The sequence below is a fragment of the Actinoplanes sp. NPDC026670 genome, assembly GCF_040638175.1.
In the GTDB taxonomy this organism is placed as follows: Bacteria; Actinomycetota; Actinomycetes; order Mycobacteriales; family Micromonosporaceae; genus Actinoplanes.
Genome location: NZ_JBEZXU010000021.1, coordinates 1 through 111513, shown reverse-complemented (window position 1 = coordinate 111513; position 111513 = coordinate 1). Strand labels below are relative to the sequence as shown.

Annotated in this window: 113 protein-coding genes, 3 pseudogenes and 1 riboswitch (1 of these 117 only partly in view); of the genes and pseudogenes, 59 read left to right on the top strand and 57 right to left on the bottom strand. The window is 70.4% G+C overall.

From position 1 onward, the window contains the following. From AB0E94_RS22090 to AB0E94_RS22080, 3 genes are all read left to right on the top strand, one after another. Positions 1 to 603, top strand: the 3' portion of a protein-coding gene (locus AB0E94_RS22090) for an ABC transporter ATP-binding protein (RefSeq protein ID WP_360328905.1). The gene continues 231 nt to the left of window position 1, outside the view; the window shows 603 of its 834 coding nt (coding positions 232-834); the start codon falls outside the window, past its left edge; its stop codon occupies positions 601 to 603. A gap of 7 nt (positions 604 to 610) precedes the next feature. Further along, a complete protein-coding gene (locus tag AB0E94_RS22085; protein WP_360328903.1) occupies positions 611 to 1588 on the top strand; it encodes an ABC transporter permease subunit in 978 nt (325 codons plus the stop codon). A 66-nt stretch (positions 1589 to 1654) separates the two neighbouring features. Then, complete coding sequence (locus AB0E94_RS22080; protein ID WP_360328902.1) at positions 1655 to 2287, top strand: MBL fold metallo-hydrolase; 633 nt, start codon at positions 1655 to 1657, stop codon at positions 2285 to 2287. A 33-nt stretch (positions 2288 to 2320) separates the two neighbouring features. Here the strand turns inward: AB0E94_RS22080 and AB0E94_RS22075 are convergent, their stop codons facing one another. From AB0E94_RS22075 to AB0E94_RS22065, 3 genes are all read right to left on the bottom strand, one after another. Then, complete coding sequence (locus AB0E94_RS22075) at positions 2321 to 2809, bottom strand: peptide deformylase (protein ID WP_360328900.1); 489 nt, start codon at positions 2807 to 2809, stop codon at positions 2321 to 2323. A gap of 21 nt (positions 2810 to 2830) precedes the next feature. Then, positions 2831 to 3373 (bottom strand): SigE family RNA polymerase sigma factor, encoded by a 543-nt coding sequence (locus AB0E94_RS22070; protein WP_360328898.1) that lies wholly within the window; start codon positions 3371 to 3373, stop codon positions 2831 to 2833. A 176-nt stretch (positions 3374 to 3549) separates the two neighbouring features. Beyond that, the gene (locus AB0E94_RS22065) at positions 3550 to 4815 is read right to left on the bottom strand and encodes a chorismate-binding protein (RefSeq protein ID WP_360328896.1); all 1266 of its coding nucleotides are present in this window, start codon (positions 4813 to 4815) and stop codon (positions 3550 to 3552) included. A gap of 119 nt (positions 4816 to 4934) precedes the next feature. On the opposite strand from AB0E94_RS22065, the gene AB0E94_RS22060 reads away from it, so the two are divergent. Then, positions 4935 to 5135 (top strand): DUF5999 family protein, encoded by a 201-nt coding sequence (locus tag AB0E94_RS22060; RefSeq protein WP_093621362.1) that lies wholly within the window; start codon positions 4935 to 4937, stop codon positions 5133 to 5135. Positions 5136 to 5249: 114 nt separating this feature from the next. On the opposite strand, the gene gcvP is transcribed toward AB0E94_RS22060, so the two are convergent. Next, entirely contained in the window at positions 5250 to 8090 is a 2841-nt protein-coding gene (gene gcvP, locus AB0E94_RS22055) for an aminomethyl-transferring glycine dehydrogenase (RefSeq protein WP_360328894.1), read from the bottom strand. Between the two features lie 76 nt (positions 8091 to 8166). After that, a riboswitch (glycine riboswitch) is annotated at positions 8167 to 8254 on the bottom strand. Positions 8255 to 8303: 49 nt separating this feature from the next. Here gcvP and mgrA point away from each other — a divergent pair. The 5 genes from mgrA to AB0E94_RS22030 are packed head-to-tail and all read left to right on the top strand — an operon-like array spanning position 8304 to position 12369. Continuing rightward, positions 8304 to 9299 (top strand): L-glyceraldehyde 3-phosphate reductase, encoded by a 996-nt coding sequence (gene mgrA / locus AB0E94_RS22050; RefSeq protein ID WP_360328893.1) that lies wholly within the window; start codon positions 8304 to 8306, stop codon positions 9297 to 9299. A 17-nt stretch (positions 9300 to 9316) separates the two neighbouring features. After that, a complete protein-coding gene (locus tag AB0E94_RS22045; RefSeq protein WP_360328891.1) occupies positions 9317 to 9991 on the top strand; it encodes a nucleotidyltransferase domain-containing protein in 675 nt (224 codons plus the stop codon). Then, positions 9988 to 10740 (top strand): nucleotidyltransferase domain-containing protein, encoded by a 753-nt coding sequence (locus AB0E94_RS22040; RefSeq protein ID WP_360328889.1) that lies wholly within the window; start codon positions 9988 to 9990, stop codon positions 10738 to 10740. Before AB0E94_RS22045 ends, AB0E94_RS22040 begins: the two co-directional genes overlap by 4 nt. Before the next feature lie 43 nt (positions 10741 to 10783). Next, complete coding sequence (locus tag AB0E94_RS22035) at positions 10784 to 11791, top strand: aldo/keto reductase (protein ID WP_360328888.1); 1008 nt, start codon at positions 10784 to 10786, stop codon at positions 11789 to 11791. After that, entirely contained in the window at positions 11788 to 12369 is a 582-nt protein-coding gene (locus AB0E94_RS22030) for a pentapeptide repeat-containing protein (RefSeq protein ID WP_360328886.1), read from the top strand. Before AB0E94_RS22035 ends, AB0E94_RS22030 begins: the two co-directional genes overlap by 4 nt. 5 nt (positions 12370 to 12374) lie before the next feature. Here AB0E94_RS22030 and AB0E94_RS22025 read toward each other — a convergent pair whose 3' ends face one another. Next, on the bottom strand, positions 12375 to 13085 hold the full coding sequence (locus AB0E94_RS22025; RefSeq protein WP_360328885.1) for a DUF899 family protein: 711 nt from the start codon (positions 13083 to 13085) through the stop codon (positions 12375 to 12377). 72 nt (positions 13086 to 13157) lie between these two features. Here AB0E94_RS22025 and AB0E94_RS22020 point away from each other — a divergent pair, with 72 nt between their 5' ends. From AB0E94_RS22020 to AB0E94_RS22005, 4 genes are all read left to right on the top strand, one after another. Then, a complete protein-coding gene (locus AB0E94_RS22020) occupies positions 13158 to 13499 on the top strand; it encodes a hypothetical protein (protein ID WP_360328884.1) in 342 nt (113 codons plus the stop codon). Further along, a complete protein-coding gene (locus AB0E94_RS22015; RefSeq protein ID WP_360328883.1) occupies positions 13496 to 14137 on the top strand; it encodes a nucleotidyl transferase AbiEii/AbiGii toxin family protein in 642 nt (213 codons plus the stop codon). Before AB0E94_RS22020 ends, AB0E94_RS22015 begins: the two co-directional genes overlap by 4 nt. A gap of 71 nt (positions 14138 to 14208) precedes the next feature. Further along, complete coding sequence (locus AB0E94_RS22010; RefSeq protein WP_360328977.1) at positions 14209 to 14724, top strand: alpha/beta hydrolase; 516 nt, start codon at positions 14209 to 14211, stop codon at positions 14722 to 14724. Positions 14725 to 14777: 53 nt separating this feature from the next. Then, positions 14778 to 15539, top strand: coding sequence for a class I SAM-dependent methyltransferase (locus AB0E94_RS22005; protein ID WP_360328882.1), 762 nt, complete (start codon positions 14778 to 14780; stop codon positions 15537 to 15539). A gap of 1303 nt (positions 15540 to 16842) precedes the next feature. Here AB0E94_RS22005 and AB0E94_RS22000 read toward each other — a convergent pair. Next, positions 16843 to 18585, bottom strand: coding sequence for a M28 family peptidase (locus tag AB0E94_RS22000; protein WP_360328881.1), 1743 nt, complete (start codon positions 18583 to 18585; stop codon positions 16843 to 16845). Positions 18586 to 18720: 135 nt separating this feature from the next. Between AB0E94_RS22000 and AB0E94_RS21995 the strand changes: the two genes are divergently transcribed. Together AB0E94_RS21995 and AB0E94_RS21990 are read left to right on the top strand one after the other, a co-directional pair. After that, positions 18721 to 19365, top strand: coding sequence for a dihydrofolate reductase family protein (locus tag AB0E94_RS21995; RefSeq protein ID WP_360328880.1), 645 nt, complete (start codon positions 18721 to 18723; stop codon positions 19363 to 19365). Between the two features lie 14 nt (positions 19366 to 19379). Beyond that, positions 19380 to 20204 (top strand): LLM class F420-dependent oxidoreductase, encoded by an 825-nt coding sequence (locus AB0E94_RS21990; protein WP_360328879.1) that lies wholly within the window; start codon positions 19380 to 19382, stop codon positions 20202 to 20204. A 132-nt stretch (positions 20205 to 20336) separates the two neighbouring features. On the opposite strand, the gene AB0E94_RS21985 is transcribed toward AB0E94_RS21990, so the two are convergent. After that, positions 20337 to 20909, bottom strand: a complete 573-nt coding sequence (locus AB0E94_RS21985; RefSeq protein ID WP_360328878.1) for a TetR/AcrR family transcriptional regulator — start codon at positions 20907 to 20909, stop codon at positions 20337 to 20339. A 58-nt stretch (positions 20910 to 20967) separates the two neighbouring features. Here AB0E94_RS21985 and AB0E94_RS21980 point away from each other — a divergent pair, with 58 nt between their 5' ends. Both AB0E94_RS21980 and AB0E94_RS21975 read left to right on the top strand, forming a co-directional pair. Then, complete coding sequence (locus AB0E94_RS21980; protein ID WP_360328877.1) at positions 20968 to 21375, top strand: nuclear transport factor 2 family protein; 408 nt, start codon at positions 20968 to 20970, stop codon at positions 21373 to 21375. Then, complete coding sequence (locus AB0E94_RS21975; protein WP_360328875.1) at positions 21375 to 22151, top strand: class I SAM-dependent methyltransferase; 777 nt, start codon at positions 21375 to 21377, stop codon at positions 22149 to 22151. The genes AB0E94_RS21980 and AB0E94_RS21975 overlap by 1 nt, the downstream gene beginning before the upstream one ends. A 174-nt stretch (positions 22152 to 22325) precedes the next feature. Here AB0E94_RS21975 and AB0E94_RS21970 read toward each other — a convergent pair whose 3' ends face one another. Beyond that, positions 22326 to 22784, bottom strand: coding sequence for a DUF6069 family protein (locus AB0E94_RS21970; protein WP_360328873.1), 459 nt, complete (start codon positions 22782 to 22784; stop codon positions 22326 to 22328). Positions 22785 to 22891: 107 nt separating this feature from the next. On the opposite strand from AB0E94_RS21970, the gene AB0E94_RS21965 reads away from it, so the two are divergent. Beyond that, complete coding sequence (locus AB0E94_RS21965; RefSeq protein WP_360328871.1) at positions 22892 to 24430, top strand: histidine kinase; 1539 nt, start codon at positions 22892 to 22894, stop codon at positions 24428 to 24430. Next, positions 24418 to 25083 (top strand): response regulator transcription factor, encoded by a 666-nt coding sequence (locus tag AB0E94_RS21960; RefSeq protein WP_360328869.1) that lies wholly within the window; start codon positions 24418 to 24420, stop codon positions 25081 to 25083. Before AB0E94_RS21965 ends, AB0E94_RS21960 begins: the two co-directional genes overlap by 13 nt. Before the next feature lie 30 nt (positions 25084 to 25113). On the opposite strand, the gene AB0E94_RS21955 is transcribed toward AB0E94_RS21960, so the two are convergent. Continuing rightward, positions 25114 to 25854 (bottom strand): hypothetical protein, encoded by a 741-nt coding sequence (locus AB0E94_RS21955; RefSeq protein WP_360328867.1) that lies wholly within the window; start codon positions 25852 to 25854, stop codon positions 25114 to 25116. 197 nt (positions 25855 to 26051) lie between these two features. Here AB0E94_RS21955 and AB0E94_RS21950 point away from each other — a divergent pair. The 5 genes and pseudogenes from AB0E94_RS21950 to AB0E94_RS21930 all read left to right on the top strand — a co-directional run. Next, positions 26052 to 28358 (top strand): annotated as a pseudogene (locus tag AB0E94_RS21950) (ATP-dependent Clp protease ATP-binding subunit); the annotation flags it as partial. 77 nt (positions 28359 to 28435) lie between these two features. Beyond that, a complete protein-coding gene (locus tag AB0E94_RS21945) occupies positions 28436 to 29332 on the top strand; it encodes a hypothetical protein (protein ID WP_360328865.1) in 897 nt (298 codons plus the stop codon). Beyond that, complete coding sequence (gene rraA / locus AB0E94_RS21940; protein WP_360328863.1) at positions 29329 to 29793, top strand: ribonuclease E activity regulator RraA; 465 nt, start codon at positions 29329 to 29331, stop codon at positions 29791 to 29793. The genes AB0E94_RS21945 and rraA overlap by 4 nt, the downstream gene beginning before the upstream one ends. Positions 29794 to 29908: 115 nt before the next feature. Next, positions 29909 to 30889, top strand: a complete 981-nt coding sequence (locus tag AB0E94_RS21935) for an alpha/beta hydrolase (protein WP_360328861.1) — start codon at positions 29909 to 29911, stop codon at positions 30887 to 30889. 10 nt (positions 30890 to 30899) lie between these two features. After that, the gene (locus AB0E94_RS21930) at positions 30900 to 31871 is read left to right on the top strand and encodes a helix-turn-helix domain-containing protein (RefSeq protein ID WP_360328859.1); all 972 of its coding nucleotides are present in this window, start codon (positions 30900 to 30902) and stop codon (positions 31869 to 31871) included. On the opposite strand, the gene AB0E94_RS21925 is transcribed toward AB0E94_RS21930, so the two are convergent. From AB0E94_RS21925 to AB0E94_RS21915, 3 genes are all read right to left on the bottom strand, one after another. Then, complete coding sequence (locus tag AB0E94_RS21925; protein WP_360328858.1) at positions 31861 to 32652, bottom strand: hypothetical protein; 792 nt, start codon at positions 32650 to 32652, stop codon at positions 31861 to 31863. The genes AB0E94_RS21930 and AB0E94_RS21925 overlap by 11 nt on opposite strands. Continuing rightward, positions 32649 to 33146, bottom strand: coding sequence for a SigE family RNA polymerase sigma factor (locus AB0E94_RS21920; RefSeq protein ID WP_360328856.1), 498 nt, complete (start codon positions 33144 to 33146; stop codon positions 32649 to 32651). Before AB0E94_RS21920 ends, AB0E94_RS21925 begins: the two co-directional genes overlap by 4 nt. 109 nt (positions 33147 to 33255) lie before the next feature. Beyond that, positions 33256 to 33684 (bottom strand): nuclear transport factor 2 family protein, encoded by a 429-nt coding sequence (locus tag AB0E94_RS21915; protein ID WP_360328854.1) that lies wholly within the window; start codon positions 33682 to 33684, stop codon positions 33256 to 33258. A 63-nt stretch (positions 33685 to 33747) separates the two neighbouring features. Here AB0E94_RS21915 and AB0E94_RS21910 point away from each other — a divergent pair, with 63 nt between their 5' ends. From AB0E94_RS21910 to AB0E94_RS21880, 7 genes are all read left to right on the top strand, one after another. Beyond that, positions 33748 to 34119: a YciI family protein gene (locus tag AB0E94_RS21910; RefSeq protein ID WP_360328852.1), complete on the top strand. Its 372-nt coding sequence runs from the start codon at positions 33748 to 33750 to the stop codon at positions 34117 to 34119. After that, positions 34107 to 35300, top strand: coding sequence for a sigma-70 family RNA polymerase sigma factor (locus tag AB0E94_RS21905; protein ID WP_360328850.1), 1194 nt, complete (start codon positions 34107 to 34109; stop codon positions 35298 to 35300). Before AB0E94_RS21910 ends, AB0E94_RS21905 begins: the two co-directional genes overlap by 13 nt. Positions 35301 to 35547: 247 nt before the next feature. Then, positions 35548 to 36741, top strand: a complete 1194-nt coding sequence (locus tag AB0E94_RS21900) for an acyl-CoA dehydrogenase family protein (protein WP_360328848.1) — start codon at positions 35548 to 35550, stop codon at positions 36739 to 36741. Continuing rightward, positions 36738 to 37511 (top strand): SDR family NAD(P)-dependent oxidoreductase, encoded by a 774-nt coding sequence (locus tag AB0E94_RS21895; RefSeq protein ID WP_360328846.1) that lies wholly within the window; start codon positions 36738 to 36740, stop codon positions 37509 to 37511. Before AB0E94_RS21900 ends, AB0E94_RS21895 begins: the two co-directional genes overlap by 4 nt. Further along, positions 37504 to 38238 (top strand): SDR family oxidoreductase, encoded by a 735-nt coding sequence (locus AB0E94_RS21890; RefSeq protein ID WP_360328844.1) that lies wholly within the window; start codon positions 37504 to 37506, stop codon positions 38236 to 38238. The genes AB0E94_RS21895 and AB0E94_RS21890 overlap by 8 nt, the downstream gene beginning before the upstream one ends. Continuing rightward, a complete protein-coding gene (locus AB0E94_RS21885) occupies positions 38235 to 39257 on the top strand; it encodes a phosphotransferase family protein (protein WP_360328842.1) in 1023 nt (340 codons plus the stop codon). Before AB0E94_RS21890 ends, AB0E94_RS21885 begins: the two co-directional genes overlap by 4 nt. 1 nt (position 39258) lies before the next feature. Continuing rightward, positions 39259 to 39903 carry a histidine phosphatase family protein gene (locus AB0E94_RS21880; protein WP_360328840.1) on the top strand — a complete coding sequence of 215 codons (645 nt, stop codon included), beginning with the start codon at positions 39259 to 39261 and terminating at the stop codon, positions 39901 to 39903. On the opposite strand, the gene AB0E94_RS21875 is transcribed toward AB0E94_RS21880, so the two are convergent. Further along, complete coding sequence (locus AB0E94_RS21875) at positions 39894 to 40685, bottom strand: AraC family transcriptional regulator ligand-binding domain-containing protein (RefSeq protein ID WP_360328838.1); 792 nt, start codon at positions 40683 to 40685, stop codon at positions 39894 to 39896. The genes AB0E94_RS21880 and AB0E94_RS21875 overlap by 10 nt on opposite strands. A gap of 121 nt (positions 40686 to 40806) precedes the next feature. Here AB0E94_RS21875 and AB0E94_RS21870 point away from each other — a divergent pair, with 121 nt between their 5' ends. Then, positions 40807 to 42708: a transposase gene (locus tag AB0E94_RS21870; protein WP_360328837.1), complete on the top strand. Its 1902-nt coding sequence runs from the start codon at positions 40807 to 40809 to the stop codon at positions 42706 to 42708. A 24-nt stretch (positions 42709 to 42732) separates the two neighbouring features. Here AB0E94_RS21870 and AB0E94_RS21865 read toward each other — a convergent pair. After that, a pseudogene (locus AB0E94_RS21865) lies at positions 42733 to 42894 on the bottom strand (AraC family transcriptional regulator ligand-binding domain-containing protein); the annotation flags it as partial. An 87-nt stretch (positions 42895 to 42981) separates the two neighbouring features. Here AB0E94_RS21865 and AB0E94_RS21860 point away from each other — a divergent pair. Genes AB0E94_RS21860 through chrA form a run of 3 tightly spaced genes read left to right on the top strand, consistent with a single transcriptional unit; the run spans position 42982 to position 45290 of the window. Further along, on the top strand, positions 42982 to 43749 hold the full coding sequence (locus AB0E94_RS21860; protein ID WP_360328835.1) for a MarR family transcriptional regulator: 768 nt from the start codon (positions 42982 to 42984) through the stop codon (positions 43747 to 43749). Next, entirely contained in the window at positions 43746 to 44129 is a 384-nt protein-coding gene (locus tag AB0E94_RS21855; protein WP_360328833.1) for a VOC family protein, read from the top strand. The genes AB0E94_RS21860 and AB0E94_RS21855 overlap by 4 nt, the downstream gene beginning before the upstream one ends. Beyond that, on the top strand, positions 44130 to 45290 hold the full coding sequence (gene chrA / locus AB0E94_RS21850) for a chromate efflux transporter (RefSeq protein ID WP_360328831.1): 1161 nt from the start codon (positions 44130 to 44132) through the stop codon (positions 45288 to 45290). A 59-nt stretch (positions 45291 to 45349) separates the two neighbouring features. Here chrA and AB0E94_RS21845 read toward each other — a convergent pair whose 3' ends face one another. Further along, the gene (locus AB0E94_RS21845) at positions 45350 to 45970 is read right to left on the bottom strand and encodes a WHG domain-containing protein (RefSeq protein ID WP_360328829.1); all 621 of its coding nucleotides are present in this window, start codon (positions 45968 to 45970) and stop codon (positions 45350 to 45352) included. Next, a complete protein-coding gene (locus tag AB0E94_RS21840; RefSeq protein ID WP_360328827.1) occupies positions 45963 to 46793 on the bottom strand; it encodes an alpha/beta hydrolase in 831 nt (276 codons plus the stop codon). The genes AB0E94_RS21845 and AB0E94_RS21840 overlap by 8 nt, the downstream gene beginning before the upstream one ends. 215 nt (positions 46794 to 47008) lie before the next feature. Between AB0E94_RS21840 and AB0E94_RS21835 the strand changes: the two genes are divergently transcribed. Continuing rightward, on the top strand, positions 47009 to 47386 hold the full coding sequence (locus AB0E94_RS21835; protein WP_360328825.1) for a PRC-barrel domain-containing protein: 378 nt from the start codon (positions 47009 to 47011) through the stop codon (positions 47384 to 47386). Here AB0E94_RS21835 and AB0E94_RS21830 read toward each other — a convergent pair. Genes AB0E94_RS21830 through AB0E94_RS21810 form a run of 5 tightly spaced genes read right to left on the bottom strand, consistent with a single transcriptional unit; the run spans position 47383 to position 53599 of the window. After that, positions 47383 to 48543, bottom strand: coding sequence for a Tad domain-containing protein (locus AB0E94_RS21830; protein WP_360328824.1), 1161 nt, complete (start codon positions 48541 to 48543; stop codon positions 47383 to 47385). The two genes, AB0E94_RS21835 and AB0E94_RS21830, sit on opposite strands and share 4 nt — an antisense overlap. Positions 48544 to 48552: 9 nt before the next feature. Further along, a complete protein-coding gene (locus AB0E94_RS21825; RefSeq protein ID WP_360328822.1) occupies positions 48553 to 49029 on the bottom strand; it encodes a (2Fe-2S)-binding protein in 477 nt (158 codons plus the stop codon). Next, entirely contained in the window at positions 49022 to 51247 is a 2226-nt protein-coding gene (locus AB0E94_RS21820; protein ID WP_360328820.1) for a molybdopterin cofactor-binding domain-containing protein, read from the bottom strand. The genes AB0E94_RS21825 and AB0E94_RS21820 overlap by 8 nt, the downstream gene beginning before the upstream one ends. Further along, positions 51244 to 52398, bottom strand: a complete 1155-nt coding sequence (locus AB0E94_RS21815) for an oxygenase MpaB family protein (RefSeq protein WP_360328818.1) — start codon at positions 52396 to 52398, stop codon at positions 51244 to 51246. Before AB0E94_RS21815 ends, AB0E94_RS21820 begins: the two co-directional genes overlap by 4 nt. 10 nt (positions 52399 to 52408) lie before the next feature. Continuing rightward, positions 52409 to 53599, bottom strand: a complete 1191-nt coding sequence (locus AB0E94_RS21810) for an oxygenase MpaB family protein (RefSeq protein WP_360328816.1) — start codon at positions 53597 to 53599, stop codon at positions 52409 to 52411. A 230-nt stretch (positions 53600 to 53829) separates the two neighbouring features. Between AB0E94_RS21810 and AB0E94_RS21805 the strand changes: the two genes are divergently transcribed. The 6 genes from AB0E94_RS21805 (at position 53830) to AB0E94_RS21780 (ending at position 58425) form a co-directional block, all read left to right on the top strand. After that, positions 53830 to 54501, top strand: a complete 672-nt coding sequence (locus AB0E94_RS21805) for a TetR/AcrR family transcriptional regulator (protein ID WP_360328814.1) — start codon at positions 53830 to 53832, stop codon at positions 54499 to 54501. Positions 54502 to 55325: 824 nt separating this feature from the next. Further along, entirely contained in the window at positions 55326 to 55676 is a 351-nt protein-coding gene (locus AB0E94_RS21800; RefSeq protein ID WP_360328812.1) for a VOC family protein, read from the top strand. A 4-nt stretch (positions 55677 to 55680) separates the two neighbouring features. Continuing rightward, positions 55681 to 56025, top strand: a complete 345-nt coding sequence (locus tag AB0E94_RS21795; protein ID WP_360328810.1) for a metalloregulator ArsR/SmtB family transcription factor — start codon at positions 55681 to 55683, stop codon at positions 56023 to 56025. A gap of 2 nt (positions 56026 to 56027) precedes the next feature. Beyond that, positions 56028 to 56525, top strand: a complete 498-nt coding sequence (locus tag AB0E94_RS21790) for an SRPBCC domain-containing protein (protein WP_360328808.1) — start codon at positions 56028 to 56030, stop codon at positions 56523 to 56525. A gap of 189 nt (positions 56526 to 56714) precedes the next feature. Then, entirely contained in the window at positions 56715 to 57689 is a 975-nt protein-coding gene (locus tag AB0E94_RS21785) for a hypothetical protein (RefSeq protein WP_360328806.1), read from the top strand. Between the two features lie 43 nt (positions 57690 to 57732). Then, positions 57733 to 58425: a SprT family zinc-dependent metalloprotease gene (locus AB0E94_RS21780; RefSeq protein WP_360328805.1), complete on the top strand. Its 693-nt coding sequence runs from the start codon at positions 57733 to 57735 to the stop codon at positions 58423 to 58425. A gap of 7 nt (positions 58426 to 58432) precedes the next feature. On the opposite strand, the gene AB0E94_RS21775 is transcribed toward AB0E94_RS21780, so the two are convergent. Next, positions 58433 to 58936, bottom strand: a complete 504-nt coding sequence (locus AB0E94_RS21775; protein WP_360328803.1) for a tetratricopeptide repeat protein — start codon at positions 58934 to 58936, stop codon at positions 58433 to 58435. Positions 58937 to 59042: 106 nt separating this feature from the next. Continuing rightward, entirely contained in the window at positions 59043 to 59906 is an 864-nt protein-coding gene (locus tag AB0E94_RS21770; protein ID WP_360328801.1) for a hypothetical protein, read from the bottom strand. Positions 59907 to 60090: 184 nt separating this feature from the next. Between AB0E94_RS21770 and AB0E94_RS21765 the strand changes: the two genes are divergently transcribed. Beyond that, a complete protein-coding gene (locus tag AB0E94_RS21765; protein WP_360328799.1) occupies positions 60091 to 60531 on the top strand; it encodes a DUF2231 domain-containing protein in 441 nt (146 codons plus the stop codon). Positions 60532 to 60603: 72 nt separating this feature from the next. Here AB0E94_RS21765 and AB0E94_RS21760 read toward each other — a convergent pair whose 3' ends face one another. The 5 genes from AB0E94_RS21760 to AB0E94_RS21740 are packed head-to-tail and all read right to left on the bottom strand — an operon-like array spanning position 60604 to position 63399. Beyond that, positions 60604 to 61134 (bottom strand): DUF308 domain-containing protein, encoded by a 531-nt coding sequence (locus AB0E94_RS21760; protein ID WP_360328797.1) that lies wholly within the window; start codon positions 61132 to 61134, stop codon positions 60604 to 60606. 5 nt (positions 61135 to 61139) lie between these two features. Next, positions 61140 to 61616 (bottom strand): hypothetical protein, encoded by a 477-nt coding sequence (locus tag AB0E94_RS21755; protein WP_360328795.1) that lies wholly within the window; start codon positions 61614 to 61616, stop codon positions 61140 to 61142. After that, a complete protein-coding gene (locus tag AB0E94_RS21750) occupies positions 61613 to 62266 on the bottom strand; it encodes a potassium channel family protein (protein ID WP_360328793.1) in 654 nt (217 codons plus the stop codon). Before AB0E94_RS21750 ends, AB0E94_RS21755 begins: the two co-directional genes overlap by 4 nt. After that, a complete protein-coding gene (locus AB0E94_RS21745; protein ID WP_360328791.1) occupies positions 62256 to 62486 on the bottom strand; it encodes a hypothetical protein in 231 nt (76 codons plus the stop codon). Before AB0E94_RS21745 ends, AB0E94_RS21750 begins: the two co-directional genes overlap by 11 nt. 58 nt (positions 62487 to 62544) lie before the next feature. Continuing rightward, positions 62545 to 63399 (bottom strand): M48 family metallopeptidase, encoded by an 855-nt coding sequence (locus tag AB0E94_RS21740; protein ID WP_360328789.1) that lies wholly within the window; start codon positions 63397 to 63399, stop codon positions 62545 to 62547. A 145-nt stretch (positions 63400 to 63544) separates the two neighbouring features. Between AB0E94_RS21740 and AB0E94_RS21735 the strand changes: the two genes are divergently transcribed. Then, positions 63545 to 64858, top strand: coding sequence for a diacylglycerol kinase family protein (locus AB0E94_RS21735; protein ID WP_360328788.1), 1314 nt, complete (start codon positions 63545 to 63547; stop codon positions 64856 to 64858). 124 nt (positions 64859 to 64982) lie between these two features. Here the strand turns inward: AB0E94_RS21735 and AB0E94_RS21730 are convergent, their stop codons facing one another. Next, a complete protein-coding gene (locus AB0E94_RS21730) occupies positions 64983 to 65525 on the bottom strand; it encodes a hypothetical protein (RefSeq protein ID WP_360328786.1) in 543 nt (180 codons plus the stop codon). 116 nt (positions 65526 to 65641) lie between these two features. On the opposite strand from AB0E94_RS21730, the gene AB0E94_RS21725 reads away from it, so the two are divergent. Genes AB0E94_RS21725 through AB0E94_RS21715 form a run of 3 tightly spaced genes read left to right on the top strand, consistent with a single transcriptional unit; the run spans position 65642 to position 67398 of the window. After that, positions 65642 to 66040: a hypothetical protein gene (locus AB0E94_RS21725; protein ID WP_360328784.1), complete on the top strand. Its 399-nt coding sequence runs from the start codon at positions 65642 to 65644 to the stop codon at positions 66038 to 66040. Between the two features lie 12 nt (positions 66041 to 66052). Continuing rightward, a complete protein-coding gene (locus tag AB0E94_RS21720) occupies positions 66053 to 66466 on the top strand; it encodes a hypothetical protein (RefSeq protein ID WP_360328782.1) in 414 nt (137 codons plus the stop codon). Continuing rightward, a complete protein-coding gene (locus AB0E94_RS21715; protein ID WP_360328780.1) occupies positions 66463 to 67398 on the top strand; it encodes a YhjD/YihY/BrkB family envelope integrity protein in 936 nt (311 codons plus the stop codon). Before AB0E94_RS21720 ends, AB0E94_RS21715 begins: the two co-directional genes overlap by 4 nt. A 323-nt stretch (positions 67399 to 67721) precedes the next feature. Here AB0E94_RS21715 and AB0E94_RS21710 read toward each other — a convergent pair whose 3' ends face one another. Both AB0E94_RS21710 and AB0E94_RS21705 read right to left on the bottom strand, forming a co-directional pair. Continuing rightward, positions 67722 to 69128 (bottom strand): MFS transporter, encoded by a 1407-nt coding sequence (locus AB0E94_RS21710; RefSeq protein WP_360328778.1) that lies wholly within the window; start codon positions 69126 to 69128, stop codon positions 67722 to 67724. A 36-nt stretch (positions 69129 to 69164) separates the two neighbouring features. After that, positions 69165 to 69716: a hypothetical protein gene (locus AB0E94_RS21705; RefSeq protein ID WP_360328776.1), complete on the bottom strand. Its 552-nt coding sequence runs from the start codon at positions 69714 to 69716 to the stop codon at positions 69165 to 69167. Positions 69717 to 69908: 192 nt separating this feature from the next. Here AB0E94_RS21705 and AB0E94_RS21700 point away from each other — a divergent pair, with 192 nt between their 5' ends. Continuing rightward, positions 69909 to 70397: a hypothetical protein gene (locus tag AB0E94_RS21700; protein ID WP_360328774.1), complete on the top strand. Its 489-nt coding sequence runs from the start codon at positions 69909 to 69911 to the stop codon at positions 70395 to 70397. A gap of 21 nt (positions 70398 to 70418) precedes the next feature. Here AB0E94_RS21700 and AB0E94_RS21695 read toward each other — a convergent pair whose 3' ends face one another. The 6 genes from AB0E94_RS21695 to AB0E94_RS21670 are packed head-to-tail and all read right to left on the bottom strand — an operon-like array spanning position 70419 to position 77439. Further along, a complete protein-coding gene (locus AB0E94_RS21695) occupies positions 70419 to 71315 on the bottom strand; it encodes a hypothetical protein (protein ID WP_360328772.1) in 897 nt (298 codons plus the stop codon). A gap of 10 nt (positions 71316 to 71325) precedes the next feature. Continuing rightward, a complete protein-coding gene (locus tag AB0E94_RS21690) occupies positions 71326 to 72978 on the bottom strand; it encodes a carbamate kinase (protein WP_360328771.1) in 1653 nt (550 codons plus the stop codon). Further along, entirely contained in the window at positions 72978 to 73979 is a 1002-nt protein-coding gene (gene argF, locus AB0E94_RS21685) for an ornithine carbamoyltransferase (RefSeq protein WP_360328770.1), read from the bottom strand. The genes AB0E94_RS21690 and argF overlap by 1 nt, the downstream gene beginning before the upstream one ends. An 11-nt stretch (positions 73980 to 73990) precedes the next feature. Next, on the bottom strand, positions 73991 to 75211 hold the full coding sequence (locus AB0E94_RS21680; RefSeq protein WP_360328768.1) for an arginine deiminase: 1221 nt from the start codon (positions 75209 to 75211) through the stop codon (positions 73991 to 73993). Then, positions 75208 to 76542: an amino acid permease gene (locus tag AB0E94_RS21675; protein ID WP_360328766.1), complete on the bottom strand. Its 1335-nt coding sequence runs from the start codon at positions 76540 to 76542 to the stop codon at positions 75208 to 75210. Before AB0E94_RS21675 ends, AB0E94_RS21680 begins: the two co-directional genes overlap by 4 nt. A 60-nt stretch (positions 76543 to 76602) precedes the next feature. Further along, on the bottom strand, positions 76603 to 77439 hold the full coding sequence (locus AB0E94_RS21670; RefSeq protein WP_360328764.1) for a class II glutamine amidotransferase: 837 nt from the start codon (positions 77437 to 77439) through the stop codon (positions 76603 to 76605). A 118-nt stretch (positions 77440 to 77557) separates the two neighbouring features. Between AB0E94_RS21670 and AB0E94_RS21665 the strand changes: the two genes are divergently transcribed. Next, positions 77558 to 78493, top strand: a complete 936-nt coding sequence (locus tag AB0E94_RS21665) for a YhjD/YihY/BrkB family envelope integrity protein (RefSeq protein WP_360328763.1) — start codon at positions 77558 to 77560, stop codon at positions 78491 to 78493. Here the strand turns inward: AB0E94_RS21665 and AB0E94_RS21660 are convergent. Continuing rightward, positions 78386 to 78889: pseudogene (locus AB0E94_RS21660) on the bottom strand (DUF308 domain-containing protein); the annotation flags it as partial. The gene AB0E94_RS21665 and the pseudogene AB0E94_RS21660 sit on opposite strands and share 108 nt — an antisense overlap. 57 nt (positions 78890 to 78946) lie before the next feature. Continuing rightward, the gene (locus AB0E94_RS21655) at positions 78947 to 81532 is read right to left on the bottom strand and encodes a LuxR C-terminal-related transcriptional regulator (RefSeq protein ID WP_360328761.1); all 2586 of its coding nucleotides are present in this window, start codon (positions 81530 to 81532) and stop codon (positions 78947 to 78949) included. A 287-nt stretch (positions 81533 to 81819) separates the two neighbouring features. Here AB0E94_RS21655 and AB0E94_RS21650 point away from each other — a divergent pair, with 287 nt between their 5' ends. Further along, positions 81820 to 82221, top strand: coding sequence for a hypothetical protein (locus AB0E94_RS21650; protein WP_360328759.1), 402 nt, complete (start codon positions 81820 to 81822; stop codon positions 82219 to 82221). Here the strand turns inward: AB0E94_RS21650 and AB0E94_RS21645 are convergent. From AB0E94_RS21645 to AB0E94_RS21625, 5 genes are all read right to left on the bottom strand, one after another. Further along, complete coding sequence (locus AB0E94_RS21645; RefSeq protein ID WP_360328757.1) at positions 82218 to 84845, bottom strand: LuxR C-terminal-related transcriptional regulator; 2628 nt, start codon at positions 84843 to 84845, stop codon at positions 82218 to 82220. The two genes, AB0E94_RS21650 and AB0E94_RS21645, sit on opposite strands and share 4 nt — an antisense overlap. A 112-nt stretch (positions 84846 to 84957) precedes the next feature. Further along, the gene (locus tag AB0E94_RS21640) at positions 84958 to 86427 is read right to left on the bottom strand and encodes an alpha-amylase (RefSeq protein ID WP_360328756.1); all 1470 of its coding nucleotides are present in this window, start codon (positions 86425 to 86427) and stop codon (positions 84958 to 84960) included. Next, the gene (locus AB0E94_RS21635) at positions 86424 to 89093 is read right to left on the bottom strand and encodes a glucosidase (protein WP_360328754.1); all 2670 of its coding nucleotides are present in this window, start codon (positions 89091 to 89093) and stop codon (positions 86424 to 86426) included. Before AB0E94_RS21635 ends, AB0E94_RS21640 begins: the two co-directional genes overlap by 4 nt. A gap of 30 nt (positions 89094 to 89123) precedes the next feature. Beyond that, on the bottom strand, positions 89124 to 90794 hold the full coding sequence (gene sulP, locus AB0E94_RS21630; protein ID WP_360328752.1) for a sulfate permease: 1671 nt from the start codon (positions 90792 to 90794) through the stop codon (positions 89124 to 89126). Positions 90795 to 90858: 64 nt separating this feature from the next. Then, positions 90859 to 91353: a DUF1269 domain-containing protein gene (locus tag AB0E94_RS21625; protein WP_360328750.1), complete on the bottom strand. Its 495-nt coding sequence runs from the start codon at positions 91351 to 91353 to the stop codon at positions 90859 to 90861. A gap of 136 nt (positions 91354 to 91489) precedes the next feature. Here AB0E94_RS21625 and AB0E94_RS21620 point away from each other — a divergent pair, with 136 nt between their 5' ends. Genes AB0E94_RS21620 through AB0E94_RS21600 form a run of 5 tightly spaced genes read left to right on the top strand, consistent with a single transcriptional unit; the run spans position 91490 to position 95151 of the window. Beyond that, a complete protein-coding gene (locus tag AB0E94_RS21620) occupies positions 91490 to 91717 on the top strand; it encodes a hypothetical protein (protein ID WP_360328748.1) in 228 nt (75 codons plus the stop codon). Positions 91718 to 91757: 40 nt separating this feature from the next. After that, positions 91758 to 92201 carry a hypothetical protein gene (locus tag AB0E94_RS21615; RefSeq protein WP_317793522.1) on the top strand — a complete coding sequence of 148 codons (444 nt, stop codon included), beginning with the start codon at positions 91758 to 91760 and terminating at the stop codon, positions 92199 to 92201. Then, positions 92185 to 93330 carry an AI-2E family transporter gene (locus AB0E94_RS21610; RefSeq protein WP_360328746.1) on the top strand — a complete coding sequence of 382 codons (1146 nt, stop codon included), beginning with the start codon at positions 92185 to 92187 and terminating at the stop codon, positions 93328 to 93330. The genes AB0E94_RS21615 and AB0E94_RS21610 overlap by 17 nt, the downstream gene beginning before the upstream one ends. Further along, positions 93293 to 93787, top strand: a complete 495-nt coding sequence (locus AB0E94_RS21605) for a DUF1269 domain-containing protein (protein WP_360328744.1) — start codon at positions 93293 to 93295, stop codon at positions 93785 to 93787. The genes AB0E94_RS21610 and AB0E94_RS21605 overlap by 38 nt, the downstream gene beginning before the upstream one ends. After that, positions 93784 to 95151 (top strand): DUF2252 domain-containing protein, encoded by a 1368-nt coding sequence (locus AB0E94_RS21600; RefSeq protein ID WP_360328742.1) that lies wholly within the window; start codon positions 93784 to 93786, stop codon positions 95149 to 95151. Before AB0E94_RS21605 ends, AB0E94_RS21600 begins: the two co-directional genes overlap by 4 nt. On the opposite strand, the gene AB0E94_RS21595 is transcribed toward AB0E94_RS21600, so the two are convergent. Next, a complete protein-coding gene (locus tag AB0E94_RS21595; RefSeq protein ID WP_360328740.1) occupies positions 95121 to 96518 on the bottom strand; it encodes a hypothetical protein in 1398 nt (465 codons plus the stop codon). The genes AB0E94_RS21600 and AB0E94_RS21595 overlap by 31 nt on opposite strands. A gap of 151 nt (positions 96519 to 96669) precedes the next feature. Here AB0E94_RS21595 and AB0E94_RS21590 point away from each other — a divergent pair, with 151 nt between their 5' ends. From AB0E94_RS21590 to AB0E94_RS21580, 3 genes are read left to right on the top strand one after another with little or no spacing between them, the layout of a single operon-like run. Further along, positions 96670 to 97089, top strand: a complete 420-nt coding sequence (locus tag AB0E94_RS21590) for a DUF6325 family protein (protein ID WP_360328738.1) — start codon at positions 96670 to 96672, stop codon at positions 97087 to 97089. A 9-nt stretch (positions 97090 to 97098) separates the two neighbouring features. Next, positions 97099 to 97554 (top strand): DUF6325 family protein, encoded by a 456-nt coding sequence (locus AB0E94_RS21585; RefSeq protein WP_360328736.1) that lies wholly within the window; start codon positions 97099 to 97101, stop codon positions 97552 to 97554. Between the two features lie 5 nt (positions 97555 to 97559). Next, the gene (locus AB0E94_RS21580; protein ID WP_360328734.1) at positions 97560 to 97838 is read left to right on the top strand and encodes an SHOCT domain-containing protein; all 279 of its coding nucleotides are present in this window, start codon (positions 97560 to 97562) and stop codon (positions 97836 to 97838) included. Positions 97839 to 98164: 326 nt separating this feature from the next. Here AB0E94_RS21580 and AB0E94_RS21575 read toward each other — a convergent pair whose 3' ends face one another. The 7 genes from AB0E94_RS21575 to AB0E94_RS21545 all read right to left on the bottom strand — a co-directional run bounded on the left by AB0E94_RS21575 (position 98165) and on the right by AB0E94_RS21545 (position 106068). Then, a complete protein-coding gene (locus tag AB0E94_RS21575; protein WP_360328733.1) occupies positions 98165 to 99631 on the bottom strand; it encodes an Ig-like domain-containing protein in 1467 nt (488 codons plus the stop codon). A 327-nt stretch (positions 99632 to 99958) separates the two neighbouring features. Further along, a complete protein-coding gene (locus tag AB0E94_RS21570) occupies positions 99959 to 100990 on the bottom strand; it encodes a YbdK family carboxylate-amine ligase (protein ID WP_360328731.1) in 1032 nt (343 codons plus the stop codon). Then, positions 100959 to 101462, bottom strand: coding sequence for an RDD family protein (locus tag AB0E94_RS21565; protein WP_360328729.1), 504 nt, complete (start codon positions 101460 to 101462; stop codon positions 100959 to 100961). The genes AB0E94_RS21570 and AB0E94_RS21565 overlap by 32 nt, the downstream gene beginning before the upstream one ends. Further along, entirely contained in the window at positions 101459 to 101833 is a 375-nt protein-coding gene (locus AB0E94_RS21560; protein WP_360328727.1) for a hypothetical protein, read from the bottom strand. The genes AB0E94_RS21565 and AB0E94_RS21560 overlap by 4 nt, the downstream gene beginning before the upstream one ends. Further along, entirely contained in the window at positions 101830 to 104511 is a 2682-nt protein-coding gene (locus tag AB0E94_RS21555) for an HAD-IC family P-type ATPase (RefSeq protein ID WP_360328725.1), read from the bottom strand. Before AB0E94_RS21555 ends, AB0E94_RS21560 begins: the two co-directional genes overlap by 4 nt. Positions 104512 to 104520: 9 nt before the next feature. Continuing rightward, positions 104521 to 105018 carry a DUF6069 family protein gene (locus AB0E94_RS21550; protein WP_360328724.1) on the bottom strand — a complete coding sequence of 166 codons (498 nt, stop codon included), beginning with the start codon at positions 105016 to 105018 and terminating at the stop codon, positions 104521 to 104523. A 150-nt stretch (positions 105019 to 105168) separates the two neighbouring features. Beyond that, entirely contained in the window at positions 105169 to 106068 is a 900-nt protein-coding gene (locus tag AB0E94_RS21545) for a hypothetical protein (RefSeq protein WP_360328722.1), read from the bottom strand. A gap of 244 nt (positions 106069 to 106312) precedes the next feature. Here AB0E94_RS21545 and AB0E94_RS21540 point away from each other — a divergent pair, with 244 nt between their 5' ends. Next, on the top strand, positions 106313 to 106663 hold the full coding sequence (locus AB0E94_RS21540) for a MerR family transcriptional regulator (RefSeq protein ID WP_360328720.1): 351 nt from the start codon (positions 106313 to 106315) through the stop codon (positions 106661 to 106663). Between the two features lie 139 nt (positions 106664 to 106802). Here the strand turns inward: AB0E94_RS21540 and AB0E94_RS21535 are convergent, their stop codons facing one another. The 5 genes from AB0E94_RS21535 to AB0E94_RS21515 all read right to left on the bottom strand — a co-directional run bounded on the left by AB0E94_RS21535 (position 106803) and on the right by AB0E94_RS21515 (position 111072). Next, entirely contained in the window at positions 106803 to 107585 is a 783-nt protein-coding gene (locus tag AB0E94_RS21535) for an ABC transporter permease (RefSeq protein WP_360328718.1), read from the bottom strand. Then, the gene (locus tag AB0E94_RS21530; RefSeq protein ID WP_360328716.1) at positions 107585 to 108538 is read right to left on the bottom strand and encodes an ATP-binding cassette domain-containing protein; all 954 of its coding nucleotides are present in this window, start codon (positions 108536 to 108538) and stop codon (positions 107585 to 107587) included. Before AB0E94_RS21530 ends, AB0E94_RS21535 begins: the two co-directional genes overlap by 1 nt. 176 nt (positions 108539 to 108714) lie before the next feature. Further along, positions 108715 to 109560, bottom strand: a complete 846-nt coding sequence (locus AB0E94_RS21525) for a DUF4097 family beta strand repeat-containing protein (RefSeq protein WP_360328715.1) — start codon at positions 109558 to 109560, stop codon at positions 108715 to 108717. A 26-nt stretch (positions 109561 to 109586) separates the two neighbouring features. Continuing rightward, the gene (locus AB0E94_RS21520) at positions 109587 to 110132 is read right to left on the bottom strand and encodes a toxin-antitoxin system HicB family antitoxin (protein ID WP_360328713.1); all 546 of its coding nucleotides are present in this window, start codon (positions 110130 to 110132) and stop codon (positions 109587 to 109589) included. Positions 110133 to 110193: 61 nt separating this feature from the next. After that, entirely contained in the window at positions 110194 to 111072 is an 879-nt protein-coding gene (locus AB0E94_RS21515) for an aminoglycoside phosphotransferase family protein (RefSeq protein WP_360328711.1), read from the bottom strand. Positions 111073 to 111513 lie beyond the last annotated feature (441 nt).

Here is a 111513-nt window from a genome sequence, read left to right as displayed (position 1 = left end):
GTCGCCCAGGATCACCCGCTGTATTCCGGGTTCACCGTCGCCGACATGATCCGTTTCGGACGTTCGCTGAATCCGCGCTTCGACCAGGCCGGCGCCGAGCGACGCCTGAGCGAGCTCGACATCCCGCTCAGCCGCAAGGCCGGCGCGCTCTCCGGCGGGCAGCAGGCCCAGGTGGCGCTCACCCTCGCGCTGGCCAAACAGCCGCGCCTCCTGGTGCTGGACGAGCCGGTGGCCAGCCTCGACCCGCTGGCCCGCCGTGAGGTGATGCGGACCCTGGTCGACGCGGTCGCCGAGTCCGACCTGACCGTGCTGCTCTCCTCACACGTGGTCGCCGAGCTCGAACGCGTCTGCGACCACCTGGTGCTGCTGCATCAGGGGCGGGTGCGCCTGACCGGCGACATCGACGACCTGCTCGCCGGGCACCGGCTGCTCACCGGTCCGCGTACCGGCGAGACTGCCCCCGGCGTCATCGCCGCCACCCACGGCGAACGCAACAGCAACCTGCTGGTCCGCCAGCCGCCGGACGTGCCGGCGCATCCCCGCTGGGAATCGCACCCGGTCAGCCTGGAAGACCTGGTCCTGGCCTATCTGGACGAGAGGTAGACCCGCCGTGTACTGGCTGACCTGGCGGCAGCACCGCATGGAACTCCTGGTCGCGGCCGGTCTGCTGCTGCTCACCGCAGTACCGCTGATCATCACCGGCCTGACGATGCACGAGCAGTACCGCGCCGACGGCATCGCGGCGTGCGTCGCCGATCCCGCCGGCCGGGGCGGCTGCGGGCCGATCATCGATCAATTCGTGCAGCGGTACGACCAATGGGCCGCCCGTCTGATGTGGGGCGCCTTCCTACCCGCCCTGGCCGGCACCTTCGTCGGCGCACCTCTGCTGGCGCGCGAATACGAGCAGGGCACCTGGCGGCTGGCGTTCGCCCAGAGCGTGTCGCGGACCCGCTGGCTGCTGACGAAGCTGGCCCTGATCGGCACCGCGGTGGCCGTCGTGGGCGTCACGTTCGGCGCGCTGTTCAGCTGGTGGCGCGGGCCGCTGGACGAGATCGGCGGGCGGCTGGGCGCGACCTCGTTCCTGATCGCCGCACCCGTCCTCGCCGCGGCCGGCCTGTTCGCGTTCGCCACGGGTGTCCTGGCGGGGGCGGTGCTGCGCCGCACGATCGTGGCCATGGCCGCCGCACTCGGCGCCTTCCTGGCGGTGCGCCTGCCGTTGGAGGAGTACGTCCGCCCGTACTATCAGACGCCCCTGGTCCGGATCACCGACCCGCAGCCCGGCGTGGCGGCCGCGCGGCTGCCGGACACCGACTGGGTCGTCCAGAACAGCTGGGTCGACCAGGCCGGCCACCGCCTCACCGACGGTGAGGAGGCGGCGATCATCAGGCAGGTGTACGGCGGCGCCGACGCGCTCTACAGCTCGGACGCCCGGGTGGAGAGCTTCATGATCGACCACGGTCTGCGGCACTACACCGAGTACCACCCGGACAGCAGCTTCTGGACGTTCCAGGCGATCGAGGCGGGCGGCTTCCTGGCGCTGGCCGTCGTGTTCCTGGCGGCGGCAGTGTGGCTGGTCCGCCGCAGCTGAACAGGGCGCCGGCGGTGCCGCAGCACGGCGTTCGTGGCGGCGCCGCCGTCGGCATAGGGTGCCGGTATGCGACTGGTCAAATTCACGCATGCCTGTGTCCGCCTCGACGACGGCGACCGCCGGTTGCTCGTCGACCCCGGCGAATGGGCCGAGACCGAAGCGTTCGACGGGGTGACCGACATCCTGGTCACCCACGAGCACGACGACCACGTCGACCTGGAGCGGATCGTGGAACTCGCCGCGAGCCGCCCGTTGCGTCTGCACGGCCCGGAGTCGGTGCGATCAATCGCGGACAAGGCCGGGATCGGCGACACGGTGACCGTGGTGACCGCCGGTGACGTGTTCGAGGTCGCCGGGTTCACCGTGACCGCGGTCGGTGGCCGGCACGCCGAGATCTACGACGGTCTCCCCGGCTGCCCGAACCTGGGCTACGTGGTCGACGGCGTCTACCACCCGGGCGACTCGTACTTCGTGCCGGACGTCCCGGTCCACACCCTGCTGGTGCCGGCCGCCGCACCGTGGGGCCGGCACCGCGAGGCGATCGAGATGACCCGGGCGATCGCCCCGGCCAGGGCGTTCCCGATCCACGACCGGGCCCTGTCGACCGACGTCGGCTACGGCAACTTCGACGCCTGGATGGGCATGAAGGGCGGCACCGACTACACCCGGATCCCCCTGGGCCAGTCGGTGACCCTGTAACCCGGACCGCGGCCGAGGCGGGCGGGTGCGAGGTCAGCGGGGGACGACTCGGCGCATCTCGCGGAGGGCCTGGCGGCGGACGTCGCCGGTGAGGGTGTCGACGTAAAGGCGGCCGTCGAGGTGGTCGGTCTCGTGCTGGAGGGCTCGCGCCAGGAAGCCGGTGCCCTCGATGACGAGCGCGTCGCCGTTCAGGTCGAAGCCGCTGGCCACGACGCTGTCGTAGCGCCGGGTCGAGTAGCCGAGGCCGGGCAGCGACAGGCAGCCCTCCTCGTCGGTCTGTTCGCCGGCGTGGCCGCTGAGCACCGGGTTGACCAGGTGGCCGACCACACCACCGACGTTGTAGGAGAAGACGCGCAGGCTGACGCCGATCTGCGGTGCGGCGACACCGGCCCGGCCGGGTTCGCGGACGGTGTCCTCCAGGTCGCGGACGAGTTCGCGCAGCTGCGGGCCGAAGTCGGTGACCTCGTCGGCGGGTGTACGCAGGACCGGGTCACCGAAAAGCCGGATGGGCCGTACTGTCATGCCCCAAAGGCTAACCGGTCATTACGCGGCGAAGAGGGTCGGGCGTTCGGTCAGCAGCATGTGGCGCAATTTGATCAGCGAGCGGCGGGTCTGCGACTTGACCACGGTGATCGGCACGTCCAGTTCGGCGGCCACTTGTTCCACACTGTGGTCGGCGAAGTAGCGCAGCATCACGATGGCCCGGTCGCGAACCGGGAGCCGGGCCAGGGCGTCGAGCAGGGTGAGCCGCAGTTCGGGGCTGATCGAGTAGGCGGGCTCACGCAACTCTCCGGACACGCTCTCGGTGGAGCTGCGGCGGCGCCGGTGGTCCAGATAGACCCGCAACAGGACCTTCTGGGCGTACGCCACCAGGTTGTCGCTGTCGACGGCCCGCTCCCAGCTCAGGAACAGTTTGGCCAGCGTGGTCTGGGTGAGGTCCTGGGCGAGGTGCCAGTCGCGGCAGAGCTGGTACGCGGTGCTGTGCAGACGGGCGCTGGTGAGGTGGGCGAAGGCCGTGAAGTCGGCCCGGACGGGCCGGATGGTGGCCCGGATCGGGGCGACCGGGTGGTCGAGAAGCTCAAGCATGTCCGCGATCTCGTCTCTCTGCCAGCCACCGGGCACGCAGGGTGCCACTGTGGACCGTCTCGGTGCCGCGCGGACGTCAAAGTACGCGCTCAACCCCCTGCTGTGGGGGCGGATGCCGACAGTGGCACGCAATCGGTAGAGACGGCTCGGAGATCGCTATGCGTGAGCTGTGCAGGTCAGCGGCCTCCGCGCAGCGCGGCGCGGACCGGGCCGGTCTTGGCGGCGGCTTCCTCCACTTCAGCGACCGGGTCGCTGTCGATGGTGATGCCACCGCCGGCCCAGACGTGGGCGCGGGAACCGTCGACGGCGACGGTCCGGATGGTCAGGCCGAGGTCGAGGTGGTCGTGGCCGATCCAGCCGAGCGCGCCCATGCTGACGCCGCGGCCGACCGGCTCGAGGGCGGCGATCCGGTCCAGGGCGGCGAGCTTGGGTGCGCCGGTGACGCTGCCGCCGGGGCAGACCGCCCGCAACAGGTCGGCGAGACCCACGCCGGGGTCCAGGTCCGCGGACACGACCGACTCCGCCTGCCACAGACCCGACCATTCTCGTACGGCGAACAACTCGTCCACCCGCACCGGCCCGGTCCCCGGGAGACGCGCGAGGTCGTTGCGCTCCAGGTCGACGATCATCACGTGTTCGGCGCGTTCCTTGACCGAGCCGAGCAGTTCCCGGCGCCCGGCGGCGGTGGCCGGGCGGGTGCCCTTGATCGGCCGGGTGACGACCCGCCCGTCCCGGACTTCGACGAGGGTCTCCGGGGAGGCGGTGGCGATGGCCCAGCCGTCCCCGGCCAGCACTCCGCCGTACCGGGCGCCGGCCAGCGCGGCGACCCGGCGCAGGGCGGGGCCGGGATCCCCGGTGTACGACGCCGACCCGTGCCCGACGATGTTGACCTGGTAGACGTCGCCGCGGGCGATGGCGGCCCGGACCTGTTCGACGGCGGCGGCGTGCTCGTCGCGGGTCCAGCTCTCCCGCCACGGCCCGAGGTTCCACGGCTGAGGGCGATCCGACGGGCGATCCGCCGATGGGTGGTCCGGCGACGGGTGCCACGGGTCACCGGACATGTCACCGGACGGTGTGACATCCCGGGCATGTCGGTAAACAACGGCGTATACATCAGGAATGCCGGGCACAGGAGAGCGCGATCCGATGACACCGCCTGCCATCACGGCCCCAGCATCGGCCGATACGTAGAGTGATGCTCCACAGATCTCGCCATCGCCGATCGTCCGGTATTTGTCACCCGTTCGGCCGAGGCTACGCACCGATAGTCCGTTGTCGGCAAGGAACTCCGCCACAAGCTCAGCAGGGTCATCGGGATCACCCTGATGCCATCGAAAGGCGCTTAACGCGTGGTGACGGGCGTGGCAGCCCGCCGGAGCACCCGGCGGACGGCCGATCGGAGGTAGCGGACAGTGGTCAACGACCGCTCCGGCGTGGAGCATGGGAACCGAGGATCCGCGAGCCGACGCCGTCACCGGGTTGAACCAGTGTCGTTCGATGTGAGGTAACGTTCGTCACCGCAATTGTGAACCTTCACACAGCCCCCAACCGGAGTAAACCGATGTGCCAGCACCTGATCACCTGCCCCCCAGCCGACGCCACCGACCGTGAGGCCGCACGCATCATCGCGACCTTCCAGGAGCAGGGATGGAGCCTGCTCTGCAACGGCGTCATCGTCTTCGAGGACACCGGTGAGCTGCTGCCCGACGGCACCACGATCGAGCCGCACCGCGGGCCGGCCGTGCACGCCCTGGCAGCCTGAGACACTTCACGACGCGCAACGCAGCGTAGTCAATCGAGGACCACGGAAGCAGCGCAGGCCGCGATCACCGACGACCGCGACCTGCGCAACGGGAAAAACTGAGCCTGGCGGTGCTCAGTCCTCAAAAGCTTCCGGCGACGGACAGGAACACACCAGATTCCGGTCGCCGAAGGCCCCGTCGATACGCCGAACCGGCGGCCAGTACTTCGCCGTCCGGTCCACGCCCTCCGGGAAACCGGCCACGGAGCGTGAATACGGGTGGGTCCACTCGTCAGCCGTCACCGCCGACGCCGTGTGCGGCGCGTTCGCCAGCGGGTTGTCACCCGCGGGCCACTCCCCCGCCGCAACCCTGTCGATCTCGCCCTTGATGGCGACCATCGCGGCGATGAACCGGTCCAGCTCGGCGAGATCCTCACTCTCGGTCGGCTCCACCATGAGCGTGCCGGCCACCGGGAACGACATCGTCGGCGCGTGGAACCCGTAGTCGATCAGCCGCTTCGCCACATCGTCCACGCTGACGCCGGTCGCCTTGGTGATCGGGCGCAGGTCGAGGATGCACTCGTGCGCGACCAGGCCGTTCTCCCCCGCGTACAGCACCGGGAAGTGCTCGCGCAGCCGGGCCGCGACATAGTTGGCCGCCAGCACCGCAGACGCGGTCGCCGCCGCCAGACCCTCCGGGCCCATCATCCGGATGTACGCCCACGAGATCGGCAGGATGCCCGCCGAACCGTGCGCCGCCGCCGACACCGCGTGGTGATCGCCCGGCTCGAGCGGGTCACCCGGCAGGAACTCGGCCAGATGCGCCCCGACCGCGACCGGGCCCACACCGGGACCGCCGCCGCCGTGCGGGATGCAGAACGTCTTGTGCAGGTTCAGGTGCGACACGTCGGCCCCGAACTTCCCCGGCCGGGCGTAGCCGACCAGCGCGTTCAGGTTCGCCCCGTCCACATACACCTGGCCACCGGCCTCGTGCACCTTCGCGCATAGGTCGGCGATGGAGGTCTCGTACACGCCGTGCGTCGACGGGTAGGTCACCATGATCGCGGAGAGCTGGTCACGGTGCTTCTCGATCTTGGCGTCCAGATCGGTGAGGTCGACGTTGCCATCGGCGTCACAGGCGACCACGACGACCCGCATGCCGGCCATCACCGCGCTGGCGGCGTTGGTGCCGTGCGCGCTCGACGGGATCAGGCAAACGTCACGGTGCTCGTCGCCACGGGACCGGTGGTAACCACGGATCGCCAGCAGGCCGGCCAGCTCACCCTGTGAACCAGCGTTCGGCTGGACGCTGACCGCGTCGTAACCGGTGATCTCGGCCAGCCAGGTCTCCAGCTGGGCGACCAGGTGCTCGTAGCCCTCGACCTGGTTACGCGGCGCGAACGGGTGAATGTTCGCGAACTCCGGCCAGGTGACCGCCTCCATCTCGGTGGTGGCGTTCAGCTTCATCGTGCACGAGCCCAGCGGGATCATGCCGCGGTCCAGCGCGTAGTCGCGGTCCGAGAGTTTACGCAGGTAGCGCAGCATGCTGGTCTCGGACTGGTGGGTGTTGAACACCGGGTGCGACAGGTAGCCGGTGCCGCGCTCCAGCCCGGCCGGGATCGCCTGCCCGTCGAGCGCGTCGGTCTCGACGACGACGTAGCTGCCGGCGACGGCCGTGCCGAAGGCGTCCCACACCCGCTGCAGGTGCACGTCGGTGGTCGTCTCGTCGCAGGAGACCGACACGTGGTCGGCGTCGACCTGGCGCAGGTCGATGCCGTACTTCGCGGCGTTGGCCACCACCGCCGACGCCTTGCCCGGCACGTGGGCCAGCACCGTGTCGAAGAAGCTGTCGTGGACCACGGTCAGGCCGTCGACGGTCCGCAGGCCGGCGGCCAGGCGGGCGGCGAGCCGGTGGGTGCGCTCGGCGATGGCCCGCAGGCCGGCCGGGCCGTGGTACACCGCGTACATACTCGCCATCACGGCCAGCAGCACCTGCGCGGTGCAGATGTTCGATGTCGCCTTCTCCCGGCGGATGTGCTGCTCACGGGTCTGCAGGGCGAGCCGGTAGGCCTGGTTGCCGTCGGCGTCCTTCGACACGCCGACCAGACGGCCGGGCAGCGACCGCTCCAGGCCGGCGCGCACCGCCAGGTAACCGGCGTGCGGGCCACCGAACCCGAGGGGCACGCCGAACCGCTGCGTGGTCCCGGCGGCGATGTCCACGCCGATCTCGCCCGGCGCCCGCAGCAGGGTGAGGGCCAGCAGGTCGGCCGCGACCGTCACCAGGGCGCCCTTGGCGTGCGCGGCCTCGACCAGGGCGGCGTGGTCACGCACCGCGCCGGATGCGCCCGGGTACTGCAGGTGCAGGCCGAAGAACTCGTCCGGCAGCTCGTCGCGGTCGACGTCGACGATCACCACGGAGATGCCCAGCGGCTCGGCCCGGGTCCGCAGCACCGACAGCGTCTGCGGGAACGTGTCGGCGTCCACCGCGTACACACTGCTCTTGCTCTTGGACGCGCGCCGCGCGAGCGTCATGGCCTCGGCGACCGCGGTGGCCTCGTCCAGCATCGACGCGTTCGCGGTGGTCAGCCCGGTCAGGTCGGTGACCATGGTCTGGAAGTTGAGCAGCGCCTCGAGGCGGCCCTGGCTGATCTCCGGCTGGTACGGCGTGTAGGCCGTGTACCACGCCGGGTTCTCCAGCACGTTCCGCTTGATCACCGCGGGCGTGTGGGTGTTGTAGTAGCCGAGCCCGATCATCGGGGTGGCCAGCACGTTGCGGCCGGCGATCGACCGCAGCTCGGCGATCGTCTGCTCCTCGGAGATCCCGGCCGGCAGCTCGAGGTCGCCGTGGAAACGGATCGACTCGGGGATCGCGGCGTCCATCAGTTGCTCGACCGAGCCGTACCCGATCGCTTTGAGCATCTGGGTCTGCTCGTCGGCGTCCGGGCCGATGTGCCGGGAAACGAACGGGGACGTCATTGGCGACTCCTGGCGTGAGAAGGTCAAGAAGCAACCTCCCCCTCTGTCATACCCAGACTGCGGCATTTCAGAGTTGCCAACCCGCGCGGTCCTTTTGCCTGAAAGTTTCCGGGGAGGATTTGCCTCTTCGGCGCCGCGTCAGCGGACTCTCCCGCGCTGGGAACCAACCTACCAGCGGGCATGGGGAAGATCGGGAGTCCTAGGGTGTGCGATGTGACGTACTTCCCTGCCGCCGACCGCTACGCCGACATGATCTACCGGCGTGCTGGTCGCAGCGGCCTCAAGCTCCCCGCCATCAGCCTGGGTCTCTGGCACAACTTCGGTGACGGCCGGCCCGCCGACCGGCAGGCCGACATCGTCCGCCGGGCCTTCGACCTCGGGGTGACGCACTTCGACCTGGCCAACAACTACGGGCCGCCGCCGGGCAGCGCCGAGACCAACTTCGGGCGCATCCTGGCCGCCGACTTCCGGGCGCACCGCGACGAGATGATCATCTCGACCAAGGCCGGCTACACCATGTGGGACGGGCCGTACGGCGACTGGGGCTCCCGAAAGTACCTGGTCTCGTCGCTGGACCAGTCCCTGCAGCGGATGGGCCTGGACTACGTCGACGTGTTCTACCACCACCGGCCCGACCCGGAGACCCCGCTCGAGGAGACGATGTCCGCGCTCGACGCGATCGTCCGCTCCGGCAAGGCCCTCTACGTCGGCATCAGCAACTACAAGAGCACCCAGGCCGCGCAGGCCGCCGGGATCCTGCGTGAGCTGGGCACACCGCTGCTGATCCACCAGCCGTCCTACTCGATCCTGAACCGGTGGATCGAGCACGACCGGCTGCTGGACACCCTCGAGGACGCCGGGGCCGGCTGCATCGCGTTCAGCCCGCTCCAGCAGGGTCTGCTCACCGACCGCTACCTGACCGGCATCCCGGACGACTCGCGGATCCGGACCAGCGTGTTCCTCAACGAGAGCGCCCTGGACAACAAGACCCTGGCCCGGCTGCACACGCTCAACGACATCGCCAAGCGGCGCGGGCAGACACTCGCCCAGCTGGCGCTGGCGTGGGCGCTGCGCGACCAGCGGATGACCAGCCTGATCATCGGCGCGTCGAGCGTGCCGCAGCTGGAGAACAACGTGGCCGCGCTGAACAACCTGGCCCTCGACCAGAGCGAGCTGGACGAAATCGACGCGACGGTGCTTGATCTGTAGCCGTATCCTGCGGCGTCATGATCGAGCTCGTTGAACGGCACACGGCCCTGGCGGTCGTGGTCGGCTCCCGCGCCTATGGACTGGACGGGCCGGAGTCGGACCACGACCGCCGGGGTGTGTTCGTGGCGCCGACCCGCGACTTCTGGACCCTCGACAAGCCGCCCACCCACCTGGACGGGCCGGCCGAGGAACAGTTCTCGTGGGAGATCGAGCGGTTCTGCACCCTCGCGCTCCAGGCCAACCCCACGGTGCTCGAAGTGCTGTGGTCGCCGCTGGTCTCATTCCGCAACGAGGACGGTGACGCTCTCGTCGGCGTGCGGGACGCGTTCCTCTCCCGGCGGGTCGCCGAGACCTACGGCAACTACGCGCGCGACCAGCTCGGCAAGGTCGCCAACCGGCACGAGAAGACCGGGGAGATCAACTTCAAACAAGCCATGCATATGGTACGGCTACTGATGGCCGGAGTTCACGTGCTACGTACCGGCGAGGTGCTCGTCGACGTCTCGGACCGGCGCGACGAGCTGCTGGCGATCAAGCGCGGCGAACGCCCCTGGGACGAGGTGTCCGCGTGGGCCGGCCGGCTCCAGGACGAACTCGCCGACGCGGCCGCCTCGACACGACTCCCCCAAGCCCCGGACCGGCCTGCTGTCGACCGGGTGCTGGTAGCCGTACGAGAAAGGAATCTCCGATGACCACCGTCGTGCCGGAGTGGGCCGCGGACGCCGCCGGCGACCTGCCCTATCCCTTGATCTTCGCGACGGTGAGCGGCGCGCACCTGTACGGTTTCGCCTCCGTCGACTCGGACCTGGACCTGCGCGCCTCGCACGTCCTGCCGGCGCGCGAGGTGGTCGGCCTGCGCACCGGCCCGGACACGCTGGAGCGCTCCGGCATCCGCGACGGTGTCGAGCTCGACGTGGTCAGCCACGACCTGCGCAAGTTCGCGAAGCTGCTGAACAGCCGCAACGGCTACGTCCTGGAGCAGCTGGTCTCGCCGCTGGTGGTGGTGACCTCGCCGCTGCACGCCGCCCTCAAGGACCTCGCCCCACGGATGATCACCAGCGGACACGCGCACCATTACCTGGGGTTCTCGCACAGCCAGCAGCAGCTCTACCACAACACCGGCCGGATCAAGCCGGCCCTGTACACGCTGCGGGTGCTGCTGACCGGCATCCACCTGATGCGCACCGGCGAGGTGGTCTGCGACCTGGGCGTGCTCGGTCAGAAGATCGCCTACGTCCCGGAGCTGATCGCCGCCAAACGCGAAGCCGAACACGGCCCGATGCCGGCCCGCGCGGCGGCCTACCTGGCCGCCGACATCCCGGCGCTGCGGGCCGAACTCGAGGAGGCCCGGGACCGGAGCAACCTCCCCCAGTACGCCGACCCGGCCGCCGTCGACACCCTCCACGACCTGGTCGTCCAGACACGACTCGCGCAGCGCTGAGGCCCGGGCGGCGATCCGGCGGCCGCCGTGGAAGGATCGGAGCATGGAGTACCGGTACGTCGGGGGCAGCGGGCTTCGGGTCAGCGAGCTGTGCCTCGGGACGATGACGTTCGGCAATGAGGCGGATGAGACCGCCTCCCACGCGATCCTCGATCGGTATGTCGAGGCGGGCGGTGATTTCATCGACACCGCCGACGTGTACGCGGGCGGCGTCTCCGAGGAGATCATCGGGCGCTGGCTGGCGGGGCGGCGGCGTGACTCGCTGGTGATCGCGACCAAGGGGTTCTGGGCGACCGGCGACGCCGGCAACGACCACGGCGGCGGCCGTAAGCACCTCATCTCGGCGGTCGAGGCGAGCCTGCGGCGGCTCGGCACCGACCACATCGACCTGTACCAGCTGCACTGCTTCGACGAGACCACACCCGTCGAGGAGACCCTGTCGACGCTGGACACGCTCGTGCGTACCGGAAAGGTCAGGCATCTCGGGGTTTCGAACTATGCGGCGTGGCAGTTGCAGAAATCGGTGGACGTGGCCCGGTTCCGTGGGTGGGAGCCGTTCGTGGCCGCGCAGCCGCTCTACAACCTGATCGACCGGGAGATCGAGACCGAGTTCGTGCCGGTCTGCCGCAACGAGGGCGTCGGGATCATCCCGTGGTCGCCGTTGCGGGGTGGCTGGCTGTCCGGCAAGTACCGGCGCGGCATGACGTCGGCGCCGGCCGGCAGCCGGTGGGACGGCGACAAGCAGCCGTGGCTCGGCAACTGGCAGGACAGCGTCGACGAGCGCGTGTGGGCGGTCACCGACGCGCTGCTCGACGTCGCGTCCACGGTCGGGCGCACGCCGGCCCAGGTGGCGCTGCGCTGGCTGTCACAGCGGCCCGGGGTGACCGCCCCGATCATCGGCGCCCGTTCGGTCGAGCAGCTCGCCGACAATCTGGGCGCGGCCGGCTGGAGCCTCGACGACAAGCACCTGGAGCAGCTGACCTCGGCCGGGGAGCAGCCGCTGCCGTACCCGCACGCCTACCTGGCCCGGTCCCCGCGGCGCCGGCCGTGAAAACGATCACCACCCGCGAGTGGGACGCCGGGGCCGGCAAGGAGAAACGGCACGAGGGCGTCCAGTTCTCCGGTCTCGACCTGTGCGAGACCGACCTGGAGGGCATCGAGTTCTCCGAGTGCGTGTTCCGCGACGGCCGGTTCAACTGCGCGCAGGCCGTCGACGTGGCGTTCCTGAACTGCCGGTTCGTGAACTGCAACTTCTTCGACGCGACGTTCACCAACTGCAAGGCGGTCGGCAGCGGATTCGAGGGCTGCTCGTTCGACCTGACCACGGTCGACGGCGGGGACTGGTCGTTCATCGTGCTGCCCCGCGCCGACCTGGGCAGCGCCACGTTCACCGGAGTGCGGATGCGCGAGGCCGACCTGACCGGGGTCCGGGCCCGCAACGGCACGATGCGCGGCCTGGACCTGTCGGCGGCCCAGCTGACCGGCGCCGACTTCACCAGCTGCGACCTGCGCGGCACGGACCTGGAGGCCTTCGACCCGCGCACGGTCGAGATGCGCAACGCCGTGATCACCGCCGACCAGGCGGTGACCCTGGCGATGTCGCTGGGCCTCCAGATCCGCGACGCCTGACCCGATCAGTGGCAGTGCCCGTCCCGGCCGAGCGTCTTCTCGACCGTCACTCCGGGGCGGGTCCACTGCGGGGTGGGACGGCCGGTCCCCTCCCAGGTCGGTTCGCCGTCGACGTCGGTACGCCAGTACCAGCACGGCCCGTGCCCGTCCGGGATGCCCTGCCACGCCTCACCACGGCCGTTGACGGTCATGTCGAGCAGCGCGAACGTCGGGTTGGCCGGCTCGGTCCCGCGCCCGGTGGTGGAGTAGGTGAGGAACACCCGATCGCCGTCGCGGAGGAAGCAGGAGAACTGCCCCATCTCCCCGCCGACCGGCGCCGGGGTGTCCCGCACCGAATACCAGGGCTGGGTGTAGCCCATGAACTCGGTGAACGCCGCCACCTCCGGCCAGCGCCCGGTGGTCACGAACGCGAACGACACCCCACGGGCATTGAGGTAGACGGCGTCCTTCAGATTCCAGGCCGCATAGGTGCAGCCCTCGCACTGCCCCTGGTGCGGCGCGCCGTCGTACCACATGTGCTGATAGATGATGAGTTCGTCACGCCCTTGGAAGAGCTCGGTGAACGGCACGGCCCCGTCCGGCCCGACAACCTCGATCCCCGGCTCGACCTCGACCATCGGCAGCTCACGCCGGGCCGCGGCGATCGCGTCGCCCTCCCGGGTGTGCGCCTTCTCCCGGATCAGCAGTTCGTCACGGGCGGCCTGCCAGGTCGCCATGTCAGCAACAGTCATACCGGGGTAGACCGGTGGGCGGTTCGGAACTCATCGCTCCGCGGTTACGCTGTTGGCATGTCTGTGAGTGCCGCCCCCGTTACACACCTCGCCCGGCCGCACCGGCCGGTGGTCGTGGCGGGGACCCTCGGCGAGTTGTGCGGGCCGACCTCCGGGTTCGCCGAGCTGCCGCTGCGCCTGTGGTGGCACCCGCAGCGGGCCTTCGACCTGAGCCAGCACACCATGCTCCTGTGGATGTATGAGAACGTGCTCCGCGAGGCCATCCGCATCGACGAGCTGCGCAACCACCTCGACGGCCCGACGCTGGTGCGGGTGTGGCCGGAGCTCAACCTGCCCCGCGGTGTCCGCGCCGCCTGGGAGGCCCGCCACCCGCGGCTGCGCCTGCGCGCCACCGCGTGAGCGTCGACGACTTCTACCGCGACGTCGCCCGGATCGCTCTGGCAGTCGCCGACAAACACGGTTTCGTCCTCGGTGGCGGGGTCGCGTGGCTGGTCAACGGCCTGGTCGCCCGCCCCACCGAAGACCTCGACCTGTTCACCGACACGGCCGGCGGGGTGGCGGCGGCCGCCGGTGAGGTCACGTCGGCGCTGACCGAGGCCGGTTACCGGGTGGTCCGGGAGGACGCCGACGAGCTGTTCGCCGGCATGGACGCCGACATCCAGGAGTTCCTGGTCGCCGGCGAGCACCGCGCCCTGCGTCTCACGCTGTGCCGCCTGGACCGGCACCGCGCGCCGGTGGTGATGGACGTCGGCCCGGTCATGCACCTCGACGACCTGGTCGCCACGAAGGTCGCCGCCCTGGTCAACAGGCGTGAGGTCCGCGACTACATCGACGTCGCGTCCGCGCTGGAACGCTATCCGCTGGCCCGGATCCTCGAACTCGCCCACGCCGCCGACCCGGCTCTCGACCCGGAGGACATCGCCGACGCCGGCCGCTACCTGGACCGGCTCGACGACGCCAGGTTCGTCCTCTACGGCCTGGACCGGCCCGCGATCGATGCCCTCCGCAGCCGCCTGAAGGACTGGCCCCGCACGTGAGGCTCACCGGAATCCTGGTGCCCGGCCGCCTCTACTCGACCGCGGGCACCCTGTTCGACCTCGCCGACTTCATCCTCACCGGCCACGGCGACGCGGCCGAGCACGTGACCTGGCTGGCGCCCGAGGGCCTCCGCGACATCGATCCGGAGCCGTTCGTCCGGGTCCACGTCGAGGCCGCCCTGCACCGCATTGACAAGTCGACGCGTCCGATTCTGATCGCCAAGTCGCTGGGCACGCGGGCGGCCGCCCTCGCCGCCGAACGGTCCCTGCCCGCCATCTGGCTCACCCCGCTGCTGAGCGACCCGGTGGTCACCGCCGCGATCACCGCCGGCCCGGCGCCGGCCCTGCTGATCGGCGGCACCGGCGACCGTTTCTGGGACTCCGGCACGGCGCGGGCCACCGGCAAGCCGTTCGTCGAGATCGCCGGCGCCGACCACGCCCTCCGCGTTCCGGGAACGGTCCGCGACTACACCACCGCACTAGAAAAAATCGCGACGAACATAGAGCAATTCCTGGATTTTGTACGCTCGGAGCAGCCGACAAACGCAACCTTCACCGTCCCCGGAAGCCCGCGCGACGTCCGTTAGCCCCAGAACCATTGAAACGATCGGTCACCGCCTATCGCTGATAATGTGCCGGGGTGACGATTTCACCGTCCTCGAGGGCCGTCCAGCAGTATGCGACCACCTCCGGAAACCTGACCGCCCGGATGGCGATCCACAGTTTCAGCACGAACCCGCAGCACTGGTTCGATTTCGTGGCCGCCCGCCTGCCCGCCACCGGTGACGTGCTGGAGGTCGGCGCCGGCACCGGCAAGCTGTGGTCGCACGTGGACCGGAGCCGGATGCGCCTGACCCTGACCGATTTCTCCGAGGCCATGTGCGCCCATCTGCGCACCGTCGACGACGCCACGGTCCACCGGTGCGACGCGGCCGGCCTGCCGTTCGCCCCCGCCAGCTTCGACACGGTGGTCGCCAACCACATGCTCTACCACCTGGACGACCCGGCCGCGGCCCTGCGCGAGTTCGCCCGCGTGCTGCGCCCCGGCGGCCGCCTGCTCGCCGCCGTCAACGGCCGCGACCACATGGCCGAGCTGCTGGCGCTGGGCCCACTGATCGGCCGCCCCGACCTGACCCTGTCCGCGGCTCGCAACGACGTCACCGCCGAATCCGTCCCGCACCTGGTGGCCTCACACTTCACCGGCGTCACCGTCGAGCGCTACCCCAGCGACCTTTCGGTTCCTTCTCCCGACCCGGTCCTGGCGTTCCTGTCCAGCATCGCGGCGACCCCGCTGACCCCAGCCGAGGAGGCCGCCGCCCGAGCCTTGGTCGAGGCCCGAATCGCCACCGACGGCACCTTCCACATCCACAAACACACAGTCCTGATAACCGCCGACCGCTAGAGAGCTTTCCAGGCAGAGGCCCGAAATCACCTGCTGATCTTGTGGAGTTCGGACTCCGCCAGGTGTGCCCTTGCGCCGGAAGTCAACCAGATCTGTGCGCGGGCATGCGCAGACCTCGGCTCCGGATGCTCTCTAGGCACCCTCGCATCCGGGGTCCGCGTTCCTGCCGCGATCTGAGATGAAGGGAGGCGGCCGGCCGCCTGTCCAGCAGTCGATCAACGAGACAGCGGAAGCGCGACTGTTTTCCACTCCATCAAGCAACCCGAGGCCCGATTCACGTGTTTCCTACGCCCGGTCATGGCGCCGAAGCCGCGGCCCACAACATCCACCTATTCCGAACACCGCACCCATTTCGATCCTGCCGGACGCCGCACCCATTTCGATCCTGCCGGACGCCGCACCCATTTCGATCCTGCCGGACGCTGCACCCATTTCGATCCCGCCGGACGCCGCTCCCCCGTTTCGATCTTGCACGAATATGCACCCTCGAGCCGATCTTGCAGCCATTTCCAGACCCCGACGGGAAGAATGCTGCAAGATCCGCCTCGCGAAATGGTTCTTGCAGGGAAAACCACACCCAGACGTGAAAACACGTGCAAGATCGCAGGCAGCAAGAAGAATCGTGCAAGATCCACGAACCGTCGCCGCCGATTGCCGAACGGCGACGCCCCCACCCGCAGGCAAAGGGCAACGCCGCCACCCGTTGACGCGCGATTACGCCGCTTGCCACAGGAGCGGTAAGCCGTTCGCTACGGACGCACGGTGATCCGCTCGCGGGACTGTCCGATCGATGGTGGATCACGTCCGGCTGGTCGTGGCCGTTGTCTCGGCGCCTGCATGACAGCGGTGACGACCAGCCCGGCACGATCGGCAGCGGCGCCGGCCGCCCGGGATCGGACAGTCCCCACTCGCTACCGGAGCGGTTATGTCGCGCATTACGGAGCTCGCGGAGCCGCCGCCTACCCCGCCCGCCCGCGATCTTGTTGATTTCGGTCACGCCCGTCTCGCAGAACTCCACAAGTCTTCCGGGGCGCTTCGTGCCTGCCCCGGATGGGGAAACGGCTGTGGGCAGGCGTCATCGCGCCCTTACGCCCCGCGAGATCGGGCGAGCCTCGCACCATGGCCACAGCCACCTGCAGCTTCGCCCGGGCCGGGCTTTGTTTCCTATCCAGATCGGCAGGAGCGACGGGCCGCAACCTCGAGTTCACGCTGCACATGATCGGCCGGTGGGCATAGCTGCGCTGCGCAGAAAGCGCGCTGATGCCGCGGGGCGGCCCCGCCCCGCGGCATCGGCTTGCCGACGTCAGGCGACGGTGAGTGCCGTGTCGTCGATGGCGAACGTCGTCTTCAGCGAGGAGTCCTCGGTCCCGGTGAAGGTGAGGGTGATGGTCTGCCCGGCGTAGGCGGCCAGGTTGTACGTGCGCAGCGTGTACGCGCTGGGGTTGAGGTTGGAGAAGGTGCCCAGGGTGGTGGAGCCGACCTTCACGGTGAGCTTGTCGTACTGGGTGCTGGTGGTCGTCTCCGACGTGACGATCTTCAGGTAGAACGTCAGCGTGTAGGAGCTGCAGCCGGTGGGCAGGGTGACCGACTGGGACAGCGTGTCGGTGTGGGTCGAACCGTAGCCGCCGAGCTTCGCGTTACGGGTGCCGGTGCGCGGGGCCGCGTCGCCGGTGTTCGCGGCGACCACCCCGGTCGTGGCGGTCCACGGGGTCGTCGCGGTCTCGAAGCCGTTGTTGCCGAGCTTCTGGCCGGCACCGGTGCACGTACCGGTCCCGTTGACGGTCAGCGTGTAGGAAGCGGTCCGGGTCACCGAACCCGTCCCGGTTACGGTGATCGTGTAGGAACCGGCCGCGGCCGCCGTCGTGGTGGCAACGGTCATGGTCGACGTCCCGCCGGAGGTGACCGACGCCGGACTGAAGCTCACCGACACGCCGGTCGGCGCACCCGAGCTGGTCAGCGCGACGGTCTGCGCGCTGCCCGCGGTGGTGGCGGTGCTCACGGTCGCGGTCGCCGAGGAGCCCGCATTCACCGAGCCGGTGTTCGGGCTGAGCGACACCGAGAAGTCGTTCGTGGTCGACGTGGCCGTGGTGAGGTTCCACGCGGCGTACAACTCGGCGTTGCCCCAGCGGGCCAGCGACGTCGCGTTGATGTTCGACGGGTAGGTGTCGCAGGCCTTGTGGTAGCACGGGTCGTAGGCCGCCCCGGCAGTCCCGCCCCACTTGGTCACCTGGGCGCTGGTCTTGGTGTAGCTGGCCCCGGTCGAGTTGATCGACGACGGGATGCCGGCGTTCCGGAACGAGCCGTCGTCGCTGCAACACTCGGTCGACGTCTCGGTGGGCACGCTGATCGAGGTGAAGTACTCACGCAGCTTCACGGCCACGGCGTCGGTTCCGGTCACGAAGTAGCCGCCGTTGGTGGAGGCGATCATGTCGAACGTGCCGTACGCCTTGATCGCGCTCTTCTGGGCGGTGGTCAGCGAGTTGACGTAGAACTTGGAGCCGATCAGCCCCTGTTCCTCGCCGGCCCACCAGCCGAACCTCAGGTGGTTCGTCATGGTCGGGTTGTTCGCGGCCAGTTGTAGTGCGGCTTCGAGCAGGGTGGCCGTACCAGATCCGTCGTCGTTGATGCCCGGACCGGCGGAGACGCCGTCGGAGTGCGCTCCGAACATGTAGGTGTTGTTGGTGTCGCCGCCCGGCCAGTCGGCGATGATGTTCTTCGCGGAGCCGCTGCACGTGGTGCAGGTCTGCACGGTGACGGTGTACCCGGCCGCCTGCAGCTTCTGCTGCAGGTAGGTCGTCGTCGCGGTGTGCCCGGCCGTGCCGGTGGCCCGGTTGCCCCCGTTGCTGGTGGCGAAGTTCTGCAGCTGCTGGAGGTGGGCGTTGACGTTGTTGACGTCCACGGTCGGCGCGGCCGCGAGAGCCGCCGGCGCGACGGCGCCGGAGGGTCGCGAGGTGGTCGACGCCGAAGCAGGCAGGGTGCTGAGCGCCAGCGTCGTCACCGCGATAACAGCTAGGGCAGGTCCTGCCGTCACCGTTCTGAGTCTCATGGGGGGTTCCTAGGGTCGAGGCCGATTCATGGCTGGCCGTAGAACAACAGGAACCCGACGCCCGCACAAGATATCGAAACATCTATATCTCTTGGCCGGGCTCGCGGATATCCGGTGGGAAACTAAGGTCAAGGGATGTCGAAGGTACGGGTACACAACCTCGCGGTTTCTCTGGACGGTTTCGCCACCGGCGACGGGCAGACCCTGGAAGCGCCGTTCGGGCATGCCGGTGTGCGGCTCATGGAGTGGTTCTTCCCGACCCGCGCGTTCCAGTCGATGAACGGCAAGGACGCCGGCAGCGAAGGAGTCGACAACGCGTACGCCGCGGCGTGGGGTCCCGGCATCGGTGCCGAGATCATGGGGCGCAACAAGTTCGGGCCGCAGCGCGGACCGTGGCCGGACGAGGAGTGGAAGGGCTGGTGGGGTGACAACCCGCCGTTCCACACCCCGGTGTTCGTGATGACCCATCACCCGCGGCCGACCCTGGAGATGGAGGGTGGCAACACGTTCCATTTCGTCGACGCGAGCCCGGCTGAGGTGCTCGCCCAGGCCCGTGCGGCGGCCGGCGGGCTGGACGTGCGGATCGGGGGCGGGCCGAGCACCGTCCGCCAGTTCCTCGCCGCCGACCTGATCGACCACATGCATGTCGCTCTGGTGCCGATCGTTCTCGGTCGTGGGGTTCGCCTCTGGGACGGCCTGGAGAGTCTGGAGAGCAGGTTCACCATCGAGTCGGTGACCTCGCCGAGCGGCGTCACCCACTTGACTTTCACCCGGCGGTAGACCTGGCTGATCGAATGAAACTCGGGCTGTACGGGCTGCACCGCGACCGCAATATCGACCCCGCGACCCTGGCGAGGCGGGCCAGGATGGCCGAGGACGCCGGTTTCGAGTCGCTGTGGGTCGGTGATCACATCGCGCTGCCCGCCGGTGAGGGCAATCCGCCCCGGCTGGAGGCGATGGTCGCGCTGACCTATCTCGCGGCGGTGACCAGCCGGGTCCGCCTCGGAGTCGGCCTGATCGTGCTCCCCCAGCGCCAGCCGGTGCTGCTGGCCAAGCAGGTCGCCTCGCTGGACGTGCTGTCCGGCGGGCGGCTGACCGTCGCGGTGGGCGCCGGTTACGTCGAGCCGGAGCTCAACGCGATGGGTGTGACGCTGGCCGAGCGGGGCGCACGCACCGACGAATACCTGGACGTGATGCGCGCGCTGTGGTCTGCCGAGCCCGCGTTCGACGGCCGGTTCGTGGCGTACTCGGGTGTCGTCCAGCATCCGTCGCCGGTCCAGCGGCCCCACCCGCCGATCGTGGTCGGTGGCCATTCGCCCGCCGCCTACCGCCGGGCGGTCCGGCACGGCGACGGATGGTACGGGTGGGGCCTCGAACCCGACGAGGTCGCGCAGACGCTGGGCATCCTGGCCGAGACGGCCCGCCGTGCGGAACGGTCGGCGGACCGCGGCGAGCTGGAGATCACCATCACCCCGCCCGGACCGCCCGATCTGGACACCGTCCGCCGGTATGCCGACGCGGGCGTGGACCGGCTCATCATCGAACTGGAGGGCATCGACGACGACAAGGTCGACGCCCTGATCACCTCGGTCGGGGACGACCTGCTGGGTCGGATCTGACACGGAATCCTCCGAACGTAGGAACGGTCGGTCACGATCGGGATCGCCGCGCTCGTGGTTGCCGGTGGCGGCGGACGGGTGGCCGCGCTGTTCTCGTCGGGGCCACGGGCCGCCGCAGCGAACCTCGCGAACTCAGGCCCGGGTCACCGCATGGGTGACGGCCTCGGTGAGGTGTCGGCGCGCGTCGTCGGATGGTCGGCCGCAGTCGATCGTCAGCTGCTCCCACACCGGGACCGATGTCATCGTCCAGGCCAGATCGGCGGCGGCGACCGGATCGAGGCCGGGTCGCAGGCGGCCGGTGGCCGCGAGGCGCCCTGTGGCGTGACGGAAGCCCCTGCGCAACTCGCCCATACGGTCGACCCAGGCGCCCCTGGCGTCTGAATCGTCACTGCGGGACGCCAGCAGCGCCGAGGCGACCGGATGGATCGTCTCGACATAGTGCAACCACTCCAACACGAACGCCTCAAACGCCTGGACCGGGTCCTCGTGGCGAAGAGCCTGCTCGCAACGATCGTGGATGCCGGCCTGCTCGTCCATCTGCCGGACGACGGCCACGAAGAGGCTGGCCCGTGAGGTGAAGTGCAGGTAGACCGCCTGGCGGGAGACGCCAGCGGCACGGGCGACGTCGGCCATGGCTATGCCGGCGCCGCGCTCGGCGACGAGGTGACGGGTGACTTCGAGGAGGCGGAGCCGCGTGCTTGACACGTGTAAAGCTTACCTCTAGCTTTACACGTGTCAAGCACGGTTCCACCTTGGAGGATCGATGAGGGACTCTCATCCTGCGGAGGCCGCCGCCCGAGCGGCGATGGCCGCCGTCACCGCCGACGACCGCGACACCTGGCTGTCCTGCTATGCCGACGATGCGGTGCTGCATGATCCGGTCGGCGGCTCGCCACTGGACCCGGAGGGCGACGGCATCCGGGGGCGCGACCGGCTCGCCCGTTTCTGGGAGCAGGCCGTCGCGCCGCAACGGATCCGCTTCGACGTCGCCGCGGTGCACGCCGCCGGCGACGAGGCCGCTGTCATCGCCACCGTCACCACAACGTTCCCCCACGGGCTCATCACGTCCTACGACGGCGTCTTCGTCTACCGGGTCGACGCCGACAGCCGGATCGTCTCGATGCGTGGGTATTGGGATGTGCAGCGATTCCTGTCGTCGCTCGGCGCCTGATGGTGGCCTTCCACGACACCCGCGCCTTCTACGACGGCCTGGCCCCCACCTACGATCAGATCTACAGCGACTGGGAGGGTGCCATCGCCCGCCAGGCCGCGGCCCTGGACCGGGTCATCCGGCGATCACTCGGCACCGGCACGCTCCGTGTGCTCGACTGCGCCTGCGGCATCGGCACCCAGCTCATCGGCCTGGCCGCCCTCGGATACCAGATGTCCGGCGGTGACCTCAGCCCGGCCGCGGTGGCCCGTGCCACCGCCGAGTGCGAGACCCGCGACCTGATCGCTGACATCGTGGCAGCCGACATGCGGCACCTGCCGCACCAGGACGAGACCTTCGACGCCGTCGTCTGCGCCGACAACGCCCTCCCGCACCTACTCACCGACGAAGACGTCCTGCAGGCGCTGCACGAGATGCGGCGGGTCGCCCGCCCCGGCGCCGTGATCCTGGTGACCACCCGCGACTACGACTCCATCATCGCCGACCGCCCGGCGACCGCACCCGTCCAACGCAGTGGGGTCTCCGGCCGGCGCGTGGTGACCACTCAGCTCTGGGACTGGCATCCAGGCTCTGCCGTTTACGACCTCACCCACCTACAGGTCAGCGAGACATCACCGGGGCAGTGGGCGACGACGGCCAGGATGGCGACCTACCGCGCGTGGACACGCTCCGAACTGTCCGACCTCGCACGAGCCGCCGGGATGACAGACGTCCACTGGGCGACCGGCACCGAGACCGGATTCTTCCAGCCCATCATGATCGGCAGCCCATCATGATCGGCAGCCCATGACGACCGCGGCCCGAGACCGGCCACCCAAACCGGATTCGCCCAGCCCATGACAACCGGCAGCCCATGATGCCCACCGCCCGAGACCGAGCGGCCAGCGCCGTGACCGGGTTCTTCCAATCCCTGATGATCAGCTGTCCGAGGCAGGTAAGGGAATGCAGCATCAGCGGCAACGACGGCCGGGAAGGCCGATGATCAACGCACCGCCGACCGTGAGGTGCAGGCCCAGCAGGGCCAGACGGGTGCCGAGGTCGGTGCCGCTGAGTGGCCCGGCCAGCGAGATCAGCAGGGCGATCGAGGCGATGATCCGGTAGATGCGGGCCGGATGGCGGACGGTGCGTTCCAGGACCGCCAGCAGCGCCCAGGCCGCGGCCCCGGCGAGAAGCGCGGTGACCACCACCGCGAGCGGGCCGACCTGCTGGATCGTGTCGCCCTGGCGGACGGTGAGCGCGATGTCGCCCCAGCTGTCGACTGCCCAGAGCAACAGGGCGCTGGCCGCGCCGATCACGACGGTCGCCGCGCGGCCGCGACGGCGAGTGGAAGCGCGAGCGGTGCGGGTGTTGTCCGCCGCACGGCCGCGACGGCGAGTGGAAGGGGGAACGGTGCGGGTGTTGTTCGTCATGAGGCGAGATTGGCGGCTGCGGGGCGGTGCCCACATCGGGCCGGAGACTGCGCGCCACCAACTTTGGATGGTGTCGGCGGGCCGGCTGGCCTGGTTAGCCTCGCCGGGTGAACGGAAGAGTGTGGGGATTCGCGGTTCTGATCGGCGGCTCCGGCCTGCTGATCGTGGCCAGCGTCGCCGGGCGGTGGAGCAGCGACCCCACGGATCCGCTGCTCAAGCTGGATGTCGCGGTCGGGCTGCTGGCCTGGCTGCTGACGCCGCTGCTGGTCCGGTGGCCGGTCGTCGGGACCGCCGCGCTCACCGTCCTGGCGGTGCTGTCGCCGGCGGCCACACCACCGGCCACGATGGGCGCGCTACAGGTGGCGCGGCGGCGGGACCGGACGGCCGCGATCGCCGTCTCGGTCGGCGGGATCGCCGCGCATGCGGTTCAGGGGGCGTGGCGACAGAACGGCGGCATGTCGTACGGCTGGTGGCTGGCCCTGGTGACGATCGCCTACGGGGCGCTGCTCGGCTGGGGTCTGTGGGCGCGGGCCCGGGAGGCGCTGATCCGCACCCTGGAGGAGCGGGCGCAGCGGGCCGAGGCCGAGCAGGGCCGCCGGGTCGCCGAGGCGCGCATGCTGGAGCGGCGGCGGATCGCCCGGGAGATGCACGACGTGCTGGCGCATCGACTGTCATTGCTGGCGACGTTCGCGGGGGCGATGGAGTTCCGGCCGGACGCCCCGCCGGAGCAGATGTCCCGGGCGGCCGGGGTGGTACGCAGCGGGGTGCACCAGGCCCTCGAAGAGTTGCGGGAGGTGATCTCGCTGCTGCGCGACGACGAGGACGGTGACGGCGTTCACCCGCAGCCGGTGCTCGCCGACCTGCCGCGGCTGGTCGCCGAGTCGCGGGCGGCCGGCACCGAGGTGCTGCTGCACGAGGCGGTCGACGACCCGGCGGAGGCACCGCCGACCGTCGCGCGGACCGCATACCGGGTGGTGCAGGAGGGTCTGACGAACGCCCGCAAACACGCTGCCGGGCAGATCGTGCGGGTGACGGTCACCGGAGGCCCGGGCGCGGGCCTCGAAGTGGAGGTCCGGAATCCGGTGGCGGTCCGGGGCGCCCGGCCAGCCGGCGAGACCGCCACAGGCGCACCGCCGAAAGGTGGCGCCGACCTGACGGCTACACCGAAAGGCGGCACCGCACCAGGAGCGTCATCGAAGGGTGGCGCCGACCCGAAGGCGCCGAAGGGTGGCACCGACCCGAAGGCGCCGAAGGGTGGCACCGCACCAGGAGCGTTACCGAAGGGCGGCACCGCAGCAGGCGCATTACCGAATGGTGGCGCAGAACCAGGCGCGTCGCCGAACGGCGGCACCGGCCCGAGGGGTGGCACCGGCCCGAGGGGTGACACCGGCCCGAGGGGTGACACCGGCCCGAGGGGTGACACCGGCCCGAGGGGTGACACCGGCCCGAGGGGTGACACCGGCCCGAGGGGTGGCACCGGAGCAGGCGCGTTACCGAAAGCCGGCGCCGCATCAGGCACGTTGCGGGAAGGTGGCGCCGGACTGGTCGGGCTGACCGAGCGGGTGCACCTGGCTGGTGGGACCCTCGACCATCATCAGGCTGACGGCGAGTTCCGGCTGCACGCGTCGATACCATGGCCCGCGTGAGCACCCGGCCGGTCCGTGTCCTGGTCGTCGACGACGACGCGCTGGTGCGTGCCGGGCTGACGATGATGCTCGACGGCGCGCCCGGCATCGCGGTCGTCGGTGAGGCGTCCGACGGCGACCAGGTGCCGGCCGCCCTCGACGCGCACGCGCCGGACGTGGTGCTGATGGATGTGCGGATGCCCCGCGTCGACGGGATCACCGCGACGAAACGGCTCCGGGCCCGGCCGCGGCCGCCGGAGGTGATCGTGCTGACCACTTTCGACACCGACGAGAACATCCTGCACGCGCTGCGCGCCGGGGCCAGCGGCTTCCTGCTGAAGGACACCCCGCCGGCCCGGATCGCCGAGGCGGTCCGCCAGGTGGCCGCCGGAGAGCCGATCCTGTCACCCCGGATCACCAGGCGCCTGATGGATCGGGTGGCCGTGCAGGCGGGAGCATACGCACAGGCCAGGGCCACCCTGGCGGCGCTCAGCCCACGCGAGAGAGACGTGGTCGTGGCGATCGGTCAGGGGCACGGCAACGCGGAGATCGGCACCGAACTGGACATGACCCTGGCCACCGTGAAAAGCCACGTGTCACACATCCTGACCAAACTGGACCTGGACAACCGCACCCAGATCGCGCTGCTGGCCCACGACGCGGGCCTGACATGAGCCCTCAGCCGGTTTCCCGGCCGCCGGGCTTCAGCCGAGGTCGTAGCCGACGGGTGGGCCGGTGCGTTCCCAACGGACGCCGATGACGGTGCGGGTGCGGCCGTCGGCGGTCACCCGGGCGCCCGGTGGATCGCCCTCGTACGGCTCGACCAGCACCGCGTCCAGGATGTGCCGGGCTCCGTCCACCGAACCGCGCAGGCTGGTGGAGCGCAGCACCCGGCCGAGTGTGATCGCCGCGTCGCGCAGCCGGCGGTCGGTCCCGGACTCGAAGGCGGCCAGGGCGGCGTCGACGCGGGCCCACAGCCGCCACCGGTCGCCGTCGAGCAGCAGGCGGGCGGCCCGGTCGACGGCCGCGACCGTGATGTCGACGGCTGATTCCTCCCCCAGCTCGGCGGCCCACGCCAGCTCGTCGGCGGGCGGCAGCAGCTCGGGCGACTCGTGCTGGATCACCGCGTACAGCATCCCGAGGACCGTCTCGCGAGCCTCGCCCACGTAGAGCGGCCCGAACGACCGCATCGGCGGGAACCGCCGGACCAGATGCGCGGCCCGGCCCAGCGGAAGATCCGCCGCGAGCCGGGTGTCCGTCACCCGGGCGTGGAAGGTGCGCTGTTCGCGGGCAGCGAAAATCCAGCTCCGATGTTCGTCGTCACGTGAGGCGGCGAGCAGCCGCGCGGCGACCGAGTAGGGCACGCCGAGCTGGGCGGCGAGCGCCCGGACGGCCCTTTTGCGGGCGCGGTCGGGGACGGGCCGGCGGGTACGGGTTCCGGTCATCGTGGGGCCTCCCTGACACGTGGTGGTCCTGTTTCCGTTGTACTCTCGGGGAGCAGCGCGCCTGCACGAGCGTAGCGATGCCCCCCACGCGGGCGCCGCCCCGACGCCAAGAGGCTCCGACTCAGCGCACGTGGCTTCAGCCTGTCCACTCGACTGAAGCGGAGTGCGTGGGGCTTCGCGTCGAGGACGTGAGTGTCATGTTCGAACGGTTCACCGACCGTGCCCGTCGAGTCGTCGTGCTGGCCCAGGAAGAGGCCCGGACGCTCAACCACAACTACATCGGCACCGAGCACCTGCTGCTGGGGCTGATCCGCGAGGGCGAGGGCGTCGCCGCGAAGGCGCTGGAATCGCTCGGGGTCGCTCTGGAGGCGGTTCGCCAGCAGGTCGAGGAGATCATCGGCCAGGGCCACGAGGTCCCCGGCGGCCACATCCCGTTCACCCCGCGGGCCAAGAAGGTCCTGGAGCTGTCGCTGCGTGAGGCCCTGCAACTGGGCCACAACTACATCGGCACCGAGCACATCCTGCTCGGCCTGCTGCGCGAGGGCGAGGGCGTGGCCGCGCAGGTGCTGGTCCGGCTGGGCGCCGACCGCGACGCGGTCCGCCGGCACGTGACCCGGATTCTGGACGTCAACCCACCGGCGACGACACCCGCCGCCGCACCGGCCCGGGAGACCATTCTCGATCAGTACGGCGAGAACCTCACCCAGAAGGCCCGGGAGGGCAGGCTGGACCCGGTGATCGGCCGGGAGTTCGAGATCGAACGGGTCGTGCAGGTGCTGTCGCGCCGCCGCAAGAACAACCCGGTGCTGATCGGCGAGCCGGGCGTCGGCAAGACAGCGGCCGTCGAGGGGCTCGCCCAGGCGATCGTCGACGGCCGGGTGCCGGAGACGCTGCGGGACAAGCAGCTCTACACCCTCGACATGGGTTCGCTGGTCGCCGGCTCCCGCTACCGCGGCGACTTCGAGGAGCGTCTGAAGAAGATCCTCAAGGAGGTACGGACCAGGGGCGACGTGATCCTGTTCATCGACGAGGTGCACACCCTGGTCGGGGCGGGCGCCGCCGAGGGCGCGATCGACGCCGCGTCGATCCTCAAGCCGCCGCTGGCCCGGTCGGAGTTCCAGCTGGTCGGCGCGACCACGGTGGACGAGTACCGGAAGTTCATCGGCAAGGACAAGCCCCTGGAACGCCGTCTTCAGCCGATCGACGTGGGCGAGCCGACGCTGGCGCACACCATCGAGATCCTGCGCGGGCTGCGCGACTTCTACGAGAGCCACCACCGGGTCACCTACACCGATGCGGCGCTGGTGGCCGCGGCGACCCTGGCCGACCGGTACATCGCCGACCGGTTCCTGCCGGACAAGGCGATCGACCTGATCGACGAGGCCGGGGCCCGCACCCGGATCCGTGCGCTGAGCAGCGACGGCTCCTCGGCGCTGCGGAGGGAGAAGGAGGCCGCGATCGACGCGCAGGACTTCGAGCTGGCGGCCCGGCTCCGCGACCGGGAGAAGCAGCTCGGCCGGCACCGGGAGGAGATCGACGACGAGCAGATCGCCGAGGTGCTCGGGCACTGGACCGGCATCCCGGTGCACCGGCTCACCGAGGCCGAGACGGCCCGCCTGGTCCGGATGGAGGAGGAGCTGCATCGGCGGGTGGTCGCGCAGGACGATGCCGTCGGGTCGGTGGCGAGGGCGATTCGCCGTACCCGCGCGGGGTTGAAAGATCCGAAACGACCGGCCGGATCGTTCATCTTCGCCGGACCGTCCGGCGTCGGGAAGACCGAGCTGTGCCGGGCGCTGGCCGAGTTCCTGTTCGGCTCCGAGGACGCGCTGATCCAGCTCGACATGTCCGAATTCCACGACCGGCACACCATGTCGCGACTGGTCGGCGCGCCGCCCGGATACGTCGGTTACGACGAGGGCGGCCAGCTGACCGAGAAGGTCCGCCGGAAGCCGTTCTCGGTGGTGCTGTTCGACGAGATCGAGAAGGCGCACCCGGACGTGTTCAACACGCTGCTGCAGATCCTGGAGGACGGCCGCCTCACCGACGGCCAGGGCCGGATCGTCGACTTCAAGAACACCGTCGTCATCCTCACCACCAATCTCGGCACCCGCGACGTGGGCCGGACGATCGGATTCCAATCAACTTCCACCACCTCGGCGTACGAGATGATGAAGTCCCGGGTCAGCGAGGAGCTGAAACAGCACTTCCGTCCGGAGTTCCTGAACCGCATCGACGACACCATCGTCTTCCACCAGCTGCGGGAGACCGAGATCCTGCGGATCGTCGACATCTTCACCGCCCGGGTGCAGGCCCAGCTCAAGAACCGGGACATCACCCTGGAGCTGACCGACAGCGCCCGGCAGCACCTGGCGGCCCGGGGTTTCGACCCGGTGCTGGGCGCGCGCCCGCTGCGCCGCACCATCCAGCGGGAACTGGAGGACACCCTGTCCGAGCAGATCCTCTTCAACGAGCTGCGGCCCGGCCAGACCGTCGTCGTCGACTGCGCGGATGATCGACTGGTGTTCCGAGGAGCCGTCCCCGCGGGGCAGTGACCGGTGGCCGCCGCGCCTATGCTGCCCCGGTGCGTGTTCTCAGCAAGCTGCTCACGACCATCTGGATCCTGGCGTTCCTCGCGCTGATCGCGGGATTCGTCGCCTACACCCCGCTGGCCCGCAAGTATGCCGACGACCACGTGTACGTCGTCGACAACAAGCAGACCATCGCGGTGACCACGTCGGCCGGCGAGGCGCTCAGCCTCGGCGTGCGCATGCCGAGCGCGGTCAGCGGGTTGTGGGCGTCTCCGGACGGGATGACGCTGACGTTCGCCGGGCACCAGCCGATCATCCTGATGCAGCCGAAGCCCCAGACCTGGGGCGACGAGATCACCACGAACCTCAAGGACATCGCCGACGACGAGACCGCCACCGGCCGCTACTTCGTGCCCGACGTGGCCGGGCAGACCGTGCTGGACGGCAAGATCACCGGCACGGTCGTGTACCCGGTCGGTGGTCTCGTCCAGTTCCACAACGAGCAGACCATCGTCGACGTGCCGGTGCAGATCACCGTCGAGCCGGACGGCACGTCCCGCACGTCCGGCGACCGTCTGGCCCTCCTGGTGTACGGCATGCTGGCCGCCACCGCGCTGCTGGCCCTCTACGCGCTCGCCATGATCGTCTCCGGGTTCCGCCAGAACGGCCTGAAGAACGTCGGCGGCGCCGTCGTCTCCGGGGTGTTCTTCACCGCCGTCTTCGCCGGGGTCGCCTACTTCGCCGAGAAGGCCGCCGTACCCGACGTCAGCGACGTCGACGTGCTCGGCGCGCTGCCGCTGACCCCGGTCCAGATCATCGCCTGCGTCGGGGCTGCGGTGTTCCTCACGCTGTTCGGGCTCGCGTTGGGCGCCGACGACGACGAGAAGCCTGATTCACTGGAGCCCGCACCGGCGGGGCCCACGCCGGCGGACCAGGAGGAATCACGTTGACCAGCACCGCGGACCTGTACGACGAACACGGCGAGAAGCTCGGCTCCTGCGACACCCAGTTCCGCCAGTACGGCGCGGTGACGTCGTTCAGCGGCCCGGCCGTGACCGTCCGCTGCTTCCAGGACAACGCCCTGCTGAAGTCGATCCTGTCCGAGCCCGGCGAGGGCCGGGTGCTGGTGGTCGACGGCGGAGCCTCCGTGCACACGGCCCTGATGGGCGACCTGATCGCCGGCCTGGCGGTGACCAACGGCTGGTCCGGCGTGATCATCAACGGCGCGGTCCGTGACGTGGCCGCCCTCCGCGAACTCCCGGTGGGCATCAAGGCGCTGGGCTCCAACCCGCGCAAGAGCGGAAAGACCGGAGCCGGCGACCGGGATGTGCCGCTGGAGTTCGGCAACTGCACGTTCACTCCGGGCGCCCAGGTCCACAGCGACGACGACGGGGTCGTAGTGCTCGGGTGACCCGCCGGATGGCGGGGGGATTCCGCCGGATGGCGCTCGATCACGGGCGGGAGCCGCAGCATGCTGGTGACACCTGTCACATGGCTGTGATCTGGTGTTCATGAAGGAGGCTTTCGTGACCGCTGTCGTGCCCTCTCCTCCCCCGTTCGATCCCGAGCTCGGGGCCGCCCTGGCCGTGCTCGGCGAGCAGCTTCCACCCTCGTTCACGCCCGAGATGATTCCGCTCATGCGGCAGGGCGCCTCCGTCATGGACACGTTCAGCGATGACGACCTGCGCCGCGACGGGCGGTTCACCGTCGAGGAGCGGACCGTGCCGGGGCTCGACGGGGATCCGGACATCTCGCTGCTGATCTGCCGGCCGACCGCGGCGACCGGGACACTCGGGTGCCTCTACCACACGCACGGCGGCGGGATGATCCTCGGCGACAACCGGTCCGGCGTCGACATGATGCTGGACTTCGCCGAGGAGTTCGGGCTGGTCGTGGTGTCGGTGGAGTACCGGCTCGCGCCGGAGACCCCGCATCCGGGTCCGGTCAACGACTGCTATGCGGGGCTGCTGTGGACCGCGGCGCACGCCGACGAGCTGGGCTTCGAACCGGGCCGGCTGATCGTCGCCGGTGGCAGCGCCGGTGGTGGGCTGGCGGCCGCGCTGGCGCTGATGGCCCGTGACCTCGACGGACCTGAGCTCCTCGGGCAGTTGCTGATCTGCCCGATGCTCGACGACCGCAACGAGAGCACTTCGGCCGTACAGATGGAAGGTTTGGGGGTTTGGGATCGCACCGCGAACCGGACCGGTTGGGGCGCGCTGCTCGGTGCGGCGGCCGGTGGGCCCGGTGTGTCGCCCTACGCGGCGCCGGCCCGGGCCGTTGACCTGGGGAATCTGCCGCCCGCGTTCATCGACGTGGGTAGTGCGGAGACGTTCCGGGACGAGGATGTCGCCTACGCGAGCCGGATCTGGCAGGCCGGTGGGCGCGCCGAGCTGCATGTGTGGCCGGGCGGGTTCCACGGGTTCGACATGATGGCGCCGACCGCGGTGATCTCGCAGGATGCCCGGCAGGCCCGGTTCCGGTGGCTGAACCGGCTCCTCAACGCATAGCGTCTCCGGCATGAAGGACCTGGCGGTTCGCCTCGCCGCGCTGGACGCCGACGCCAGCGCGGCCGTCCAGGTGATCGCCTACTTCGACGGGCTGGTCGAGGCGGGCGCCGGGTTGCAGAGCATCGTGCGGGGTGCCGCAGTGCTCGCCGGATGCCCGGCCCGGCTCGACGACCCGGCCCGGCGGGTGCACATCCGGATGCTGCCGGACGGCGCCGCCGCAGCGAAGACACCTGACGACGACGGCTGGCCGGGCGCCGCCGCCGGGACGGCCACGCTGCGGCTGGAGCGTTCCGGCGCGGCCGGGCCGGTCGATGCGATGGTGCTGGAACGGGCCGCGGCCGCCGCCCGCACGGTGCTCGACCGGACCCGGGGCCGCGCGCCCGTCACCGACCAGCCGGCGATGGTCGAACTGCTCGTCGACGCGGCCGCTCCGGCCGACGCCCGGCAGCGGGCCGCCCGCCTCCTCGGTCTCACGGCCGGCGGGACGGCGTACGCCATGGTCTTTCACGGCGGTGAGATCCGCATTCTGAAAGGTGACGCCGACCCGCCGCGCGGGCGGGCCGGGATCGGCCCGGCCGGACCGATTCTCGACCTTCCGGTCTCGCACGACGGGGCACGCGTCGCGGTCCGGTTCACCGCCGCCGGCACCGACGAAGACCCCGGCAAAACCATTATTTCGTACGCGGAACTGGGCGCCCTGGTAATGCTGACGCAGGTGCCCGAACCCGGTGCTGTGCCGGACGTCCGGATTCTGGAGCAGGCCGGCGCCCCGTGGCTGCTGCCGACCCTGCACGCCGTCACGTCGACGACGAGCCTGCGGGCCGCCGCCACCCTGCTACGGCTGCACCATTCGACTCTGCAGGACCGGGTCGCCCAGGCCGAACACCTGCTCGGCTGGAGTCTGCGCGACCCGGACGGCCTGCTCCGTACCCATCTGGCTCTGGTGCTGCGGCGGCTGCACCGCAACCCGGTCAGTCCGTGATCGTCTCGGCGATGTCGATGGCGATCGCCTCCAGCTGGGCACGGGTGAACACCGGGGTGGGTGCGGACGGTTCGCTGCCGTCGCCGCCGAAGTAGTTGACCGCGCTCAGGTGGACGGCGTGCTTGCGGTCCGGGAGTTCGACGTCCACGCCGTAGAACCGCCAGTCCCGGCCCGGTTCGTCGACGTAGCGGACCAGCCGCAGCCCGGATCCGGTGCGGGTGGCCTGGCAGTCGGCGATCGGCGGCGCACACTCATAGAACGGCTCACACGACCCGCCCCCGCAGCCGGTCGGGCGCAGTGACAGGAAGAAGCCACCCTTGCGACCGTCGGCGGTGACCCCGGAGCGGGCCCGGAACGTGTCGTCGTCGAGCGCGAACATCACCGGATGCCCGTCCGGGGTGGGCTTCTCCCCCGGCTCGTCCGGCATGTAGATCCATCGGATTTTCGGGGCATGCTCGGTGGTCGACTGCTCCAGGACCAGCTGGAGCCGGTCGAGGATCCGCTGCCGCCCGCCCTCGGTGCCGGCCTCCAGCGCGAACGCCGACGGACTCGGCGACACGGTTGGAGCCGCCACCTGCGGCACCGTCTTCTGCTCCGGCTGTTCGCCCGGCAGCAGGCCCGCACCGACCACGATCGCCACGACGACGGCCGTGGCCGTGGGGCCGCCGGCCACCAGCCGCCGGATCAGGCGGCGTCGCCGGGTGCGCCGCACGACACCTTCCACGTTCACCGTCGACGGCGGCGCCGCCCCGATCAACTCGTCGAGCATCTGCTGGTTCACTGCGGCCTCCCCGTTGCATAGCTGACTGCGCGCAGTGCCTCCAGGGCCCGCGCCGACTGGCTCTTGACCGTGCCCGTGGACACCCCGAGCAACTCCGCGGTCTCCTCGACCGACCTGTCGAAGTAGAACCGCAGCACGACGACGGCCCGCTGCCGCCGCCCCAGCCGGGACAGCAGCCCGATCAGCTGCTCCCGGTCGCCGACCTGGTCGGGTGGGCTCCACCCCGGATCGGGCACGTCCTCGGCCGGGTGTTCGCGCCGCCACGGCCGGCGGCGCTCGTCGATCCACGCCCGGGTGAGCACGCGTTGCGCGTACGCCTCCGGGTTGTCCGCGGCCGACACCCGCCGCCAGTTCTCGTAGAGCCTGCCCACAACGGTCCCGACCAGGTCGTCGGCCAGATGCCAGTCATGGCAGAGCAGGAACGCGGCCCGCCGCCACCGTTCCATCCGGTTGCCGACGAACTCCCGGAACTCGTCCTCCTCGGACCCTTTCACGGCCCTCCTCCCACGCGTCTTCTGCGGGCACGACGGAACAACCGCCGTCCGAGGTTGCAACCCATTCTTTCGGCGGGGCCACCGGCCGTGACGGCGCGCCCTCACCCGGTCAGTCGGCGGGGGTCAACCCGGTGGCCGCGAGGAAGGATCCGTCCATCTCGAACGGAACCGACTCGTGCTCGTGCGTCACCAGCCACACCCCGTCGATCCGGCGCAGGCCCAGCGTCACCCGGAACCACAGGGTGAAACCCTCGGAAGACCCGCGCGGCACCGCGCTGAGGCAGTCGATGCTCGTCGCGAAGGCGACCGCACCGTCGGTGGTGATCTCCAGCCGGGTGACCTCACGCCGTGGCGGCGCCTCGAAGCCGGCCATCCACGCCTCGAGAATGGCCGGGTCACGGCGGTCGCCGGGCTGGCGTAGCGGCGGGGCGAGGTTGTACTCGACGTATCCCGGTGCGTAGTAGGACAGGATGGCCTTGGCGTCGCCGGTCTCCAGCAGTGCCGCCTTACGTTCGATGACTTCCTGGATCTCGTTCATGCCGGGATGTCGAAGCCGGGCCGGCCGGTTTCGACATCCCGGGTGAGAGCAGAGGAGAATTCCGTGAAATACCTGATCCTGATCCAGTCGAACCCGCAGTCGCTGGCCGTCTGGGAGACCCTCACCGATGAGCAGCGGACCGATTTCGGGCTCGGTCATCTGCGGTTGACCGAGGAGATGCGCGAAGCCGGCGTCCTGGTGGTGAGCGAAGGGCTCGGCGACCCGGCGCTGGCCACCCAGGTGTCCGTGCGCGACGGCCGGACGATCACCTCCGACGGCCCGTATGCCGAGGTCAAGGAGCATCTGGCCGGCTTCTACCTGATCGATGTGGCGGACCTGGACGAGGCTGTGACCTGGGCGGCGAAGGCGCCGGACGCCGCGTACACCCGGGTCGAGGTCCGGCCGGTGCTCGACATGAGCACGTGGGAGATCTGACCGGCCTGCCGGACCTGCTGCGTGAGTGCACGCCGCAGGTCCTGGCCGCGGTCGTGCGCCGCTACGGTGATTTCGAGACGTGTGAGGACGCGGTCCAGGAGGCACTGATCGCGGCCGTCCAGCAGTGGCCGGTGTCCGGGATCCCGGAGCAGCCGCGAAACTGGCTGATCACCGTGGCCGGGCGCCGCCGGGTCGAGATGCTGCGCAACGAGTCGGCCCGCCGGCGCCGTGAGGAGACGGTGCATCACGATCCGGCGCCGGAGGTTCGTGGCGACGACGAACTGGCGTTGCTGCTGCTCTGCTGCCATCCGGCGTTGAGCGTTCCGGCGCAGGTGACCCTCACGTTGCGGGCGGTGGGCGGCCTGACCACCGCGGAGATCGCCCGTGCGCTGCTGCTGCCGGAGGCGACCGTCGGCCAGCGGATCAGCCGGGCCAAGCAGCGGATCCGGGAGTCCGGGGCCAGGTTCGAGATGCCCGCGCCCGACGAGCGGCTCCCCGCGGTCCGTCACGTCCTGTACCTGATCTTCAACGAGGGTCACACGGCCAGCTCCGGCGACACCCTGAACCGGGTCGAGCTGACCCGCGAGGCGATCCGCCTGACCCGGCAGCTGCACCGGCGGCTCCCGGACGACGGCGAAACCGCCGGACTGCTCGCGTTGATGCTGCTCACCGACGCCCGCCGGCCCGCCCGGACCGGACCCGACGGCGCCCTGATCCCGCTCGCCGAACAGGACCGCTCCCGCTGGGACACCAGCATGATCACCGAGGGCGTGGCACTGATCACCGGCACGCTGGAGTCGGCCCCGATCGGCCCGTTCCAGTTACAGGCCGCGATCGCGGCGATCCACGACGAGGCGGCGCGGCCCGAGGACACCGATTGGCCACAGATCCTCATTCTGTACGGCCTGCTGCACGCGCTCGCCCCAGGCCCGATGGTGACGCTGAACCGGATCGTGGCGAGCGCCATGGTCCACGGCCCGGAGACCGGGCTGGCCGCCCTGGACGAGTTGACCGACGCCCCGACGCGCCACCGGACCGCCGCAGTGCGGGCGCACCTGCTGGAGATGGCCGGCGACCGGGCCGGAGCGCACGAACAGTACCGCCTGGCGGCCCGCCTGACGCTGAGTCTCCCGGAGCAGCGCTACCTGTCATCCCGAGCCGCCCGCCTGACCAAACCATGAGCCGTCGCTCACCCGCCTTTCCGCACCCGCATTCCCGCCGTAGGCGACGGCTCACCGCCCAGCCGTCGCTCACCCGCCTTTCCGCACCCGCATTCCCGCCGTAGGCGACGGCTGGCGGTCCGGACTGGGCTGGGCACTGGGGCGGCCTGGATGCCTCATGTCGGATGAGGGCGCGTGTGTCGTACCCGATCAAATGTTTGTCGCTTTGGATCAAGTCCGGCTGAAGGCCGGGTCTTAGCGTGTGTGCATGGATTTCTCCCCTTCTGCGCGGGCCGCGGAACTGACCGGGGCGGTGCGGGACTTCATCGACACCGAGATCGCGCCGGTCGAGCGTGCCCTGCACGCCGCACGGGCCGGCGAACCGGTGTCCTGGCAGGTGCCGGCCGAGGTGCGTGAGCTCCAGCGGCGAGCGCGCGACCGCGGCCTGTGGAACCTGTTCGCGGAGCTGAGCAACGTCGACTACGCGCCGATCGCGGAGGCCACCGGCTGGTCGCTCCTGGCGCCGTACGTCTTCAACTGCAACGCGCCCGACACCGGGAACATGGAGGTGCTGGAGAAATACGGCACGCCGGAGCAGAAGGACCGCTGGCTGACCCCGCTGCTGGACGGCGCGATCCGCAGCGGCTTCGCCATGACCGAACCCGGGGTGGCCTCGTCGGACGCCACGAACATGCAGCTCACGGCGGTGCTCGACGGTGACGAGGTGGTGCTCGACGGCCGCAAGTGGTGGACCACGGGCGTCGGCCACCCGGACTGCCGGGTGCTGATCGTGATGGGCCTGACCGACCCGGACGCGCACCGGCACGCCCGGCATTCGATGGTTCTGGTGCCGATCGACACGCCCGGGGTGAAGGTCGAGCGGATGCTGGACACCATGGGCTTCCTGGACGAGCCGTTCGGGCACGGCGAGGTGTCGTTCACCGGGGTCCGGGTGCCGGCGGCCAACATCATCGCCGGGCCGGGGCAGGCGTTCGCCATCGCGCAGGGCCGGCTCGGACCGGGCCGGGTGCACCACGCGATGCGGATGATCGGTCTCGCCGAGCGGGCCCTGCACCTGGCCTGCGAACGTGGCCTGGCCCGCACCGCCTTCGGCAAGCCGATCATGAACCTGGGCGGCAACCGGGAACGTGTCGCCGACGCCCGGATCGCGATCAACTCGACCCGGCTGCTGATCCAGCACGCGGCCTGGAAACTCGACACCGGCGGGCCGATGGCCGCACTGTCCGAGGTCAGTCAGATCAAGGTGGCCGCCCCGAACGTCGCCCAGCAGGTGATCGACTTCGCCATCCAGATCCACGGCGGCGCCGGCCTGTCCAGCGACTTCCCGCTCGCCTCGGCGTGGACGGCGGCGCGCGCGGTGCGGATCGCCGACGGCCCGGACGAGGTGCACCGTGGTCTGATAGCCCGAATCGAACTCACCAACCATGGAGCATCCCGATGAAACGTGTCCTGATCACCGGTGGCGCCTCCGGCCTGGGCGCCGCGCTGGCGGCCCGCTTCACCGCCCGCGGTGACCGGGTGCTCGTCACCGACGTCGCCGCTTCGGCTGAGCACCGCCTCGACATCACGTCCGAGGCCGACTGGGCGGGCGCCCTGGAACGGGTCAAGGACGAGTTCGGCGGCCTGGACATCCTGGTCAACAACGCGGGCATCGCCGCCGGCGGGCGCATCGACAGGCTCAGCGCCGAGCACTGGCAGCGGGTCCTCACGGTGAACGTGCTCGGCGCGGTCAACGGGTGCCGCACGTTCACGCCGCTGTTCAAGGAGCAGGGCTCGGGCCACATCGTGAACGTGGCGTCGGCCGCCGGTCTCATGCATCCGCCTTCCATGAGCAGCTACAACGCGAGCAAGGCAGCGGTGGTGGCGCTGTCCGAGTCGCTGCGTTACGAGCTGGGGCCGTGGGGTGTCGCGGTGTCGGTGGTGTGCCCGACGTTCTTCCGGACCAACCTGGCGCAGTCGCTGTCGGGCGACGACCCGCAGATGGAGCAGGGCGCGAAACGGCTGATCAACAACGCCCGGCGCGGCGCCGACGAGATCGCCGCCCGGGTGGTGCACGACGTGGACGCCCGGAAGTTCCTGATCCTGCCGGACTCGGACGGCCGGACGGCTTACCGGGCCAAGCGGTTCGCCAGGTTCCTTTACGACCGGCGGATGTTCGCCCTGGGAGCCAAGACCCGCCGCGAGGAACGCGCCGAGGTGCCGCGTGGGTAAGGGAGTCGTGCTGATCACCGGGGCCAGCGCGGGCCTCGGTGAGGAGATGGCCAGGCAGTTCGCGGCCCTGGGTTACGACCTGGCCCTGTGTGCCCGCCGCGTCGACCGCCTCGAGAAGCTGCGCGACGAGCTGCCCACGAAGGTGATCGTGAAGGCGCTCGACGTCACCGACGACGAGGCGGTCTTCACTGTCTTCCGGGAGTTCGCCGCCGAGTTCGGCCGGGTCGACCGGGTGATCGTCAACGCGGGGCTGGGCAAGGGCGCGCCGCTGGGCACCGGCCGCCCGGACGCGAACCGGGCCACCGCCCGGGTCAACTTCCTCGGTGCGCTGGCTCAGGCCGAGGCCGCGCTGGAGATCTTCCGCGCCCAGCGCAGCGGCCACCTGGTGATCATCTCGTCGATGTCGGCGCTGCGTGGCATGCGCAGGTCGATGACCACCTACGCCGCCACCAAGGCCGGGGTGGCCGCGATGGCCGAGGGGCTGCGCTCGGAACGGATCCCGGGTGTCGATGTGTCGGTGATCTATCCCGGGTACATCAGGTCGGAGATGAACGAGCACGTGCAACAGAAGACCCCGTTCATGGTGGACACCGCCACGGGTGTCCGGGCGATGGTCGCGGCGATCGAGAAACGTAAGGCGAAGGCATACGTCCCCGCGTGGCCGTGGGTGCCGATCGGCGCGGCGATGCGGCTGCTCCCCCTCTCCGTCGTGCGGCGGATGGTGTGACCGGGCCGGTCCGCGCCGAGGACGCCTTCGACGTCGACGCGGTGGCCGCCTGGCTCGGTCTGGAAACTACGCCGGAGGTACGACAATTCTCCGGCGGCGCATCCAACCTCACCTATCTGTTGAAAACCGGTGAGAAGGACCTGATCCTGCGCCGCCCACCGAAGGGACGGAAGGCGGCGACCGCCCACGACATGTCCCGCGAGTACCGGATCCAGTCCGCCCTGGCCCCGGTCTTCCGGTACGTGCCGAGGATGGTCGCGCTGTGCGAGGACGAGTCGGTGATCGGTTCGCCGTTCTACGTGATGGAGCGGGTCGAGGGCCATATCCCCCGGCGTGAGCTCGGCGTCGACCTGCCTCCGGAGCGGGTCCGCACGCTCTGCACCGGCGTCATCGACCTGCTGGTCGACCTGCACGGCATCGACCCGGCCGCGGCCGGCCTGGACAACCTGGGCAAAGGCGCCGGCTATGTGGCACGCCAGGTGGCCGGCTGGTCCGAACGGTACCGTTCCGCCCGTACCCGAAATGTCGGCTCTTTTGAAAAGGTCATTCGCTGGCTGGAGGCGAACCAGCCGGCCGAGCAGCGGATCTGCTTGATCCGCAACGACTTCCGGTTCGACAACGTGGTCTTCGACCCGGACGACCCGACCCGGCCGGTGGCGCTGCTCGACTGGGAGATGGCCACCCTCGGCGATCCGCTGATGGATCTGGGCAGCGCGCTCGCCTACTGGGTGCAGGCCGACGACGGGTGGCTGTTCCGGATGTTCCGGCGGCAGCCGACCCACACGCCGGGGATGCTGACCCGCCGCGAGGTGATCGAGCACTACCACGCCCGGACCGGGCTGCGGCTGACCGCGTTCCACGAGGTGTTCGGGCTGTTCCGGCTGGCCGGTATCGTGCAGCAGATCTACTACCGCTACTACCACCGGCAGACCCGCAACCCGGCCTTCCGGAACTTCTGGATCGCCAGTCTGATGCTGGAACGCCGCTGCCTGCGCATCATCCGCGCCGGGAAGGACTGAGGTGGCCCGTCTTCTGCTGATCCGGCACGGTCAGGCGTCGTTCGGCGCCGACGACTACGACGCGCTCTCCGAGATCGGGCACGAGCAGGCCCGTACCCTCGGAAGGTCCTTCGCTGAACGCGGCATCCGGCCCGCCCTGATCGTGCGCGGTGACATGCGCCGCCACGACGAGACGGCGGCCGGGATCGTCGAGGGCCTGAAGGAGCCGGTCGAGACGGTCGTCGACGCGGGCTGGAACGAGTTCGACTTCCATCACGTCGTGACCGTTCACCAGCCTGATTTCCGGTCCGCGACGACGCCCCGGGCGTTCCAGGAGATCTTCGAGGCGGCCACGGCCCGCTGGTTCTCCGGCGATCACGACGCCGAGTACGCCGAGTCGTTCACGAACTTCCGGGAGCGGGTCACGGCGGCGCTGGACCGGCTGCGCGCACACCGCGACGTCGCCGTGGTCAGTTCGGGCGGGCCGATCGCGATGGCCGCCAGCCTGCTCACCACGGGTTCGGCCGCCGGCTGGGCGGCCTTCAACCGGGTCTCGGTCAACACCGGCGTCACGAAGGTGATCTCCGGGAGCCGGGGCCTGTCGCTGTCCACGTTCAACGAGCACACCCACGTCGAGGCCGACCCGCGGCTGCTCACCTACCGCTGAGCGGCCTGTCTGCGCAGCATGGTCGGGCTCATCCCCCACCAGCGGCGGGCGCAGCGGCTCAGCACCGCCTGCTCGGCGAACCCGAGCAGGCGGCTGACCTGTGCCAACGGCATGTCCGTGGTGGTCAGGTAGGCCCGGGCGCGGGCCCGCCGGACGTCGTCGAGGATCCCGGCGAAGCCCTGCCCCTCGTCGACGAGCTGCCGTTGCAGGGTGCGCGGATGCACGGCGAGCGCCCGGGCCACGTCGGCCAGCTCGGTCGGGCCGGTGCCGAGCGCCTGCGACACCACCGCGCGCACCCGGGCCGCCGGCCCGGGCCGTGGCCCCGGTGACTGCCGGGACAGGAACGCCAGCGCCAGGCCACGCAGGGTGGCGTCGACCCCGGCCAGCGGCTGCCGCATCAGACTGGTCGGCACTCGCAGCACCGCCGCCGGCCGGCCGAACCGCACGCTCGCCCCGAACGCCTCCCGATAGCGGGCGGCCGGCGCGACCGGCTCGTGCGGCAGGTCCACCGACCGCAGCCCATACCCACCGCCGACCAGGAAACCCACTGCCCGGTGCAGGAACAGCATGGTCATCTCGGTGGCCTGCGGCAGCGGCCGGATCCACGCGCCGAACGTGTACCGCAGCCCGGTCACCCCGGCCGTCCCGTCCGGGTCGGGCACCACCGACAGTGACAGGTCACGGGCGTGCACGAACATGTAGCGCGAGGTGCACTCGATCGCGTCGGCCACCGACGGTGAATTCTGGATCGCCACGGCCAGCGGCCCGAGCAGGGTCTCCACGGTTGATTGATTTCTTAAGGGAAGCTGCAGGTCTGTCCATGGTGGAGGTACGGTTTCGGGTGTGATGGCGGGTTCCGGCGTGGTTGCGGGCACAGGTGCGGGTGAGGGCCATACCGCGGGGTTGACCGCCACCGCCACCTGCACGGCATTCGGTGCGGTCACCGACGATGGTGTCCCGATCCCAGCGCCGGTGCTGTTGGAGCGGGTGACCTGGCTGTCGGCGCTGGTCCGGCAGATGACCACCGAACTGCTTGCCGCCCGGTGGGATGCGGGATCGCTGGCGGCCCTGGTGGCCGGGGTGGGCCCGGATGGGCGGGAGTTGCCGTCGAACGGGTGGATGGCGATGCGGCGCCTCGGTTGGACCGCGACCGCTTTGGGTGGGGTGCGGGTGTCGGACCGGGTGCGGCGGGCCGCGGAGGAACACGCCGCCCGGCTGCTGCGCCTGGCGGTGCACCGCGAACAACTGGTCCAGGCGATCACCGGGACCTGGCCTGCCGATCCGCTGCGGCGTACCGCCGTCGAGTGGCAGGCGTTGTGGGCGGCCCTGCCCGCCGGGGTGACGAGGGCGGAGGTCCGTAACCGGACCCGGCAGATCACCACCCATCTGCGCGAACACGGCTCCCTACCGGTCTCGGTGACCGATCTGGAGGCACCACCGGCGGTGTCCGGGCAGATTCTGCTCGCCGCCTGCGACAAGCAACAGGTCACCGTGCAGCGTGACCCCGACCGGCCCGACACCCACCTGCTCCTGCGGGTTCTGCTACCCATCTGCGAACAACCCGCGAACAGCCGGGACTGGCAGTGGCTGACCCTGCCCGTCCGCCTCCCGCCGACCGTGCCCGCCGCCGCGAGCGTGCACACGCCGACGTTGCGGCCGGTCGACGGAAGGGTCCGGGTGGACGTGCCGTGGCGCATCGTGGTACCCGCCGTGCGGGTGAAGGGTCATGCGCGGGCGCTGGGCTTGGACTGGGGCAACACCACCCTGCTCACCGGCAGCATCGCCCGCCTCGGCCAGGACCGCGCCGGGCGGCGCCGGGTGCTGGCCGACAATCATCCCCTACGATTCGATGCCACCGGTATCAGCGCGAAACTCCTGCGCCTGCGCACCACCGCCGAACAACTCCGGGCCAAGACCGACCAGCATGCCCGGCTGCTCACCGGCCGCCCCGATCCCGGCCTGCAGGCCCGCCACGACCTGCTGACGCGGGAACACACCCGGGTTCAGGCCCGGATCCGCCGCCTCAACAAGGCCCTCGCCTGGGCCGCCGCACGCTGGGCCGTCGACCACGCCCTCACCGCCCGCGTGAGCGTGGTCTACATCGAAGACCTGACCACCCTCGAAACCCGGGGCCTCGGCCGCAGCCTCAACCGCCGGCTCGGCGCGCACGTGCGCGGGCAGGTCTTCGACGCGCTACGCCACCTCGCCGCCAAAGCCGGCATCGCCGTCGTGACCGTTCCGGCGCGGGGTACCAGTGCGGGCTGCCCGCGGTGTGGCCGGGCGCTGCGGCATGTGCAGGCACCCGACCGGCTCACCGTCCGCGGCCACAAATGGGCCCACTGCCCGGCCTGCGGCCTGTCCGCCGACCGCGACCACGCCGCCTCCCAACGGATCGCCGCCCGCGGCCTGCTCGGCCAAACCCACACCATGCGGACCCGCGCGGGCACCCTCGCCATCCGCACCACCGTCGACGGACCGGTCCGGGCCGTCCGTGACAAGACCATGCCCACCCCGCCCCGCCCGCGGCGGGGTGCACGAGTTTCCAGCCCGGCGCCCTCGCGACACCGGGTTCCCGCCCCCACCACAACGGCGAACACCGGTGTGCTGGGACAGCGTCCGGCGGGACGACCCTCCCCGACCCGGCACACACCGGGCCAGAAGTCGACCACGAGATCAAGTAGCCGACCCGGCCGCACCTGCGGCCGAGCCGAGGTCAGTCGAGGATTCCACCGGCACGTGACCGCCACACCAGTGACACCACGCCACCGGCCAGCACCCCGACTCAACAAACCTAAAGATCTCTGAGACGCTCATCTCCTGCGCCGATGCGACCCGCAGGCCCAGGTCGGGGCAGCGCAGCGCGGCCGCCGCGAGCTCCAGGACGGCGGCGATCGCGGTGTCCTCGACCAGCAGATCGTCGGCGTCGAGCGCGTCCGGCGGCAGGCCGGCCTGGCGGGCGAAGTGATCCGCATCCCCGCCGAGCGCCTCCACGGTCTGGCGGAACCTCTGCAGGCCGGCCGACCTCACCAACGACACTCCAGGAGATTACATCAAATCGGTTTGATGTAATCTGGGGACATGGAGCCTCCGGCGTTCCTCGTCACGGCCGGCCATCCGGTGCGGTGGCGGCTGCTGAGCGCGCTCGCTGGCAGCGACCTGGCCGTGCACGAGCTGACCGCACGGCTCGGCCACCCACAAAACCTGATCTCGTATCATCTCGGGCGCTTGCGCAAAGCCGGGCTGGTCACCGCGCGGCGCAGCAGCGCCGACGGCCGCGACACCTACTACACGCTGCACCTGGCCCGCTGCTCGGCCATGCTGACCGGCGCCGGCGCCGCCCTTCACCCGGCGCTGCGGCTGAGCGCCCCGCCACCCGCGCGCCCCGGCCGGGCCCGGGTCCTCTTCCTGTGCACCGGCAACAGCGCGCGATCACCGATGGCGGAGGCCATTCTGCGGCGGCTCACCGCCGGCGAGGTCGAGGTTTACAGCGCGGGAGTCAACCCCAAACCCCTTCATCGGTACGCCGTTCGTGCGCTCGCCGTACGCGGGATGGATCCTCCGGAAACCGGCCCCACGCACGTGTCCCAGCTGACCGGCGGCTTCTCCCACGTGATCACGCTGTGCGACCGGGTCAAGGAGGTGTGCCCGTCGTTCGACGCTCCACACCAGGCGCTGTCGCCCGACGGTCCGAACCAGGCGCTGTCGCCCGGCGGTCCGCGCCAGGTGCATTGGAGCATCCCCGAGCCGGTGCACCCGGCCGATTTCGATCACGTCGCCGACCAGCTCACCGAGCGGATCGGCTTCTTCCTGCACACCCTCGCCACCGACTCCGAGGAGGCGTCATGAGCGACAGCACCGTCAACGTCCGTTACCTGGTCGACGACGTCCAGTCCGCGGTCGACTTCTACACCACTCACCTGGGGTTCGAGCCGATCACCACGTTCCTGCCCGCGTTCGCCGACGTCCGGCGCGGCAACCTGCGCCTGCTGCTGTCCGGCCCGGCCAGCTCGGCGGGCCGCCCCATGCCGGACGGCCGGGTTCCGCACGCCGGCGGCTGGAACCGGATCCACCTGATCGTCACCGACATCGACGCCGAGGTGACCCGCCTCCAGGCCGCCGGAGTCCCGTTCCGCAACGAGGTGGTGACCGGCCCGGGCGGCCGCCAGATCGTTCTGGACGACCCGTCCGGCAACCCGGTCGAGCTCTTCCAGCCGGCCGGCTCCTGAATGCCCGTCACCACCCCGCGAGCCGGCCTCGGCACCGTGCTCACCCAGTGGGGCCGGATCGGCTGCATCGGCTTCGGCGGCCCGCCCGCACACATCGCCCTGCTGCGGAAACTGTGCGTCGACGACCGCCGGTGGCTCGATGCCCGCGAGTTCGAGGATGCGGTCGCCGCCTGCAACCTGCTGCCCGGTCCGTCGTCGACCCAGCTCGCGATCTACTGCGCGTGGCGGGTCCGCGGACGGGCCGGCGCGCTGGCCGGCGGGGCCGCGTTCATCCTGCCCGGCCTGGTGGCGATCCTGGCGCTGGCGGCCCTGTTCCTGGGCGACCCGCCGCTCTGGGTCCGGGCCGCCGGCGCGGGTGCGGGCGCGGCCGTCGCGGCGATCGCAGTGCAGGCCGGGTGGAGCCTCATGCCGCCCGGCTGGCAGCGGGCCACACAGCAGAGCAGCCGGCTGCGCTGGTCGATCTACCTGGTGCTGGGCGCGGTCGCGGCCGGCACCATCGGCCCGTGGCTGGTGCTGCTGCTGGTGGCCTGCGGCATCGCCGAGACTCTGGTCCAGCAGGCGCCACCGCCCCGAGCGGGCCGCCGGGCGGCCGTGCCCCTGCTGGCGGCGGCCGCCACCGGCGCCGGGGTGCTGGCCGCCCTGTCCTGGACCGCGCTGAAGGTGGGCGCGCTCTCCTACGGCGGCGGGTTCGTGATCATCCCGTTGATGCAGGCCGACGCGGTCGGTCAGCACCACTGGATGACGGCTGCGGAGTTCCTCAACGCGGTGGCGCTGGGCCAGATCACTCCGGGCCCGGTGGTGCACACGGTCGCGGTGGTCGGTTACGCGGCGGCCGGAATCGGTGGTGGCCTGCTGGCCGCGCTGGTGGCGTTCAGCCCGTCGTTCGCCTTCATCCTGCTGGGCGCTCACCGCTTCGACCGGCTGCGTGGCAACACCTACGTGCGCGCGTTCCTGGACGGCGCCGGCCCGGCCGCGATCGGCGCGATCCTCGGCTCGGCGATTCCGCTGGCCCGCGCCCTGACCGAGCCGTGGCAGTTCGCGGTGCTGGCCGGTGCCGTGGTCCTGACCCTGGGCCTGCGCCGTGGCCCGGTCCTGACCCTGCTGTCCGCCGCCACCGCGGGGATGGCGATCGTCCTGGCCGGCGGCTCTCTCCCCCACTGACCCGCGCGGAAAGCCTGGTCCGGCCGGTTCCTGGCTGGACCACCCCGGCTCCGGGTGTGTCAGCCGCTGGTCGGGTGGAACTCGCGGCTGGAGGCGTCCTCGGCGGGGTCGACCGGCACGTTCTGCAGGCCGGCGATGATCGTGTCGATCAGGAACCGGTAGCTGCGGTCCACGTCGCGGGGCAGGCCGAACCCGCCCGCCGCCTCGACCGTGGCGAAGCCGTGCAGGCTGGAGCGCAGCACGCGGGCGGCGTCGACGGCGTGCGTGCCGCGCAGTTCGAAGCCGGCCAGCACGTCGTACATGATCTGCATGACCTCGTTGCTCAACCGGCGATGCTCCTCGTCCTCGTCGCCGGCGTCGGGTGCGCGGACCACTGACGAGTAGCGGCCCGGATGGGCGACGGCCCATCGGCGGTACGCGTCGGCGAACGCGCGCACCGCACCAGGCCCGGCCCGGCCGACCGCGACCCGTGCCACCGCGTCCCGGAAGTCGCGCATGGCCTGCAGGGTGATCCCGCGGCGCAGCGCCTCGATGGAGTCGACGTGTTTGTAGAGCGACGGAGTGCGCACGCCGAGGCGTTCCGCCAGCAGGCCCATGGTCAGCTTCTCGAAGCCGACCTCGTCGGCGAGCGCCGCCCCGGCCTCGATCACGGTGGCCGGGTCCAGTCCGGCCCTAGGCACGAGCGTTCGTCTGCAGGAAGGTCAGCATCAGGGACACCGTTTCGTCGGGGAACTGGGCGTGCGGGTAGTGACCGGCGCCGTCGATCATCTCAAGCCGCGCCGTCCCGGCCGGCATCGCGGCCACGATCGCCTCGCCCTCGGCGCGGGGGTCGGCCCAGTCCGGGTCGAGTGTGCCCTCGACGATCAGGGCCGGGCAGCGCACATTGCCGAGTTGCGCGCCGGCGTCGGCGGGCGAGGCCTGGGTCATCTTCTGCAGCGCCTTCATCCGGCCCGGTTCGCGCAGCATCGTGTCCGTCGCGGCGAGGTCGGCGCTCCAGTCGGCGGGCTTGTTTCCCGGGTAGGCGAGGTCGAGATAACCCTTCCACGACGACAGGCTGCCCAGCATCGTGCCGACCAGCTTGACCGCGCCCTTGCGATACCGGGTGTTGCCGAGGTCGCCGAGGCTGAACGACTGCGCGCGGGTGAACGGCGCCAGCTCGATGATGCCGGTGGTCATCTCGGGCGCCCGGGCGGCGGCGATGGTGACGGCGCCGCCGGAGATCGAGTGCCCGACCAGGACGGCGGGGCCACCGAGGTGACGGACGAGGGCAAGGATGTCGCCGGCAATGTCGGTACGCGAATAGGAAGCCCACTGCGCACTGGACTCGCCCGCGCCGCGCAGGTCCGTGGTGGCGACGCGGTATCCGGCGTCGACGAGCCGCGGCGCGACGAACCGGTAGGCGCGGCGGCTGTTTCCGATGCCGGGCACGAGGACGACGAGTGGTCCGTCGCCGGTCACGTCGTACGCGATCGTGCCGCCGTTGACGGTCAGGTGCTGCGTCATGGTGTTCTCCCCAGGCAGGATGAAATGGTGTTAGCCGGAAAGCTAATCGAGTTAGCCATCGCCGTCAAGGATCTTGACGAGCAGAAGTGACCACTGTCGAGGGAGTGAATTCACGGGCCTGGGTGAAGGTTGGTTCACTCACCGGTACGGTCCGCATGACCGGAAATCACCCTGGGTAGCCAACCTCCCATACCTCCGGGAGAAAGAGGCCCCAGGTGATCACCAACGAGCAGATTCGTACGCTGACCGGCCGTGACGTCCACGACCGCGCCGGCGAGAAGATCGGCACGGTCGGACGGGTCCGGCCGGATGACGCGGGCCGGCCGACGTGGGCCGCCGTCCGGACCGGGCTGTTCGGCTTCAGCGAGTCACTGGTACCGCTGGAGGGCGCGCACCTCGACGGCGGTCGTCTGGTGGTGCCGTTCGACAAGGCGACGGTCAAGCGATCGCCGGCCTTGGAGACACCACCCGAGGAGCCGCTGACCCGAGATGACGAGCGGCGGCTCTGCGACCACTACGACCTGCTGTGGGTCGGTGTCGAACACGTCCGCCCGAGCCGCCCCCGCCTGCTGGGACGCCGCTTCATCGGCTAGCCGGTACGGCCGATCACGGTGAGGCCGAAGTTCTTCGTGGTGCCGAACTTCGTCGGCATGTGTTCCGGGATGATCGACTTGGTGAAGTAGCCGTAGACACAGCGCTGGAGCCCGCACAGGGTCGACGCGATGCCCGGGACGGTGTTGGTCAGGATCGACGGGACGTTCGTGAGCGTGCCGAGCAACGTCGTGTACCCGGTGACGACGAACGGCGCGAACCCGACGACGTGGTAGGCCGCGGGCAGGATGTTGGTGGCGCCGATCGCGCTGTCGAAGATCGGCACGAGGACCGGTTTGCCGGAGGCCCGGGCCGCCGCGAGTTCGCTGGTGCAGGTGATCGCGGCGAGCAGGTTCAGCGCGGGCGCGGTCACCCAGGTCTGCACGGTGCTGGTGGAGGCGGTGACGTCGAGGTGGCAGTTGCCGAGCGAGTTCAGCCAGGCGTAGCCACTGGACGTGGTGTGGTCGAGCGGATTGTTGCACCAGGACAGCAGCGGATTGCTGATGGCGATCGCGTTGTCGACCGGGCTCTCCAGGCCGAGCAGCGAGTACACCCCGGCCTGCTGCAGCAGTGGGTCGAGGCCGGGCAGGGCGTAGAACTTCTTGCCGCCGTTGGTCATCCGGTCCCAGTCGCACTTCGAGACACCCATCGCGAGCACGTTGGTGGCGACCGGCACGCCCCACACCACGCGGGCGCAGGCCCCGACCTGCTTACCCTGGTACACACCCTTGGTCAGCGCGGCCGCGAAGACCGGAGGCATGAGCCGGGTGTTGTCGGTGTTGCGCGTGCTGGTGCGTACCTCCGCGGTGTCGTATGTCCCGGTGATCGCCGGCTGCGGCCGGCAGGTCGCGGTGGTGCCCCAGACCGGGCAGTTCAGGTTGTTGACGCAGACCTGCGCGTCAGCGCGGGTGTCCTTGGCGTTCTTCTCGGCGTAGAGCTTGGCGTTGTCGGCCTGCCCGGCGCTGGTGCACACCGCCGGGTCGAAGATGCAGGCCTGCGCGACCTTCCAGGACGCGAAGTCAGCGCCGGACTGCAACTGTTCCTTCTCGCTGTAGAGCAGGCCGACGTCGATGACGAGGGCGCCGATCCCGAAGATGAGGACGGCGCTCATCATGGCCGCGATGATCGTGACCGCGCCCTCGTCGCCCCGATGGCCCATAGCCGCAAATTACATGTTTTCGGCCGCCGCCCGGATCGCCTCCCGGATTCTGAAGTAGGTCCCGCACCGGCAGATGTTGCGCAGCCCGTCCAGGTCGGCGTCGGTGATCGCGCGGCCCTCGGCGGCTACCCGCCGGACCAGATCGACGGCCGCCATGATCTGCCCGGGCTGGCAGTACCCGCACTGCACCACGTCGTGGTCGAGCCAGGCCCGCTGCATCGGGTGCAGGTCGGCGCCGACCGTGCCGGCCAGCCCCTCGATGGTCACCACCTCGTCGTCCGGCCCGAGTGCGCCGACCGGCACCGCGCACGGGTTGAACGCGGCGCCGTTGAGGTGACTGGTGCACGCCTTGCAGACGTTGATCCCGCAGCCGTACTTCGGGCCGGTGACGCCGAGCAGGTCACGCAGCACCCACAGCAGGCGCACGTCACTCTCGACGTCCACGGTCACCCGCTCCCCGTTGACCTTGAAGGTGTGTTCAGGCACCCGTACCCCCGATCATGGGGGAAGCCGGAACCGGCGGAATCGTCGGCTTCGGGGTGAACGACAGGGTGCCGTGGTTGATCGGGAACCGGGTCGGCATCGTGCCGACCGCGCGGCCGTAGGCGCAGGCGACCGCCGCCATCGCCGCCGCCACGCCCAGCTCACCGGCCCCACCGGGCTGGTCGGAGGTGCTCGGCATGACGATGATCCGCAGGTCGGGCGGGGTGTTCCACTGCCTGGTGTAGAAGTAGTTGTCCCAGCTCGCCTCGAGGAAGTAGCCGTCGCGCAGGTGCAGGCCGGCGGTGAGGGCGAGCGCGATGCCGTCCATCACGCAGCCCATCATCTGCGCCTGCAGGCCGAGCGGGTTGACCGCCAGACCGACGTCGACCGCGAAGACGACCTTGGTGACGCGCGGCCCGCCGACGCCGTCGCGGATCGGCCGGTTCAGTGTCTCCGGGCGGCAGTCGATCTCCACCAGGCAGGCGCTGACGCCTTTGTATTCGGAATGGAACGCGATTCCCTGCGCCATTCCGGCCGGCATCCGCCGGCCCCATTCGCCTACTTCCGCGGCCTTACGCAGGACGGCGCGGGCCCGGTCGTCGGTCAACAGACTTTCCCTCATCCGGTACGGGTCGAGCCCCATCCGTTGACCGAGCTGGTCGACCATCAGCTCCCGCGCGCAGGTGGTGTCAGGCGAGTACACGTTGCGCATGCTGCCGGTGTTGAACCCGTCGCCGGTTTCGTTGAGCAGCCGGCTGGTGACCCCGAACCGGTACGGCGAGGTATGGCTGAACTGGAAGAACGTCTGCGCGAAGGCGGCGTCCCCGATCGGCAGCTGGGCGGCCATCGCGGTGAGCAGCTCCCCCAGCCCGTGCCCCAGATCGGTGGTGACGCTGGTGTGCCGCTGCTCGAAGCCGAGCACCAGCCGGCCGGCGTAGGCGATCCGGACCCGGGACGTGGCCATCGGGTGGGTGCGGCCCTGCCGGGAGTCGTCGGCCCGGTGCCACATCAGTTTCACCGGCTTGCCGATCCGCTGCGACACCTCGGCCGCCTCCAGGGCGGCGTCGAAGAACAGTTTGCGGCCGAACGAACCGCCACCCTCGATGACGTGCACGGTAACCCGGTTCACCGGCAGGCCGAGCCGGGCGGCGATGGTCTGCTGCGCCACGATCGGTGATTTGAGCGCCGACCAGATCTCGGCGCGCCCCGGCCGTACGTCAGCGATCGCGCAGTTGGTCTCCAGGGCACTGTTGCTGCGGAACTGGAACGTGAACCGTGCCTCGACGAACGGCGTGATCGGCCGCGGGCCGAGCGGCAGCTCGGCTGCCGCGAGTTGCCGCAGGACCGTGTCGTCGGACTGGCCCTCGACGGTGCCCGGCCGCCAGGACACCTCGAGCGCGCGGACCGCGTCGATGCACTGGCCGAACGTCTCGGCTCGCACCGCGACGCCGGTCGAGACGGTCACCACGTCGGTGACGCCGGGCATGGCCAGCACCGCGGCGAGGTTCGCGACCGGGCCCGGTCTGCCGTTGATGGTCGGCGGGCGGCACAGCATCGTCGGTTTGGCGTCCGGGACGGCGAGGTCCATCGTGAACTTCTTGCGGCCGGTCACCGCGTCGAGGGCGTCGATGCGGCGTTGTGGCTTGCCGATGACGGTGAAGCTCTCCCGGGCAGTGAGCTCCACCGGGACGGCCAGGGTCGTCGCGCTGGCCGCCGCGGCCGACAGCTCGCCGATGCCGAGGCCACCGACCTTCCCGTTCACGATCGTCAGGCCGGAGGCGGGCACGCCGAGCCTCGCCGACGCCGCGGCCAGCAGCCGCTGCCGGGCGACCGCCGCCGCGACCCGGATCGGCGTGAACGTGGCGATGGTGGTGTTCGAGGCGCCGGTCAGCTGGTTGAACAACAGCTCGGGCCGGGCGTCGGCGAGACCGACCCGGACCTTCTGCACCGGTACGCCCAGTTCCTCGGCGATCAGCATGGCCGACGACGTGGTGATCCCCTGCCCGACCTCGGCCCGGGGCAGCGCGAACGAGACCGTACCGTCAATGTTGATCTCGACCGAGATGAGCCCGGACGTGGGCAGGGCCGCCGCCGTCATGATGTCGTTGAGATCCAGCAGGGACGTGATGTCGGCTGATGCCGCCGGATCGGCGGCGGCCACCAGCACGGGGGCCGCCAGCACGAATCCGAGCAGGGTGCGCCGGGTGACGGGCACGGTCACGAGGCCTCCGGCCGGTTGGTCGCCGGGATCTCGATCTTGGTTTCCCGTGCTTTGGTGAGGAACAGCAGGATGTACTGCCGCGCCGCCTCGTCCAGAGTCCAGGCGATCTCCGGGACCAGCGGCAACGGGATCAGCCCTTCCCGGAACCGCACGAGCAGCGGCCAGGCGGTCGCGATCAGCGGCTCCCACAGTGGTTCCCGCTTGATCTGGTCCCAGTCCGACACCTGGTCACCGACCAGATAGCGGGCCAGGGCATTGACCAGCGGCCGGCTGACGCTGGCCGGGCTGGTCTGTTCGGCGAGCTGGCCGAGCAGGATGTCGGTGAGTTCGACGCCCTCCCGGGTCGGGCCCATGTTGGGCGGCAGCACCTGGTCGGACTGCGCGTTCGCAGCCGCCCAGGTCTGCGGGATGTACTCGTCACGGACGCCGAGCATGTGCGCGGTCACCTGCCACACGTGCAGGTAGGCCTGTGAGTCGGCGGCGCTGATCGGGACCTGCCAATCCCGCAGCTTGCGCATCGCGTAGGTGGGCAGGGTGTGCCAGGTGACCAGGATGTCCTCCTGGGTGATCGGAACACTCCACTTCCAGTGCGGCGACTGCTGCAGCAGGTGCCGCACCGCTGCATGGACCAGTCGCGTCTTCACCGCCTGCACGATGCAGTCGCCGTCCGGGCGGTACGCGTTGAGCGACCCGACCGAGAACCCGAGGAGGCTGGTCTTGGCGACCCGGTCCTCCATGTCGGCGCCGCCCTTGGAGTAGTAGACCGACCACGCCTCCTTCGGGATCGCCGTGCTCAGCATGCCGCCGCCGACACCGTTGAGCAGGTTCAGGTAGAGGCCCCGGGACTTGTTGAACTGCGCCGCCCGCTCCAGCTTCGCGGTGTCCGCCCAGTCCGGGACCTGCCGCGCCTTCGTCATGAAGTCCCGCAGGTAGCCGGGCAGCCCGTCGGGCAGCGGCTGGTCGTTGCGGGTCCAGTCCCACAGCAGCCGGTTGACCTCCGGAACCGCACCGGTGTCCAGCAGTTCCGCCGAGACCGGGTCGGCCTCCGGGTCCCACTGGGTGCTCCACCCGGTTTTTTCAGGGACGCCCATCGGGGCCGCGAAGATCACCGCTCCCGCCTTGAGCATGTCGCGTCTGCTCAGCTCAGCCATCGCGCGCTCCTCAGGTCGGCCGGTTGGTGACCGGGATCTCGATGCTGATCGGCCGGGCCTCCGACAGGAACAGCAGGGCGGCCTTGCGCAGGAACTCGTCGAAGAGCCAATACGCCTTCGGCGCCAACGGGAAAGGCAACAATCCTTCGCGTACGGCCACAAAGGGTCCCCATGCCGTCCGGAGCAGCGGGTCCCACACCGGCTCGCGCGGGATCTTCAGCCACGCCGCGATCTCGTCGCCCAGCATGAATCTGGTGAACGCGCCGAGAATCGGCTTGCTGAGGATCCCGGCGTCCACACTCGATCCCAGGTTGAGCAGGATGTCGGCGAGCTTGATGCCCTCCGGGGTGGCCCGCAGGATCGGGTCGAGGACCTGCTCGGCCTGCGAGTCGGCCTCGGCCCACGAGTTCGGGATGTATTCCGCACGGACCCCGAGCATGTACGCGCCGACCTGCCACGAATGCAGGAACGCGGCCGACTCGTCCGCCGGGATCGGCACCTTCCACGCGGTCAGCTTGCGCATCACGGTGGTCGGCAGACTGTGCCAGGTCACCATGATGTCGCGCTGACTGATCGGGATGTCCTCGTCGGCGACCTGGGTCCAGTACGGCGACTGGGGCAGCAGGTGCCGGACCGCAGCGTGCACGAGTCGGGTCTTCACCGCCGTCACGATCATCTCGCCGTCGGGCTTGAATGCGTTCGTGGAGCCGATGTCGTACCCCAGCTTGGCGGTCTTGGAGATGCGGTCCTTCATGTCCGCGCCGCCCTGCGAGTAGTAGACGGCCAGGGCCTCCTTCGGGATGACGGTGCTCATCATGCCGCTGGCCAGGCCGTAGAGAACGCCCAGGTAGAGACCGCGCTTCTCGTTGAACTCCACGGCCAGGTCGAGTTTCGCCGGGTCGGCCCAGGACGGGAGCCGCCGGGCGTACTCGATGAAGTCGCGCAGGTCAGTGGGCAGGCCGGCCGGCAGCGCCTGGCCGTTCTTCTTCCAGGTGCGCAGCAGTTCGTTGACGTGCGGGACGTCGCCGCGCTCGATCAGGTCGGCGACCAGCGGGTCGGCCTCCGGGTCCCACACCCAGCGCGGGTCGACGCCCGCGCCGGTCCCGGCTACCGAGGCACTGGCCGGCCAGGTCCACGGGAGTGCCAGGGCGGCGCCGACCGCGCCCGCTTTCAGGATGTTGCGTCTGCTGAGTGAATCCACGCTTCGCTCCTCCGCTGACACGCTTCGTTCGCTGACACGCTTCGTTCGCTGACACGCTTCGTTCGCTGATACGGTGAAACACGAGGTGATTCCGTGTATCAGCGATGAGAGCACGCCGGGTCGCCGTTCACAAGCATGAATTTCTACGGACATCGATACGACACGAGCCTCACCTGGGCGGATTGATACGCTGATACAGATGGTGTAAACACATCTCGGGGGTGCGTGTGATGACCGGATCCGGTGACTCGACACTGCTCGGCCGCGCCCTTGCCGACGCCTTCGCCCCGGACAGCCCCGCCGACGAGGTCACCACACGCCTGCTCGACGCCGCCTACGACCAGTTCTGCCGGATGGGCATCCGCCGTTCCACCATGGAGGACGTGGCCCGACGGGCCGGCGTCTCCCGGATCACCGCCTACCGGCGGTTCGCCACCAAGGACGCCCTGGTCGAGCAGGTGGTGCGTCGCGAGTTCCGGCGCTACTTCGACCAGTTCCTCATCGACATCAGCTCGGCCCGCACCGCCGCCGACCGGGTCGTCGTCGGCTTCGCCTCGTCACTGCGCGCCTTCCGCAACAACCCGCTGATCGGCGGCCTGATGACCGCCGAACCGGACCTGCTCGTCCCCTCACTGATCAACGACGGTGGCCAGACGATGGCGGTGGTCCAGCGTTTCGTGGCCGCCCGCCTGCGCGTAGATCAGCAGGACGGCCACATCTCCCCCTCGGTCGACGTCGACCTGGTCGCCGAGGTCTGGACCCGCTTGTCCGCCTCGTTCCTGGCCATCCCGAGCCAACTGGTAGACCTCGACGACGACACCCAACTGCAAGACATCGCGCGTCGTTTCCTGGCCCCGATGCTCACCCCCACCAACACCGCAATGCCCACCGCCCCCAGCTGACGACCCCGCCCGTTACCTGACGCCCTCGCACCCCGCACCCGAGTTCCCGCAGGCCACGGCTCCCGGGCCCACAATCCAAGGCCCAAGATCGCCCAAGCCAAAATGCCGCAGCCGGCCTACCTCACCCAACCGACCCGGCGCGGCACGGACCGGCGCGGCACGGCACGGCGCGGCACGGCACGGCGCGGACCAACCCGGCGCGGCACGGACCGGCACGGCGCGGCGCGGACCAACCCTGCGCGGACGGCACGGCGCGGACCAACCCGGCGCGGCGCGGCACGGCACGGCACGGCACGGCACGGCGCGATCTTGCACGAATGTTCACCCTTGGGGCGATCTTGCACGTATCTCCAGGCCGGGGCATGGGAGAACGTGCAAGGTCTACGCCGCGAAATGGTTCTTGCAACGTAAGCCACGCCTGGGCACGAGAAATCGTGCAAGATCGCCGAAAGCGTGTAATACCGTGCAAGATTCACTTTGCGGGTACCGACATGAGACCTCGGCCGCTTTCGATAATCAACCAGGGACCCGCGAACGCGGCACTCGCACGCGAACACGGTTCGCCCGCGAACGCGGTGACGCCCGCGAACACGGTTCCGCCCGCGAACGCGGTGAGGCACGCAGACGCGGTGACGCACACAAACCGATGCAGCCCACTCGACCACCTGGGGTGAACGAGCCTACGAGAACCACGCGTCGCTACGGGTGATTGCCTGGCCCGTACCGCAGCTTGTTGTGTCAGTTGACGCTAACGTTAGCGGGAGCTAACGTTAGCGGTGCCCGGCTGGATGGGTCGGGTCAAAAGCGAGTGAGGGAGTACGGCTGTGGGTCGTCCAGTGGCGTTCTTCGAGATCATCAGCACCGACGCGGAGCGGGCGCGCGGTTTCTACACCGGGCTGTTCGGGTGGTCGGCCGCCGACCAGGAAGGTGGCTACGCCCTGGTGGACACCGGGGCCGGCGAAGGGGCGATCGGTGGTGGCATCGGGGCCGCGGAGTCCGCCGAGGAGGCCGGTGTGAAGATCTACGTGCAGGTCGACGACCTGGAGAAGACTCTGGAGCAGGCGGTGGCGCTCGGCGGGACGACCCTGGTCGAGCCGGCCGCTCTGCCCGGCGACTACGGTCGGTTCGCGGTGTTCGCCGATCCGGACGGCAACCCGGTTGGTCTGTGGGGATGAGCTGATGTTCGAGGACGAGTCCGACGACGCCTTCCGTGCGCTGGCGGAGCCGCGACGACGGGCGATCCTGCGCCTGGTCGCCACCGACGAGCTGGCAGCCGGGGAGATAGCCGCGGCGTTCGACGTGACTCGTACCGCGATCAGTCAGCATTTGACCGTGCTCCGCGAAGCCGGGCTGGTCAGCGAACGCCGCGCCGGGACCCGCCGGCTCTATCGGGCCCGGCCCGAAGGGCTGGCCGGTCTGCGGGAGTTCCTCGATTCGATGTGGAGCGACGCGCTCGACGTGGGGCGACGCCTGGTCGAGGCGGAGGCCGCCGAGCAGGCCGAGCACCGGACGGATGTGGCCTGAGCATGAGCGACAACGTCCGTCCGTTGCGGCGGCCGCCGATCCGGCAGTCCACGCTGGTCCGCAGCGGCCTGGAGCACACGTTCGAGGTGTTCGTCCGCGACATCGGCGTGTGGTGGCCGACCCGCCCGCATTCGCTCGGTCAGGAGCGGGTGGTGTCGGTGACCATCGAGCGGAAGCTAGGCGGTCAGGTCTTCGAGACGTGGGCGGACGGCTCGCGGGTCGGCTGGGGCGAGGTGATCGCCTGGGATCCGCCGGAGCGGTTCGGCATGACCTGGACGATCCTGCCCGTGGTCACCGAAGTGGAGCTGACGTTCACCGCGCTGGCGCCGGCCCTGACCCGGGTCGCGCTCGAACATCGCGGCTGGGACCGCCTCACCGAGGAGCAGATGGCCGCGGCCACCTCATCCGCGGGCGGCTACTCCGCCGGCTGGAAACGGATCCTCGAAATCTTCACGGAGGCCGCGGAAACGGAGGCCGAGCGACCGGAAGGTGTTTTATAGGCGTTTGGAACATGATGGGGCTTTTGCGAGGTCTACCGTCTGCGTATGAGACCTGCCTTCGCCCTGGCCTGCATCATCCCGCTTCTGTTCACGGCGGCGACACCCGTGAGGGCGGTGGGAGCGGAACCGTTGCCCCCGAATCTGGAGCGGGGACTGCCCGGTGCGACGGAGCTGCCCAAGGGCTTTCGGATGGTCGAGAATGATTCGGCCGATGGCAGCTACTTCTTCAGGGAGTCAGCCTGCGACTCCGACGACCCGTATGCCTTCGGCCGCTCGCACAGGTCTGCCCCCTACCACTTCTTCGAGAACGGTGACGGCGCCAGGGTCGAGATGATCATCGGACTGGCGCAGGGGCACGACCTGATTCGCACGATGCGTGAACGGCTCCGGGACTGCCCCCGCGGCGGCCCGCAAGGGTTCCCCCAGCCGGTGACCGCCCTCGACGTTCCGGACTTCGGCTTGGAGGTCGCGGCGTTGCGCTACACCGGCGGCCTCGCCTTTCAACCCGACGCGCACGCGGTCGCTGTCTACGGCGACGTGACCGCGGAAATCAATCTGAGGAAGACCTCGGCCGCCGACACCACCCGGATCCTGACCGCCTGGCAGAGCCGGCTGATCACCGTCCACCACTCGCCCACGCTGATGGGATCGGCTCTGCTCACCGGGCCGGAGCTGCCGAAGGGCTACACGCGCGTCCTCGGTGGTGAGGACTGGTCGCCGGACATCCACATGTACGGGTCCGAGTTGTGCGGCGGTGACGGCAAGCGGATCGAGGGGCCGCTGACCCGGGCGTGGCAGCAGTTCGAGAACCGGAACGGCGCCACCCTGGAGATCGAGGTCGCCGCCCTCGGCTCGGCCCAGGCCCGCCGGATCGTCGAACGGCTGGCGGCGGTTCCCGGACGGTGCCGGAGCCACGGTGACGACGTCGCCTCGGCCCAGCATCACCGGCTGGCGCTGCCCAACCTCGGCGGGCCGGCGGCCGGCGTGGTGACGGTCGGCACGTCCAGCGGCCGGAACCGGGAGCGGCGGCACTCGGTGGCCCTGGTGCGCGGCGACGTCCTGGTGACCTTCGACGAGCGGGGGCCGGACGACATCGACCTGCCGCGTTTCCTGCGGATCGTCAAGGCCGGAGCGGCGAAGGTGAGCGTGATCGGGAAGCCGTGAGAGACCCGGTCCGGGCGGCACGTCATGATAGGGGGGTGACGACGTGGAGCGGCGCGCTGTGGACCTGAACGAAGCGCGGGAACTCGCGGACAACCTGATGACCCGGCACGGACTCTCGGATTGGGCTCTGAGCTTCGACGACGCGAAGACGCGGGCCGGGATCTGCCGACTGGAAGCACGGGAGATCGGCCTGTCCCGGCCGTTGATCCGGCTGTATTCGGCGGACCAGGTGACCGAGACGGTTCTGCACGAGATCGCGCACGCCCTGGCCGGGCCGGGGCACGGGCACGATCGGGTGTGGCGGGCGATCGCGGTGCGGATCGGATGTTCCGGCACCAGATGTGTGCCGGAGGACGTGCCCCGGGTGGAGGGCGCCTGGGAGGGTGTCTGCCCGGCCGGCCACCGGACCACGGTGCATCGCCGGCCGGTCCGGGTACGGTCGTGTTCACGCTGCTCACCGTCTTTCGACAGGTCGGCGCTGTTCTCCTGGACACGGAACGGGGCGGCCGCGCCGATGCACCCGCGGTATGCGCAGGAGCTGGCCCGGCTCAGCGCGGTCCCGGCGGCCGTCGCGCCGGTGGTGGAGCTGCCGGTCGGCGCCCGGGTCCGGTTGACCGGCCGCGGCAAGTACGGCGGCCTGGCCGGCACCATCGTGAAACGGGGCCGGTCCCGCTATCAGGTGCAGACCAAGGCCGGCCTGCTGAACGTGCCGTTCCCGATGGCCGAGCCCGCCTGACCGGCTGTCAACGCAGCCAGCTGCGGTCCAGGTCCTCGGCGTAGTGACGGAGCGCCCGTCCGTACCGTCTGATGTCCGGGTCCTCGGTGGTGTCGGCGAGCAACCGCAGCAGGTCGGCGACCGCTTCGCGGGCGTCACCGGTGTTGTATCGCAGCATGGCCCGGAACACCCGCAACGGCCGGTCGGCCGGGAACCTGGCCAGCGCCTGCTCGAACACCTCGGCGGCCTCGCCGTCCCGGCCGAGGGCCCGTAGCGTGCTGCCCAGGCCGAGCATCGCGTCCCGCAGATCCGTCTCGGGCAGGTCACCGGCGATCGCCGCCCGGTAGTGCGGGACGGCCTCCGCCTCCCGGTCGAGCACGTCGTGCGCCCACGCCGTCTGGTAGGCCACCGCCGCGTCGTCCGGGAACTCGGCCCGCAGGCTCAGCAGCAGCTCGCGGGCCTCCTCGGCCCGGCCGTCGGCACGCAGCCGCACCGCCCGGGCGAGCCGTCCACCGTAGAGATCCGTGGTCACCGGTTGATCCTGCCATCACCCTGGTCGTGCCCGCCGGGCCCGGGGCAGCCGTCGCTCAGACCGGGAATCCCGTCGGGATTCGCCGTCTGAGCGACGGCTCATGGTCTTACCGCAGCGGCGCCTCGGTCGGGGTCATGGTGGCCTCGATCGTGTCGAGGATCTGCTCCACCTGCGGGCGCAGCAGCTGCCACTCCCGGCCGGTCGCCAGCGCCTCGTTCTCCGCGTCGACCGCCACCGCCAAGTCCCGCAGCAGCACCGCCAGCTCCCGGGCCCGCGCCTGGCGGGCGCCGTCGATGTTCTGTGCGCCGAGCGCGCCCCAGCGCACCGACAGGCCGGTCAGGTCGTCACGGACCGGCGGCCAGGCCAGGCCACGCCGTTCCGCCTCGCGCATCCCGAGAATGCTGAGCAGCCGCGACTCGGTGATCATCCGGGTCTCGGCGGACAGCGCGGCAGCCTCGGCGTCCCAGCTGGACGTGCGCTTGGACCGGGCGATCAGGACCGCCGCGGCGAGGCCGCCGAACAGCAGGAACAGCAGGAACCAGCCGAGGAACCCGCTGGAGCTGTCCTCCGCGGCGACCGGGACCGGGGCCACCGACTCCGCCGCGGCAGGCGTCGTGGTCGTCGCCTCCACCTTGGTCACCGTGACCTCGACGGTACGGGTGTCGGCCGGCTTCGGCTTCTCGGTGGTCTTGGTCGGCTCCGGGTCCTTCGTCTTCGTCGGCTCCGGATCGGTCGTCTTCGTGGGCTCCGGATCCTTGGTCTTCTCGGTCGTCCTGGTCGGCTCGGGGTCCTTCGTCTTCTCGGTCGTCTTCGTCGGCTCGGGTTCCTCGGTGCGGGTCGGCAGAGTGCGATCGACAGTCGCCTCCACCGACGGGCGCGTCGACGGCAGCGACCCGACGTCGCCCTCCCCGGTGCACGCCGTGAGCCCCAGCAGGCAGAAAACCACACCGACCGGCAGCAGTCGTCTCATGATCGCCATCTCCCACTCTCGCTGACTGGCATCAGCGTCCGGGCATCCGTCCCGGTGGGCATCCCTCGCCCCGGATGACCCTTCGGCCCGGATTCACTCGCGCGGGATGACGTCGCCGCCGGCCCGCCGGACGAGGCTTGGCCGGACCGGTGACACAGGCGTGTACGGCAGGGGGAACCGCCGCATGCAGAGCCGACTCCGACTGGCGGGCCACGGTGTGCAGCCGTTGCTGCTGATGTTCCCGCTGGGCCTCTTCTGGATGGCGTTCGTGTTCGACCTGGCCACCCTGCTGGGCGCGCCGGCGCTGGTCGGCACACTCGCCTACTGGAACCTGGTGGCCGGGCTGATCGGCGGAGTGCTCGCCGCGGTGGCCGTAGGGTTCGACGCGTTCACCGCCGTCGGGCCGCGCGCCGCCCGGATCGGGTTCGTCAGTCTGCTGCTCGACGTCGGTGTGCTGATCGTCTTCGCGGTGCTGACACTGATGCGGGTCCGGGGCGCTGATCGGGCCGCGGACCCGGGACTGCTGCTGATGGAGCTGGCCGGGCTGGCGGTGGCCGCCTTCGGCGCCTGGTTCGGAGGCCGTTTCGGCGATCCGCGCGCCCCCGTGGCCGAGCCGCTCCGCTAGCGCCTGTTTCGTAAGGGGGGCAGGACCGCACGTCACCACGCGAACGGGCGTGGTGACGTGCGGCGAAGCGGATCAGACGGGCTGGGGCTCGCGGAGACCGGCGATCGACGCGGCGATCAGGCAGATGCCGCCGAACACCAGAGTGGTCGCGCCGATCAGGACGAAACCGGCCAGCCCCAGCCCTGGCCAGACCAGCAGGGCCAGCGACGCCGCCACCGCGACCAGGCCGACCACGATCCGCCAGCCGCCGCCCGAACCCTTGCGGCCGAGGGCCAGGAGGATCTCACCGATCCCGTCGAACAGCCAGCCGAACGCGACGATCAGCAGCATCAGGCCCAGCGACTTGGTGGCGTCGGACAGGCAGAACACCCCGGCGCCGGCGACGAGCAGGCCGAGCAGCACCCCGAGTGCCCGGTGCAGCACGGACAGTCCGTCGGCGACGAACATCTGCAGGACGCGGATTCCGCCGACGATCAGCAGGTTGAGGCCGAACAGGAACGCCACCACTCGCAGGGTGGCCTCCGGCCAGGCGAACGCGAGGATGCCGATGCCGACGGCGAGCACGCCGGCGGCCAGGCGCAACCAGACCCAAGCTCGTGACATCGGGCTCACCGTGCCTCTCGGATGGGCTCGGCCGACGAGACACTGGGCCCGGCCGCCGAAGAGCCGGGCGAAGCCGAAGCCGCCGAAGAGCCGTGCACGGCCAGCGTGTAGATGACCAGCACGTCGATCGCGATGACGACCGCGCACCAGAACGGGTAGGCGGGCAGGAACAGCAGGTTGCCGAGGGCGCTGATCGCCGCGATGCCGATGCCGACCACCCGGGCCCACATCTGGCCGAGGAACACCCCGACCCCGGCGGCCATGGTGAGCAGGCCGAGGGTCGAGTGGAACACGCCCCAGACGGTGTAGTTGAAGTCGACCGCCAGCCCGGAGCTGGTGGTGAAGTAGTAGTCGTCGCGGACGATCGCCACGATGCCCTCGATCAGCTGGAAGCTGCCGAGGAGCATCAGGATCACGCCACTGAAGATCACCATGCCGAGCCAGTGGCCCGGCTCGGCGGTGTGAGCGGTTCGAGTGGTCATCGAGGGGTCTCCTTCCAGGCCCGTGGCCGCCAGTTCTCGACCACTTTGGCCACGGCGGTAACCAGGAACAGCTGGCCGATCAGGGCTTCCAGGACGGCGAGGCTCTGGGCCGGGTTGGTGGCCGGGACCATGTCGCCGTACCCGGTGGTGGTCATCGTGACGAAGCTGAAGAACAACGCCTGGGACAGGCGGGGGTCGCCGTCCTCGCCGAACAGCGGGCCCGGCTGAAGCGCGGCGACGCATTCGTAGCCGAACCCGAAGGCCATTCCGATCAGCAGGTACGCGGCGAGCGCGCCCAGCATGGTCTGCACGTCCACTCCGCCGTGCCGGCCCAGGTCCCGGACGATCGAGAACGGGGCCAGCAGGTAGAGCGCGCTCGCCGCCAGGAAGGTGTAGCCGACCAGTGGCGAATCCTGGACCAGCAGGTTGACCCCGGCCGCGACGAGAGCGAGCGCGAAGACCCCGGCGGCGGCCAGGCGCATGCCGATCCGGGCGCCGGACACCCGGAGCGCCTGCCACACCGTCAGGGTCTGCACGAACAGCAGCAACGCGACCATCGAGCGGCTCTCGGCGAGCAGGGCCAGCACGTACGTCCCGATGATCATGCCCAGCACCAGGCCGTACCCACCGCGGAGTCGGTCAGAACGCACCCGGGCCGTCCGATGACGCCGGCAGTCTGCGCACCTCGATCAGCCGCAGGCCGAGGCCGTGGATCCGGGAGATCAGGCCCACCACGGCCGACTGGTCGGGCAGCGAGCCGTGCAACACGGTCTCCGGCGGTTCCACACTGACCGTGAGGTCACGTAGCTCCGCGAGCAGCTCCTCCGGGATGACCCCGGAGACCCGCACCTGATATGTCGCCTCGGGCATGACTCGTCCCCTCCCCAAATCGTTCCGGTCAGCCTTCAACCGCTCCGGTTCCGGCACGTCATCCCGGAGGGATGACGGATTCCGTACCGCGCACACGGGCGTGGAAGAGGCCCAGCTTGAACAGCCGCTCCAGCCGCCGGACGGTGAACGGGTGCGACATCGGCAGCTGGGCCAGACCCACCCAGAAGCCGCGCAGCGCCTGCCCCTGGCGGACCAGTTGCTCGATGTCGGTGGTCTGCTCGGTGTGCCGGCCGGAGGCGAGCAGCACCAGGCCTGTCGCGCCGGCCGGGGACAGGTGCGCGCCGTGCCTGTCGCACGAGTACTCCCGCAGCCGGGACAGCGCCGGGCCGAGCAGCGGGATCCGCTCCGAGTAGCAGACCGACAGCTGGTACCACAGCGAGACGTGGTGCAGCCGGATGTGGCCCAGCTCGTGGCCGAGGATGAACCGCAGCCCGTCCCGGTTGTTCTCGCGCAGGTTCACGAACAGCTCGTTGGCCAGCACCACGTAGTCGTGGCCGGTGGCCTGGGCGGCGAACGCGTTCAGGGTGCCGTTGCCGTTGGCCAGGTACAGGTTCGGCCGGCGCTTGAGACCCAGCTTGTGGGCGTAGTCGTCCATGGTCCGGTAGATGTCGCCGTACTGCTTGGGCGACAGCTCGACCGCGGTGCCGCGGGTCGACGCCCGCTGCGTCTCACGGACGATGATCAGCCCGGGCACGAACAGCAGCAGACCGATGAAGGCGGATCGGACGGTTGTCGCCCAGCCGGTGTTCTCCAGCCGTTCCGGCAGGTAGGGCAGGGTGGCCGCGGCCTGAAGGATGAACACCACGATGATCACGTTGAGGATCACCATGAACACGTAGAACGGCAGCTCGGCGGGGTGCCGCAGCTTGGCCGGTCTGGAATGCGTGGACACGACGGATCTCCTGTCTCCCGGTTTGCCGGTGACCTTCCGCTGCGCGGCTGCACCGCGCCTCATCCCGCCGGAATGAGGCCCGGTCACCGCCGGTCCGGCGAGGCTGCAAAGACCCTTCAGCTCGTACGCGCAGAGGAGCCCCGCCATGCCTGAGGCATCAGTCGTGTCCCCGAACCGGGCCTGGCTCGCCCGGTCGTCGTTCGCCGCGGCCGCTGCCGCCGTCGTCCTGGTCCTCGCCGTCGCCGGTCTGCGTGGTGGTCTCGGACTGCTGCTGGCCGGGGCGCTCGGCAGCGCGGCCGGGCTGGCCGGGGCCTGGTGGTTCCTCAGCCACCGGGGGCTGTGGCGGTGGCTGGCCGGCACGGTCGTCGTGCTCGCCCCGATCACGGTGGCGGTCGTCTACATGCGGCACCGGCTGCTCTGGGTGGTCATCGTGTTCGCGCTGCTCTGGGCGGTCGCGGTGGCGGCCGGGCGGCGGGCGCTGGCCGAACCCGGGAACGGCCCGGCGGAACGGGTCACGGCGGCGCCGCTCCGGCCGTACCTCATCATGAATCCTCGCTCGGGGGGCGGCAAAGTCGGACGTTTCCGCCTCGCGGAACGGGCCCGCGCCCTCGGCGCGCAGGTCTTCGTCCTGGACGGACCGGCGGTGGACGTCGAGGAGGTGGCCCGGCAGGCGGTCCGTGACGGCGCCGATCTGCTCGGGGTGGCCGGCGGCGACGGCACCCAGGCGCTGGTCGCCGGAGTCGCGGCCGAGCACGGGCTGCCGTTCCTGGTGATCTCGGCGGGCACCCGCAACCATTTCGCGCTCGATCTAGGCCTGGACCGGGAGGATCCGTCGACCTGCCTGGACGCGCTCACCGACGGTGTCGAGATGCGGGTCGACCTGGGACTGATCGGGGACCGGACGTTCGTCAACAACGCCTCGTTCGGGGCGTACGCGGCGGTGGTGCAGAGTCCCGCCTACCGCGACGACAAGGTCGGCACCACGCTGGAGATGCTGCCGGACGCGCTCACCGGGACCCGCGGGCCGCATCTGGCGCTGACCGTCGACGGGGTCACCGTCACCGGGTCGCAGGCGGTGCTGGTCAGCAACAATCCGTACGCCACCGGGGACATCGCCGGGCTCGGGGAGCGGCCGCGGCTCGACCTCGGGGTGCTCGGGGTGCTGGCGGTGACCGTGCGCGGGGCCGCCGATGCCGCCCGGCTGATCAGCGGGCGCGGGCGGGCCCGTTCGCTGACCGTCCGCGCGGCCACCGAGGCGGTCGTCGACGCCGACGCCCCGTCCGTGCCGGTCGGCATCGACGGCGAGGCGGTGCTGCTGCCGACCCCGGTGCGCTGCCTGATCCGGCCCGGCGCGCTGCGGGTGCGGGTGCCGCGGCAGCGCCCCGGGAACCGGCCGGCGCTGCCCGAGATGGACTGGACACGACTGCGGCGGCTGGCTCTCACCAGCCGCCGCAGCTAGCTCCTCGGATCGGTCAGCGCCGGCGGGCCACCCGGCGGGTCACCCGTCGTGCGGTGCGCCGGCCGGTACGCCTGGCCACTCTCCTCGAACCGAACATGATCGTCTCCCTCTCTGCCGGGTCTTGCTATCGGGCGGCTGCCGCCGTCTCCAGGTCGTGCAGTTCCTTGGCCTCCTCGGCCGCGAGCAGCCCGATCCCGACCAGGTCGAGCGGGCTGATGAATCCGTCGGCCAGCCGGAACCCGCCGGCCCGGGCGATCGCGTCGCGCAGCGGCACCGCCCAGTGGTGCTCGATCAGCAGCAGCGCCGCGGCACTGTCCGGCGGAATGTCGCCGAGCACGTCCCAGGCTTGCGGGTCGTCGAAGACCGCGACACCGTCCTCGGCCGCCGCCGCGCCCAGCTGCGCCCCGGCCACCGCGCCCGCCTCGCCCTCGATGCCGAGACCGATCAGGGCGCCGACCTTGCTGCCGAGCTCGACGGCCTCCTCCTGGGACAGGTTGCTCAGGTGTTCCACCTCCAGCCCGCCGTCCGCGTCCTTGTAGACGGCGAGGGCGTCGATCACCCGTACCGTGTCGCTCTGCCGGAGACGTTCCAGCTCGGCGATCACCTCGCCATGGAAGTTCGGGTGCGGGAAACCCAGCACGATCAGCTGGACGGGACCGATGGACATCTTTCACTCCTCAGATCTGCGTCACCGACGATTGCGATCCTCGGTCCGGCCGGTGTTCCCGCGCCTCATCCGGTGCGGGTGAGGGGCCAGCCGCCCGCGCCGGGGACCCTCACCACATGAGACGACTACTCCCGATGTTCGCCGGGCTTCTCCTGCTCACCGGATGCTCCGGAGAGCCGGCCACCCCGCAGGCCGCGGTCTGTGAGAGCTACGCGGCCGTGCAGAACACCGTCGAACACATCCGCAACACCAACGTGTCGGAGAACGGGCTGTCCGCCCTCAAGCCGTACGTCACTCAGCTGATCGACCAGCTGAAACAGTTCGTCGCCGACGCCCAGGCACAGTTCGGCGCCCAGGCCGACACGCTGCGGGCCACCGTCGACGAGCTGTCGGCAAGCGTCGACGTCGCACGGGCCGACCCCAATATCAACAACCTTTCGGTGGTACGGGCGGACGTCGCCGACGTCCGGGCCGGGGCGCAGACCCTGCGCGCCACCATTCAGGAAACCTGCTGAGGGGGTGCGTCCATGCACGTCCAACACAGCCGGGCGACTGGATGGACCGCGTGGGTCCTGTTCGGCGGCGTGATGCTCGTGCTGCTCGGCACGGTCCACCTCTACGCCGGCTCGATCGGCCTGATCCGACCCGAGATCCTCGCCGGCACCCGCTCCGACCTGCTCCTGCCCATCTCGATGACGGCCCTCGGCTGGACCCACGTGGTGTTCGGCACGATCGCGATCGTCACCGGGGTCGGGCTGATCCGCGGACTGCTCTGGGCCCGGTTCACCGCCATCCTGTTCGCGGGCGTGTCGATGCTGGTCAACTTCACGTTCGCCGCCGCCCACCCGCTCTGGTCGGCGGTCGCGCTCGGGCTCGCCGCCGTCGTCGTGTGGGCCGCCGCCTACCACGGCGAAGAGGTGGCCGACGCGTACGGCACGTGAGTCTGCGGCGGCTCGACGACCTACAGCGACGGCGGGGCCCGCTCGGGTTCGGGTATGCGGTGATCTGCAAATACCTCGACGACGACGGGCCCCGCGAAGCCGCGTTGATCACCTACTACGGGTTCCTCAGCCTCTTCCCGATGCTGCTGCTCGGAGTCGCGGCCGTGTCCCAGGCGCTGGCCCGGCGGCCGGAACTGCGCCAGGAACTCATCGCCGCGATCGTGCCGCCCGCCCTCCAGCCCGGGATCGCGTCGTCGATGGCGAGCCTGTCCGCCTCGTACACGGCGCTGATCGCCGGCCTCGTCTGGCTGATCTACTCGGGAATCGGGGTGGTGCTCAGCGCGTACGACACTCTCAATCACGTCGCCGCCGTGCCCATCCGCAAGCGGGCCGGAATCGTCTCCAGATATCTGCGGGCGATGGCCGCCCTGGCGGTCGTCGTCGCCGGAACGGTCGCCATCGGCGGTCTCACCGTGGTCGCGCCCGCGCCGCTCGCCGTCGCCGGATCATGGCTGGTGACGAGCCTGGTGCTGCTGGCCACGGCCCGGATCCTGCTGATGCGGCCGGCGCCGCTGCGCTCGCTGTGGCCGGCGGCGACGATCGGCGCTCTCGGCGTGACCGGAGTGCTCACCCTCGGCGCCACCGTCCTGCCCGAACTGGTCCGCAGCGCCGGCCGCATCTACGGCGGTTTCGCCACGGTCGCCGGCTTCTTCACTCTGCTGTACCTGCTCAGCAACGTCCTGGTGCTGGCGGCCGAGATCGCCGCGGTCCGGCACGCCCGCTTGTGGCCACGCGCCCTCGACCCGTCCCGTCCCACCGAGGCCGACGCCCGGGCGATGCTGCTGCTGGCCCGCGAGCAGGAACGCCTCCCCGCCACCGACATCACCTACACCCTCCACACCCCGCCGCGACCGCCCGCACCTCGTGCGTAGCGCCCTCACCCAAGGACAGCCCCAGACGGATGACGTCTCCGCGCCCGCGACGCCTCCCCACGGCTCGTCGTCCGCGGCACCCCGCTCGCGGATCTTGCACGGTTCTCCACCCTCGCGCCGATCTTGCAGCCCTTTCCACGTCCCAACGGGAAGAAAGCTGCAAGGTCTCCCCGGCGCAGTAGACCTTGCACGACAAACCACACCCAGACGCGAAGAAGCATGCAAGATCGCCGCGAAGGTGAAGAACCGTGCAAGATCTACGAGGGCTGGTCGGGGCCAAATCGTCTGCGCGCGGTTTCGGTGGTGACGGCTGGAGGGGCGCGCTACGCGCGCCCCTCCGGGCGGGTTCGGGGCAGGAACCAGGCGGCGGTCAGGCCGATCAGGCCGGCGGCGGCCACCGCGAGCATCGCCCAGACGTAGGCGCGGTTCGGGTGGGTGCTGTCCACGCCGGCGACCAGGATGGTTCCGGCCAGGGCCGCGCCCAGTGAGGAGCCCAGGTTGGAGATGCTCCGGGACAGGCCGGAGATCTCGCCTTGGAGGTCTTCGCCGAAGCTGGACTGGACCACGTTCACCGAAGGGGTGAGCATGCCGCCCAGTCCGAGCCCGATGATGAACAGCCCGGGAATCAGCGACCAGATGCTGTCGAAAATGCTGCTCAGGGCCAGGAGCAGGGCGATGCCGGCGACGGTGACGGCGAACCCGGCGAGGATCAGGGTGCGCTGCGGGCGGCGGCGGGCCATGCGTTCGGCCAGCAGCGACGACAGCAGGACACCGACGGTGGTGGCGGTGAAGACGGCGCCCGTCTCGATGGCGTTGTATCCCTTGACCACCTGTAGGTAGGTGGAGACCACGAACGACGTGCCCATCACCATGAGCCATTGCATGTTCTGGGTGACCAGGCCCAGGTTGGAGGCCCGGTTCCGGAACAGGACGGTGGGCAGCAGCGGGTCGCGGCCGGCTCGTTCCCTGGCTCGGACGGTGGCGAAGAACCAGGTCAGCACCAGAGCGCCGGCGATCACCAGGCCGAGCATGAGCCGTGGGTCGTCGTCGGCGGCGAGGATGCCGAGGACGATCAGGATCAGGCCGGCGGCGGACAGGACGGCGCCGCCGAAGTCGAACGGCTGGCCGCGGTCGGCGGGCAGCGGGTCCTGGACGGCACGGCGGGCGAGCAGCACGATCGCGAGGACGATGAGGGCCTGGAACGCGAAGGCGGCGCGCCAGCTCACCGCGTACGCGATGAAGCCGCCGAGCAGGGGTCCGGCGACCGCGCCGATGCCGCCCATCGCGCTGATCGCGCCGAAGGCGCGGGCCCGTGAACCGATGTCGCGGAACAGCAGGGTGGTGAGGATGTACACGGGTGGGATGAGCAGCGCCGTGCCGACACCTTCGAAGATCGAATAGCCGATGACGAGTACGGGCAGGCTCGGCGCGACGGAGCTGAGCAGGGCGCCGGTGCCGAAGAGCAGCAGGCCCAGCTGGAGGCACCACTTGCGGCCGAGGATGTCGGTGAGTTTCCCGCCGGGGATCATCAGCGCGGCCATGACCAGCAGGAACAGGGTGATGGCGAGTTGCACGCCCTGGACCGTGGTGTCCAGGTCGGCGCTGATGTCGGTGATCATCACGTTCATGTTGGAGCCGGCGAAGCTGCAGATGAACTGGGCCAGCGCGAACGCGATCAGGGCGCGTCGCAGCCCGACCGGGAAGCGCCCGGTCGTGGTCCGTTCCACCATCGGGAGTCTCCTATGCAGAGCGATTGTGAGACGCGACTATGAGAAGGGGCGGTGGTCCCGGCTCCAGCGGGGGCCGATCTCGCTCCATTCGCGCTGCCAGGCGCGGGCCCGGTAGCGGTCGAGCAGGGCCATGCCGATGCGCCGCAGCCCGTTGGCGGCGGCGGCCACGGTGGCGACGGCCACCACCGCGATGAGCGCGGCTTTGCCGACCGGGTTGCGGTCGCCGGGTTTGGTGCGCAGGTCACCGCGGTTGCTGACCCAGATCTTCACCTCGTCGCCCGGTCCTTTGCCGGGTTCGACGGTGATCAGGCCGGTGCGTTTGACCCCGTTCGGCGCGGTCCAGCTGGCCTGGGCGGAGTACGGGGTGGACCGCCTGTCGGATTCGGTGCCGTCGAGCCGGGCGGTCACCTCACGGAGGTTGTCACGTTCCCAGGCGATCGCCCGCTGGTCGGATTCGTAGCTGGCGCCCGCGGCCCACCAGGCCAGTACCGGCGAGCCGAGCAGGACGAGCGAGAACAGGCTGACCAGCATCACCATCTCGAACCGGTCCGAGCCCCGCCACAGTGGGTTCTTTCTGCGGACGAACATGCTCGAAGGATCGTGCCCGCCGGGGCGCAGCGGTTCATCCCCGCCGGATGAGGAGAGCCCGCTCGCGCTCGGCGAGGCTCGGTCCCGGAACGGAGGCCGGATGACGGCTTGGTCCGGAACGGAGGCCGGGATGACGGCTCGGTCCCGGAACGAAGGCCGGATGACGGCTCGTTCCCGAAACGGGAGGTGAGCATGCCGATCTGGCTGCGGCTGCGGCACGAGACCGAGGAGGCCACCGCCTCCGGGATCTACGGACTGATCGTCGGAGCGGCCGTGCTGGTGGCCTCGCACGCGGCGACGGCGTGGCGGACGACGATCGTGGTGGTGGTCACGCTGACGATCTACTGGCTGGCCGAACGTTACGCCCGGATCGTCGCCGAACGCATCCACGAGGGCCACCGGCCGACCTGGCACACCGTGCGCCACCAGTTGACCAGCGGCTGGGAGATGGTGACGGCGAGTGTCCTGCCGCTGCTGGCGCTGGGGGCGGCCCGGCTGGCCGGCGCCTCGCAGGAGGCAGCCGAGATCGTGTCACTGACGTGCACGACGGGCCTGCTGTGCGTGGCCGGCTGGTGGATCGGCGCGGACGGCCGCCTGCACCCGCTGGAACGCCTGCTCTCCACCCTGACCGCCGGAGCCTTCGGAGCGGCCCTGATCCTGCTGAAGACGCAGCTGCACTGACTCTGCCGGTGGACCACCGCATCAACTCTGCTGATAGACCACCGCCGACAGGCCACAGCCCGCGTCATGGAACAGGTAGAAACAGCCCTCGCCGTAGTCGGCCCACAGGTCGCCACCGGTGACCATGCCGACGAACGGCATCGTCTCGGAGCAGCGGGGACACGACGGGAACTCCGGATCCTGGATCCACTGCGGCGACCCGCCGAGCGTGGACCCGCCCTCCTCCCAGGCGTTGCCGGCGAACGGGCTGGGCCGGGCCGCCCCGAGCCCGAGCGCCGGCGCATCGGGCAGCCCGTCGAGCTCATGCGGCGCCCACTTGCCGGGGATCGCCGCCGGGCGCTCGGCGAAGGCCACGAACCGGCCGGCCGAGTCGTTGAAGATGGTCGCGTAGCTGCCGCAGAGCGTGCACGTGGCGATCACGATCTGCCCCGGCCCGGACCCGAAGAGGTCGGGAAGCGAGGCCCGGGGCACGTCGAGCAGCCGCCACATCGGGAACCCGCACCACCCGCACTCCCCCAGCCGCCCACCGGACACGGCGGGCGAGCCCGGCGTCAACGCGACCGCGACCGCGCTGGACAGCCGCCGCACGGCGCCGGACGGGGTGCGCTCCCAGCTGCCGGCATGGGACAACCGGCCCACCGGCTCGTGCCGGAAGGCGGTGGCCGTCGCGCCGGCGGCCAGCATGTGCAGCAGCCCATCCGGGTCGTCGTCGGCGTCGAGCCGGCGAATCAGCTCGGCCGCGGTCTCCTCGCTCATCGCCCGGTAGAGATCGGCGACCCACCGGAACTCCGAGTCGGCCAGCCGCAGATGGAACGGGGTCAGCGCGGCTGGCCGCTCCTTGCCGAGCGTCTCCAACTCGGTCGGGTCGTCGATCTCGAACGCCCGATCCACCAGCCGCGACACATCCTCGATCTCCACGCCGCGGACACTACCGCCGCCCTACGACATTTTCCGCGACCCGGCCGGCCCGCCAGCCCTCCGGGCCCAGCACGCGCTCGCGAACCACCACCTGACCAGCGTGAACACTGATCAGACTCCACGAGCAGCCGGTACCGCGCAGACGCCGGCTGGTCGCGGTCCCGGCGACGACGAAGGTCGTGCCGTCCTGGAAGCGCACGTCCGGCACGTGGGTGTGCCCGGCCAGCACCAGGTCGACCCGGGCGTCGCGGACCGCGTCGAGCAACCGTTCCCGGCCGATCAGCGCGGCCGTCCCGGTGGCCAGCGGCGGGTGGTGCAGCGCGAGCACCCGCACGTCACCGGCGGGCGCGGCGCCGAGGACGCGGACCACGTCACCGGCCTGCCGGGCACTGACGCGCCCGTTCTTCCACCGCCAGCGGGGCATCGAGTTCAAACCCAGGGCGGTCACCGACGCGGCCCGGCGGATCGGCTGCGGGTCCGCGTCCATCCAGGAGTTCCAGCGATGGTACGGCCGAAGCACCCGCCGCCACGACGCGAGAGGCAGGTCGTGGTTCCCGGTGACGGCGAGAACCGGCCCGGGCAGGCGTCCGAGCAGGTCCCGGGCCTGCCGGAACTCCTCGGTCCGGGCGCGCATGGTGAGGTCCCCGGTGACCACCACGAGATCCGGCCGGGCCGCCGTCACGTCCGCCACGATGCTGTCCACCGCGTACCCGTAATGGGCGCCGAGGTGCAGGTCGTTCGGGCCGCCGTAATCGCCGCCCGGGGTCACGACCGTGCCTGCCTTTCCGGCGAGGATCGCGGCGGCGTCCTCCAGAGCGCCGATCGCTGCCAGGTCGCCGGTGAGTTCGACGAAACGGCAGACCGCCTCCACCTTCGGCCCCATCGAGCCGGCCGGGAATCGCTCCCGGCGCAGCTCGGCTGGGGTGGATCTGGTGATCGGCTGCGGGTCCGGTCCCCCGTACCCGCGGATCACCGCTGACACGTCGGTGAGCAGCAGCAGCGCGTCGGCTTCGAGGGCTTCGGCAAGCACCGCGGTGGCCAGGTCCTTGTCGACGACGGCTTCGACCCCGGTGAGCCGGCCGTTGTCGTCGCGGATGACCGGGATCCCGCCGCCGCCGGCGCAGACCACGATCGTGCCGGTGCCGAGCAGCTGCCTGATGATCCGGGTCTCGACGACCCGCTGCGGCTGCGGTGACGGGACGACGCGTCGCCACTTGGCCCCGTCCGGGGCGACGGTCCAGCCACGTTCGGCGGCGTACCGGCGGGCGGTCGGCTCGTCGTAGACGGCGCCGACGAACTTCGACGGCGCCCCGAACGCCGGGTCGGCCGCCGACACCAGGGTCTGGTCCAGGATCGCGGCGACCTGGCGGCCCGGCAGCGCGTTCTGCAGGGCCTGGAGCAGCCAGTACCCGATCATGCCCTGGGTCTGCGCGCCGAGGACGTCGAACGGGTACGGCACGGCCAGGGCCGGGTCGGCGGCGCTCTGCAGGGCGAGCATGCCCACCTGCGGCCCGTTGCCGTGGGTGATCACCACCTCGTGTTCGGCGGCGAGCGGGGCGAGGGCGGCGATCGCGCGCAGGGCGTTGGCCCGCTGGATGGCGGCGTCGGGTTTCTGGCCGCGTTCGAGCAGGGCGTTGCCGCCGATGGCGATCACGAGGCGCATCAGGACCCCAGGGTGGCGACCATGATCGCCTTGATCGTGTGCATCCGGTTCTCGGCCTGGTCGAAGACGATCGAGTACGGCGACTCGAACACCTCGTCGGTGATCTCCAGCGACGCCAGGCCGGTGTGCTCGTAGATCTCCTGGCCGACCTTGGTGTTCCGGTCGTGGAAGGCCGGCAGGCAGTGCATCACCTTCACCGCCGGGTTCGCGGTGGCCCGTACCGCATCGATGTTGATCTGATAGGGCTTGAGCAGCCGGATCCGCTCGTCCCAGGCCTCCTTGGGCTCGCCCATCGACAGCCACACGTCGGTGTAGAGGAAGTCGGCGCCGCGGACGCCCTCGGTCACGTCCTCGGTGTGGGTGATCCGGGCGCCGGTGGTCTCGGCGATGGCCTGCGCCGCCTTGATCACCTCGTCCGGGTTCCACCGGGACTGCGGGGCCACCATCCGTACGTCCATGCCCATCATGGCCCCGCCGATCAGCAGCGAGTTGGCCACGTTGTTCTGCGCGTCGCCGAGGTACGCGAAGGCGACCTCGTTGTCGTGTTTGATGGTGTGCTCGCGCATGGTGAGGATGTCGCAGAGGGTCTGGGTGGGATGCCATTCGGTGCTGAGCCCGTTCCACACCGGCACACCCGCGTACCGGGCGAGGATGTCCACGTTCTCCTGGCCGAAACCGCGGTATTCGAGAGCGTCGTAGAACCGGCCGAGGACCCGCGCGGTGTCCTTGACCGACTCCTTGTGGCCGAGCTGGGTGCTGCCCGGGTCGAGGAACGTTACGTGCGCGCCCTGGTCGTGGGCGGCCACCTCGAAGGCACACCGGGTCCGGGTGGACGTCTTCTCGAAGATCACCGCGATGTTCTTGCCGGCGATCCGCGGGACCTCGGTGCCCGCATACTTGGCGGCCTTGAGCTCGGCGGCGAGTTTGAGCAGGAACTTCCACTCCTGCGGGGTGAAGTCGAGTTCCTTCAGGAAGTGGCGGTTGCGCAGGTTGAACGACATGGCGGGTCCCCCTAGACAGCGTCACGTTCGATCGGGCAGGTCATGCAGCGAGGCCCACCACGGCCCCGGCCGAGTTCGCCACCGGCGATGGTGATCACTTCGATGCCCTGCCGGCGCAGGTAGGTGTTGGTGGTGACGTTGCGTTCGTAGCCGACGATCACGCCCGGCTCGACTGCCAGGAAGTTGTTGCCGTCGTCCCACTGTTCGCGCTGGGCGGCCCGGATGTCCTCGTTGGTCTCCAGCACCTGGACCTTGTCCACCCCGAGCGTCTCGGCGATGGTGGCGAACAGGTCCTCGTTACGGATCACCCGCAGCCCGTCCGGGTCGTCGTCGGGCAGCACCGTCCACGACCGCAGCGACTCCTGGAGGTACGGGTACAGCACGAAGGTGTCCCGGTCGATCATCGTCATGACCGTGTCCAGGTGCATCATGGCGTGTGAGTGCGGCAGCTCGATGGCGATCACCTTGGTGGCCGCGCCGGCCGCGAACAGATTGCGGGCCAGGTTCTCGACGCCCATCGCGGTGGACCGCTCGCCCAGCCCGATCATGACCGCGCCGTTGCCGAGGACGTGGATGTCGCCGCCCTCGAGGGTGGCCGGCTGGTGCGGCTCGTCGTCGCCGCCGTACCAGACGGTGAAGTCGGCCAGGGTGAACATCGGGTGGAACCGGTAGATGGCCGAGCTGTGCACCGACTCACGCAGCCGGGCCGGCATCGCCATCGGGTTGATGCTGACCCCGCCGTAGATCCACGCCGAGTTGTCCCGCTGGAACAGGTGGTTGGGCAGCGGGGTGAGCACGAAGTCGTCGGCGTTCAGCAGTTCCCAGCGCAGGCTGTTCACGGTGAACCCGGCCAGCTCGTTCTTCAGGACACCGCCGATCAGGTAGTCGGCGAGCTTCTCGCTCTCGGCCTGCTCGGCGAGCCGGCGCAGCGGGGTGGCCAGGGTCGGGCCGACCGTGTCGTCGGTGACGATCCGGTCCAGCACCCAGTTGCGGGCGGCCGGAATGTCCAGCACGTCGGCGAGCAGCTTCGCGAAGTAGTGCACCTTGATCCCGCGTTCGCGCAGGACCTCGGCGAACGCGTCGTGTTCCTCGCGGGCCCGGCGCGCCCACAGGATGTCGTCGAAGAGCAGGTCACGAACGTTGTCAGGGGTGAGCCGGCTGAGTTCGACGCCGGGCCGGTGCAGGATCACCTGACGCAGCCGGCCGGTCTCGGAGTCGACGTGAAAGCTCATTGAGTTCTCCTCTTGCGCATGGACGCATAGACGGGAATGCCGATGAGACCCGCGGCGCCGGCCATCAGGAACGGGCCCCAGACGACGAACCAGTCGTCGCCCGAGTTACGCGAGTACCAGATGAAGAGAATCGAGAAGATCAACGCGACCACGGCGATGATCAGGTCCGCGACGCCGCCCTCGCGCCGCCACTTGAGTTTGGCCAGGGCGGAGAAGGCGTACGGGATGGCGGCCGTGATGCCACTCATCAGCACCAGGGTGTTGAAGACGGTGGCGCCGCTGGTCCCGGCGTAGCTGACGACCATGGCCACGGTGGCGAAGATGCTGGACGCGACGATCCCGGCGGCCGGCACGCCCCGTTTCGACAGCCGGCCGAACAGCTGCGGGAACAGGCCGTCCTTCGCTGCGGCGAGCGGCATCTCGGCACAGATCATGGTCCAGCCGTTGAGCGCGCCGAACCCGGAGACGATGACGGCGATCGCCACCAGGTCACCGGCCCAGGAGCCGCCGGCCATCATGTTGGCGGCCACCGAGTAGGAGGCCTTGTTGGCGTCCTCGGCCAGCACCGACGTCGGCACGATCCCGAAGATGGCGACCATCGACAGCAGGTAGACGACCGCGGCGCCGAGGGTGCCGATCACGGTGGCCCGTGGCACGTTCCGGCTCGGGTCGCGGACCTTGGCCGCGGCGACCGCGGCGCATTCCACGCCGAGGTAGCTGAACAGGCAGATGGCCATCGCGCTGCCGATCGCCTTGAGGTCGGTCTCGCCGCTGACGTTGGCCGGGCGGTAGTTGGCGGTGCTGATGAAGAACAACCCGACGGTCGACATGATCACCAGCGGGATGAACTTCACGACCGTGGTCCAGAACTGGACGATGCCCATGTTCTTCACGCCGGTCAGGTTGATCAGCGCGGGCAGCCAGATGCCGAACAGGGCGATCACGATCGACCAGATCTTCACGCCTTCGGTGTTCACGAAATGCTCGACGTAGTAGACCCAGCCGGTCACGATCGCCGCGTTGCCGGCCCACGCGGTGATCCAGTAGGACCAGGCGTTGGCGAAGCCGACCCCGTCACCGAACGCGGCACGGGCGTAGGCGTACGGGCCGCCGTCGGCCGGCATCCGCTTCGACAGCGACGCGAACATCACCGCGAGCGCGAGCGCGCCGACCGTGGTGAGCGCCATCGCGACGATGCTGATCGGGCCGATCGACGCCAGCGAGTAGGGCAGGTTGAAGATCCCGACGCCGATGATGGTGCCCAGGATCAGGGCGGTGGCCTGCGGCAGGCCGAGCGAGCGGCTCTCGGTCGCCTTGTCCAGGTCGGTCATGGCCGCAGCCTCTCCGAATCGGGTTCCGGTCCGAATCACTCGGGCGGGATGAAACAGGTGTCAGGGCAGCGCGGGCTCGAACCGGCCGAGCTCGTCGTCGCCCTTCTGGATCACGCCGTAGCTGGACTCGGGCACCGGCTGCCACGCGCCTTCGAGCTCGCCGAGCGGCTCCGAGACGATCAGCCGGGTCTCCTCCGACAACCCGCGCAGGCTGGCCTGCTCCGGGTAGAGATGCCGCAGCGCGGAGATCGCGGTGCTGTAGAACAGCGAACTGCTGCGCCCTTCGCTCGAATAGCGGAAACACCAGGTCCGGTCACCGTCGGTGGTGGCCACGGTCATCTGAAGCGGATCGGGTACGCCGTACGCGCGCCCGACCGACTCGACCAGCCCGGCCATCCGTTCCACCGCGGCCACCGGCCGGTCGCGCAGCCCGTAGGTGAGGGCGAGGTGGAACATCACCTCGGAGTCGGTGGACCCGGCCATCGACGGGTACAGGTCCGGGTCGACGGCGAGGATCAGGTCACGTTTGAGCCTGTCGAACTCGCGGATCGACCCGTTGTGCACCCAGAGCCAGTTGCCGTACCGGAAGGGATGGCAGTTGGTCTGTTGCACCGCGGTCCCGGTGCTGGCCCGGATGTGGGCCAGGAACAGCGGCGACAGGGTGGACCGGGCGATCTCGCGCAGGTTGGCGTCGTTCCAGGCCGGGCCGGTCCCCCGGTAGAGAGCGGGTTCGCCCCCACCCGCGCCGGTGTACCAGCCGACGCCGAAGCCGTCGCCGTTGGTGGTCTCCACCCCGAGCCGGGAGTGCAGACTCTGGTCGATCAGTGAGAACCGGGGCCGGTAGAGCAGTTCCTCGAGCCGGATCGGCGACCCGGAGTAGGCAATCCAGCGACACATGGCGTCATGGTGGTCATCGAGCGGCCCGCGGTGGCTCACCCCCGGCGGATGAGTGGCCGCCGCCGGCCATCCCCGCCGGATGATGCCCGGCCACGGCCGGTCCACCGACCATGGCCAGATGACCTCGCTGACCGGGAAAGTGCTGGCGTTCGTCCCGCAGCGGCTGCGTACGCCGGTCGTCACGATGATCGACGAGCTCCTGCGGGTGCAGATCTTCGACCGGGCGATGACGCTGGCGGCGCAGGCGTTCACGTCGATCTTCCCGCTGCTGATCATGCTGAGCGCGCTGGCCGGCGGCGGTTCCCGGCAGCACCTGGGCGAGTTGGTGCGCCTGCCCGACACCAGCGCACGGCTGCTCGACGACGCGCTCGACGGCAGCCGCAGCAACGCGTTCGGGCTGGTCGGCGGGCTGATCGTGATCCTGTCGGCGACCGGGCTGGCGCGGGCGCTGGTCCGGGCGTACCGGACGGTTTGGCAGGTGCCGGGCCGCCGGGCCGGGGCGTCGTCGACCGGCTGGCAGATCGGCTCGGTGCTGATGCTGGTCGGCTTCCTGATCGTGATCAGGTTGCTGAGCTCGCTGACCGGGATGCTGCCGTCGCCCCGGGCCGGGCAGGTGGTGGTGACCGCGCTGGCCGATCTGGCGCTGGCCGTCTTCCTGCCGCGGATCCTGCTCGGCCCGGTGGTGCCGTGGTCGAGGCTGCTGCTGACCGGCGGGTTGTTCGCCGCGGTCATGGTCGGGGTGCGGGCCGGCGGCGCGATCTATCTGCCCCGGGCCCTGCAGTCCAGCGCCGACCGCTACGGGACGATCGGGCTGGCCTTCACCTACATCGGCTGGCTGTACGTGCTGTCGTTCTGCCTACTGCTGACCGCCATCGTCGCCGGTGTGCTGCACGTGCCGGATCAGGAACGCCAGGATCATCTCGCAGATCCCGACGAGGAGACTGCCGACGCCGGTGAGCACGACGAGGGTGGTCAGCGACAGGTCGGGCAGGACGACGAAGGCGACGCCGAGCAGGATCGTGAGCACTCCCACGACCACCAGGCCAACCTTTAGCGCCCCGTGCTGGACCACGCCGGCCAGCAGCAGGGCCAGGCCGGTGAGGATCCAGGTGGTGCCGTAGATGATCGCCAGCACCAGCAGGCCGGTGACCAGTTCGCGCAGGCAGGCCAGGCCGGCGACCAGCAGGAGGATGCCGACCACGCCGGTGAACACGTGGCCGGCGACGCTGCGGCCGGTCGGCAGGAACGCCGCGATGATCCGGGCCAGGCCGCCGAGCACCAGCCAGATGCCGGTGAACACCGCCATCAGCTTGAGCGAGAGGTCCGGCCAGATCAGGACGGCGAGTCCCAGGGCCACCGCGAACGCGCCGGTGACCAGCAGCGTCCACCAGGGGAACGGCTGCGTACGGAGTTCGGTGGCCGTGCCCGGCCACGGATCGGTGTCGGTCATACCGAAAGGCTGGGTGACCCCCGGCCGTGCGGGGATCACCCGGAGTGGGTGAGCGGGTCAGATCAGGCCGGACTGGCGGGCGGTGACCACCGCTTCCCGCCGGCGGGCGGCGCCCAGCTTGCGGTAGATCGACCGCATGTGGGCTTTCACCGTGTTGACCGAGATACCCAGGTTCTCGGCGATCTCGGCGGCGGTCAGCACGGTCGGCAGGTACTGGAGGACGTCGACCTCGCGCTCGCTCAGCGGCCCGGAGGACGGTGTCGGCGAGATGATCGGGATCTCTCCGGTGATCTCGCCGAGCACCCCGTCACCGGCTGGTTTGCGCAGCTCGGTGAGCCACTGCTGCCGTTCGGCGAGGATCATCACCCGGTTGGTGTCGAACGTGCGGAACGGCCGCCGGATCAGGTCCGGCTCGGCCGACGCCAGCGCCCGGGCCAGTGCCTCGCTCGCCACCGAGCTGCGGCCCTGCGCGTCGGCGGCTAGCGCGGTGAGGATCCAGGCGGCGGTCGCCGACACCCGGTCCGAGCCCTCACGCACCCGGGCCAGCAGCTCGCCGGCCGCGGCCAGGTTGCCGGTGGCCAGCAGGGCGCGGGCCAGGCAGACCTGCTCGGCGGGGGCCAGCACGACCCGGGAGCCGTAGGCCATCACGACCGCGCCCGGGTCACCGGAGGCGAGCCGGATCTCCGCCCCGGTCACATCGAGCAGGCGGTCGATCTGCGGTGCGATCAGCGGCGGGCCCGCTTCGGCCCGGACCTGACCGAGGAGGGTACGCGCGCCGGCCGTCTCACCACGGTCGAGCATGAGCCGGACCCGGACCAGCCCGGCCAGCACCGACTGGGTGGTCTCCGGGATCTCGCCGAGCGCGTGCAGCGCCTTGCGCAGCCAGTCCTCGGCCTCCGGCTCGCGGCCGCGCTCCTGCTCGACCAGGGCCTGCGCCAGGTAGGCCGGCGCGACCGCGACCCGCCCGCTGGCGTCGATGCGCCCGGCCGCGTCCTCGGCGGCGGTCGCGTGCTCGGCGGCCTCGCGCAGCGCGCCCCGCATGAACGCGAGCTGGGCCAGCAGCGCCAGCGAGTTGATCTCGATGTACGGCACGTCGGCGGTCCGGGAGGCGGTGACGGCGGCCCACAGGTACCGGTCGGCGTGGTCGAACCGGCCGGTCCAGAGCAGCGCCGCGCCCTTGTTGTTGAGGGTCATGGCCCGGTACTGGAGCAGCGACGGCGCCTGGTCCCAGCTGAGCCGGGCGAGTTCGCCGAGCAGGTCGGTGGTGCGCTGGAGCAGGTGCGGCATGTCGCCGTGCCAGCGGATCACCGTGCCGTTCTCCAAGACCGCGAGCGCGGCAGCAGTGTCCACGGCGGACCGGTCGGTGCGTCCCGCCAGCAGGGCTCGGGCGGCGGCGATTCGGCGTGGCACGGCGGCGGCGTCGCCCCGGGCGTAGCAGAGGATCACCGCGCAGACCGCGAACTCGGCGGTCTCCGGCAGCCGGCCGACCGGGATCCGGGTGAGCACCTCGAGAAGCTGTGGCCGGTCGGCCGACGTGAACAACGGCAGCCCGCGCCGCACCACGATGCCGGCCACCAGGTCCCAGTCGCCGGCGGCCGCGGCGTGGGTGAGGGCGGGCAGGGTGGCGCCGTCGGCTTCATACCAGCGGGCGGCATCCAGGTGCAGCCGGGGCGGGGCGTCCGGCCAGCGGCGGGCCACCCGGCGGCGCAGGGCGGAGCGCAGCATCGGGTGGTAGCGGAACCAGCGCCCGGTGCCGGTGCGCTCGACGAACAGGTTGCCCCGGGCCAGGTCCTCGAGCAGGTACTGGCCGTGCGGCTCGCCGCTGAGGGCGAGGGCCAGGTCGCCGCAGATCCGGTCGGGGATGCTGGTGCGCAGCAGGAACCGGCGGACCTCGTCGGGCTGGCCACCCAGCACCTCGCGGAGCAGGTAGTCCTCGACCAGCTCGGCGGCGCGGACCGGGTCCGTGTTGTCGACCAGCAGCCGCAGCCCGGCGCTCCAGCCCTCGCTGCGCCGGACCAGGATGGCCAGTTTGTCCGACGGCAGGCTCCGGCCGGCGAGGGCGAGCAGCTCGGCCGCCTCCTCCAGCCGGAATCCGAGGTCTGCGGCGCGGATCTCGGTGAGCTCGCCGCCGGCCCGCAGCCGGTGCAGCGGCAGGTCCGACTCGCGGCGGGTGAGCAGCACGAACCGGACCTGCCGCAGGCGCAGCAGCCCGGTCAGCGCGCCGAGGATCCGGGGGTCGGTCACCCGGTCCAGGTCGTCGAGGACCACCACGACCGGTTTGGCCCGCCGGACCAGGGCGGCCGCCAGGGCCTGCCGGAACTCGGCCTCACCGGCGCCCGGGCCGGGAATGGCCTGGCCGTGCGGCACGGCGCCGGCGGTGCGCAGCGCCAGGTACAGGTCGGACCAGAAGGCGTACGCGTCGTCGTGCTGGGCGTCGAGCGTGAGCCAGGCGACCGGCCCGCCCATCGACCGCGCCGCCGCCCAGGAGCCGACCAGGGCGGTCTTGCCCCAGCCTGGCCCGGCACAGACCAGGGTGGCGGTGTGGCGTACCCCCTCGTCCAGCATCGCCGCGAGGCGGGCCCGCCAGATCAGCCCGGCCGGGAGCCGGGGTGGGGCCGTGTGTTCGACAGGTATTCGGACCATCGCACTGCTGTCCGCAAGCTCGCGCATCTTGCCCCCAGATCAGAGATGACGCCCCACCGATCCCCGCTCGCGAAGCGTCCCCGGATCGGTCCCCCAGCTGACCGGCCTCACCGAAACACAAAAAGTGTCTAGGAGGCAACCCTCGGTATTTGCATACAGAGTGGAACGAACTAGTTCTCCCAGCCTGCAAGTTGCATTGATCAACAACAATTCATTCGCACCGTACGAGGCGTTTCCACCGGCCGGGACGAGACGCTGGCCTCCCGTACCGGCAGGAGGGAACGACGATGACGATGACGACCGACGAGGCCGTGGAGCCCGATCTGAGCGGGGTGGTGAACTTCGCCGGGGTCATGCTGCTGGCCCTGGGCGCCTTCCAGTTCCTGGAGGGGCTCACCACTCTGCTGCGCGACAGCGCCTACCTGGTCACCGCCGAGGGCGCCCTGATCGAGCTGGACCCGGCCGCGTGGGGCTGGGGCCACCTGATCCTGGGGCTGGTCTCGGCTGCGGCCGGCGCCGGCATCCTGCGCGGGCAGACCTGGGCCAGGGTGGTCGGCGTGCTGCTCACCGCCGTCGCCGCCCTGGCCCATTTCCTGCTCCTCGCCACGGCTCCACTGTGGTGCACCGTGCTGATCTGCGTCGAGATTGTGGTGATCTTCGCGCTCTGCCGGCGGCCCACCGCCCACTAGATGAGACGTAGGGCCCGCGCCCGGCGCACTGCCTCGTTGCGCCGGGATGCGGACAGCTTGCGCAGGATGCTGCGGACGTGGGTCTTCACCGTGTTCACCGAGACGTACATCGAGGCGGCGATCTCCTCGGTCGGGAGCATCTCGGCCATGCCCCGCAGTACGTCCAGCTCCCGCTTGCTGAGCTGCTCCACCACCACCGGATCGGCGCCGGCCGTCCCGGTCCCGCCCGGCGCGGGCGCGCCCAGTGACCGGTACTGCTGGGCCAGCCGGTCGTCGTCGCGGAGCAGTCGCCGCAGCTCGCCCCACACCTGGTTCACCGGGCGCCGGCAGGACTCCGGGGCGGCCACCCGCAGAGCCCGCCGCAGCGCCTCCCGCGCGTTCGCCGTCTCGTCCCGGCCGGCCGCCACCATCGCCAGCATCAGCCAGGCGTCCAGCGCGATCGGGGCCCGGGTTCCGGCGGCGTCGGCCACGGTGCGGGCCCGGTCGTACGCCGCCCCGGTCTCCCCCTGGGCCAGCAGCAGCGCCGCCCGGGCCAGCACGGCGTCCGGCTCGGTGGCGTCGGCGTACCCAGCGAGCAGGCCGCCGGCCTCGTCGGCCCGCCCGGCCAGCAGCATCAGCCGGGCCCGGACCAGCCGGATCTCCCGGGTCAGCCAGCACGGCGCGCCGCTGTCGGCCTCCTCGGCGGCGGTGAGCACCCCGATGGCCTGCCGCAACTCCCCGCGAGTCTGCAGACGACGGGCCCGGACCAGGGCGAATCCGGCCGGCGCGGGTCCGGTCACGCCGTTGCCGACCATCGGCTGCACCGCCCGCAGGCGCCGGTCGGCAGCCTCGATGTCGTAGCGTTCGAGCGCCACCCAGGCCAGTGCGACCTCGGCGGCGGCGGGCCATCGCTCCCGGCCGAGCCCACATTGCCGGGCCAGGTCGATCGCCTGTTTCGCGGCTGTCTCGGCCCGGCTCAACCGGCCCCGGAACGCCTCCAGCAGCGCCAGGTTCTCCAGGCACGACATCCGTACCGTCTCGGCGCCGGCGGACGCGTTGGTGATCGCCTCGGTGAGCACCGCGGCGGCCTCGTCGATCTGCCCGGCCGCGCCGCGGGCCCGGCCCTCCGCCGCGTAGAGCAGCATCGGCAGCTCGGGATGCCGGCCGACCCGCTGGGCCGGCGCCGACGCCAGGAAGGCCCGCGCCAGCGGCGCCAGCTCGTCCACGTCGTCCGGCCCGGTGTCGTGGGCGAGCAGCAGCAGCCGCATCAGGAAGCAGGCCAGGGTCAGCCCGTCGTCGCCGGCGGCGCCGCGCAGCGTGAGCAGCTTGCCGGCCAGGGTGAACTGCTCGGCGCAGCGGGAGTGGTCACCGTCGCCGTAGGCCAGCGCGGCCCGTACGATCACCGGCTCCGGGTCCTCGATGTGCTCGGGCATGGTGGCGAAGAGCCGGCCGATCCGCCCGGCGCCGCCCTCCACGACCAGCGAGCCGATCGCGTAGTCCTCGATCACCATCCGGGCCGCGCCACCCCAGTCGCCGGCGTGCACGGCGTGCCCGACCGCCTCGGCCAGGTGCCCGCGGGCGGCCAGCCACAGCGCGGCCCGCTGGTGCAGCACCGCCACCTCGTCCGGGTCGCCCCAGGCCAGCTGGGCCCGCAGCAGCTCGGCGAAGAGCCGGTGGTAACGGTAGAGGCCGGTGCCCGAGCCGACCGGCTGGATGAACGCGTTCTCCCGGGTCAGCTCGGCGAGCATCCGGGGCGCATCGGAGCGGGCGGTGACCGCGGCCGCCAGCTCCGGGGTGAAGGTGTCCAGCACGCTGGTCTCCAGCAGGAACCGCTTGGTCTCCGGCGGCTGCACCCGCAGCACCTCGCCGACGAAGTACTCGGCGATCGTGGACTCGTCCCCGGAGATGGTGTCGACCAGCACCTTCGCGTCCGGGGTGCGCTGGAGCGCACAGGCGCAGAGCCGGATCCCGGCGGCCCAGCCCTCGGTGTGCTCCAGCAGGGTGGCCAGCTCCGGTTCGGCCAGTTCGACGCCGTGCAGCCGCATCAGGCGGGACACCTCGGCCGCGGTGAACGCCAGGTCGGCGGTACGCAGTTCGTGCAGCTGCCCGGCCAGCCGGTATCGGTAGAGCGGGAGTGGTGGGTCCCAGCGGCCGGTCAGCACCACCCGCAGGCGGCCGGCGTGGCTGAGCACGTACTCCAGCCCGCTCGCCCAGTCCCGGCCGGGCAGCTGGGACGCGCCGTCGAGGATCAGCACCACCGGGGTGGCGTGCTCCTCGACGGCGGCGGCCAGCCGGCCGAGGAAGCCTCTGGTCACCACACCCCCGGTCACCGGCGGGACGTCCACCCCGGCCCGGCGCAGCCCCTCCACCACGTACCCCCAGAAGGTGGGCAGCTGCTCGTCGCCGTGCTCCAGAGTGATCCACGCGACCGGCCAGTCCACCGCGACACTGCGTACCCAGGAGGCCAGCAGCTGCGTCTTGCCGCTGCCGGCCAGCCCGGTGATCACGGTGACCGGTCCGCGTACCCCTTCGGTGACCCGATCCAGCAATGCCGGCCGGGTGACCATGAAGGGCGGCGCCTCCGGGACGGCGAACTTGGAGGTGAGAAGGGAACTGTCCGAATCACTGATGATGTCGATGGACACGTTGGCTACCTCCGATGGCCGCCGATTCGATCTCCTCGTTCAGACTCGTCTCGCCATCGATGCCGCGCATCGTCCGGATCGGATAGTCCAGTGACCCTGAGTGTCCTTGCTGTTAACGCAATGTCACGACATGGGAGCCCCAGGGAGGCAGATCGACATACAGTCCGCTACCGGCCAGCTCATCACCCTCCCGCTCGAAGATCCGGCCGTCCAACAGGTCGGTGAGCTGCCAGGATCGCCCGGCGAGGGCCGGCCACGGCAACTCCACCCGGCCCTGCGCCGGCCGGCCGCTGAAGTTGACCACCACCAGGTGACGGGGCGTGTCGTCGTGCCAGGACCAGGCCAGAAGGTCCCGATGACTCGGGTTGTCCGGCCACCCCCGGGTCTCCAGCATCCGCCACTCCCCCACCCGGACTGCAGCGACCGCCGCCACCAGCCGGCGGTAGAACGACGCCAGATCCTCGTCGGCGGGTTCGTCCGGGAACCGGGCCAGGAAGACCGGCAGGCGGGTCCGCCGGCCCTCGAACTGCCCGTCGTGCCACATCGTGGCCCCCGGCAGTGTGGCGATCGCGACCGCCGCGGCCCGGCCCCGCCCACCCGGCAGGGCCGTCGCCGCCCGCGGCTCGTCGTGGTTCTCCAAGAACCGGATCAGCCCGTCCTGGTAGTCCCGGTCGGCGGCCAGATGCTTGCGGACCGCCTCGGCGTCCTCCCCGGCCAGCCGGTCGTAGAGCCGCTTGTCGTAGCAGAAGTCGAACCCCTGCCGCTGCAGCGTCCACTCCATGTCCCAGTACGCCTCGGCGATCAGCACCAGATCCGGGTGCCGTTCCCGGACCCGGTCCAGCACGTGCGGCCAGAACTCGGCGGCCGGCGCCGGCCCTGCGTGCCGCCCCCAGGTCCGCGCGAACACCTCGTTGGTCAGCAGCATCGCCATGTCGCAGCGGATCCCGTCGCACTGCCCGCCGATCTCGGACAGCACCGCCGCGGTCGCGTCCCGCAGCCCCTGGTCGAACGCGTTCAGCTGGGCCACGTCCGGCCACGGCGGGAAGAACGGGTCCCGCCCGTGCGCCAGCACCCGGCCGTCGACGGTGAACCAGCCCGCTGGATCGGCGGCCAGATCCTCCGGCGTGCCCTGGACGAACCACTCCGGGTGTCCGGCAGTCGCCGGATGATCCGGGGCCACGTGGTTCGGCACGTAGTCCAGGACCAGCCGCACCCCACGGGCCCGCAGCTGAGCGCGGGCCTCGGCGAGCCCGTCCGGGCCGCCGAGCCGGTCGTCCACCCGGTAACGGCGCACGCAGTACGGCGAACCGACCACGTCGGCGTGCCGCACGTCCGGCAGCGCCTCCCGGAACGAGCGCTGCAGCTGCTCGTTCGTCCGGGCCAGGGCCAGCCCGGCGGGGCTGCGCTCCCAGACGCCCATCAGCCAGACCGCGTCCACCCCGGGCGCGGCCACCTCGTCCCACACCTCCGGGGGAACGTCGCCGAGAGTGACGTCCCGGCCGTACCGGCGGCTCAGCCCGGTCAGCCACGGCCACGCGAAGATCTCGTAGACCGCCGGGGCGGACGGCCATCCATGACTCATTCCGGCTCACCCTCTCTCGACCGCAGCACGCCTGTCATCCCGTGATCCAGCAGGTCCACGCCGGTCAGGCCGGCGAACACGTTCGGGAACACGGCGACCAGGCCGGTCCAGCCGGTCTGGTGGGCGGCGCCCAGGCCGGCCCCGTTGTCGCCGTGGAAGTACTCACTGAAGGTGATCAGGTCACGCCAGTGCTCGGAGGCGAAGATCTGCTGGCCGCCGTGCACCGGGCGGGCACCGTCCGGGCCGGGCAGGAAGATCCGGATGAGCCGGTCGGAGATCTCCCGGGCCACCTCGAAGAGCGTCATCTTCACCCCGGAGCCGGTCGGGCACTCCACCGTGAAGTCGTCGCCGTAACCCACGTACAGGTTCATCAGCGCCCGGATCACCAGCACGTTCGCCGGGAACCAGATCGGGCCGCGCCAGTTGGAGTTGCCACCGAACATCGCGCTGTCCGACTCGGCCGGCTGATAGCCGACCGAGAACGTTTGGTCACCGACCCGGAACTCGAACGGATGGTCGCGGTGGTGCCGCGACAGCGAGCGGATGCCGTACGGGCTGAGGAACTCCTCCTCGTCGAGCAGCCGGGTCAGGATGCGCCGCAACCGGGTCTCGTCGAAGAGCGCCAGCAGATGCTCGCCGTGCCGGCCGGTCACCCGCCCCCGGGACAGCACCGAACTGACACTCGGGTGCCGGTTCACGAAATCCTGGATGCCCTCGATCAGCTGCGGGTGGCGGGCGGTGAGCGTGGTCTCGTACACCGTCACCGCCGACAGCGGCAGCAGGCCCACCAGGGACCGGACCGGAAGCCGTTGCGCGCTGCCGTCCGGCAGCCGCAGCAGGTCGTAGAAGAAGCCGTCCTCCTCGTCCCACATCGCCGCCCCGCCGGCCTCCCGGTTGACCGCCACCGCGATCCAGGCGAAATGCTCGAAGTACGCCTGCGCCTGCTCCAGATAGACCGGATCCTGCTGGGACAGCTCCAGCGCGATCGACAGCATGCTCTGGCAGTAGAGCGCCATCCACGCCGTCCCGTCGGCCTGGTCGAGGTAGCCGCCGGTGGGCAGCGGCGCGCTCCGGTCGAACACGCCGATGTTGTCCAGCCCGAGGAAACCACCCTGGAAGACGTTGTTGCCGTCGTGGTCCTTGCGGTTGACCCACCAGGTGAAGTTCTTCGCCAGCTTGTGGAAGATCGACTCCAGCCAGGCGTGGTCACCGCGTCCGTTACGGGACTTGTCCAGCTCGTAGACCAGATAGGTGGCCCAGGCGTGCACCGGCGGGTTGACGTCGGAGAAGTTCCACTCGTACGCCGGGATCTGCCCGCTCGGATGCAGGTAGCGCCGGCCGAGCAGCAGGTTCAGCTGGTCCTTGGCGAAGCCGAGGTCGACCAGGGCCAGCGCGATCGACTGGAACGCCAGGTCCCACGCGGCGAACCAGGGGTACTCCCACTTGTCCGGCATGGAGATGACGTCGTTGCAGATCATGTGGAACCACTCGCCGTTGCGGGTGCCCTGCGAGGCCAGCGGATCCCGGCCGTGGCCGGTCAGCCAGCGCTCCACGTCGTAGCCGAAGTACTGCTTGCTCCACAGCATCCCGGCCAGCGCCTGCCGGACCACCTGCCGTTCGGCGTCGCCCAGCTCCGGCGCGAGCAGGTCACGGTAGTAGTCGTCGGCCTCGGCCCGCCGCCTGTCGACCACCCGGTCGAAGGAGTCCGGATCGGCGTCCACCGGCGGCGCCTCGGCCAGCCGGAACCGCACCACCGCCGACCCACCGGCCGGCACCTCCAGCGTGACCAGGGCGGCGGCCTTGGTACCGGCGCCGTCCGGGTTCACCGCCTCGGTGTCGCCGTGCACCACGTACCGATGGAAGGCGTCCTTGACGTAGGGTCCGGAGCCCGCCGACTCGTTCTCGGTGAACAGCAGCGGATCATCGCCCAGGACGGTGAACCAGCGGGTGCCGAGACGATGGTGCACCGCCTCGACACTGCCGTCGCGGGCCCGCAGCGCCGGTTTCGGCTCCGGCCGGTCCCACGACCAGGTGTTGCGGAACCAGACCGTCGGCAGCAGCCGCAGGGTCGCCGCCTCCGGGCCACGGTTGTGCACGGTGATCCGGCCGAGCAGGTTCTCCGGGCCGGCCTTGGCGTATTCGATCTCCACGTCGAAGTACCGGTCCCCGTCGAAGATCCCGGTGTCCAGCAGCTCGTACTCGAAGTCCTCGCGCCCGCGGAGCCGGTTGGTGGCGACCAGATCCTCGTACGGGTACGCCGCGTGCGGGTACTTGTAGACCATCCGCTGGTAGGAGTGGGTAGGTGTGGCGTCGACGTAGAACCAGTACTCCTTGACGTCCTCGCCGTGGTTGCCCTCCCGGTTGGTGAGCCCGAAGAAGCGCTCCTTGAGGATCGGGTCCCGGCCGTTCCACAGGGCCACGGCCAGGCACAGGGCCTGCTGGTCGTCGCTGAACCCGCCGATGCCGTCCTCACCCCACCGGTACGCCCGGGAGCGCGCGTCGTCGTGGCTCAGGTGGTCCCAGGCGTCGCCGCCCGGGCTGTAGTCCTCACGGACCGTCCCCCACTGCCGTTCACTGAGGTACGGCCCCCAGCGCCGCCATGGCACGGCGGCGGAGTCGGCGTCACGCAGACGCCTCTGCTCGGCGCTTGCTTCGTTGATGGCCATGCGCAAAGGCTCGGTCGCGGACAGTAGTGGCTACGTCCTCCGGTGCGGATGAAAAGCGCCGACCGCGTCCTCGATCGTGGGATAGAAGTGGGCCGGGTCGATCGTCCGGGTCAGCTTGTACCTGTCGATCTTCGTACGGACCGGGTCCTTCATCTCCGCGAAGACCAGCGAGATCCCCCGCGCGTTGAGCTCCTGGTCGAGGTCCTCCAGCATGTCCGCGGCGGTCGTGTCGATGTCGGTGATCGGCTCGGCGGCCACCACGATCCACTCCGGGGCCGGCTCGGCCCGGGACAGATGCCGGATCTCGTCACGGAACGTCCGCGCGTTCGCGAAGATCAGCGGCGCGTCGAACCGGAACAGCACCAGCCCCGGCACCAGCTCGGCGTCCGGGTAGGACCGCACGTCGTGATAGCCCGCGACCCCGTCGGCCCGGCCCAGCACGGTGTGGTAAGGCCACCAGGCCCGCCGGAACACGTTCAGCACCGACAGCGCCACCGCGACCGCGATCCCGGGCAGCACCCCGAACAGCGCCACCCCGAGGAACGCGGCCACCGCGAGCGCGAACTCGACCCGCCGCTGCTTCCACAGCCGCCGCATCCCGGCCGCGTCGGCCAGCGACAGCGACGCCGCGATCACCACCGCCGCCAGCATCGGCTGCGGCAGATCCTTGAACAGGCCCGGCACCAGGACCAGCAGCAGCGTGATGGCGCCCGCACCGACCAGACCGGTGACCTGGGTACGCGCGCCCGCGCTCTCGGCCACCGCGGTCCGTGACCCGCTGGTGCTGACCGGGAAGCCCTGGAACAGCCCGGCCGCCAGGTTCGCCGCCCCGATGCCGATCATCTCCTGATTGCCGCGCACCTCCTGGCCGGACCGGGCGGCGAAGGTGGACGCCGTCGAGATGGTGTCGGTGACCGAGACCAGCGTGATGCCGAGCGCCCCGGCCGCCAGCAGGCCCAGCTCCGACCACTCGACGCTGGGAATGGTGAACGGCGGGAAGCCCTGCGGCAGCGGCCCGACCACGCTCACTCCCCGCTCCTCCAGGCCGAGCCAGACCGTCGCCAGGATCGCGCCGAGCACCGCCACCAGGATGCCCGGCACCTTCGGCGCCCACCGGCGCAGCACCAGGATCACCGCCAGGCCGCCGACTCCGATCGCCAGCGCGGCCGGCACCGTCTCACCCGCGGCGACCCCGCGCACGAACGCGGTGGCCTCCCCGATCAGCCCCTCGCCGTCGGTGGAGAAGCCGAACAGTTTCGGCAGCTGCCCGATCAGGATGGTCAGCGCCAGGCCGTTCACATAACCGAGCTGGGTGGGCCGGGACAGCAGGTCGGCGACGAAACCCAGCTTGGCCACCGCCGCGACGGTCAGCATCGCCCCGACCATCAGCGCCAGCACCGACGCCAGCGCCACCGCCTTGGCCGGGTCGCCGTCGGCCACCACCAGGGGCAGCAGCACCGCGGCGATCATCGGGCCGAGCGACGAGTCCGGCCCGAGGACCAGGATCCGGGACGGGCCGAACACCGCGTACGCCAGCAGGCACAGCACCGACGTGTAGAGCCCGGTGATCGCGGGCAGGCCGGCCAGCTCGGCGTACGCCATGCCCTGCGGCACCAGCAGCGTGGTCAGCACCACACCGGCCACCAGGTCGCGCGGCAGCCACTCCCGCCGATATCCGCGCAACGTGCCGGCGATCTCCATCCGACCTCCAAACGAGGGACGCCGCCCGGGGCCACCGGGCGGCGTCCAGACGTACCGCCGAACGTTACTTCTGCTCGCCGCCGTGCAGGGCCTCCTGCAGCTCCGCCTCAGTCTCCTTCGGCAGCGACGACTTGAGAACCGTGCCACCGAACTGGCTCAGCGCCTCGACCGCCTTGTCCGGCGTGACCGCCTCGACGACCAGGAACAGCGCCGACGTTCCGGGCTGGAGCTCGTCACGAATCCGCTCCTGGAACTCCTTGTTGATCGCGCCCTTGGCGAGCTTGCCGGTGAGCGCGCCGAGGCCCGCGCCGACGGCCATGCCGAGGATCGGGATGAAGAACAGCATCCCGAAGAGCAGACCCCAGAACATGCCCCACGTCGTGCCGCCGGCCACGGCGTGATGGTTCGTGGTGACCCGGAACTTGCCCTCCCGGTCGCGGGTGATCACCGCGATCGCGTCGGGCTGGATGATCAGGTCCTTGGCCAGGCGGTTCGCTTCCTGCGAGGCCGCCGTGGCAGTGGTCTCGTCGGGGTACCCGATGGCGACCAGTGTTGCCATGTCGTATCTCCTTCCGTGCCCTTTCGAAGTCCCGCCAAGTCAGCCACGACAGGGCCTCGGTGGTCCTCATCCCTGTGGGAGGAGGTATGCGAACCGGCGGCCCGGGAGTCTCGACCCAGACGAGAGGGGAGACGCCATGCACGAGCGCTACGAGATCCGGGTCCGGGGGTTCCTCGGGCCACTGCTCCGCCGGGCGCTCGGCGACCTGCGCTGCCGGGCACTGCCGCACCAGAGCACCATCCGCGGCCGCCTCTCCGACGCCGATCTGGAGCGTCTGCTGACCCGGCTGGACCGGTCCGGGGTGGAGGTGGTGTGCGTTTCATCCGTCACGGATGGCGTGCCCGCCCACCGCCCGGCCACATGATCGGACCCGCAACAAACCGACCCTGACTAGGGAGAAGACCATGACCGACACTGAGGCGCGGAAGTCCTACGAGGACCCGTACGTGCCGCCGAGCCCCCGGCAGCCCTCCGGCTGGGTGGGGATGGTGGTGTTCGCCGGCGTCATGCTGCTGATGCTCGGCTCGTTCCAGGCGGTCGAAGGTGTGATCGCCCTGTTCCGCGACGAGTTCTACCTCACCACGAAGAGCGGTCTCGTGGTGCCCGTCGACTTCGACACCTACGGCTGGACCCACCTGCTGCTGGGTGGCATCGCGGTGCTCACCGGCCTCGGCATCCTGGCCGGCCAGATGTGGGCCCGGGTGGTCGGCGTCATCGTGGCCTGCCTGAGCGCCCTGGTGAACCTGGCGTTCCTCCCGGCGTACCCGGTCTGGTCCGTCATCGTCATCGCCATGGACGTCCTGATCATCTACGCCCTCACCGCCCACGGCCGTGAGGTCAAGGCCTGACGAAGGAACCGGCCCGGCCACGCTCCCCCGCGGTGTGCTGGTCCTGCTCGGCACGGCCTGCCTGGTCGTCGTCGTGGGCGGGATGCGCGCAGTGGCGGAGCTGGTCGGGCCGGTCTTCCTTGCGCTGATGCTGACGGTGACGGTCAGCCCGTTCACGGGGTGGCTGCGCCGTCGCGGGGCGCCGGTCTGGCTGGCCGCCACGGCCACCATCCTCACCGTCTACCTGGGCCTGTTCGCCCTGGGCGGCGCCCTGGCGGTGTCGGTGGGCCGGCTCATCGACCTGCTGCCGGAGTACCAGGACAAATTCGCGCAGCTGCGGGACGACGTGGCCACCGGCATCGGCGAGCTCGGGGTCGACGTCGAGCAGATGCGGGCCGCGATGTCCGGCCTGGAACCCGGCACCTTCGCCAGGTTCGTCGAGGCGCTGTTCGGCGGGCTGGCCGGCGCTCTCGGCAACTCGCTGTTCCTGCTGGCCGTCCTGCTGTTCATGTGCCTGGACGCGGTCAACTTCCCGGCCCGGATGGCGGCCGCGGTGACCGACCGGCCGCAGGTGGTCGCCGCACTGCACACGTTCGCCGTCGGCACCCGCCGCTACCTGCTGATCACGACCGTGTTCGGACTGATCGTGGCGGCCTTCGACACGGCGCTGCTGTGGTGGCTCGGCATCCCGCTACCGCTGCTCTGGGGGCTGCTGTCGTTCATCACCAACTACATCCCGAACATCGGCTTCATCATCGGCGTGATCCCGCCGGCGCTGCTCGGCCTGCTGGAGGGCGGGCCGGAACTGATGCTGTGGGTGATCGCCCTCTACTGCATCGTCAACTTCATCATCCAGTCGGTGATCCAGCCGAAGATCGTCGGCGACGAGGTGGGCCTGTCGGCGACTGTCACCTTCCTCTCGCTGATCTTCTGGGGCTGGGTGCTCGGCGCGCTGGGCGCGCTGCTGGCGATCCCGCTGACCCTGTTCGCCAAGGGCCTGCTGATCGACATCGACCCGTCGACCAGGTGGGTGAACAGCCTGCTGGGCGGCGAGACGGCCTCGCCCGCCGGGGATGAGGCGCCGGAACCGGCCCCGGCCGACGATGACGCGCATGACGACGTTCACGGTTTGGAAGTTCGACGACACTGAACGGGCGGAGCGCGCCGCCTACATCATCAAGCAGGCCGAGGCCGAGGGCCTGGTGAAGGTCGTGGACTACGCGGTCGTCACCTGGCCGCACGGCGCCACGAAACCGGAGACCCATCACGAGAACGAGTCGGGGCACCGGTACACCGGCTGGGGCGCCTTCTGGGGCATCGTCGTCGGTGGCCTGTTCCTGGTGCCGATCGCCGGGGCCGCGGTCGGCGCCGGCATCGGCGCCCTGGTCAAGGCGACCGAGGGCACCGGCATCGACAAGGACCAGCTGGAGACCATCCGCGCCGAGATCACCGAGGGCACGTCGGCGCTGTTCCTGGTCACCGACCACGGCGACCTGGACCGGCTCGGCGAGCGTTTCCACGGCCTGCACAAGAAACTGATCGCCACCAACCTGACCGAGGGCGAGAAGGAGATCCTTCTCGAGACGTTCAACGGTGGCAACCCGTGACCCAGCCGATCGACCGCTCCCCGGCCGCGCGTGCCGCGGCCGGGAAGGCGGCCCGCGAACAGGCGCCCCTCGACGGGCACGCCGAGTTCGCCCCGGCCGCCGCCCGGCCCGACCCGGTCGCTCTCCTGCGCACGCAGGAGGACGGCCGGGTTCCGGAGCTTCTGCCGATCCGGCGCGAACGGATGGCGGTGTCACCGTTCGCGTTCTACCGGGCCGCCGCCGTGACGATGGCCGCCGACCTGGCGGCCGGCCCGTCGACCGGTCTGATCAGCCGCCTCTGCGGTGACGCCCACCTGCTCAACTTCGGCGTGTACGCGTCACCCGAGCGCCGCCTGGTCTTCGACCTCAACGACTTCGACGAGTCCTATCCGGGCCCGTGGGAATGGGACGTCAAACGCCTGGTCGCGAGCCTGGCGCTGGCCGGCCGGGAGAACGGCTTCAAACGCCGCCAGCGGGCCGCCGTGGTGCAGGCCGCCGCCGGTCACTACCGGGAGGCGATGCGCGGGTTCGCCGCGATGCGGGAGCTGGACGTCTGGTACGCCCGCGCCGACGTCGACGAGCTGCGCGAGCGCCTGAGCGGGCAGCACGGCCGGCGGATCGACGCGGCCGGGGCGAAGGCCCGCACCCGTGACAGCCTGCAGGCGTACCACAAACTGACCGTCCTGGACGGCGACCGCCGGCGGCTGGCCAGCGACCCGCCGCTGCTCGTGCCGATCGGCGAGCTGATGCCGGGGGTGGCCCGCAAGCTGCTCGAGGACCAGATCCGCGAGCTGCTCGCCGGGTACCGGCAGAGCCTCGCCGACGACCGGCGGCACCTGTTCGACGCGTTCGAGTTCGTCGACCTGGCCCGCAAGGTGGTCGGCGTCGGCAGTGTCGGCACCCGCTGCTGGGTGGTGCTGCTGACCGGCCGCGACGACGGCGACCCGCTGCTGCTCCAGGTCAAGGAAGCCGGCCCGTCGGTGCTGGCGGGCCGGGTCGGCGCGGTCCCGGTGCCGGACTGGGACAGCGACGGCCGCCGGGTCGTCTCCGGGCAGCGCATCCTCCAGGCCGCCAGCGACATCTTCCTGGGCTGGCACAGCGCCGAGGGCATCGACGGGCAGCACCGCGACTTCTACGTGCGCCAGCTGCGGGACTGGAAGGGCGGCGCCGACGTCGCGTCGATGGACCCGGAGGGCCTGCTCACCTACGGCCGGCTGTGCGGCTGGACGCTGGCCCGGGCGCACGCCCGAGGCGGCGACCGCATCGCGATCGCCGCCTATCTGGGCTCGAGTGAACGCTTCGACAAGGCGATGGTCCCGTTCGCCGAGGCCTACGCCGATCAGACCGAGGCCGACTACGCCGCTTTCACGGCCGCCCCGTCCTGACGGCGCGCGATCAGCGTCACCCCGATCTCGTAGGCCGCCAGCAGCACCGCGATCAGCAGCAGCGCGGTCCACGAGGACAGGATCAGGGCCAGCAGCGCGGCGACGATCAGCCCGCCGACCCGTACCGCGTCGAGGTGCCCGGTGATGAAACCGGGCGCCTGCCGCACCCCGGCCGCCGCCCAGCGCCAGAGGAAGACCACGCCCCGCCGGACCGCGCCGCGCAGCCACACCGGGAACCGGCCCGGCCCGACCAGGTAGGCCAGCGCCGCGATCGTGATCCCGATCCAGATCAACTGCTCGCCACGGGTCCGCAGCAGGCTGAACACCGTGGTCATGGCCGCGTCCACCCCGGCCCGGTAGGCGCCGTCCGGCACCTCGGCGAGGATCTGCCCGCGGACCGCCCGCAGCAGCGCGGTGATCGCAACCGACGCCACCACCAGCCAGAGCCCGAACTGGACGGCCGTCCGGCGCCGGCGCGGCGAGACCACGAACGCGGCGATCAGCAGCAGGATCGTGCCGGCGGTGAACAGCACCAGATTCCGTTTGGCCGCGGCCAGCGCCTGCTGCGCCTCCCACAACTGGCCCGAGTCGTACACGGTGAACTGGGCGAAGTTCGCCGGCAAGCTGACCCCGACCGCCTCCTCGACCCGCAGCCGCAGGTTCTCCGGGATGGTGCCGCTGCTCAGGTCGGGCAGCGACACCTGCTTGCCGAACAGCGTCGGCAACTGGTCGCTGATCTCCCGCAACACCTGGTTGATCAGCGGCAGCAGGTCGATCTGGATGCTGTCCTGATCGGCGGTGACGACCGTGCTGGTGCCCTCGATGACGGCGAGGACCCGCTGATGGACCCGCCTGTTCACCTCGACCCAGATCGCCTGGAACCGGTCGCTGTCCATGATCTTGACGACCATGGTGCGGACCTGCTCGCGCAACTGCCCGGCGATCGGCCCGGCCGCGAACGCCGCCTGCGCCGGCAACACGTCACGTAGCCGCTGCTCCACATCCAGCACCCGGAACACCTCGGTCGTCGCATACTGCGCCACGGCCGCGTTCACCCGCGGATCCTGCGGCAGCGGCGCGACGGTCGCCACCCACCTGTCGGTGTTCAGCGTCGTCCGCGCCGCCCACAGCCCGACCACGCTGGTGACCAGCGCGAACGCGGCCAGGGCGGCGAGCACGGCGGCCAGCGCGCCACGGATCGCGACACTTCTGGGCCGCCTCCGGCGCCCGGCCGCCAGCTGCTCCCGCAATGCGGCGACTTCCGCTTTAAGGCGTTCAACCTCCTCATCCGGTACGGACGTCGTGTCCACCGGTGGCGCGGTGTCCTCCACGGGGCCGGGGGCGGTCTCCAAGGGCTGGCTCGTCATGACTCCTCCAACCTGGGCGGATTCGTCAACGACGCTCCCGGACCCGGCCGTGGGGAGCCTCATCCGGCGCGGATGAACCCCCGTGGGCCCGCCGCGAGACTCATCCGCCGCGGATGACGTTCCGGCAGGTGCCGCCAAGCACGCTGGTCACATGGCATTGGGGCCGCTCGAACTGATGGTGTTGTCGTTTCCCGCAGATCGGCTCGGTGAGGGTGTCCGCAAGACGCTCGCCCTGCTGGCCGTGGCGGGCGAGATGCGTGTCGTCGACGCGCTGGTGATCCGCACCGATTCGGCAGGTGGCGCGTGCGCGGTGGAGCTCAGCGAGCTCCCCTGCCTGCGTGACGACCGCGAGATGACCCGGCTGGCCAGCGGGCTGATCACCGAATCGGACATCGACGAGGTGGCGGGGATGGTCGACGGGCAGACCGACGCCCTCGCCGTCCTGCTGGAACATCGCTGGGTCCAGGACCTGGCCGGCCCGGTGGCCGCGGCCAGCGGAAGCATCGTGGCCCTCACGCACATCCCGGGAGCGCCGTGGCACAGCCGTGTCCTGGCGTCTTCCCTGACCTAGGGAGAGCGCATGGAGTTGCAGGAGATGGGACCGGTCGACTACCTGTGTGTGGAGTTCCCCGACGGGAGCCTCAACGGGACCGCGTTCCCACTGCTGGTGGACCTGGTGGATCGCGGGATCATCCGGATCCTGGACATCCTGTTCATCCGGAAGGAACGCGACGGGACGGTGACCGCCCTGGACGCGCGGGACGTCGAGCTGGCCGGGCTGGGCGTCTTCCACGGCGCGGCGTCGGGCATCCTCGGCGGCGACGACATGCGCGAGGCCGGCCAGGCCCTCGAAGGCGGGTCGGCGGCGGTGGTGCTGGTCTACGAGAACGCGTGGGCGGCGCCGCTGGCGATCCGGCTGCGGCGCAACGGCGCTCATCTGGTGGCGGGCGGGCGGATTCCCGTACAGGCGCTGATCTCTGCCCTTGACGAGATCGAGGCCGAGGCGGAGATCGCCTCGGCCGCGGGTGGAAGGTGATGGCGATGGGTCTTCTTCGTGGTGTCGCACGGACCGCGGTGATCGCCGGCACGGCGACCGCGGTCTCCAACCGGGTCTCCCGGCGGCAGGCCGGCCGCTGGTCCCGGCAGGCCGAACAGCAGTACGCCGAGCAGCAGTACTACGCCGGCGGCGAGGAGGAGGCGGAGCCGGATCCGACCTCGGCGAAACTCGACCAGTTGCGTCAGCTGGGTGAGCTGAAGGCTCAGGGTGTTCTCACCGAAGCCGAGTTCGAGCAGCAGAAGGCCCGGATCCTGGCCCCTTGACCCCGGACTCCCCGCACCCGCGCCGGTCACCGTCGGGCATCTCAGCCACGGTGGCCGGCGCGCCGCGTTGCCAGCCACCACCGCGAGCTCTGATCTCCGTACCGACCGTGACAACCCCTGGCATCAACACGTCGCCGCTCCCGGTGACCGATGGTGAGCGCGGCGGGCTCCTGGCCGCCGTAAGCCTGGTCCCGGATCCGCGTGATCCTCGTGGGGTGCGCTATCTGCTTGCAGGGCTGCTCGCCGTCGCGGTCTGCGCGGTCCGCGTTCTCGGATACCCGCCCGGGTGGTATCTCCCATCCGGGCGGGTATCCATCGGCCTCGGGTCAGCGGCGCCAGGTCCGGACCGAACTCTTGGTGACGTTGCCCGCCTTGTCGTAGACGCGGACCTGAACCTTGATCTTCTTGCCATACCTGGCGGTGTTGACAGTGAAGGCATAGGACGCCGCGGTGTCCTTGGCGACAACCTTGCCGTTGACGAGCAGCTCGACGCGGCTGATGCCGTTACGATCGGTGGCGGATACCGCGACCTTGACCTTGCCCTTGCCCTTGACCTTGGCGCCGTTGGCAGGCGCCTTGGTGATCGTCGCCTTCGGTTTGGTGTTGTCGACGATGACGACCCGCTGGGCGGTGCTGGTGTTGCCGAGCCGGTCGGTGAGCGTCCAGGTCAATGTGCGCAAACCGTCCTTGCCTGCTGAGGCGAGGACGGTGAAGGGCGTCTTGGGCACGGAGAAGGCGCCCGACAGGTATGCCTCGCGGATTCCGGACGGGTCGGACCCGTTCACGGTGGTCTTGAACTGGGCGCCGCGAACAAGGGCACGGTTGCCGGGCGTGATCTGCGTGATCGCCGGCCCGGTGTTGTCGATGACGACACGGCGGGTGAGGGTCGTGTGCTGGCCGAGAATGTCGTAGGCGCGGACTTCGAGCACGGCGGTCCGGTTCTCGTTACCGGTGTCCCAGTCGAAATAGGGCACCGGGTAAGAGCCTGCCGCCGGAATGCGGCTGGTCGATCGAAGTGTTCCGTCGACCCACCATTCGACGCGCTCCAGCGGTGAGCGCCCGTCTACCATCGCGGTCAGCCGGGACAGGCCCTTGATCCGTCCGTCCACGACGGTGTGGTCCGGCTGAGTCGGGAAGCGGAGTCCGGTGATGGCGGGACCGGTGTTGTCGACGGCGTAGGAACCGTAGAGGAAAGTGACGTTTCCGGTCTTGTCGGTGAGTTCGAAATGTACCTGCGCGCCGCCGGTGCGTCCGGTCGTGTCCCAGGTCATCGTCCACGGGGCGGCCGTGGTCTTCGCGACCTCTCGGCCGGTCGCGTGATCGAACAGGGAAATCTGCGCGAGGTCATCGGACACGTCGATCGCGGTGAGGGTGACCACACCGCTGACGAAAGACCCGAACGGCGGCGACAGTGTTGCGTGCGGCCCCTCGGTGTCGATGTGGACGCGGCTGGTCGCCTCTCCGTGGTTGCCGGCGGCATCGAAGGCCCGGACGGTGACATCCGCATCGGTTCCGTGCAGCTGGGCCGGCACCGTCAGATAGAGGCCCCGGTCCAGCTCGCCGTTGGCGTAACTCCTGAGGACCGCTCCGTTGAGCAGAAGGTCGACCTTGCTGACACCGCTGTCGTCAGTCCAGCTCGGAAACAGCCGCTGGCCTCGTCCGATGATCTGGCCATCGACCAAGCCGGTAGACGTGACAACCGGCGCGTCAACGTCGGAAGATGTCCCCGCCGCAACGGCAGGTGCTGGCCCCAAGGCGACCGCTGTCGACCCGAGAAGCGTTACCGCAGCCAACAAGTGAACTGAACCCATAGCTAATGGCCCCCATGGTGGTATCTAAGCCCAAGACGATACGTTCGTTGATCATCTCTTGTCGATCTCGCCTCAGCCGTCGATCAATGCCGCAGGTCATGAGGGTCCGCAGCGGATAAGCACCTGTCACCGTGCGACTGACGATGTGGCCGGAGAGGACGGTGCAGCAGGCAGTGCCCTGTCATTCGTGGAACTCAACGGTGACGATCGCCCGGCGATCTGACCCATCCTGCCGCGCACGGCGTCCTCAAGGAAGATCCCGAACACATGCACAAACGTTGATAAGAGCTGACAACCCTTGTTGTGGGGTCAGATTCGGGCGGGGACCGTCTCGGCGGCCAGTGCCCCGATGAAACCACTGGTCGGGCCGTACTTCTGCCACAGGTGGCGCTGCCGTCGGGCGCCGGTGCCCTCGCGCCGCAGCCGTTCGATGCCGGCGTAGACCTCCCCGGTGTCGCCGGCCGCGTCCAGCTGCGGGGTGATCTTGGTGAGCAGCCGGGCGGTCTGCCCGGCCCGGCCGCGGGCGACCGCGAGCAGCTGCTCGCTGACCAGCGGCCCGGACGCGGGCAGCAGCTTCTCCCGGCGGCGGATGTCCTCGATCAGCGTCGCCACGAGCGCCCGGGTGATCCCGGCGAACAGCACCGTGTCGTCCACGCTCAGGCCGGTGTCGGCGACCCGCACCTCGATCGTCGGGTATCGTGCGGAGAGCCGTGCCAGGAAGTAGATGCCCGACACATCGACGGCCGTGCCGGACGCGACCAGCGAGCGGATCTCCTGGTCGTACCGTTCGGCGCTGGGCCACACGCCGGGTAGCCGGAAGGTGGGCCAGCTCAGCTGGGCCCGGTAGCGGAAGCTGTCCCACCCGGTGTCGCCGGCCCGCGTCACCGGCGAGTTCACGGTGAGCGCCAGCAGAACGGGCAGCCACGGCCGGATCCGGGACAGCACCGCGGTGGCCAGCTCGCGGTCCGGGATGCCGATGTGGACGTGACACCCGCAGGTCCCGCCGATCGCGGTGGCCTCCGGGAACCGCTCGGCGAGTTTCAGATAGCGATCCTCGTGGCTGAGCGCGCCGAGCGGCCCGGTCGGAAAAGGCGGCGCCCCGCTCGCGATCAGGTAGACCCCGGCTTTCTCGGCGGCCTGCGCGGCGACCAGGCGCAGCCGGATCAGTTCCCGGCGCAGCTCGTCGAGCCCGGTGCAGACCGACGTCGCGGTCTCCAGCTGGTAGGACATGTACTCGGGTTTGAATCGTCGATCGCTGCCGATGCGTCGCATCACGTCCGGGGCGGCCGGTGCGACCGCCCCGTCCGGATCAAGTAGTAGGAACTCTTCCTCGACTCCCATGGTCAGCACCACTCGAAGGTGCGATATGGGAAGTTCCGGAGGCCTCATCCTCGCGGGGTGAGCTCCGGACGACGGTCGTCCGGGCCAGCTTGTCGTGCAGGCCCTGGTGCCTGCGGTCGAACAACAACCACAGAGCGACGATCGGCAGGTACGCCAGCAGCAGCCCCCGGATCAGCCCGGCGACCAGTCGTGGCGGCCGGCCGTCCCGGTTCACCACCCGCAGCCCGAACACGAACTGCCCCGGGGTGCGCCCGGCCAGGATCCAGAACCCCGAGCAGTACAGCGCCATCAGCGTGGGCAGGAACACCAGGAAGCTGGAGAGCACGATCCGGGCCAGCTCCCGCCCCTCACTGCCGAGGACCGAGGCGACGAGCGCGAAGGTCAGCGTCGCCACCCCGGCCATCACGGCCACGATCAGAGCGTCCAGGACGTACGCCGCCGACCGGCTGACCAGCCCGGCGTACGGGTTCATGTCGCCGTCTCGGTGTTCCCGTTCCGGGTCCAGCGCAGGGTCAGACGGTCCACCGCGTCGTCCCCGGCGGCCGCCCCGGCGCGGACCCGGCCGACGACCTCGCCGACCATGTTGTCGCGCTGGCCGCGAACCAGGGCGCGGATCCGCTCCGGTTCACGTTCCAGCAGTTCCAGCACCCGGTCGAGCTGGATCTCGACGACCCGCTCGACGAGCGGCGACGTGGCGATCGCGGTGATCAGCGAATCCATCAGGCGGGTCCGGCTGGCGGCGCCGCGCTCGGCCAGCTCCTTCTGGTCGGCCAGCGCCTCGGCGGCACGGGAGATCGCGCCGATCGCCACATCCCCCCACTGCAACAGGCCGGGGATCCTCATCGCCGCCTCCGGAGCACCATCTTGCGGATCTCGGTCGGCACCACCACGAACACGCCGGCGACCAGGCAGATCAGCCACTGGCCGGTGTCCAGGCTGACCGTCGCCAGCAGCTTCTGGAACAGCCCGAACTCGGTGGCCAGCACGATCGCCGCCGCCGACATGCCGGTGGTGATCAGGAACCGCTTGTCGCCGAAGGTCTCCAGGCTGAACACCGAGCGGATGTCACTGCGCACGGTCAGCGAGAAGGCCAGGTTGGCGATGGAGAACGCGGTCAGGCCCATGGTCCGGGCGGTGTCCAGGTCGTACCGGTTGTCGGCCCACCAGATCACCAGGAGCGTGATCACACCCATCACCAGGCCGAGGAACCCCAGCCAGCCGAGCGCGCCCCGGCTCAGCAGCGGCTCGTCGGACCGGCGCGGCTTCTGCGACATGATGTCCGACTCGGCCTTGCCGTAGCCGATGCCGACGGACTGGAAGACCTGGGTGGTGAAGTTCAGCCACAGGCTCTGCAACGGCAGGAACGGCACCCCGGCGGCGATGTTGAAGATGCTCGACCCGAGGAACGTGATGATCATGCCGACCAGCACGCCCATCTGGAAGAAGATGTACTTCTTCAGGTTCGCGTAGAGCGCCCGGCCCAGCTCGACGGCCTTCACGATGGTGGCGAAGTCGTCGTCGGTCAGGATCATCGCGGCGGCCTCTTTGCTGACCTCGGTGCCGGTGATCCCCATCGCGATGCCGATGTCGGCCTTCTTCAGAGCGGGCGCGTCGTTCACCCCGTCGCCTGTCATCGCGACGATGTGGCCCTTGCGTTTGAGCACCTCGACCAGGCGTACCTTGTGCTCCGGGGTGACCCGGGCGATCACGCCGATGCCGTCGATCTCGCGGTCCGCCTCCTCGTCGCTCATCGCGGCGAACTCGGCGCCGGTGATCGCCCGGCCGCGGATGCCGAGCTTGCCGGCGATCGCCGCGGCGGTCACCGCGTGGTCGCCGGTGATCATGCGGACCTCGATGCCGGCGGCGTGCGCCTCCTTGATCGCGGCCTGCGCCTGCGGGCGCGGCGGGTCGACGATGCCGACCAGCGACAGCGGCTCCAGCCCGGTCAGCAGCGGCAGCAGGTCGGCGCCCGGGTCGAAGTCGGCCGGGTCGAAGTCCTTACGGGCGGTCGCCAGCACCCGCAGGCCCTGCTGGGCGAGCCGGGTGTTCTCGGCCAGGTACTTCACCGCGTCCTCATCGGCCACGTCGCACCGGGCCAGCAGCTGGTCCGGGGCACCCTTGACGTAGCAGCGGACCACCTCGCGGCCCTCCACCGTCGTCATCCGGTGGAACGTCGCCATCAGCTTGTACGCCGCGTCGAACGGCAGCTCGGCCAGCCGCGGGTACCGCTCGCGGGTCGCCTCGGAGTCCAGCCCGCCCTTCTCGGCGAGCACCACGAGGGCGCCCTCGGTCGGGTCACCGATCATCTCACCGTCCCGGACCACCGCGTCCGAGCAGAGGATCATCGGCAGCAGATACTCCTCCAGGGACACGTCCGGGTCCCCGGCGACCTTCTTGATCGTGCCGTCGGTCGAGTAGCCACCCCCGGAGACCGTGTACCGCCGGCCCGGGATCGCCAGCTCCACCGCGGTCATCTGGTTGAGCGTCAGCGTGCCGGTCTTGTCGGAGTTGATCGCCGAGGTGGAACCGAGGGTCTCGGTCGAGCGCAGCCGCTTCACGATCGCGTTCGACTTGGCCAGCAGCTGGGTGCCGAGCGACAGGATCGTGGTGACCACAGCCGGCAGACCGGTCGGGATCGCCGACACCGCGAACGCGACCGCCGCGGTGAAGACCACGCCGAACTCGTTGCCCCGGGCCAGGTTGATGATCACCGAGGCGAGCAGGGCGAGACCGGCGATCAGCAGGATCTGGTTGGTGAGCTTGCTCAGCTGACGGGTCAGCGGGGTCTCCGCGTCCTTCTCCGTCTGCAGCATGCCGGAGATCCGGCCCACCTCGGTGTTCATGCCGGTCGCGGTGACCAGCAACTCCCCCGCGCCGCGGGTCACGTTGGTGTTCATGTACGCCATGTCGGAGCGGTCACCCAGGGCGGTGTCGGCCGACGCCACCGCGGCGACGTCCTTGGCCACCGGCAGGCTCTCCCCGGTCAGCGCCGACTCGTCGATCTCCAGCGTCGCCGCACGTAGCAGCCGGCCGTCGGCCGGAACCACGTCACCCGCCTCCATCGCGACGACGTCCCCCGGCACCAGTTCCTCGGCCGGGATCTCGATGAGGGTGCCGTCACGGCGTACCCGCGCCTTGATGATCATCATCTTTTGAAGTGCGTCGATCGCGGCGGCGGCCTTGCCCTCCTGGTGCAGCCCCAGGGCGGCGTTCAGCAGGGTCAGCGCAATCAGCAGGATGCCGGTGCCGTACTGCTTCAACGGGTACAGGCTGCCGATGCCGGCGGCCAGCAGCACGATCTGCATCGGGTCGGCGTACTGCCGGACGAAGGACCGCCACCAGGGCTCCTTCTTCGCCTCGGCGAAACGGTTCGGGCCGTACTTCGCCCGGCGCTTGGCGACCTCGTCCTCGCTGAGGCCGCGATGCCTGTCGACCTGCTCGGCCTCGAGCGCCTCGGGAACGGACAGCACATGGAACGCGGGTGCCTCCGCGGCGTTCGGCGGCTCGGTCATCGTGGCCATCTGCTCTCCTTACCGGTACGGGCGGGGGTAGGGCCGGGGCGCCTGACGCGGAACCACCGGAACGATCGACGTCTTCGCCGTGCCCGCCACCAGCGAGCCGATCGCGACGCCGAGCACGAAGTTCAGGCCGGCCGTGTACATCCGCACACCCAGAGCGGCCTCGGTCACGAACGGCGCCAGCATGGCAACCACCGTGGCCAGCGCGACCACCCAGCCGAAGAAGCGCATCGGCCGGGGCGTGGTCAGGATCAGCACGTGGATCAGGCCGGTGGCGGCCAGCGCGGCCAGGGCGGCGCCGAGCGCGTACCAGCCGGTCGACGCGTCACCCCAGACGCCCTGCCCCTTCGGCGCCAGCACCTCGATGTCGAACAGGCCGCGGCCCAGCAGGATGCCGGCGATCGCGATCAGGGCGGCCACGGCCGCGGTCGCCGCGCCGCCGGCCCACAGTTTCCCGGCGTTGATGGTGGGGCTCGGCCGGGGGTCGCCGGGCGTGTTCAATCCGGACATGAGTCCTCCTCGCGGGACACGGGTAACCGGCCCCGAGCGTCGCCGCGAGCAGGCTCCCAGCGCCTCATCCGGCGTGGATGAACCCCCGCGGGCCGCCCCCTCTTTCCGGCGATCTGGATCGCGGAAGGGCGGGCGGCGGACGGCGGTGCGTCAGGCGGCGGGCAGCGCCTGCGGCCGGCGGCGGGCCACCCCGGCGAGGAGGTCGGCGATCTGGATGCGGGGATCGGCGCGCGAGTCGGCCATCACCAGGCCGACGAACGGTGACGGGCCGTCATCCACGGCCAGCGCCCGCTGAAGGCGGGCCAGCCGGGCCGCGGTCAGCGCGCTCTGCTCGTCATGGATCACCAGGACCTGACGCTGCCCGAAGGTCCAGTGCCGGATCGTGTCGGCCAGCGCCCGCAGCATCGGCTCCAGCGGCGGCGGAATACTCCGGTCCCCGTCGTCCAGGCGCGCCACGACCGCCGCGACCCGCGCGTCGGTGATCCGCCCGAGCACCGCGCCGGCCGGCCCACCGACCCGGGCCAGAGCGTCACGTGCCCGCAGGAACCGCCCGGCGTCCGGCCCGCCGGGAATGCGCCGCCGGGTGCGGACCATCCCGGCGAAGGCGCCGAGAAAGGCGTCCCAGTCCGCACCGGCGTCCCTGGCCTGGTAGAGATGACCGGCCTCGGCCCGGGGCGAACGCGTCAACGTCAGGTAGGACGGCTCGCCCAGCAACAGGTCGACAACCTGCGTGACCAGGAAGTACTCCTTGTCGATCCGGTGCACGTGGGCGCGCCCGCGCAGCGCGGCCATCAGCCGTTCCAGCGCCTCGGGCGCGTCCGGCCGGCGCAGGAACCAGCCCGACTTCAACTCCACAGGCGACAGGCCCAGACTGCCGATCAGGTCGACCGCCTCGGCCACCGACAGGTCCACACTCGCGTGCGTGATCACCGGTTCGGTCGAGCGCAGCAGGTTCGCCCCGGAGAACCCGGACTCGTCACAGGCGATCTCCAGAACGGAGCCGGGCAGCGTCCCGGACGGTGGCAGCCCACCCTGCAACGGCGACGACATGCCGACCATGCTGGGCCGTACGCCCCGGCCCGACAACCGAATTCACGCCTGCCCCGGACGTCCCGGATATCGTGGTTCGGTACGTTCCGAGCGGATCGAACGATTCGCCGGATGGCAGCGGAACGGGGTCATACCGTTTCCCACAACTTGCGCCGAGGGGATCGCGTAATCGATGCGCAAGTTGCACGATGTCCTTACCGGACGTCATCTCGGCACGGTGAACGTTGCCGTTTGAGGAGGGCACATGCGGATCGGCGACGCCGCTGCGGCGGCCGGAACCACACCCCGGGCGCTGCGGTTCTACGAGGCGAACGGCCTGCTCCCGCCACCGCAACGAACCGTCACCGGACAGCGCGTCTACGGCCCGCGCGACGTGTCCCGGCTACGTCTCATCCAGCAACTGCTCAGCCTGGGCCTGACCGTCGCCGACCTGCGCGACCGCGCCGACCGCCTGCCCCTCCTGGAGAACAAGACACCTCCGGGGTACGGCGACCCGCGCCCGACCGGAGTCGTCTCCCGGCACATCGCCACGCTGAACGCCGAGATCGCCCGCCTGACCCGCCTCCGCGATCGCTTGGCCGCCCGTACCCGCTGAACCCAGGCCCACCGGCCGTCGCTCAGGACGCTTTCGCGGCCGTTTTGGCCGCGCTGAGCGACGGCTGAGACCGCCAGCCGTCGCTCAGGCGGCTTTCCGGGGGCGGAAACCGCGGTGAGCGACGGCTGGCGGTCTGGGGTCAGCGGGCGGCGCGCTTGTTGTACTTGCGTTTGGCCCACACGTAGGACAGCCCCGAGATCACCGCGCACCAGGCCAGCGCGATCACCGCACTGTTGCCGATGCCGGTGCCGAGCAGCAGCCCGCGCAACGTCTCGATGATCGGCGTGAACGGCTGGTACTCGGCGAACACCCGCAGCCCCGACGGCATCGTCTCGGTGGGCACGAAACCGCTGCCCAGGAACGGCAGCAGGCTCAGGAACATGGGTGTGTTGCTGGCCGTCTCCACACTGTCGGCGACGATCCCGAGCGCCACCGCGAACCAGGTCAGCGCGAACGCGGTCGCGGTCAGCACCCCGGCCACGGCCAGCCATTCGAGCGGGGTGGCGGTCGGCCGGAACCCGATCAGCAGGGCCACCCCGAGCACCGCGAACAGGGCGATGAAGATCTGCACCATGCTGCCGAGCACGTGCCCGGTCAGCACCGACGCCCGGGCGATCGCCATGCTGCGGAACCTGTCGACGATCCCCTCGGTCATGTCCATCGCCACCGAGATCGCGGTTCCGGCGACCGCCCCGGCCACCGTGAACAGCAGAATCCCCGGGGTCAGGTAGTCGACGTAGGCGTCCCGGCCACCGCCCAGCCCGGCGCCGACCGCGCCACCGAACACGTAGACGAACAGCAGCAGGAAGATCACCGGCAGCCCGATCAGCATGATCGTCAGTGACGGATAGCGCCGCAGATGCAGCAGCTGCCGCCGGAACATGGTGCCGGAGTCGGTCAGGGTGTGCGCCAGGGTGGTCATCAGGACTCCTCGAGGGCCGGCTTGCCGGTGAAGGCGAAGAACACGTCGTCCAGGTCGGGTGTGTGGATGGTCAGGTGGTCCGGCGCCACATGCACGCCGTCGAGCGTGGCCAGCACAGCTCGCAGCGTCGCGATGTCGCCGTCGCTCGGCACCTGGAGGGTCAGGGCGCTGTCGTCGCGGTTGGTGACATTCAAAACCGATGCGGCGGTACGGAGTGAGCCCGGCTCAGCGAACCGCAGCAGCAGGTGGCCGCCCGGGATCCGGCTCTTGAGCTCGTCGGGTGTGCCCTCGGCGACGATCCGGCCGTGGTCGAGAACCGCGATCCGGTCGGCGAGCTGATCGGCCTCCTCCAGGTACTGGGTGGTGAGGAAGACGGTCACCCCCTCGGCGACGAGCTCCCGGACGATCTGCCACATCTCCACCCGGCTGCGCGGGTCGAGGCCAGTGGTCGGCTCGTCCAGGAAGATCAGCCGCGGGTCGCCGACCAGGGTCATCGCCAGGTCGACCCGGCGCTGCTGGCCGCCGGACAGCAGTGACACCGGCTTGCCGGCCGACTCGGCGAGGTCGAACCGTTCGATCAGACGGTCGATCCTCCGCTTGCCCTCGGTGCGGCCCAACCGGTTCAGGTCGGCCATCAAGCGCAGGTTCTCCCGTACCGTCAAAAGTTTGTCGATCGCCGCGAACTGCCCGGTGAGGCCGATCGCCGCCCGCACCCCTTCGGCGTCGCGGACCAGATCGTGTCCGGCGACCCGGACCGAACCGCCGTCCGCCTCCAGAAGCGTCGCGAGGATCCGGACCATCGTGGTCTTGCCGGCGCCGTTCGGGCCGAGCAGCGCGAACACGGTGCCCTCGGTGACGGACAGGTCGATGCCGTCGAGGACGGTCTTGGTGCCGAAGGTCTTGCGCAGGCCGGCCACCGAAACGGCGGGCCGGGTGGTGACGGTCGTGGACATCTACGCCTCCATGCGATTTCCGGGCAGGATTCATCGCCGGCGGTGCCTCCGCGGGCACCGCCGGGGTGATGGGCAGGACTCATCGCCGGCCGTGCCTCTTGGAAGACAGCCGGGCTGATGGGCAGGGTTCATCGCCGGCCGTGCCTCGCGGACACGGCCGGGTGGGTCAGGTCAGGTCAGGCCCGGCGGATCACGATGTCGCCGAAGCTGGTGCGGGCTCGCACCTCGGCCTGCTCGTCGGTCGTCGCCGGTCCGTCGGTGCTGGTCATCTCGTTGCGGACCCGGCCGTAGTGGGTGTGCACGTCGAGGCGGGCGGCGGTGCCCGGCCGGATGCCGATCTCGATGCCGCCGGCCGCGGTGCGCAGCGTCGCCGTGCCACGGACCAGCTCACGGACCCGGATCTCGCCGTTCGCGGTGTTCGCGGTCAGCGAGGCGGCCGCGTGGTCGGTGACGATGTCGCCGTTGGCCGAGTTGATCCGCAGCTCACTGCCGGCGTGCCCGACCCAGCTCTCGCCGTTGCCGTTCTTCAGCACCGCCGGACCGGTCACCGACCGCAGCCGGAGCTTGCCGGAACCGGTCGTCAGTTTCGCGTCGCCGTTCACGTTCTCCACCGTGACCAGGCCGAACCCGGTGGTCAGATCGGCATTGCCGACGTGCTCGGCCTGGACGTCACCGGCGCCGCTGCGCAGCCGGCAGTCACCCAGCTCACCCGAGCAGCGGATGCCGCCGGCGCCGAGCTTGGCCTCGACCTCCGAGCCGGTGGGCAGCTCGACGATCACGTCGATGACGCCGACCTTGCCGAAGACACCGAACGCCGGGTGCCGTGGGCCACGCACCGTCAGCGTCCCGGAGAGGAACTCGACGCGGGTCTGCTCCACGGCACGCCTGTCGCGTTCCTGATCCTCCTCGGCGGGGCGCACGTGCACGACGGTGTCCGGCCGGTCGGTCGCGACCACTCGCAGTTCACCGGCGAGGATGTCGATGTTGGCGGTGATCGGGCCGGGAGTGTCGAAGGTGGGCATGAGGTGGCTCCGTTCGGTCGGGGGGTTCATCGGACCCAGCCGGTGTAGCGCTGGCCGCCGCTGGTGGCGGTCACCGTCGTGGCCGGGGCGGGCCGGTCACCGTCGGCCGCGGCGGCCGCGGCCCGGATCAGCCAGGTGTTGATCGAGACACCGGATCGGGCGGCGGCCTGCTCGATCCGGTTCTTCAGGTGTTCCGGAAGGCGCAGACTGATCCGGACCGTCGCCTCGTCCTCACCACCCGCCACCGGGCCTGGCGCGGGTGCGGGACCGTCACCGGGGGCCGGGTCGGGCGGCGGCGGGGCCGGCGACCCGTCGGTCCACGGGTCGGCCGGGGCCGGTGTCACCACGAAACTGGGCTCGCGGTTGCGCAGCCGCAGGTCGACCGAACCGGGCGCCAGATCACGGGTGATCTCGGCGGCCGCCTCGGACAGGGCGTCGAGCAGGGCGAGCCGGGTAGCCGACTCGAGTGGCGCGGTGAGCCGCTCGGCAAGCTCACGGGCGTCCTCACCGCCGGCGGCAGCAGCGAGCGCAAGCTCATGACGCAGCGCGTCGATGTAGGGGCGCAATTCCATGACGCCACTATGGCATCACGGTGATGCCACGCGCAACCCGATGGCATCATCGATGGCATCACTAGCGGAAGACTGACACCAGACGGCGGCATCGCACCGGATCCTCGGTCAGTCCCACACCGAGTCCCCACAGCCAGTAGTCGACAGCCCGGTACAACACCCAGTCCCGGCCGTGCCCGGGTGCGATCCCGGCAGCCCGGACCGCGATGCCGAAACAGCGGACGACATCCTCGTCACGGGGCATCTCATCCAGCCGGGTCCACAGCACCCGCCCGAGATCGAACGCCCGGTCCCCACGCATCAGAACCGGATCAACCACCAGCCACGACTCCCGTCCCGAGCGCAGTACCTGCGCCGAATGCAGGTCGCCGTTCACCGCGTCGCCTCCAGCCTCCCGCGACAGCCGGTCGCCGATCGCCAGCGCCTCATCGAGAATCCGTGCGTCGAAGGGCCGGCCGAGCCGTTCCCACTCCGGCCGCATCGCGGTCATCCGCCGGGCGACGGCCGCACCGGTGCTCAGCACGTGATCCGGCACGGCAACCGCAAGCCGCCGCATCACCCCGCCGAGCACGTGCATCGCCTCGTCCACCGGCACGTCGTTCAGCGAGACCGGCGAGAGCCTCTCCAGCAGCATCACCCCGGCATCCGGATCGGCGTCGACCAGCCGGACCGTGCCGCGCCCGTCCCAGAGCCGCAGCGCCGCGATCAGCTCGGCGACGTCAGGCCCCGGTGGCGTGAGCCGCAGCACGAACCCCGCACCGTCCCGGACCACCGGCACGACCAGCGCGTTCGACCCGTGCGCCGGCTCGCCGTCGACGGTCAGCCGCCAGCGCGCACACTGCTCCCGGACCAGATCCGGAAGCCCGGCCAGCCACTCTCCCCCACCGCGCCACCACCGAGGCGACTCCAGAAACGACCGCGGCACCACGAACCCGCCCATCCGGAGCACGGTAGATCAAACCCGACCGGCACTCACCGCAGTTTCACGCGCCCAAAGACAGCGGCGACCCTGATGTTTCGAGCGGCGGCTTCAAGGGCGCGCCAGGTTTATGAGGAAATGCGACGTTCAGGGTTTGATGATGCCTTGAAGTGCCAGTGTTCCCCTTGGCGAGGCTCAGGATCTTGCACGTTTGCCCGCCCGCCGCGATCTTGCACGTTCCACCTTTGCAGCGATCTTGCACGGTTTTCCAGCTTCGCTGCGACAGATCTTGCATAGTTCTTCACGTCTGGGTGTGGTTTGTCGTGCAAGATCCACTGCGCCGTGGAGACCTTGCAGCCTTCTTCCGGTCGGGGCGGAGTCAATACTTCGTTGCATCACTGTCGATGGATCTTGATGGGATGCTGTGATGGCGGCGCGGTTGAGTGTGGCGGAACGGGAAGA

Bases quoted from the DNA above. Each gene is read 5' to 3' on its own strand.
- AB0E94_RS21720 (WP_360328782.1), top strand. From the start codon at position 66,053: ATGCACGTCCAACACAGCCGGGCGACTGGATGGACCGCGTGGGTCCTG.
- AB0E94_RS21855 (WP_360328833.1), top strand. From the start codon at position 43,746: ATGAGCGACAGCACCGTCAACGTCCGTTACCTGGTCGACGACGTCCAG.
- AB0E94_RS21730 (WP_360328786.1), bottom strand. From the start codon at position 65,525: ATGTCCATCGGTCCCGTCCAGCTGATCGTGCTGGGTTTCCCGCACCCG.
- AB0E94_RS22075 (WP_360328900.1), bottom strand. From the start codon at position 2,809: ATGACAGTACGGCCCATCCGGCTTTTCGGTGACCCGGTCCTGCGTACA.
- AB0E94_RS21705 (WP_360328776.1), bottom strand. From the start codon at position 69,716: ATGTTCGTCCGCAGAAAGAACCCACTGTGGCGGGGCTCGGACCGGTTC.
- chrA (WP_360328831.1), top strand. From the start codon at position 44,130: ATGCCCGTCACCACCCCGCGAGCCGGCCTCGGCACCGTGCTCACCCAG.
- AB0E94_RS21580 (WP_360328734.1), top strand. From the start codon at position 97,560: ATGGGTCTTCTTCGTGGTGTCGCACGGACCGCGGTGATCGCCGGCACG.
- AB0E94_RS21570 (WP_360328731.1), bottom strand. From the start codon at position 100,990: ATGGGAGTCGAGGAAGAGTTCCTACTACTTGATCCGGACGGGGCGGTC.
- AB0E94_RS21915 (WP_360328854.1), bottom strand. From the start codon at position 33,684: ATGAACGAGATCCAGGAAGTCATCGAACGTAAGGCGGCACTGCTGGAG.
- AB0E94_RS21725 (WP_360328784.1), top strand. From the start codon at position 65,642: ATGAGACGACTACTCCCGATGTTCGCCGGGCTTCTCCTGCTCACCGGA.
- AB0E94_RS21515 (WP_360328711.1), bottom strand. From the start codon at position 111,072: ATGGGCGGGTTCGTGGTGCCGCGGTCGTTTCTGGAGTCGCCTCGGTGG.
- AB0E94_RS21680 (WP_360328768.1), bottom strand. From the start codon at position 75,211: ATGAGCTTTCACGTCGACTCCGAGACCGGCCGGCTGCGTCAGGTGATC.
- AB0E94_RS21635 (WP_360328754.1), bottom strand. From the start codon at position 89,093: ATGGCCATCAACGAAGCAAGCGCCGAGCAGAGGCGTCTGCGTGACGCC.
- AB0E94_RS21860 (WP_360328835.1), top strand. From the start codon at position 42,982: ATGGAGCCTCCGGCGTTCCTCGTCACGGCCGGCCATCCGGTGCGGTGG.
- AB0E94_RS21595 (WP_360328740.1), bottom strand. From the start codon at position 96,518: ATGACGAGCCAGCCCTTGGAGACCGCCCCCGGCCCCGTGGAGGACACC.
- AB0E94_RS21650 (WP_360328759.1), top strand. From the start codon at position 81,820: ATGACGATGACGACCGACGAGGCCGTGGAGCCCGATCTGAGCGGGGTG.
- AB0E94_RS21625 (WP_360328750.1), bottom strand. From the start codon at position 91,353: ATGGCAACACTGGTCGCCATCGGGTACCCCGACGAGACCACTGCCACG.
- AB0E94_RS22070 (WP_360328898.1), bottom strand. From the start codon at position 3,373: ATGCTTGAGCTTCTCGACCACCCGGTCGCCCCGATCCGGGCCACCATC.
- AB0E94_RS21665 (WP_360328763.1), top strand. From the start codon at position 77,558: ATGACCTCGCTGACCGGGAAAGTGCTGGCGTTCGTCCCGCAGCGGCTG.
- AB0E94_RS21735 (WP_360328788.1), top strand. From the start codon at position 63,545: ATGCCTGAGGCATCAGTCGTGTCCCCGAACCGGGCCTGGCTCGCCCGG.
- AB0E94_RS21710 (WP_360328778.1), bottom strand. From the start codon at position 69,128: ATGGTGGAACGGACCACGACCGGGCGCTTCCCGGTCGGGCTGCGACGC.
- AB0E94_RS21540 (WP_360328720.1), top strand. From the start codon at position 106,313: ATGCGGATCGGCGACGCCGCTGCGGCGGCCGGAACCACACCCCGGGCG.
- AB0E94_RS21755 (WP_360328795.1), bottom strand. From the start codon at position 61,616: ATGACCACTCGAACCGCTCACACCGCCGAGCCGGGCCACTGGCTCGGC.
- AB0E94_RS21975 (WP_360328875.1), top strand. From the start codon at position 21,375: ATGGTGGCCTTCCACGACACCCGCGCCTTCTACGACGGCCTGGCCCCC.
- AB0E94_RS21590 (WP_360328738.1), top strand. From the start codon at position 96,670: ATGGCATTGGGGCCGCTCGAACTGATGGTGTTGTCGTTTCCCGCAGAT.
- AB0E94_RS21970 (WP_360328873.1), bottom strand. From the start codon at position 22,784: ATGACGAACAACACCCGCACCGTTCCCCCTTCCACTCGCCGTCGCGGC.
- AB0E94_RS21765 (WP_360328799.1), top strand. From the start codon at position 60,091: ATGCAGAGCCGACTCCGACTGGCGGGCCACGGTGTGCAGCCGTTGCTG.
- AB0E94_RS21995 (WP_360328880.1), top strand. From the start codon at position 18,721: ATGTCGAAGGTACGGGTACACAACCTCGCGGTTTCTCTGGACGGTTTC.
- AB0E94_RS21790 (WP_360328808.1), top strand. From the start codon at position 56,028: ATGAGCGACAACGTCCGTCCGTTGCGGCGGCCGCCGATCCGGCAGTCC.
- AB0E94_RS21640 (WP_360328756.1), bottom strand. From the start codon at position 86,427: ATGAGTCATGGATGGCCGTCCGCCCCGGCGGTCTACGAGATCTTCGCG.
- AB0E94_RS21620 (WP_360328748.1), top strand. From the start codon at position 91,490: ATGCACGAGCGCTACGAGATCCGGGTCCGGGGGTTCCTCGGGCCACTG.
- AB0E94_RS22065 (WP_360328896.1), bottom strand. From the start codon at position 4,815: ATGCTCCACGCCGGAGCGGTCGTTGACCACTGTCCGCTACCTCCGATC.
- AB0E94_RS21675 (WP_360328766.1), bottom strand. From the start codon at position 76,542: ATGACCGACCTGGACAAGGCGACCGAGAGCCGCTCGCTCGGCCTGCCG.
- AB0E94_RS22080 (WP_360328902.1), top strand. From the start codon at position 1,655: ATGCGACTGGTCAAATTCACGCATGCCTGTGTCCGCCTCGACGACGGC.
- AB0E94_RS21805 (WP_360328814.1), top strand. From the start codon at position 53,830: ATGACCGGATCCGGTGACTCGACACTGCTCGGCCGCGCCCTTGCCGAC.
- AB0E94_RS21795 (WP_360328810.1), top strand. From the start codon at position 55,681: ATGTTCGAGGACGAGTCCGACGACGCCTTCCGTGCGCTGGCGGAGCCG.
- AB0E94_RS21530 (WP_360328716.1), bottom strand. From the start codon at position 108,538: ATGTCCACGACCGTCACCACCCGGCCCGCCGTTTCGGTGGCCGGCCTG.
- AB0E94_RS21545 (WP_360328722.1), bottom strand. From the start codon at position 106,068: ATGTCGTCGCCGTTGCAGGGTGGGCTGCCACCGTCCGGGACGCTGCCC.
- AB0E94_RS22045 (WP_360328891.1), top strand. From the start codon at position 9,317: ATGATCGAGCTCGTTGAACGGCACACGGCCCTGGCGGTCGTGGTCGGC.
- AB0E94_RS21585 (WP_360328736.1), top strand. From the start codon at position 97,099: ATGGAGTTGCAGGAGATGGGACCGGTCGACTACCTGTGTGTGGAGTTC.
- AB0E94_RS21525 (WP_360328715.1), bottom strand. From the start codon at position 109,560: ATGCCCACCTTCGACACTCCCGGCCCGATCACCGCCAACATCGACATC.
- AB0E94_RS21760 (WP_360328797.1), bottom strand. From the start codon at position 61,134: ATGTCACGAGCTTGGGTCTGGTTGCGCCTGGCCGCCGGCGTGCTCGCC.
- AB0E94_RS22060 (WP_093621362.1), top strand. From the start codon at position 4,935: ATGTGCCAGCACCTGATCACCTGCCCCCCAGCCGACGCCACCGACCGT.
- AB0E94_RS21900 (WP_360328848.1), top strand. From the start codon at position 35,548: ATGGATTTCTCCCCTTCTGCGCGGGCCGCGGAACTGACCGGGGCGGTG.
- AB0E94_RS21550 (WP_360328724.1), bottom strand. From the start codon at position 105,018: ATGTCCGGATTGAACACGCCCGGCGACCCCCGGCCGAGCCCCACCATC.
- AB0E94_RS21830 (WP_360328824.1), bottom strand. From the start codon at position 48,543: ATGGGCCATCGGGGCGACGAGGGCGCGGTCACGATCATCGCGGCCATG.
- AB0E94_RS21745 (WP_360328791.1), bottom strand. From the start codon at position 62,486: ATGCCCGAGGCGACATATCAGGTGCGGGTCTCCGGGGTCATCCCGGAG.
- AB0E94_RS21960 (WP_360328869.1), top strand. From the start codon at position 24,418: ATGGCCCGCGTGAGCACCCGGCCGGTCCGTGTCCTGGTCGTCGACGAC.
- gcvP (WP_360328894.1), bottom strand. From the start codon at position 8,090: ATGACGTCCCCGTTCGTTTCCCGGCACATCGGCCCGGACGCCGACGAG.
- AB0E94_RS21555 (WP_360328725.1), bottom strand. From the start codon at position 104,511: ATGGCCACGATGACCGAGCCGCCGAACGCCGCGGAGGCACCCGCGTTC.
- AB0E94_RS21955 (WP_360328867.1), bottom strand. From the start codon at position 25,854: ATGACCGGAACCCGTACCCGCCGGCCCGTCCCCGACCGCGCCCGCAAA.
- AB0E94_RS21655 (WP_360328761.1), bottom strand. From the start codon at position 81,532: ATGGTCCGAATACCTGTCGAACACACGGCCCCACCCCGGCTCCCGGCC.
- AB0E94_RS21560 (WP_360328727.1), bottom strand. From the start codon at position 101,833: ATGAGGATCCCCGGCCTGTTGCAGTGGGGGGATGTGGCGATCGGCGCG.
- AB0E94_RS21930 (WP_360328859.1), top strand. From the start codon at position 30,900: ATGAAGGACCTGGCGGTTCGCCTCGCCGCGCTGGACGCCGACGCCAGC.
- sulP (WP_360328752.1), bottom strand. From the start codon at position 90,794: ATGGAGATCGCCGGCACGTTGCGCGGATATCGGCGGGAGTGGCTGCCG.
- AB0E94_RS21605 (WP_360328744.1), top strand. From the start codon at position 93,293: ATGACGACGTTCACGGTTTGGAAGTTCGACGACACTGAACGGGCGGAG.
- AB0E94_RS21565 (WP_360328729.1), bottom strand. From the start codon at position 101,462: ATGAACCCGTACGCCGGGCTGGTCAGCCGGTCGGCGGCGTACGTCCTG.
- argF (WP_360328770.1), bottom strand. From the start codon at position 73,979: ATGTCGTTCAACCTGCGCAACCGCCACTTCCTGAAGGAACTCGACTTC.
- AB0E94_RS21815 (WP_360328818.1), bottom strand. From the start codon at position 52,398: ATGGCTGAGCTGAGCAGACGCGACATGCTCAAGGCGGGAGCGGTGATC.
- AB0E94_RS21700 (WP_360328774.1), top strand. From the start codon at position 69,909: ATGCCGATCTGGCTGCGGCTGCGGCACGAGACCGAGGAGGCCACCGCC.
- AB0E94_RS21615 (WP_317793522.1), top strand. From the start codon at position 91,758: ATGACCGACACTGAGGCGCGGAAGTCCTACGAGGACCCGTACGTGCCG.
- AB0E94_RS21770 (WP_360328801.1), bottom strand. From the start codon at position 59,906: ATGAGACGACTGCTGCCGGTCGGTGTGGTTTTCTGCCTGCTGGGGCTC.
- AB0E94_RS22000 (WP_360328881.1), bottom strand. From the start codon at position 18,585: ATGAGACTCAGAACGGTGACGGCAGGACCTGCCCTAGCTGTTATCGCG.
- AB0E94_RS21980 (WP_360328877.1), top strand. From the start codon at position 20,968: ATGAGGGACTCTCATCCTGCGGAGGCCGCCGCCCGAGCGGCGATGGCC.
- AB0E94_RS21535 (WP_360328718.1), bottom strand. From the start codon at position 107,585: ATGACCACCCTGGCGCACACCCTGACCGACTCCGGCACCATGTTCCGG.
- AB0E94_RS22035 (WP_360328888.1), top strand. From the start codon at position 10,784: ATGGAGTACCGGTACGTCGGGGGCAGCGGGCTTCGGGTCAGCGAGCTG.
- AB0E94_RS21895 (WP_360328846.1), top strand. From the start codon at position 36,738: ATGAAACGTGTCCTGATCACCGGTGGCGCCTCCGGCCTGGGCGCCGCG.
- AB0E94_RS22025 (WP_360328885.1), bottom strand. From the start codon at position 13,085: ATGGCGACCTGGCAGGCCGCCCGTGACGAACTGCTGATCCGGGAGAAG.
- AB0E94_RS21990 (WP_360328879.1), top strand. From the start codon at position 19,380: ATGAAACTCGGGCTGTACGGGCTGCACCGCGACCGCAATATCGACCCC.
- AB0E94_RS22020 (WP_360328884.1), top strand. From the start codon at position 13,158: ATGTCTGTGAGTGCCGCCCCCGTTACACACCTCGCCCGGCCGCACCGG.
- AB0E94_RS21690 (WP_360328771.1), bottom strand. From the start codon at position 72,978: ATGCGCCTCGTGATCGCCATCGGCGGCAACGCCCTGCTCGAACGCGGC.
- AB0E94_RS21840 (WP_360328827.1), bottom strand. From the start codon at position 46,793: ATGACGCAGCACCTGACCGTCAACGGCGGCACGATCGCGTACGACGTG.
- AB0E94_RS21785 (WP_360328806.1), top strand. From the start codon at position 56,715: ATGGTCGAGAATGATTCGGCCGATGGCAGCTACTTCTTCAGGGAGTCA.
- AB0E94_RS21670 (WP_360328764.1), bottom strand. From the start codon at position 77,439: ATGTGTCGCTGGATTGCCTACTCCGGGTCGCCGATCCGGCTCGAGGAA.
- AB0E94_RS22040 (WP_360328889.1), top strand. From the start codon at position 9,988: ATGACCACCGTCGTGCCGGAGTGGGCCGCGGACGCCGCCGGCGACCTG.
- AB0E94_RS21520 (WP_360328713.1), bottom strand. From the start codon at position 110,132: ATGGAATTGCGCCCCTACATCGACGCGCTGCGTCATGAGCTTGCGCTC.